This is a genomic window from Plantactinospora sp. WMMB782 (assembly GCF_049179135.1).
In the GTDB taxonomy this organism is placed as follows: Bacteria; Actinomycetota; Actinomycetes; order Mycobacteriales; family Micromonosporaceae; genus Plantactinospora.
In genome coordinates this window covers 1,022,899-1,138,241 of the sequence record NZ_JBMHMC010000007.1, presented here as the reverse complement: position 1 = coordinate 1,138,241, position 115,343 = coordinate 1,022,899, and the positions used below count along the sequence as shown (strand labels likewise).

At 72.7% G+C, this 115,343-nt stretch carries 89 protein-coding genes and 1 pseudogene (1 of these 90 running past the window's edge); 43 read left to right on the top strand and 47 right to left on the bottom strand.

Translation table 11 applies throughout. The features are described from left to right. A protein-coding gene (locus ACN28A_RS07050) for a class I SAM-dependent methyltransferase (protein ID WP_421393484.1) crosses the window boundary here: on the bottom strand, positions 1-390 show its 5' portion. Its footprint begins 279 nt before the window's first position; the window shows 390 of its 669 coding nt (coding positions 1-390); it begins with the start codon at positions 388-390; its stop codon lies off the left edge, out of view. Positions 391-469: 79 nt separating this feature from the next. Next, the gene (locus tag ACN28A_RS07045; protein ID WP_421393483.1) at positions 470-1,966 is read right to left on the bottom strand and encodes an aldehyde dehydrogenase family protein; all 1,497 of its coding nucleotides are present in this window, start codon (positions 1,964-1,966) and stop codon (positions 470-472) included. A gap of 211 nt (positions 1,967-2,177) precedes the next feature. Between ACN28A_RS07045 and ACN28A_RS07040 the strand changes: the two genes are divergently transcribed. From ACN28A_RS07040 to ACN28A_RS07030, 3 genes are all read left to right on the top strand, one after another. Further along, positions 2,178-2,714, top strand: a complete 537-nt coding sequence (locus tag ACN28A_RS07040) for an FHA domain-containing protein (RefSeq protein ID WP_421393481.1) — start codon at positions 2,178-2,180, stop codon at positions 2,712-2,714. A gap of 402 nt (positions 2,715-3,116) precedes the next feature. Next, positions 3,117-4,184, top strand: a complete 1,068-nt coding sequence (locus ACN28A_RS07035) for an alpha/beta fold hydrolase (RefSeq protein WP_421393479.1) — start codon at positions 3,117-3,119, stop codon at positions 4,182-4,184. Positions 4,185-4,394: 210 nt separating this feature from the next. Further along, the gene (locus ACN28A_RS07030) at positions 4,395-6,017 is read left to right on the top strand and encodes a 3-hydroxyacyl-CoA dehydrogenase family protein (RefSeq protein WP_421404205.1); all 1,623 of its coding nucleotides are present in this window, start codon (positions 4,395-4,397) and stop codon (positions 6,015-6,017) included. A gap of 30 nt (positions 6,018-6,047) precedes the next feature. Here the strand turns inward: ACN28A_RS07030 and ACN28A_RS07025 are convergent, their stop codons facing one another. From ACN28A_RS07025 to ACN28A_RS07005, 5 genes are all read right to left on the bottom strand, one after another. Further along, positions 6,048-7,148 carry an Ig-like domain-containing protein gene (locus ACN28A_RS07025; RefSeq protein ID WP_421393477.1) on the bottom strand — a complete coding sequence of 367 codons (1,101 nt, stop codon included), beginning with the start codon at positions 7,146-7,148 and terminating at the stop codon, positions 6,048-6,050. Between the two features lie 193 nt (positions 7,149-7,341). Continuing rightward, a complete protein-coding gene (locus tag ACN28A_RS07020) occupies positions 7,342-8,457 on the bottom strand; it encodes an FG-GAP-like repeat-containing protein (RefSeq protein WP_421393475.1) in 1,116 nt (371 codons plus the stop codon). 41 nt (positions 8,458-8,498) lie between these two features. Next, on the bottom strand, positions 8,499-9,626 hold the full coding sequence (locus ACN28A_RS07015) for an Ig-like domain-containing protein (protein ID WP_421393473.1): 1,128 nt from the start codon (positions 9,624-9,626) through the stop codon (positions 8,499-8,501). Between the two features lie 107 nt (positions 9,627-9,733). Then, complete coding sequence (locus tag ACN28A_RS07010; RefSeq protein WP_421393471.1) at positions 9,734-10,843, bottom strand: Ig-like domain-containing protein; 1,110 nt, start codon at positions 10,841-10,843, stop codon at positions 9,734-9,736. A gap of 165 nt (positions 10,844-11,008) precedes the next feature. Next, complete coding sequence (locus ACN28A_RS07005; RefSeq protein ID WP_421393469.1) at positions 11,009-12,106, bottom strand: Ig-like domain-containing protein; 1,098 nt, start codon at positions 12,104-12,106, stop codon at positions 11,009-11,011. Between the two features lie 167 nt (positions 12,107-12,273). Between ACN28A_RS07005 and ACN28A_RS07000 the strand changes: the two genes are divergently transcribed. Together ACN28A_RS07000 and ACN28A_RS06995 are read left to right on the top strand one after the other, a co-directional pair. Continuing rightward, the gene (locus ACN28A_RS07000; RefSeq protein ID WP_421393467.1) at positions 12,274-12,600 is read left to right on the top strand and encodes a hypothetical protein; all 327 of its coding nucleotides are present in this window, start codon (positions 12,274-12,276) and stop codon (positions 12,598-12,600) included. A gap of 117 nt (positions 12,601-12,717) precedes the next feature. Further along, on the top strand, positions 12,718-13,518 hold the full coding sequence (locus ACN28A_RS06995; protein ID WP_421393466.1) for an alpha/beta hydrolase: 801 nt from the start codon (positions 12,718-12,720) through the stop codon (positions 13,516-13,518). Between the two features lie 133 nt (positions 13,519-13,651). Here the strand turns inward: ACN28A_RS06995 and ACN28A_RS06990 are convergent, their stop codons facing one another. From ACN28A_RS06990 to ACN28A_RS06965, 6 genes are read right to left on the bottom strand one after another with little or no spacing between them, the layout of a single operon-like run. Continuing rightward, complete coding sequence (locus tag ACN28A_RS06990; RefSeq protein ID WP_421393464.1) at positions 13,652-14,674, bottom strand: glycosyltransferase family 2 protein; 1,023 nt, start codon at positions 14,672-14,674, stop codon at positions 13,652-13,654. Further along, positions 14,671-15,531, bottom strand: a complete 861-nt coding sequence (locus ACN28A_RS06985; RefSeq protein WP_421393462.1) for a glycosyltransferase — start codon at positions 15,529-15,531, stop codon at positions 14,671-14,673. The genes ACN28A_RS06990 and ACN28A_RS06985 overlap by 4 nt, the downstream gene beginning before the upstream one ends. Then, complete coding sequence (locus ACN28A_RS06980; protein WP_421393460.1) at positions 15,528-16,379, bottom strand: glycosyltransferase family 2 protein; 852 nt, start codon at positions 16,377-16,379, stop codon at positions 15,528-15,530. Before ACN28A_RS06980 ends, ACN28A_RS06985 begins: the two co-directional genes overlap by 4 nt. 55 nt (positions 16,380-16,434) lie before the next feature. Next, complete coding sequence (locus tag ACN28A_RS06975) at positions 16,435-17,859, bottom strand: O-antigen ligase family protein (RefSeq protein WP_421393459.1); 1,425 nt, start codon at positions 17,857-17,859, stop codon at positions 16,435-16,437. Positions 17,860-17,912: 53 nt separating this feature from the next. Further along, complete coding sequence (locus ACN28A_RS06970; RefSeq protein ID WP_421393458.1) at positions 17,913-18,923, bottom strand: hypothetical protein; 1,011 nt, start codon at positions 18,921-18,923, stop codon at positions 17,913-17,915. A gap of 43 nt (positions 18,924-18,966) precedes the next feature. Further along, on the bottom strand, positions 18,967-20,250 hold the full coding sequence (locus ACN28A_RS06965) for a glycosyltransferase family 4 protein (RefSeq protein ID WP_421393457.1): 1,284 nt from the start codon (positions 20,248-20,250) through the stop codon (positions 18,967-18,969). Between the two features lie 474 nt (positions 20,251-20,724). Between ACN28A_RS06965 and ACN28A_RS06960 the strand changes: the two genes are divergently transcribed. The 5 genes from ACN28A_RS06960 to ACN28A_RS06940 all read left to right on the top strand — a co-directional run bounded on the left by ACN28A_RS06960 (position 20,725) and on the right by ACN28A_RS06940 (position 29,391). Continuing rightward, positions 20,725-23,619 (top strand): PQQ-dependent sugar dehydrogenase, encoded by a 2,895-nt coding sequence (locus ACN28A_RS06960; protein WP_421393455.1) that lies wholly within the window; start codon positions 20,725-20,727, stop codon positions 23,617-23,619. 163 nt (positions 23,620-23,782) lie between these two features. After that, positions 23,783-26,665 carry a PQQ-dependent sugar dehydrogenase gene (locus ACN28A_RS06955; RefSeq protein ID WP_421393453.1) on the top strand — a complete coding sequence of 961 codons (2,883 nt, stop codon included), beginning with the start codon at positions 23,783-23,785 and terminating at the stop codon, positions 26,663-26,665. Positions 26,666-26,933: 268 nt separating this feature from the next. After that, entirely contained in the window at positions 26,934-27,524 is a 591-nt protein-coding gene (locus ACN28A_RS06950) for a TetR/AcrR family transcriptional regulator (protein WP_421393452.1), read from the top strand. Positions 27,525-27,536: 12 nt separating this feature from the next. Beyond that, positions 27,537-28,154 (top strand): DUF4865 family protein, encoded by a 618-nt coding sequence (locus ACN28A_RS06945; RefSeq protein WP_421393450.1) that lies wholly within the window; start codon positions 27,537-27,539, stop codon positions 28,152-28,154. 172 nt (positions 28,155-28,326) lie between these two features. Beyond that, entirely contained in the window at positions 28,327-29,391 is a 1,065-nt protein-coding gene (locus ACN28A_RS06940) for a YncE family protein (RefSeq protein WP_421393448.1), read from the top strand. A 90-nt stretch (positions 29,392-29,481) separates the two neighbouring features. Here ACN28A_RS06940 and ACN28A_RS06935 read toward each other — a convergent pair whose 3' ends face one another. From ACN28A_RS06935 to ACN28A_RS06920, 4 genes are read right to left on the bottom strand one after another with little or no spacing between them, the layout of a single operon-like run. Then, positions 29,482-31,038 carry a lipopolysaccharide biosynthesis protein gene (locus tag ACN28A_RS06935; protein WP_421393446.1) on the bottom strand — a complete coding sequence of 519 codons (1,557 nt, stop codon included), beginning with the start codon at positions 31,036-31,038 and terminating at the stop codon, positions 29,482-29,484. A gap of 1 nt (position 31,039) precedes the next feature. Beyond that, positions 31,040-31,972: a glycosyltransferase family 2 protein gene (locus tag ACN28A_RS06930; RefSeq protein WP_421393445.1), complete on the bottom strand. Its 933-nt coding sequence runs from the start codon at positions 31,970-31,972 to the stop codon at positions 31,040-31,042. Between the two features lie 12 nt (positions 31,973-31,984). Next, positions 31,985-33,202: a methyltransferase domain-containing protein gene (locus ACN28A_RS06925; RefSeq protein WP_421393444.1), complete on the bottom strand. Its 1,218-nt coding sequence runs from the start codon at positions 33,200-33,202 to the stop codon at positions 31,985-31,987. Beyond that, on the bottom strand, positions 33,199-34,290 hold the full coding sequence (locus tag ACN28A_RS06920; RefSeq protein WP_421393442.1) for an NAD-dependent epimerase/dehydratase family protein: 1,092 nt from the start codon (positions 34,288-34,290) through the stop codon (positions 33,199-33,201). The genes ACN28A_RS06925 and ACN28A_RS06920 overlap by 4 nt, the downstream gene beginning before the upstream one ends. Positions 34,291-34,470: 180 nt before the next feature. Here ACN28A_RS06920 and ACN28A_RS06915 point away from each other — a divergent pair, with 180 nt between their 5' ends. The 7 genes from ACN28A_RS06915 to ACN28A_RS06885 all read left to right on the top strand — a co-directional run bounded on the left by ACN28A_RS06915 (position 34,471) and on the right by ACN28A_RS06885 (position 41,109). Next, positions 34,471-35,700 carry a methyltransferase domain-containing protein gene (locus tag ACN28A_RS06915; protein WP_421393440.1) on the top strand — a complete coding sequence of 410 codons (1,230 nt, stop codon included), beginning with the start codon at positions 34,471-34,473 and terminating at the stop codon, positions 35,698-35,700. Beyond that, on the top strand, positions 35,700-36,572 hold the full coding sequence (locus ACN28A_RS06910) for a glucose-1-phosphate cytidylyltransferase (protein WP_421393439.1): 873 nt from the start codon (positions 35,700-35,702) through the stop codon (positions 36,570-36,572). The genes ACN28A_RS06915 and ACN28A_RS06910 overlap by 1 nt, the downstream gene beginning before the upstream one ends. After that, positions 36,572-37,207 carry a PIG-L deacetylase family protein gene (locus tag ACN28A_RS06905; RefSeq protein ID WP_421393437.1) on the top strand — a complete coding sequence of 212 codons (636 nt, stop codon included), beginning with the start codon at positions 36,572-36,574 and terminating at the stop codon, positions 37,205-37,207. The genes ACN28A_RS06910 and ACN28A_RS06905 overlap by 1 nt, the downstream gene beginning before the upstream one ends. Further along, positions 37,204-38,580 carry a polysaccharide pyruvyl transferase family protein gene (locus ACN28A_RS06900; protein WP_421393436.1) on the top strand — a complete coding sequence of 459 codons (1,377 nt, stop codon included), beginning with the start codon at positions 37,204-37,206 and terminating at the stop codon, positions 38,578-38,580. The genes ACN28A_RS06905 and ACN28A_RS06900 overlap by 4 nt, the downstream gene beginning before the upstream one ends. Positions 38,581-38,674: 94 nt before the next feature. Beyond that, positions 38,675-40,039, top strand: coding sequence for a Coenzyme F420 hydrogenase/dehydrogenase, beta subunit C-terminal domain (locus ACN28A_RS06895; protein WP_421393435.1), 1,365 nt, complete (start codon positions 38,675-38,677; stop codon positions 40,037-40,039). Between the two features lie 126 nt (positions 40,040-40,165). Further along, complete coding sequence (locus ACN28A_RS06890; protein WP_421393434.1) at positions 40,166-40,294, top strand: hypothetical protein; 129 nt, start codon at positions 40,166-40,168, stop codon at positions 40,292-40,294. A gap of 98 nt (positions 40,295-40,392) precedes the next feature. Further along, positions 40,393-41,109: a S1 family peptidase gene (locus ACN28A_RS06885; protein WP_421393432.1), complete on the top strand. Its 717-nt coding sequence runs from the start codon at positions 40,393-40,395 to the stop codon at positions 41,107-41,109. Positions 41,110-41,140: 31 nt separating this feature from the next. Here ACN28A_RS06885 and ACN28A_RS06880 read toward each other — a convergent pair whose 3' ends face one another. The 5 genes from ACN28A_RS06880 to ACN28A_RS06860 form a co-directional block, all read right to left on the bottom strand. Further along, entirely contained in the window at positions 41,141-42,487 is a 1,347-nt protein-coding gene (locus ACN28A_RS06880) for a hypothetical protein (RefSeq protein WP_421393430.1), read from the bottom strand. Positions 42,488-42,879: 392 nt separating this feature from the next. Next, positions 42,880-44,142, bottom strand: a complete 1,263-nt coding sequence (locus tag ACN28A_RS06875; protein WP_421393428.1) for an AI-2E family transporter — start codon at positions 44,140-44,142, stop codon at positions 42,880-42,882. Positions 44,143-44,274: 132 nt separating this feature from the next. Beyond that, on the bottom strand, positions 44,275-46,503 hold the full coding sequence (locus tag ACN28A_RS06870; protein WP_421393427.1) for a hypothetical protein: 2,229 nt from the start codon (positions 46,501-46,503) through the stop codon (positions 44,275-44,277). 193 nt (positions 46,504-46,696) lie between these two features. Further along, on the bottom strand, positions 46,697-47,968 hold the full coding sequence (locus ACN28A_RS06865) for a cell division protein DivIVA (RefSeq protein ID WP_421393425.1): 1,272 nt from the start codon (positions 47,966-47,968) through the stop codon (positions 46,697-46,699). A 233-nt stretch (positions 47,969-48,201) separates the two neighbouring features. Continuing rightward, positions 48,202-49,320: a TIGR03621 family F420-dependent LLM class oxidoreductase gene (locus ACN28A_RS06860; RefSeq protein WP_421393423.1), complete on the bottom strand. Its 1,119-nt coding sequence runs from the start codon at positions 49,318-49,320 to the stop codon at positions 48,202-48,204. Between the two features lie 247 nt (positions 49,321-49,567). Here ACN28A_RS06860 and ACN28A_RS06855 point away from each other — a divergent pair, with 247 nt between their 5' ends. Continuing rightward, positions 49,568-50,449 (top strand): hypothetical protein, encoded by an 882-nt coding sequence (locus ACN28A_RS06855; RefSeq protein ID WP_421393421.1) that lies wholly within the window; start codon positions 49,568-49,570, stop codon positions 50,447-50,449. A gap of 52 nt (positions 50,450-50,501) precedes the next feature. Here the strand turns inward: ACN28A_RS06855 and mce are convergent, their stop codons facing one another. Further along, the gene (mce, locus tag ACN28A_RS06850; RefSeq protein ID WP_421393419.1) at positions 50,502-50,981 is read right to left on the bottom strand and encodes a methylmalonyl-CoA epimerase; all 480 of its coding nucleotides are present in this window, start codon (positions 50,979-50,981) and stop codon (positions 50,502-50,504) included. 64 nt (positions 50,982-51,045) lie between these two features. Between mce and ACN28A_RS06845 the strand changes: the two genes are divergently transcribed. Continuing rightward, positions 51,046-52,245: an acetyl-CoA C-acetyltransferase gene (locus tag ACN28A_RS06845; protein WP_421393418.1), complete on the top strand. Its 1,200-nt coding sequence runs from the start codon at positions 51,046-51,048 to the stop codon at positions 52,243-52,245. Between the two features lie 233 nt (positions 52,246-52,478). Next, positions 52,479-53,423, top strand: coding sequence for a methylmalonyl Co-A mutase-associated GTPase MeaB (gene meaB, locus ACN28A_RS06840; protein ID WP_421404203.1), 945 nt, complete (start codon positions 52,479-52,481; stop codon positions 53,421-53,423). 43 nt (positions 53,424-53,466) lie between these two features. Here the strand turns inward: meaB and ACN28A_RS06835 are convergent, their stop codons facing one another. Continuing rightward, on the bottom strand, positions 53,467-53,919 hold the full coding sequence (locus tag ACN28A_RS06835; protein WP_421393416.1) for a DUF2000 family protein: 453 nt from the start codon (positions 53,917-53,919) through the stop codon (positions 53,467-53,469). 207 nt (positions 53,920-54,126) lie between these two features. Between ACN28A_RS06835 and ACN28A_RS06830 the strand changes: the two genes are divergently transcribed. The 4 genes and pseudogenes from ACN28A_RS06830 to ACN28A_RS06815 form a co-directional block, all read left to right on the top strand. After that, positions 54,127-54,573 (top strand): Asp23/Gls24 family envelope stress response protein, encoded by a 447-nt coding sequence (locus ACN28A_RS06830; protein WP_421393414.1) that lies wholly within the window; start codon positions 54,127-54,129, stop codon positions 54,571-54,573. Positions 54,574-54,693: 120 nt separating this feature from the next. Continuing rightward, on the top strand, positions 54,694-56,382 hold the full coding sequence (locus ACN28A_RS06825; RefSeq protein ID WP_421393412.1) for an acyl-CoA mutase large subunit family protein: 1,689 nt from the start codon (positions 54,694-54,696) through the stop codon (positions 56,380-56,382). Between the two features lie 113 nt (positions 56,383-56,495). Beyond that, positions 56,496-57,431 (top strand): tetratricopeptide repeat protein, encoded by a 936-nt coding sequence (locus tag ACN28A_RS06820; protein WP_421393410.1) that lies wholly within the window; start codon positions 56,496-56,498, stop codon positions 57,429-57,431. A gap of 65 nt (positions 57,432-57,496) precedes the next feature. After that, positions 57,497-58,612: pseudogene (locus ACN28A_RS06815) on the top strand (arginase family protein); the annotation flags it as partial. Positions 58,613-59,445: 833 nt separating this feature from the next. On the opposite strand, the gene ACN28A_RS06810 reads toward ACN28A_RS06815, so the two are convergent. Next, positions 59,446-60,348 carry a LysR family transcriptional regulator gene (locus ACN28A_RS06810; RefSeq protein ID WP_421393409.1) on the bottom strand — a complete coding sequence of 301 codons (903 nt, stop codon included), beginning with the start codon at positions 60,346-60,348 and terminating at the stop codon, positions 59,446-59,448. A gap of 120 nt (positions 60,349-60,468) precedes the next feature. Here ACN28A_RS06810 and ACN28A_RS06805 point away from each other — a divergent pair, with 120 nt between their 5' ends. From ACN28A_RS06805 to ACN28A_RS06795, 3 genes are all read left to right on the top strand, one after another. After that, positions 60,469-61,320 (top strand): oxidoreductase, encoded by an 852-nt coding sequence (locus ACN28A_RS06805; RefSeq protein WP_421393407.1) that lies wholly within the window; start codon positions 60,469-60,471, stop codon positions 61,318-61,320. A 71-nt stretch (positions 61,321-61,391) separates the two neighbouring features. Then, positions 61,392-61,949, top strand: coding sequence for a TetR/AcrR family transcriptional regulator (locus tag ACN28A_RS06800; RefSeq protein WP_421393406.1), 558 nt, complete (start codon positions 61,392-61,394; stop codon positions 61,947-61,949). Between the two features lie 113 nt (positions 61,950-62,062). Next, a complete protein-coding gene (locus ACN28A_RS06795) occupies positions 62,063-62,296 on the top strand; it encodes a TM2 domain-containing protein (RefSeq protein ID WP_278063900.1) in 234 nt (77 codons plus the stop codon). Positions 62,297-62,381: 85 nt separating this feature from the next. Here the strand turns inward: ACN28A_RS06795 and ACN28A_RS06790 are convergent, their stop codons facing one another. Continuing rightward, positions 62,382-64,400, bottom strand: coding sequence for a penicillin-binding transpeptidase domain-containing protein (locus ACN28A_RS06790; RefSeq protein ID WP_421393404.1), 2,019 nt, complete (start codon positions 64,398-64,400; stop codon positions 62,382-62,384). A 293-nt stretch (positions 64,401-64,693) separates the two neighbouring features. Here ACN28A_RS06790 and ACN28A_RS06785 point away from each other — a divergent pair, with 293 nt between their 5' ends. Continuing rightward, entirely contained in the window at positions 64,694-69,742 is a 5,049-nt protein-coding gene (locus tag ACN28A_RS06785) for an NAD-glutamate dehydrogenase (RefSeq protein WP_421393402.1), read from the top strand. Between the two features lie 68 nt (positions 69,743-69,810). Here ACN28A_RS06785 and ACN28A_RS06780 read toward each other — a convergent pair whose 3' ends face one another. The 4 genes from ACN28A_RS06780 to ACN28A_RS06765 form a co-directional block, all read right to left on the bottom strand. Then, entirely contained in the window at positions 69,811-70,560 is a 750-nt protein-coding gene (locus ACN28A_RS06780) for a class F sortase (protein WP_421404202.1), read from the bottom strand. Between the two features lies 1 nt (position 70,561). Beyond that, positions 70,562-71,302 (bottom strand): hypothetical protein, encoded by a 741-nt coding sequence (locus ACN28A_RS06775; RefSeq protein ID WP_421393400.1) that lies wholly within the window; start codon positions 71,300-71,302, stop codon positions 70,562-70,564. Between the two features lie 228 nt (positions 71,303-71,530). Next, positions 71,531-72,265: a class F sortase gene (locus ACN28A_RS06770; protein ID WP_421393398.1), complete on the bottom strand. Its 735-nt coding sequence runs from the start codon at positions 72,263-72,265 to the stop codon at positions 71,531-71,533. Beyond that, positions 72,249-73,178, bottom strand: a complete 930-nt coding sequence (locus ACN28A_RS06765; protein WP_421393396.1) for a hypothetical protein — start codon at positions 73,176-73,178, stop codon at positions 72,249-72,251. The genes ACN28A_RS06770 and ACN28A_RS06765 overlap by 17 nt, the downstream gene beginning before the upstream one ends. Positions 73,179-73,978: 800 nt before the next feature. Between ACN28A_RS06765 and ACN28A_RS06760 the strand changes: the two genes are divergently transcribed. Further along, a complete protein-coding gene (locus ACN28A_RS06760) occupies positions 73,979-75,742 on the top strand; it encodes a glycoside hydrolase family 6 protein (RefSeq protein WP_421393394.1) in 1,764 nt (587 codons plus the stop codon). Between the two features lie 137 nt (positions 75,743-75,879). Here the strand turns inward: ACN28A_RS06760 and ACN28A_RS06755 are convergent, their stop codons facing one another. From ACN28A_RS06755 to ACN28A_RS06735, 5 genes are all read right to left on the bottom strand, one after another. After that, complete coding sequence (locus ACN28A_RS06755; protein WP_421393392.1) at positions 75,880-76,248, bottom strand: hypothetical protein; 369 nt, start codon at positions 76,246-76,248, stop codon at positions 75,880-75,882. A 170-nt stretch (positions 76,249-76,418) separates the two neighbouring features. Next, positions 76,419-76,697, bottom strand: a complete 279-nt coding sequence (locus ACN28A_RS06750; protein WP_421393390.1) for a hypothetical protein — start codon at positions 76,695-76,697, stop codon at positions 76,419-76,421. Positions 76,698-76,759: 62 nt separating this feature from the next. Beyond that, positions 76,760-78,391, bottom strand: coding sequence for a sodium:solute symporter family protein (locus ACN28A_RS06745; RefSeq protein ID WP_421404200.1), 1,632 nt, complete (start codon positions 78,389-78,391; stop codon positions 76,760-76,762). A gap of 213 nt (positions 78,392-78,604) precedes the next feature. Next, positions 78,605-80,053, bottom strand: coding sequence for a hypothetical protein (locus ACN28A_RS06740; protein WP_421393388.1), 1,449 nt, complete (start codon positions 80,051-80,053; stop codon positions 78,605-78,607). Between the two features lie 14 nt (positions 80,054-80,067). After that, positions 80,068-80,670: a hypothetical protein gene (locus ACN28A_RS06735; RefSeq protein ID WP_421393386.1), complete on the bottom strand. Its 603-nt coding sequence runs from the start codon at positions 80,668-80,670 to the stop codon at positions 80,068-80,070. Positions 80,671-80,985: 315 nt separating this feature from the next. Here ACN28A_RS06735 and ACN28A_RS06730 point away from each other — a divergent pair, with 315 nt between their 5' ends. The 5 genes from ACN28A_RS06730 to ACN28A_RS06710 all read left to right on the top strand — a co-directional run bounded on the left by ACN28A_RS06730 (position 80,986) and on the right by ACN28A_RS06710 (position 87,196). Further along, complete coding sequence (locus tag ACN28A_RS06730) at positions 80,986-82,305, top strand: MFS transporter (RefSeq protein ID WP_421393384.1); 1,320 nt, start codon at positions 80,986-80,988, stop codon at positions 82,303-82,305. 449 nt (positions 82,306-82,754) lie between these two features. Continuing rightward, the gene (locus ACN28A_RS06725) at positions 82,755-85,808 is read left to right on the top strand and encodes a nitrate- and nitrite sensing domain-containing protein (RefSeq protein WP_421393382.1); all 3,054 of its coding nucleotides are present in this window, start codon (positions 82,755-82,757) and stop codon (positions 85,806-85,808) included. Next, positions 85,809-86,231 (top strand): roadblock/LC7 domain-containing protein, encoded by a 423-nt coding sequence (locus ACN28A_RS06720; RefSeq protein WP_421393381.1) that lies wholly within the window; start codon positions 85,809-85,811, stop codon positions 86,229-86,231. Next, positions 86,221-86,613: a DUF742 domain-containing protein gene (locus ACN28A_RS06715; RefSeq protein WP_278063886.1), complete on the top strand. Its 393-nt coding sequence runs from the start codon at positions 86,221-86,223 to the stop codon at positions 86,611-86,613. Before ACN28A_RS06720 ends, ACN28A_RS06715 begins: the two co-directional genes overlap by 11 nt. Next, entirely contained in the window at positions 86,594-87,196 is a 603-nt protein-coding gene (locus tag ACN28A_RS06710) for a GTP-binding protein (RefSeq protein WP_421393378.1), read from the top strand. Before ACN28A_RS06715 ends, ACN28A_RS06710 begins: the two co-directional genes overlap by 20 nt. 44 nt (positions 87,197-87,240) lie before the next feature. Here the strand turns inward: ACN28A_RS06710 and ACN28A_RS06705 are convergent, their stop codons facing one another. Genes ACN28A_RS06705 through ACN28A_RS06690 form a run of 4 tightly spaced genes read right to left on the bottom strand, consistent with a single transcriptional unit; the run spans position 87,241 to position 91,013 of the window. Continuing rightward, positions 87,241-87,945, bottom strand: coding sequence for a LutC/YkgG family protein (locus ACN28A_RS06705; RefSeq protein WP_421393377.1), 705 nt, complete (start codon positions 87,943-87,945; stop codon positions 87,241-87,243). Then, complete coding sequence (locus ACN28A_RS06700; RefSeq protein ID WP_421393375.1) at positions 87,938-89,467, bottom strand: lactate utilization protein B; 1,530 nt, start codon at positions 89,465-89,467, stop codon at positions 87,938-87,940. The genes ACN28A_RS06705 and ACN28A_RS06700 overlap by 8 nt, the downstream gene beginning before the upstream one ends. Next, entirely contained in the window at positions 89,464-90,207 is a 744-nt protein-coding gene (locus ACN28A_RS06695; RefSeq protein ID WP_421393374.1) for a (Fe-S)-binding protein, read from the bottom strand. The genes ACN28A_RS06700 and ACN28A_RS06695 overlap by 4 nt, the downstream gene beginning before the upstream one ends. Next, positions 90,198-91,013 carry a GntR family transcriptional regulator gene (locus ACN28A_RS06690; RefSeq protein ID WP_421393372.1) on the bottom strand — a complete coding sequence of 272 codons (816 nt, stop codon included), beginning with the start codon at positions 91,011-91,013 and terminating at the stop codon, positions 90,198-90,200. The genes ACN28A_RS06695 and ACN28A_RS06690 overlap by 10 nt, the downstream gene beginning before the upstream one ends. A 174-nt stretch (positions 91,014-91,187) precedes the next feature. Here ACN28A_RS06690 and ACN28A_RS06685 point away from each other — a divergent pair, with 174 nt between their 5' ends. The 3 genes from ACN28A_RS06685 (at position 91,188) to ACN28A_RS06675 (ending at position 96,008) form a co-directional block, all read left to right on the top strand. After that, the gene (locus tag ACN28A_RS06685; RefSeq protein WP_421393371.1) at positions 91,188-92,228 is read left to right on the top strand and encodes a lactonase family protein; all 1,041 of its coding nucleotides are present in this window, start codon (positions 91,188-91,190) and stop codon (positions 92,226-92,228) included. A gap of 210 nt (positions 92,229-92,438) precedes the next feature. Beyond that, positions 92,439-94,190, top strand: coding sequence for a VWA domain-containing protein (locus ACN28A_RS06680; protein WP_421393369.1), 1,752 nt, complete (start codon positions 92,439-92,441; stop codon positions 94,188-94,190). 333 nt (positions 94,191-94,523) lie between these two features. Next, positions 94,524-96,008: a sugar transferase gene (locus tag ACN28A_RS06675; RefSeq protein WP_421393368.1), complete on the top strand. Its 1,485-nt coding sequence runs from the start codon at positions 94,524-94,526 to the stop codon at positions 96,006-96,008. Positions 96,009-96,048: 40 nt separating this feature from the next. Here ACN28A_RS06675 and ACN28A_RS06670 read toward each other — a convergent pair whose 3' ends face one another. Further along, positions 96,049-97,173 (bottom strand): PP2C family protein-serine/threonine phosphatase, encoded by a 1,125-nt coding sequence (locus tag ACN28A_RS06670; protein ID WP_421393366.1) that lies wholly within the window; start codon positions 97,171-97,173, stop codon positions 96,049-96,051. Positions 97,174-97,289: 116 nt separating this feature from the next. Between ACN28A_RS06670 and ACN28A_RS06665 the strand changes: the two genes are divergently transcribed. Further along, positions 97,290-97,766 (top strand): MarR family winged helix-turn-helix transcriptional regulator, encoded by a 477-nt coding sequence (locus tag ACN28A_RS06665; RefSeq protein WP_421393364.1) that lies wholly within the window; start codon positions 97,290-97,292, stop codon positions 97,764-97,766. 602 nt (positions 97,767-98,368) lie between these two features. On the opposite strand, the gene ACN28A_RS06660 is transcribed toward ACN28A_RS06665, so the two are convergent. Continuing rightward, the gene (locus tag ACN28A_RS06660) at positions 98,369-99,649 is read right to left on the bottom strand and encodes an ROK family protein (RefSeq protein WP_421393363.1); all 1,281 of its coding nucleotides are present in this window, start codon (positions 99,647-99,649) and stop codon (positions 98,369-98,371) included. A gap of 132 nt (positions 99,650-99,781) precedes the next feature. On the opposite strand from ACN28A_RS06660, the gene xylA reads away from it, so the two are divergent. The 4 genes from xylA to ACN28A_RS06640 all read left to right on the top strand — a co-directional run bounded on the left by xylA (position 99,782) and on the right by ACN28A_RS06640 (position 104,881). Next, on the top strand, positions 99,782-100,969 hold the full coding sequence (gene xylA / locus ACN28A_RS06655) for a xylose isomerase (RefSeq protein ID WP_421393361.1): 1,188 nt from the start codon (positions 99,782-99,784) through the stop codon (positions 100,967-100,969). A gap of 302 nt (positions 100,970-101,271) precedes the next feature. Beyond that, complete coding sequence (gene xylB, locus ACN28A_RS06650) at positions 101,272-102,687, top strand: xylulokinase (protein ID WP_421393360.1); 1,416 nt, start codon at positions 101,272-101,274, stop codon at positions 102,685-102,687. A gap of 489 nt (positions 102,688-103,176) precedes the next feature. After that, positions 103,177-104,490, top strand: a complete 1,314-nt coding sequence (locus ACN28A_RS06645; RefSeq protein ID WP_421393359.1) for a hypothetical protein — start codon at positions 103,177-103,179, stop codon at positions 104,488-104,490. A 115-nt stretch (positions 104,491-104,605) separates the two neighbouring features. Continuing rightward, positions 104,606-104,881, top strand: coding sequence for a DUF6458 family protein (locus ACN28A_RS06640; RefSeq protein WP_421393358.1), 276 nt, complete (start codon positions 104,606-104,608; stop codon positions 104,879-104,881). Positions 104,882-105,005: 124 nt separating this feature from the next. Here ACN28A_RS06640 and ACN28A_RS06635 read toward each other — a convergent pair whose 3' ends face one another. Continuing rightward, complete coding sequence (locus ACN28A_RS06635; protein WP_421393356.1) at positions 105,006-106,934, bottom strand: ABC transporter ATP-binding protein; 1,929 nt, start codon at positions 106,932-106,934, stop codon at positions 105,006-105,008. A 201-nt stretch (positions 106,935-107,135) separates the two neighbouring features. Here ACN28A_RS06635 and ACN28A_RS06630 point away from each other — a divergent pair, with 201 nt between their 5' ends. Continuing rightward, positions 107,136-108,623, top strand: coding sequence for an MFS transporter (locus tag ACN28A_RS06630; protein WP_421393355.1), 1,488 nt, complete (start codon positions 107,136-107,138; stop codon positions 108,621-108,623). A 21-nt stretch (positions 108,624-108,644) separates the two neighbouring features. Here the strand turns inward: ACN28A_RS06630 and ACN28A_RS06625 are convergent, their stop codons facing one another. From ACN28A_RS06625 to ACN28A_RS06605, 5 genes are all read right to left on the bottom strand, one after another. After that, positions 108,645-110,354 carry a glycoside hydrolase family 13 protein gene (locus tag ACN28A_RS06625; protein WP_421393353.1) on the bottom strand — a complete coding sequence of 570 codons (1,710 nt, stop codon included), beginning with the start codon at positions 110,352-110,354 and terminating at the stop codon, positions 108,645-108,647. 255 nt (positions 110,355-110,609) lie between these two features. After that, entirely contained in the window at positions 110,610-111,635 is a 1,026-nt protein-coding gene (locus tag ACN28A_RS06620) for a LacI family DNA-binding transcriptional regulator (RefSeq protein ID WP_421393351.1), read from the bottom strand. A gap of 104 nt (positions 111,636-111,739) precedes the next feature. Then, positions 111,740-112,708 carry a carbohydrate ABC transporter permease gene (locus ACN28A_RS06615; protein ID WP_421393349.1) on the bottom strand — a complete coding sequence of 323 codons (969 nt, stop codon included), beginning with the start codon at positions 112,706-112,708 and terminating at the stop codon, positions 111,740-111,742. A gap of 1 nt (position 112,709) precedes the next feature. Continuing rightward, entirely contained in the window at positions 112,710-113,774 is a 1,065-nt protein-coding gene (locus ACN28A_RS06610) for a carbohydrate ABC transporter permease (protein WP_421404198.1), read from the bottom strand. Between the two features lie 78 nt (positions 113,775-113,852). Further along, on the bottom strand, positions 113,853-115,196 hold the full coding sequence (locus ACN28A_RS06605) for an ABC transporter substrate-binding protein (protein ID WP_421393347.1): 1,344 nt from the start codon (positions 115,194-115,196) through the stop codon (positions 113,853-113,855). Positions 115,197-115,343: the final 147 nt, after the last annotated feature.

Sequence of the window (115,343 nt, the reverse complement as noted above, 5' to 3'; positions counted from 1 at the left end):
CACCCAGTGCGCGTCGGAGAGCGCGTGCACCGTCTCGGCGAACCGCAGCCGGCGCTCGTGTCCGCCGACGTGTTCCAGCACCGAGTTGGAGAAGACCAGGTCGTAGCGGCGGTTGGCGATCTGCCGGGGCAGCGCGCAGGCGTCGCCCCGGTCCACCTCCGCCCACTCCGGTACGTCCGTCGGGGCCTCTTCGAGGTTCACCACGTGCACGTGTTTGGGGCGTACCGGTGCCTGCTGCCAGGTGTCGACCCGTCCGCCGAGGTCGATCACGGACATCTGGGCCAGGTCCGGGAACGTCTCGGCGAGCCAGCCGGCCCGGCGCGCACGCCGTCGGCCGCCCCACGAGTTCTCGCTGTCGACCAGCCGGAATCGCAACGCGTGCAGCCCCATTGGCCGAACGGTACCGATGCGGGAGGCGGCCAGGGATGTCTTAGTCGCCCTTTTGTCCCTACGATCGGTCAGGTTGCGATCACCGTCCGTACATAATCTTTGCTGCTTTGACGATCCTTTCCACCTGGGCCGGAGTCCGCTCGAAGGTCATCGACGGCAGCACGGACCGGGCCCGCCGTCTCGTCACCGCCTTGCTGCGGGCGAACTCGCGGAGTCCGTCCGCGCCGTGGATCCGGCCGAAGCCGGAGTCGCCGATTCCGCCGAACGGGAGTGTCGGCATCCCGACGAAGGTCAGCGTGGAGTTGATCGCCGTCATCCCGGAGCGGATCCGGCCGGCGATCTCGGCCGCCCGGCGCCGGCCGAAGACCGAGCCGCCGAGGCCGTAGCGGACCGCGTTCGTGCGGCGCAGCGCCTCGTCGGCGTCTTCCACCCGGGCGATGGTGAGGGTCGGCCCGAAGGTCTCCTCGCGGACCGCGTCGGCATCCTCGGGTACGTCGAGGAGGATCGTCGGGTGCACGTACGGCGGCCGTACCGCCTCCGGCCCGCCGAGCACCGCCCGCCCGCCGCGTGCCACGGCGTCCTCGATGTGCTGGCGGATCGTGTCGATCTGGCCGGGCATGGTGATCGGGCCGAGGTCGGTGCCGTCGGCCCCGACGGTGAGCCGCCGTGCCCTGGTCACCACCTTGTCGACGAAGGCGTCGTAGACGGGTGCGGTGACGTAGGCCCGTTCGATCCCGATGCAGGTCTGCCCGGCGTTCGTCAGCGCACCCCAGACACACGCCTCGGCGGCGGCGTCCAGGTCGGCGTCGTCGTCGACGATCATGGCGTCCTTGCCGCCCGCCTCGACGACAAGCGGGGTGAGCGTCTCGGCGCAGGCCGCCATCACCTTCTTCGCGGTACGCGTCGAGCCGGTGAACGCGATCTTGTCCACCCCGGACCGGCAGAGTGCGGCGCCCACCTCACCGAGCCCGTGCACGGCCTGCAACACCGGCTGTTCCGGCACGATCTCGGCGAAGGTGTCCACCAGCCACTGCCCGACCGCCGGGGTGTACTCGCTCGGCTTGAGCACCACCGCGTTCCCGGCGGCGAGCGCGTAGCCGAAGGCGCCCAGCGGGGTCAGTACCGGATAGTTCCACGGCGCGATCATCCCGACCACGCCGAGCGGCCGGTATTCGAGCCGGGCGGAGAACTCGGCCACGACGAGCCGGGACCGCATCCGGCGGGGCCCGAGCACCCGCTTGGCGTTCCGGGCCGCCCAGTCGAGGTGGTCGATCGCGCTCACCGCCTCGACCACCGCGTCGGCGATCGGCTTGCCGGTCTCCAGGTGCGACAGTTCGGCGAGTTCGGTGATCCGGTTGGCCAGCAGCGCCCGCCAGCGCAGCAGCCGGCTCCGCCGGCCGGCGAAGCCGAGGTCGGCCCACCACTGCGCGGCGGTCCGGGCCCGTGCGACGGCCCGGCCGACCGCCTCGGCGTCCGCGACCGGGAACCGCCCGGCCAGCTCCCCGGTCGCCGGATTGGTGGAGACCAGCTCGCCGTCGGAGATCTCGGGTACGCCGGGAGCGTTCACGGTCGTCATGGCGGAAGTCTAGACCCGAGGATTACTCGCGGGTAGCCATACGCATCGCCGCGCCCCGATCTCCTCTCCGCCGAACCGACGAGCCCGGATCCGCCCCCCGGCCAGCGCGACTCGGACCGCCAGGACGTGGAACCGGACCGGGTCGGATGGAAAGCTGACCCGGGGGGCCGACGTTGCCGCGTCGGTGGGGCAGAGCCGGATGGAGAAATCCATGTCCGACGAACTGGAGCTGTTGCCGATACTGACCGTCACCAGCGGACCACTGAGAGGGGCCAGCTTTCGGCTGCGTCCCGGGGTGCGCCGGATCGGTCGGTCCGACGGCGTAGACGTGCCGCTGGACGATCCGTTGGTCAGTCGCTGGCACGCCACAGTCGAACTCGCCGCCGGGCGGGTACTGCTCACCGACCGCGGGTCGACGAACGGCACCTGGCTGAACGACGAGCGGCTCGCCGGGCACACCGAGCTGCGCGACGGCGACCGGATCCGGTTCGGCAACCTGGAGCTGCGGTTCTTCGACCCCGGTGCCGCCGCCACCGACCAGTTGGGCACCCTCAGCCGAGGGCTGACGCCGCCGCCCCCGCCGCTTCCCCCGCCGACCGCCCCGACGCCGGAGGCGGCCGGCGCGCTCGCCGCGCCGACCCAGTTGATGGGTACGGCCGGCCGACGCTCCCGGCGGATGCTGTTGATGATCGGCGGCGGGGTAGCCCTCGTCGGCGGAATGACCTGGGCCTACCTGGCCTTCCAGTGACGGCCTCCCGGCTCCCGTGGAGCGGCGGCCCGTTCCGCCCGCCGGGCGGCACAACCTGCTGGGCAGACTGTCGAGCTGGGTGCACGAACGGGGCACCGAAGATCCTCCGGGGGGCTCGTCGCGTTCCGCCACCGAAGCGAAGCGGACGCGGTTGGCGGGCGCGGTTGGCGGACGCGGCTGGCGGACGCGGTTGGCGGGCGCGCAAGCGGGGCAGCTCGACAGTCTGCGCGGCGGGAATGGTCCGGCGCGTCCGGCCGGCGCGGTCGCCGGTCGAGCGTCCGGACCGCGCCGCGCCGGGTCGGGTCGGGGGAGTGGGAGTGGGAGCCACGTGAGGATCCGGTCCCGGGATGTGTCGGACGGCCACATGTCGTCGCGGGCGGACCGGCTGGCATCATCGCTGCGATGGAGATCCGGCGACACGAGATTTCGGCGAACGGCATCCGGCAGCGGGTACTGGTGGCCGGTCCCTCCGGCGGCCGTCCGGTGGTGCTGATCCACGGCAACTGCTCGTCCGCCGACTTCTGGCAACCGCTCGTCCGGCACCTGCCGACCGACCTCCGGCTGGTCGCCCCCGACCTGCGCGGCTACGGCGGCACCGAGGCGGCGCCGGTGGACGCGACACGGGGACTGGACGACTTCGCCGACGACGTCGCCGCGCTGATCGACGAGCCGGCCCTGTTCGGCGCGGCGGGCGCCCGGCCGGTGCTGGTCGGGCACTCGCTGGGCGGCGGGGTGGTGATGCGGCTGCTGGTCGAGCATCCCGACCGGGTGGCCGGACTGCTGCTGGCTGCGCCGGTGTCGCCGTACGGCTTCGGGGGGACCCGGGGGCTGGACGGCACCCCGACCACCGCCGACTTCGCCGGCACCGGAGGTGGCACGGGCAACCCGGACTTCGTGGCCCGGCTGGCCGCCGGAGACCGCAGCGCCGACGAGCGGACCAGCCCACGGTCGGTACTCCGCAGCGCGTACGTCGCCGACCCGGCCAGCCTCGGTGCCGACGAGGAACTGCTGCTCGACTCGGTGCTCTCCACCGCCACCGGTGACGACAACTATCCGGGCACCACGGCGCCGAGCGCCAACTGGCCGGGGATGGCGCCGGGAGACCGGGGCGTACTCAACGCGCTGTCGCCGAAGCATTTCCGGACCGCCGACGAGCTGGTGGCCGTGCCGGTCAAGCCGCCGATCACCTGGGTACGCGGCGACGCCGACGTGATCGTCTCGGACACCTCCCTCCTCGACCTGGCCCAGCTCGGCGCGCTCGGCGTACTGCCCGGCTGGCCGGGGGCACAGGCGTGCCCGCCGCAGCCGATGGTCGGGCAGACCCGGGCGGTGTTGGACCGGTACGCGGCGGCGGGCGGAAGCTACCGCGAGATCGTCTTCCCGGGCTGCGGCCACTCGCCCAACGTCGAACGCCCGGTCGAGTTCGCCGCCGCCCTGTCCGACCTGCTCGACCAGCTCGACCAGCGGTAGGCCGGCGCACCCGCAGGCCCGGCCGAGGCGTCCGGGCGGCCCGTGGCAGACTCGCCGCAGGTGACCCAGCGGCCGTTCAGCCGGCGGCCCGGACGCAGTGGGAGGCCAGGGGTGGCAGGCGAGACGACCGGTGCCGGCGGCACCATCGACACCGGGACGACCGGTGCCGGCGGCACCATCGGTACCGGGACGACCGGTGCCGGCGGCACCATCGACACCGTCGGCGTCGTCGGGTTGGGCACCATGGGCGCCGGGATCGCGGAGGTCTTCGCCCGCAGCGGCCTCCGGGTGGTGGCCGTGGAGATCACCGCCGAGGCGCTGGACCGGGGCCGGGCGACCCTGGCCCGCTCCACCGACCGGGCGGTCTCCCGGGGCCGGTTGAGCGCCGCCGACCGGGACGCGCTCGTCGAGCGGATCACCTTCGCCGTCGGGCTGCCCGCGCTGGCCGAGGTCGACCTGGTGATCGAGGCGGTACCGGAGCGGCTCGACCTCAAACGACGGCTCTTCGCCGAGCTGGACCGGATCTGCCGGCCGGGCGCGATCCTGGCCAGCAACACCTCCTCGCTGAGCGTCACCGAGATCGCCGTCGCGACCGGCCGGCCGGACCGGGTGCTCGGGATGCACTTCTTCAACCCGGCGCCGGTGATGAAGCTGGTCGAGGTGGTCCGGACCGTCACCACCTCGGCCGAGGCGGTCGGCGCGGTGCAGGCGCTCTGCGCCCGGCTGGGCAAGGTCGGCGTGACGATCGCCGACCGGGCCGGCTTCGTCGCCAACGCGCTGCTGTTCGGGTACCTCAACCAGGCAATCGCGATGGTCGAGTCGGGGTACGCCACCCGCGAGGAGATCGATACCGCGATGCGGCTCGGCGCCGGGCTGCCGATGGGGCCGCTGACCCTGCTGGACCTGATCGGCCTGGACACGGCGTACGAGATCCTGGAGACCATGTACCGGCGGGGTGGGCGGGATCGGCGGCACGCCCCGGTGCCGCTGCTGCGTCAGATGGTCACGGCTGGACTGCTCGGCCGCAAGTCCGGCCAGGGCTTCTACGCCTACGAGCGGCCCGGTTCGGCAACCGTCGTACCCGACGGGCAGACCCCGGCACCGGCGGCCGGCGGCCGGCCGGTGCGCCGGGTCGGGGTGGTGGGTGCGGGCGACCCGGCCGACCGGCTCGGCGACCTCTTCGGACAGGCCGGCTACGACGTGCTGGTGACCCCGCCGGAGCAGCTCGGCGGGCTGGCCGACGCCGACCTGGTGGTGGAGGCGGTGGCCGACGAGCTGGCGGTCAAGCGGGCCCTCTTCGCCGAGCTGGCCGAGGTCTGCAAGCCGGAGGTGCTGCTCGCCACCACCACCGGCACGCTGCCGGTGATCGACGTCGCGATGGCGGCCCGGCAACCGGCCGAGGTGGTCGGGCTGCACCTGCTCGACCCGACCCGGGCCGGCGCGCTCGTGGAGATCGTCCGGACCGTGCGCACCTCGGCCGAGGCGGTCGCCACCGCCCGGACGGTCTGCGCCGGGCTGGGCCGGACCGGGGTGGTCTGCGGAGACCGGGCCGGCTTCGTGGTGAACGCACTGCTCTTCCCGTACCTGAACGACGCGGTGCGGATGCTCGAGGCGTCGTACGCCTCGGCTGACGACATCGACCACGCGATGACACTCGGCTGCGGATATCCGGCGGGCCCGTTCGAGGTGCTGGACGCGGTCGGCCCGGCGGCGGCGCTGCGGATCCAGCGGGCGCTCTACCGCGAGTCCCGGGAGCCGGGGCTCGCCCCGGCGCCGCTGCTGGAGCAGTTGGTCACCGCCGGCCGCCGCTTCCGGGACCCGGCAGCGGGTTGACGGCTCAGCGGCCTGACGCGGGCTGGCGACTCAGCGGGTGAGCCGCAGGCTCACCGCCGCGTTGCTGGTCCGGCCGGCCTCGCTGAGCCGGTAGACGAACCGGTCGGACCTGGCCCGGTGGCCGGCGTGCGGCCGGTAGACGATCGTGCCCCCGGTGGTGACCTGCACGGTGCCGTGTGCCGGCCGGCTGACGATGCTGACCCGGGTCGTGCTGGTGGCGAAGTCGTTGGCGAGCACCCGGATGCCGGTCGCCCGGACCGCACTGATCTGTGCGTTGTCCCGGATCGCCGTCGGGGCCGGGCGGAAGGTGCCGGTGCCGGTGCCGACGAAGACGTTTCGGGCCCCGGTCACGTCGCTGGTGGTGAGCACGTCGGGGAAGCCGTCGTTGTTCACGTCCGCCACCGAGACCGTCCAGAAGTCGTCGCCGTGGACGTCACCCCGCAGATCCACCACGGTGCCGTCGTCCAGTACCACGACCACGCCGGTGAAGTACGCGCCGCACCCCTCGACGTACGCGATCGCCACGTCCATCGCGCCGTCGGCGTCGAAGTCGGCGAGCTGGTACTGCGGCCGGCCGGAGCAGTACCGCACCGGGCCGGGAACCAGCGTGCCGCCGGTGGTGGCCAGGTAGGTGGCGAACCCGTCGCCCTGGTCGGTCCACTCGTAGACGTCCTGGCGGCCGTCGCCGTTGAAGTCGGCGGTGCCGATGTAGCTGGGCTGCCAGATGGTGCGGAAGCCGTGGATCACCCGGAAGCCGTCCAACAGCAGCAGGGTGTCGTCGATCGACGGCGGCGGGCCGGCGAACCAGGTGACCACGAGTTCGTCGGCGGCGTCGCTGTCGAGGTCCAGTCCGACACCCATGTCCGGGCAGTACTCCGCCGACGACAGGTACGGGTAGGACTGTGCCGGGCCGTAGCCTCCGCCGGGACGGCCGAGTTCGACCCTCACCACGCAGCCCGAGGTGCCGGGCGCGGCGCCGAGCATGTTCCGGTCCGGCCGGCCGTCCCCGTTCACGTCGGCGACGATCGGCTCGTCCGGCCAGCCGGCGAGCGCGGGCGGTGCGGTCGGGCCGACGGTGGCGGTAGCCACCGCAACCGTGACCGCGAAGATGCTGATCCGTCGGCTCCACATGATGCCTCCTCGGCCAGAATGGATTCTTTAGGGCAAATCACTTCTGGTGGAGAATAGGCCGCATGCAGAGCAATAACGGATGTACTGACTGTAATGTGACACGCTGTTCGGCCAGGCAGCGGTTGGCGCAGACCGGTCCCGGGCCGGCTGGCCGCGGTCGAGCGGGAGATCGGCGCGTGGCCAGCCCGGGGAGTCAGTCGACGATCCGCAGGCTGACCGCGGCGTTGCTGGTCCGGCCGTCCTGCGTGAGCCGGTATACGAAGGTGTCAGTCCTGCCGTGGACCGGATTGGGCGTGTAGATGATGGTGCCGTTCGTGGTGACCTTCAGCGTGCCGTACCGGGGTGGCGTCCAGATGCTGACCTTGAGGCGCCCGGCGGCGAAGTAGTCGTTGGCGAGCACCACGATGCCGGTCGCCTTGACCCCGCTCACCGTCGGATAGTCGCGGACCGCGACCGGTGACCGGACGAAGGTGCCGTTGCCCACGCCGATGAAGGTGGTGACCTCGCCGGTCAGCTCGCTGTAGGTGGTCACGTCCGGCACGCCGTCCCGGTTGGCGTCCTCGGTCTCGACGGTCCAACTGTCGAAACCCTCGACATCGGCATGCAGGTGGATCAGCCGGCCGTCGTCGAGCACCACCACCACGCCGCTGAAGTAGGCGGCGCAGCCCTCGATGTACGCGATCACCACGTCCATCGCGCCGTCGCGGTCGAAGTCGGCGAGCCGGTGGGTAAGCGGGCCGGAGCAGTGCCGCACCGGGCCGGGGGTCAGGCCGCGGATGCCGGTGGCCAGGTAGGTGGCGAACCCCTCGCCCTGGTCGGTCCACTCGTACACGTCCTGCCGGCCGTCGCCGTTGAAGTCGGCGGCGCCGATGAAGCTGGGCTGATAGATGGTGTTGAAGCCGCCCGCGATCCCGAAGTTGTCCAGCACCAGGAGGGTGTGCGAGACGGTGCTCGGCGGACCGGCGGACCAGGCCACCGCGAGTTCGTCCGGCGGGTCGGTGTCGAGGTTGAGCCCCACTCCCATGTCCGGACAGTTGGGCTCGGTGGCTGGCACGGACAGGTAGGTGTACGGCTGTGCCGCCCCGTAGCCACCACCGGGTAACCCCAGGCTGACCACCGCCCGGCAGGCCGTCGATGCTCCCACGAGGCGGTCGAGCACCACCCTGTCCGGGCGGGTGTCCCCGTTGACGTCGGCGATGACCGCCTCTCCCGGGCCGCCGGCGGCGGCGCCGGAGACATCCGTGCTCACCGAGCCGGCTGTCGTGATTGCCGCCGTCATGGCGACGGCGGCGAACCGCCTACCCCTCATGCCCCGCCTCCTTGGACTCGCCGACCCCTGCCGGGGTCGGGCTATCCGGTCCAGCGCAGGTACACGACCCCGGTGCTGCGGTGGTCGCCATCCGTGAGCTGGTACGTGAACCGATCGGTCACGCCATGGCCGGCCCGGGGACGGTAGACGATGCGACGGTCGCTGATGACCTGGACGGTCCCGTACCGGGGCGGTGTGCCGATCGTGACCGTCGCCCGCGAACTGACGTAGTCGTTGGCGAGCACGTCGATCGTCACCGCCTTGGTGCCGGTGAGCGTGACCGAGTCGGTGGTCGCCCTGGGGGACTGGACGAAGATGCCGCTCGGGGTGCCGATGAAGAACTCGATCGCTCCGGTCAGCCGGGACACCGTGCGGATGTCCGGAATCCGGTCGCCGTTGGCGTTGACGACCTGGCTCGTCCAGGTCTCCACACCGAGCGGGTCGTACTGGAGTTCCTGTGCCGTACCGTCATCGAGCACCACCGCGACGCCGGTGCTTACGGTGAACGACAGGCAGCGTTCCGTGTAGCTGTTCACCAGGTCGGTGGCGCCGTCCAGGTCGAAGTCGGCCAGGTCGTAGTCGATCGGGATGGCGCACCACTCGGTCGGCCCCTGCACCAGGGTGCCGTCGCCCTGGTTGAGGTACGTCTCGATGCCCTGGCCCTGGTCGGTGACCGCGTAGACGTCCTCCCGCCCGTCGCCGTTGAAGTCCTCGGTGCCGAGGTAGTACGGCGCGAAGATCGCCGACAACAGGCCGGACGCCGGCCGGAACGAGTCGTCCAGGATCATCAGGTTGTACGGCACGGTCGGCGGCGGTCCCGGGTACCAGGCCAGGACCAGTTCCTCCCGCCGGTCGACGTCCAGGTCGGCGGCCACGCCGAGTTCCGGGCACCGGGTGCCGACACCGGTACCGCCTGGCCGCAGATAGACGGAGGCGACGGGCAGCCGGTAGTCGCCGGAGGCGGTGCCGTATTCCACGATCACCGAGCACAGGTCGGGTTGGACCAGGCCGAGGGTGATCCGGTCGGTGAAGGTGTCGCCGTTGACGTCGCCGAATATCTGCTCGCCCCGGCCGCCGGCCCAGGCCGCCGGTGGCGCCCAGACCACCGTTCCGCCCGTCACCACCACCAGCACCAGCACCACCACGAGCGCGGTACGCCTACGCCACATGGCGCCTCCCTGATACGTCGACGTGTCCGGCCCTGGCCGGCCCCGATGGGTTTCGGTCCGGGCCTGGTCGGTCCCGGACGGTCCCCAGTCGCCCGGAACGGCCTCGGTCAGTCCGGGAAGCTGAGATAGACGGTGGCGCTGGACTGCCGGTCCTCCTCCGCCACCCGGTAGGTGAGCCGGTCGGTGCGACCGTGCCGCGCAGCCGGTTGGTAGAGGATCCGTCGGTCGGAGAGGACCTGGGTGGTGCCGTACCGGGGCGGGGCGGTGACCGTGACCTTGGCCCCCCGGCTGACGTGGTCGTTGCCGAGCACGTCGATGGCGAGTGGTCTGACCCGGTCCAGGGTGACCCGGTCGGTGTTCGCGTCAGGCGCTCGGACCAGCAGGTACATGCCACCGTCTCCGGTGTTGACGAAGTGGCTCACCCGGCCGGTGTGCTGGTTCGTGGTCCGGACGTCGGGGTAGCGGTCGCCGTCGGCGTCGACCACCCGGGCGGTCCAGCGGGTCTGTCCGGCCGGATCGATCTCGAGTTGTTGGACCGAGCCGTTCTGCCGGATCCGGACGACGCCGCTGCTGCCGTCGCCGCACGCCTCGGCGTAGGCCAGCAGGACGCCGTCGACGCCGCTACGGGTCCAGTCGGCGAGCTGTGCTGTCGGGGTGTCGACAGAGCAGAACCGGATCGGACCCGGGACGACCGTGTCGCCGCGGATGACGGCGTTGACGATCCCACCCGGACCGATCGCGTACGGCGAGGGTGCGGCGCCGGGGCTGAACACGCCGACTCCGAAGTAGGCGGGTCGGGTCAGCTCCGACGTGTAGGTCATCGCGGGCTGGAAGGTCGGAGGATAGAGGAAGAGTCGGTTGAAGGTGAGGCCGGCCGGGGCACCCCTGCTCCATCCGATGCCGAGGTCGTCGAGCCCGTCTCCGTTGAGATCGGCGGCGACCCCGATGTCCGGGCAGTCCGGCATCGGCGTGGTGCCCGGCCTCAGGTAGACGAAGGCGATCGGGGGCAGCGTGCCGGACGCCGAACCGTACTGCACGATGGTGGAGCAGCGGTCCGGGCTGACCGATCCCAGTTGCGCCGCGTCCAGGATGCCGTCGGCGTTGAAGTCACCGTAGACAGTTTCGCCCGGGGCGGCGGCCCAAGTGACGGGTGCTGGCGCCGCCAGACCACCGACGACGGCCGCGACCAACGCAGCGCTGAGACGGATGCTCCACATTCCGATCTCCTATATCACGTTTTGGCTGCTCAGTCGGGCAAGCCCATATTTGGGACGCTAGACCGATTCTTGCCGTATCGACCGATGCTGACGGTGATCCGACACCGGATCGGCACGACATGACCCCAGGTCAGCGGGTATCCGGGACCGGCGGCTCCGGCGGGTTCAGGGAAAGCTGATGTAGACCACCGCGTTGCTCCTGCGGTCACCACGCTGGATCTGGTAGGTGAACCGGTCGGTACGGCCGTACCCGGGCCGGGGGCGGTAGAGGATCCGCCTGTCGGAGAGCACCTGTGTGCTGCCGTACCGGGGTGGCACGATGACCACGACCCTGGCCTCGGCCGCGACGTAGTCGTTGGCCAGTACGTCGATGGCCAGCGGCTTGACGTCGGTGAGCTGAACCCGGTCGGTGTTCGCGTCCGGGCCTGCTACGAAGTTGCCGTCGCCGATCCCGTGGTAGTAGTTGACCTGGCCGGTGCTCAGGTTCTGGGTCCGGATGTCCGGGAAGCGGTCGGGGCCGAGCTGGCTCACCCTGACCCGCCAGGCGGCCTGACCGGTGAGGTCGAGTTCCAACTGCCGCGTCTGGCCGTCGTCGAGCACCACCACCACGCCGTTACCGCCGTCCGCGCAGCCACCGGTGTAGGTCAGCACGGCGTCCGCCCTGCCGTCCAGGTCGAAGTCGCTGTGCTGGAAGGCCGGCGTTCCCGCCGAACACCACTGCCCGGGGCCGAGTGCGGCGGCGCCGTCCTCGATGACACTCGTGTAGTAGCCGCCCGGACCGACGGCGAACGGCGTGACGACGCCGGTGCCGGTGAAGTCCTGGGTGCCGAGGAACTGCGGGTTGGGCAGCGGCGAGGTGAAGGTGTCGATCGTGGTGAAGTCGTCGTCGATGGCGATCCGGTTGTAGGGGATGCCGGGTGGCACGGCGTCGCTCCAGGCGACCCAGAGCTCGACGAGGCGGTCGTCGTCGGCGTCGAACGCGGTGCCGATGTCCGGACAGTCGATGCCGACGTCAGGCCCTGGCGGATGGTAGGTGAAGGCGATCGGCGGCAGGTAGACCCCGGGAGCGGAGCCGTACTGGATGATCAACGAACAGAGATCGGGCTGGATGGCTCCGAGGATCGCCCGGTCGGGTGTGCCGTCGCCGTTGAAGTCGGCCAGGATCGGCTCGCCCGGGGCGCCGGCCCAGGCGGGCCGGGGTAGCGATTCGAGGGTGAGCAGTGTCGTCACCACCAGGGCCGCGAGGATGGGTTTGCTCCGCATCGCGTCCTCCTCACTTGGGCCGGAACCGGCCGAAGGATGTTCCGGCACCGTAACCCTTCTTCAGCAGACCACCGCGTGTGCTGACCGTGATTTGACAACTACGCACAGCAACTGTCCGACCTCGAGTGCGTCGGTCGACCGCATCCGACGCCGCGTACCCTGAAAAAGTGAGCCCGCGTCGCAACCGTCCGCGCGCCGACGACGCGCCGCCGCTGGACCGTGCCCGGCTGGAGCGCGGCATCGGCTCGGTGCAGAGCTGGCGGGACGGCGAGTGGCAGGTACGCGACATCCCGGGCAGCGCGGCGACCAAGACGTACCGCTGTCCCGGCTGCCTCCAGGAGATCCGCCCCGGGGTGGCCCACCTGGTCGCCTGGCCGGCCGACGGGCAGGGCGACCTGACCGACCGCCGGCACTGGCACACCGGCTGCTGGCGGGCCCGGGACCGGCGCGGCCCGGGGGTGGAACGCTCGCGCAGCGCCCCCCGGTACGGCTGAGCCCGCCGGCCGGCCCGGCCGGACCGCCCGGAGGCCCGCGCGAGATTCGAGGGATCTTCGTCACGCACTCGGCGGGTACGCCGTCCGGCCCGGCCGGGGCGGGTAAGACTGATCCCTGTGAGTACAGCCATCCGCGCCGCCAGCATCCTGCCCGCCCGGCGGGAGGAGATCGAGCTGCACACCGCCGACGGCCTGCGACTGGTCGGCGAGCTGGCCCTTCCCGCCGACCGGGACCCGGTCGCCACCCTGGTCTGCCTGCACCCGCTGCCCACGCACGGCGGGATGATGGACAGCCACGTCTTCCGCAAGGCCGCCTGGCGGCTGCCCGCGCTTGCCGACCTCGCGGTGCTGCGGTTCAACACCCGGGGCACCAGCAGCGTGCGCGGCACCAGCGAGGGGACCTTCGACGGCGGCGAGGCGGAACGGTACGACGTCGCCGCCGCGATCGAGTACGCCGAGTTCGCCGAACTGCCGAAGATCTGGCTGCTCGGCTGGTCCTTCGGCACCGACCTGACCCTGCGGCACGGCTGCGACCCGGGAATCGTCGGCGCGGTCCTGCTCTCCCCGCCACTGCGCAGCAGCGGCGACGCCGACCTGGCGGTCTGGGCGGAGTCCGGCAAGCCGCTGACCGCGCTGGTTCCGGAGTTCGACGACTACCTGCGGCCGGAGGAGGCTCGGCAACGGTTCGCCGCCGTGCCGCAGGCCGAGGTGATCGGCGTGCCGGGCGCCAAGCACCTCTGGGTCGGCGACGCCGAGACCGTACTCGACGAGGTGGTCCGCCGGGTCAACCCGGCGGTGCGGGTACCGCTGCCGACCGAGTGGGACGGGCCGATGGAGACCGGCGACGCGAGTGCGTACGCCGACCGCACCGTCGCGGCCTTCGCCGACCTGCCTGGGCCGGGCGAACAGCCGGACTGACTCGCGGTGCCGGGCGAACAGCCGGAGTGACTCGCGGTGCCGGGCGAACAGCCGGAGTGACTCGCGGTGCCCGGGGATCGACCGGCCCGGAACGCGGTGCCGGGGGAGGCGACCGGACCGGATCGGCGGTCGGTCAGCCCTCGGGGTCCGGGGCACCGCGCGGGGCCGGCGGCGCCGGCCCACCGACCTCCACCGGCGGCAGCTCCTGCACCGGAGACAGCTCCTCCACCGGCGGCAGCCCGTCGGCCGGTGGCCAGCCGGCCAGCCAGGTACGCCGCTGCCGCCACACCTGCGGCCAGTAGCGGGCCCGGCCGGTCAACCGGGACCCGGCCGCCCGCACGGCGATCCCGGTCCGCAGCAGGGCCCGGCCCAGCGCCGCCCGGAGCGGGGACCAGCGCAGCCGGAGGAAGGTGACCTGGCCGCGCAGCAGCATCACCCGCTTGCCCGCGCTTGTCGAGGCGGCCCCGCCGACGTGCAGGACCCGGGCCGACGGGACCAGCACCGGGGCGGCGCCGAGCACGGTCGCCCGCAGGCAGAGGTCGAGATCCTCGCAGTACATGAAGTAGTCCGGGGTGAAGCCGCCGAGCTGGCTGAAGAGGGTCCGCCGGACCAGCAGCAGGCAACCGGAGGCGGCCGGCACCCGCACCGGTGCGGAGCGGTCCAGCCAGGGCAGCGCCTCCCGGTTGAACAGCCGGGACCGGCCGAACAGCGTGGAGAGCCCGGTGGCGAAGCAGGTGAGCGTCCAGAGCGAGGGCGGGCCGAAGACCGAGTGCCCGTCGTCGCTGCCGTCCGGGGCGAGGGTACGGCCGGCGTAGATGCCGTGCCCGGGACGCTCCCGGGTGAACGCCAGCAGCTCGGCGACGACGTTGCCGACCGGTTCGGTGTCCGGGTTCAGCATCAGCAGCCAGTCGCCCCGGGCCCGCGCCGCGCCGACGTTCACCGCCCGGCCGAACCCGACGTTGCGGGCCAGCCGGACCACCCGCGCCTCCGGGAAGGCTGCGGCGACCGCCGCCGCCGACCCGTCGGTCGAGGCGTTGTCGACCACGATCACCTCGTACGGCTCGCCCGGGCAGGCGGTGCGCAGCGTGGCCAGCGCGGTCAGGATCAGCTCCCGGGTCTGGTAGGAGACCACCAGCACGCTGACCAGCGGGTTCACGGCGCCGCTCCGTCCGGCTCGGCGGGTACCCGGCTGGACTCGTCGCGTCCCCAGCGGTCCCGGACCGCCGGCCGCCGGGCGGCGGTCGCGGCCAGCAGGGTCAGCCCGGCGTAGCAGATCCCGGCCGGCAGCAGCCACGGCCGGGGCAGCACCACGTCGACCAGCCAGGAGGTTCGCCGGGCCCGGCGTACCCGCCCGTCGGCGGCGCGCAGGCTGGCGTTGCCGGCCCGGACCCGGCCGAGCCGGCGGAGCAGGTCGGCGGTGCGCCGGGGGGTGGCCACCACCGTCGCCACCTCGGTCACCTCCCGCTTCTCCGTCCCGGTGAACTGGCCGTCCAGGAAGAGGTCGTCGGCGACCACGTCGGGAAACCTGTCGAACCGGGCCCGACCGGCCGCCGAGAGCGCGATCGCACCCCGGCCGAAGAGCGCGTTCCGGTACGCCGGGTGCCGCCCGTTTATCGCGTAGTAGCCGCGTACCAGCAGCGGACGTCCGCTGGTGTCCAGCCGGCGGCGCGGCGCGGCGGCGAGTGTCCCCGGTGCGGCGACCGCCGCCGCCAGCGTCCGGGCCCCGGCGGTGGGCAGCGCGATGTCGGCGTCCAGGTAGATCCGGGGAAAGCCGGCGACCGCGTCGTCCCCGGCGTTCAGCGCGGCCGGCTTGCCCGGCTCGGGCAGCTCCCGCAGCAGCACCCCGGGCACCGACCGGGCCACCTCGGCGGTGCCGTCGGTGCAGCCGTTCGCCACCACGACCACCTCGAACTCGCCCGGCCGCGCGTCGGCGAGCAGGGTCCGCAGGGTCCGGCCGAGCACCGCCGCCTCGTCGTGCGCGGCGATCACCACGCTCACCGGTCCCCGGGTCACCACGGCGCCCGCCCGGTCAGCGCCAGCCGGAGCCGCCGGGTGGCGTTGCGGCGGCGCAGCCGCCAGCCCTGGTACTCCCGCAGGTCGAGCGGGGCGGCCTGGACCACCCGGGCGGAGTGCCGCATCTGCTCGGTCCACTGCGCCAGCGTCGTCACCCCGGTCCGCCGGGCCGACAGCGGCCGGCGGGCCACGAAGTCGGCGTCGGTGCGGTAGATGGTGTGCGGGCTGCGCGGGTCGTCCAGGTGCTCCTCGGGCAGGAACGGGTGGTACCAGCCGTTCAGCCAGCCGAGCCGGGCCGCCCGCAGGCACCAGGCGGTGAACGTCTCCGTGCCGGCCAACGGACCGACCTGGTCCAGCGTCTCGCGCTTCATCAGATAGCCGCTGCCCTGCACCCAGTGGTTCCGGAACAGTCGGTGCCCGTTCGGATAGTCCACCAGCTTCGCCGCCACCAGCGCCTCGTCGACGTCCTCGGCCGGGAACCGCCAGGTGCCGACCACCCCGAAACCCGGTACGTCCCGGTGCGCCCGGCGCAGGATGGTCAGCCAGTCCGGGTCGGGCAGGCAGTCGTCGTCCACCTTGCTCAGGTAGGAGCCGGTCGCCCCGGCCCAGAGCCAGTTGGTCGGCTCGGTGAGCCCGGCGTTGGCCGGACTGTGCCGGAACCGGTGCACCCGGGGATGGTGTCGCAGTTCCTCGACCGCATCCAGGGTCGGTCGGTCGGTGCCGTTGTGCCAGAGCCAGACCCGGGCGTCCGCCGGGCAGCTGTCCAGCAGGTGCGGCAGCGACAGCCGGACGTACTCCGGCCGGTCGTACGTGATCATGAGAATGTCGATGCCACCGTCGCCGGTCATCCGACCGCCCACCTTCCGCTCGGTCCCCCGGAGCCGGCCGCTCGCCGGGTGCCGGTCATGCCCGTGCCACCGCCGCCGCCGGCTCGTCACCGCTGCCGGCCCGGTGCCCCGACCCGACCCGGTCGGCGCGGCCCGACTCGATCCGGTTGGCGCGTTCCGCCCTGGTGAGCCGCCACAGCGCACCGGTCAGGCCGAGCAGCACGTGCACCGTGACGAAGAACGTGCTGAAGTACATCGAGTCGAAGGTGAAGCCGGAGAAGGCGGCCACCCCGATCGCCACCGCCAGCGTCGCGGCCAGGTCGCGGTCCCGTTCGGTACGGGCGAACCGGCGTACCCGGCCGGCGACGACCACCCCGGCGAGGAAGAGCACCGCCAGTCCGGCCACCCCGATGATGCCGCCCTGGACCAGGGTGGTCAGCCACTGGTTGTCAAGCAGTTGGTAGAGCTCCGGCAGGAAGGTGCCGACGCCGCGCCCCAGCCACGGGCGTTCCCGGATGAACGGGGCCACGTAGTCGTAGTCCTCCACCCGGGCCCGCACGCTCGGGTCGCTCTCGCCGGCCAGCAGCAGCGACTTGATCGCGGCGAGCAGGCCGGGCCGGGCGACCTGGATCAGCGCGGTGAGGAGGCAGCCGACCACGAGTACGTTGAAGGTGGTCCGCAGCGGCCAGAGCAGGACCAGCAGCAGGATCGCCGCGCCGAGGGCGAGTACCCCGGTCCGGGACAGCGAGATCGGGATGACCCCGGCCTGGAACATCGCCAGCGCGCCGTAGATCTGCCGGTCCCGCCGGGTCGCGGAGAACCGGGCGAAGTGGATCGCCACGACCAGGCCGATCACCATCAGCACGCTGAACTCGATGTAGTGCCCGGCGGTGCCGGCGACCCGGACCAGCCCGTCGCCGCCCCGGTCGCGGAACCCCACCACCTCCTTGTGGAAGGTCAGCAGCGGCGGCAGTTTCAGGTAGGTCGTCAGGTCGATCCGGGTGACGAACTGCACGAGCGCGACGAAGGCCATGAAGGTGGCGCCCCAGCAGAACCAGCGGAGCACCCGGTCGACGCGGTCCCGGGTCAGCACCCCGTCGGCGGCGGCGAGCAGGATCCCGGCCCCGGCCAGGGCCATCAGCAGGGTCCGTTCGGCGCCGTTCGCCTCCAGCACCGGCATGCCGCGACCCTGCCCGGCGACGTAGGAGAGGAAGAGGCTGACCAGGTAGATCGCCATCGCCCAGCGCATCGGCTGCTGACCCCGGGTCACCAGGGTGGGGTGCAGCCGGCTCAGCGCCCACCAGACCAGCAGGCCGAACCCGACCATCAGCCCCGGCTTGCCGAGGTCGCTCAGGGGCGGGAAGACCAGCCGGAAGGGGAGCAGGTAGACGAGCATGACCGACGCGATGACCGCTGCGGTGGCGTCCGGGAAGTGGCGTACGGCGGGGGTGATGCCGTCGTACACCGTGTCGGACCGCCGCGCGGATAGGTAGGTCGGCACGTCGCTCGTCTCGTCCGTGCGCCGTCAGCGGGCGCTGGGTGGCTGCCCGGGGATCATCGGCCCGGATCGTCCAGGACCTTGCGGGCGGTGCTGCCGAGCAGGACCGTCTCCTCGGCCGTCGGGGTGGCGGCCCGGTCGTCGACGGACGGGCCGGCGTACCGGTCGTCGGCCTGCGGATCGGGGTGGCGGTCGTGCGCCTGGTGCGCCGGGGTCCTGTCCTCCGGGCCGCGCGCGGCGCGCCGGGAGACCGCCTGGGTCGGCTCGCGACCGGCGGGCACCGCTGCGCCCCGGGGCGTCGGAGCCGGCGAGATCGGTGCCGTCCGGGCCACCGGCGACGGCGCGACCGCCGGCCCCGGTCGCGGCCTGCCGACCACCGCCTGTCCGGCGGTCACCGCCGAGCCGCCGTTCCAGGCCATCGGGGTGGGCGCGTCCCGGCGCACCCCGAGCCGGGCGTTCGCCCTGCGCCGGGCCACCGCGTCGTGGACCACGGCGGCGACGGCGGCCAGCAGGATGCCGATGGCGAGGATCACCACCTGGGCCCGCAGCACGTTGGAGCGGGACGGCAGGATGTTCAGCCCCGGATCGAGCACCTCGGTGGTGATCTGCTCGCCCGGGTTGGGCCGGTACGGCGCCTGCTGCCCGGCGACCTCGTCGTGGACGAGCTGGGTCACCGCCTCGACGGTCTTCCGGGCGCTCTCCTCGCTGGACGCGGTCACCGCGATGGTCAGGATCGAGCTGCGGGTCACCAGCCCGACCTCGTAGTCGGGGTCGCCGCCGGCCGCCGCGATCCTGGTCCGGGCGTCGTGCGCGGAGGTGGAGATCTGTACGGCCTGGGCCATCGCGTTCTCTCCGATGCGCAGCCACGGGTTGCCCGGCCGGGGTGCCGCATCCGGCTCCGGGGCCGCCGAGGTGGTCGGCGGCACCAGCAGGATCGCGACCTCGGTCTTGTATTCCGGCTGGATCGCCAGTCCGAACGCGAGGGCCGCGCCGAGCGTCACGACGACGATCGGAACCGAGACGTACCACCGCCGGAACATGAGCTTCAGCAGGTCGAGAAGGTCCATCGGGCGGCCCTTTCGAAAAGGTGCGGGAATGCGGTGCGAGCGGTCAGATCGGCAGGCGCGCGGCATCGGCCCCGTTACCGTGTGGAACTTCGTTGTAGTCGTTGAGCGACGGGCGGAGCAATCGGTCCCACAGTCGGATGTACGACTTCACCTGGTGGTCCCAGGCGAGTTCATCGACGAACCGCTGTCTTCCGGTCGCGCCCATCACGGCCCGGGCGCGTTCGTCGCTGAGAAGCTGGTCGATGGCCTTGGCGAATTCGTCCGGGCTGCCGTGTTCCACGTAGCTCGCCGCCGCCTCGGCGGTACGTCGGGTCTCCAGCAGGTCCACCGCGACCACCGGTACGCCCCGGGCGACGTACTCGACGGTCTTGGCCATCGTGTACATCTCGGCCATCCGGCTCGGCAGGTCCGGCTGGATGGCGATCGAGGCGGAGCAGAGCAGTGCGTCGACCTCCTCGGCCTCCAGCCAGCCGGTGAACCGCACGACGTCGTCGACCCCGCGCTCGGTGGCCAGCCGGCGCAGCTCCGGCATGCTCTCGCCGTCACCGGCGACCACCAGTTCCCAGTCGTCGGTGCCGCGCAGCCCGGCCAGCCGCTCGGCGGCCAGCACCGTCGCCTCCACGTTGTCCTGTGGGTTGATCACCCCGACGTACACCACCTTCTGCCGGGGGTCGGCGGGCGGTGTGGGGCGCCGGAGGTCCGTCCCGTCCGGGGTGCCGTGGCCGCGCCGGACCTCGGCCAGGGCCGGGCCGTTGCGGACCACCACCACCTTCTCCGGCGGGCAGCCGCCCCGGCCCATCGCGAGTTCCCGGAACGACTCGTTCGTGGCGACCACGGCGGTGGCGGTACGCCAGGAGAGCCGTTCGAAGAGCCGGAGCATCCACAGTACGGCCGGTCGGGGTTGGCCCGCCTTGCACTCGTAGAGTTCCGGGCTCAGGTCGTGGTGGTCGAAGACGAAGGGCCGGCCCAGCGCCCGCATCAGCAGCCCGACCAGCCAGAAGACGTCCGGCGGGTTGCACGCCTGGACGGCGTCCACCCGGGTGCGCAGCATCAGGCCGAGCAGCCGGGCGGCGACGGCGATCAGCGCCCAGGCGAACTCGGCGGCGAAGGAGAGGACTCCCTTGCCGGCGAGCGGCTGGGGGAACGAGTAGATCCTGGTGGCGTTGGTGCCGGGCAGCACCCGCAACAGTCGTGGTCCCCGTGGGCAGATCACCGACGCCCGGTAGCCGGCCGCCTCCAGGGCCTGGCACTCCCGGATCACCCGGCGGTCCCGCTCGGCTGGCAGATTTACCACCACGATGACCACGTGGGGGCGTCGATCGGCCATCTCTAACTCCCATCCGCGCAGCTCGGACGACGTTTTCGATGGAAGGTCGCGACGCATTGGACTGCGCCGCGACCCGAATGAGTGTTGCTTGCACACCGAACCTGTCCCGCTACCGCCGGTGTCTACCAAGACATTGCTCTACCGGCCCGGCCCGGGCAAGGACCGCGGATTAGTGGATGTGTCGAGTTACTTACAAGGTCACGACCGAACGTACGATTGTTCCCTCACTCGCTCATCCGCGTGTCGTACGCACACCCGCAGGTCAGTGCCCTGATCAACACGCATTCGATGGCATCGGGGTGAACCGTCCGGGGAAGCGGCGTTTCGTTGATCTTCGTCCGGATTCGCGATTGGACCCGGGTTGCTGGCGGGTCTTGCGCCGAAAACTACTCTGTGCCCACAAAGGTGAGTGACTGTCACGTCCCGGGGGAGAGCTGGACAGTCGCGCTCGCCCCGTGGGAGAGGAAGTGGGCCATGCGACTGCGGCGCGGCTTGCGACTTGGTCTGGTGTTGGCGCTGCTGGGTAGCGTGCTGGCGCCGCCGCACCCGACGGCGGCCTCGGCGGTGACCCTGCCGAACGGGTTCCAGGAGCAGGTGGTGTTCAGCGGGCTCAGCCAGCCGTCGAACATCGAGTTCGCCCCGGACGGCCGGGTCTTCGTCGCCGAGAAGGGCGGCCGGATCAAGGTCTACGCCGACCTGGCCGACCCGACCCCGACCGTCTTCGCCGACCTCTCCCGCAACGTGCACAACCAGTGGGACCGCGGCCTGCTCGGGCTGGCCCTGCCGGCCGACTTCCCGACGAACCCCTGGGTCTACGTGCTCTACACCTACGACGCGCCGCCCGGACAGACCGCTCCGGTGTGGAACGACACCTGCGGCGACGCCAACAACGGCCGCTGCCTGGTCACCGGCCGGCTCTCCCGGCTGCGGGCCGACGGCGACGTGATGACCGGCGGCGAGCAGGTGCTCATCTCCGACTGGTGCCAGCAGTACCCCAGCCACTCCGTCGGCGACCTGCGGTTCGGTGCCGACGGCATGCTCTACGCCACGGCCGGTGACGGGGCCAGCTTCAGCGCCACCGACTACGGCCAGCTGGGCAACCCGGCCAACCCCTGCGCCGACCCGCCCGGCGGCACCATGACGCCGCCGACCGCCGAGGGCGGGGCGCTGCGCGCCCAGGACGTCCGGACCGCCGCCGATCCGACCGGACTGGACGGCGCGGTGCTGCGGCTCGACCCGGCGACCGGGGCGGCGGCACCGGGCAACCCGGCGATCGGCGCCGCCGACCCGAACACCCGGCGGATCGTCGGACACGGCGCCCGCAACCCGTTCCGGTTCACCATCCGGCCCGGCACCAACGAGGTCTGGTTCGGCGACGTCGGCTGGAACAGCTGGGAGGAGGTCAACCGGATCGCCGACCCGAGGGCCGGGGTGACGAACTTCGGCTGGCCCTGCTATGAGGGGCCCGCCCGGATGGGCAGCTACGACAACGCCAACCTGAACCTCTGCGAGACGCTCTACACCGGTGCCGGCCAGACCGAGCCGTACCACGCCTACCACCACAGCGCGCCGGTGGTGCCGGGGGAGAACTGCGGGTCGGGCGGGGACGCGGTCTCCGGACTCGCCTTCTATCCGGGCAGCGGCGGTAACTATCCGGCGGCGTACGCCGGGGCGCTCTTCTTCGCCGACTACTCGCGCGGCTGCATCTGGGCGATGCGCCCGAGCACGCCGGGCGGGCTGCCCGACCCCGTCAACATCGAGGCGTTCGGCCAGGCCGCCGCCGGCCCGGTCGACCTGGCGATCGGCCCGGGAGCCGAGCTGTACTACGCCGACATGGGCGGCGGCACGGTGCGCCGGATCCGGTACTTCCCCGGCAACCAGCCGCCGACCGCGGTGATCCAGGCGACCCCGACCAGCGGCCCCGCCCCGCTGGACGTCAGCTTCGACGGCACGGCCTCCACCGACCCGGACCCGGCCGACGCCGGACGTCTCAGCTACAGGTGGGACTTCACCAGCGACGGCACGGTCGACGCCAGCACCCCGACCGCCACCTTCCGCTATCCGAGCAACGGCAGCTACACCGCGACGCTCACCGTCACCGACACCCTGGGCAGCTCGGCGAGCAGCACCGTCCGGATCCAGCCCGGAAACGCCGCCCCGACCGCCCTGCTGGACAGCCCGGCGCTCGGCACCACCTGGCGGGTCGGTGACACGCTGAGCTTCGCCGGCCGGGGCACCGACCCGCAGCAGGGCAACCTGCCGGCCTCCGCGCTGCGCTGGAAGCTGCGGATGGAACACTGCGAGTCGGTCGGCAACTGCCACACCCACCACCTCCGGGAGTGGACCGGGGTGGCGTCCGGCTCCTTCGTCGCACCGGACCACGAGTACCCGTCGTACCTGGAACTGGAGCTGACCGTCACCGACGGGCAGGGCCTGTCGAACACCGTGCTGCGCCGGCTCGACCCGCGCACCGTCGACCTCACCTTCGGCACCGACCCGGCCGGACTGCGGCTGAGCGTCGGCCCGACCACCGGGACGGCGCCGTTCACCCGCACCGTGATCGTCGGTTCGACGAACACGGTGAGCGCACCGGGGTCGCAGTCGGTCGGCGGGACGCCGTACTCCTTCGTCGGCTGGTCCGACGGCGGGGCGGCGACGCACGTCGTCACCGCGCCCGAGACGGCGACCACCTACACCGCCTCCTACGCCGGTGTCTCCGGCTGTGGCGCCGCGCCGGGCTACGTCTGCGGCACCGCGACCGACCGGCCCTGGATCTCCGCCGGTACGGTGCTGCCACTCACCGGCGACGACGCGGTGATCCCGGTGGAGCTGCCCTTCCCGGTGCCGCTCTTCGGGCAGGGCCACCGTACCGCCTGGGTCTCCGGGAACGGGTTCGTCTCCTTCGTCGACCCGGGCGGGCCACAGCCGGAGAACGCCGTGCTGCCGGCGGCCGGGGTGCCCAACGCGGCGCTCTACCCGTTCTGGGACGACCTCTGGGTGCGCTCCGACTCCAGCGTCCGGACGGCGGTGACGGGCACCGCGCCGAACCGCAGCTTCGTGGTCGAGTGGCGCAACAGCGGCATCCACGGCTCCAGTTCCGCCCGGATCAGTTTCGCGGCGGTGATCGGCGAGGACGGCGAGATCGTCTTCAACTACCGGGACCTGAACACCAGTGAGCGGGAGCGGGGCGGCTCGGCGACGGTCGGCATCGAGGACCAGACCGGTACGGTCGCGCTGTCGTACTCGGTCAACCGGCCAACACTCGCCGACGGCACCTCGATCGTCTTCCGGCCGGTCCCCCGGCCACCCTTCGTGGCCGAGCGGGGTGGGAACCGGCAGTCGCCGCTCGGTGGCCGACTACCGAGGTGATCCCTGTGCGAACGGTTGACCAGGGAGTCTGATCGGTCGTTAAGGAGCGTCCGGTCGGCTAGCCGCCCTGGTCAACCTCGCGACAGCCAGCCCCACTACGGACGGTGATCCTGGAGCCGGCAGCCGTCGGACAGTTCGGCGGCGCCGTCGAGGGGAGGCCACCATGTCCGCAGCCGTGCGACGGAACTGGGCTCGGGTGCTGGTTCCGGCCCTGGCACTCGGGCTGGGCCTACCGGTCGTGGTCGGGCTGCCCCCGTTCGAACCCCGACCCGCGGCGGCGGTCCCACCCGGCTTCACCCAACAGGTGGTCCTCACCGGGCTGACCCGCCCCACCAAGCTGGTCTTCGCGCCGGACGGGCGGGTCTTCGTCGCCGAGAAGAGCGGCATCGTGAAGGTCTTCGACAGCCTGGCCGACAACACCGCCACCGTCTTCGCCGACCTGCGCCCCAGGGTCTACGACTACGAGGACCTCGGACTGGTCGGCCTGGCCCTGCCGCCGAACTTCCCCACCGACCCGTACGTCTACCTCAGCTACACCTACGACGGGGTGGTCGGCGGTTCCGCGCCGACGTACCACGACAGTTGCCCGGTGGTCGGGAACTGCCGGGCCAGTGCCCGGGTCTCCCGGTTGCGGGCCGCCGGGAACGTGACGACCGGCAGCGAGCAGGTGCTGCTGCACGACTGGTGCCACCAGATCGAGAGCCACTCGATCGGGGACCTGGCGTTCGGCCCGGACGGTGCGCTCTACGTCGCCGGTGGCGAGGGGGCGTCGGCGACCTTCACCGACTACGGGCAGGCGGGCAGCCCGTCGAACCCGTGCGCCGACCCGCCCGCACCGGCCGGCGGCGCGATGACGCCGCCGAGCGCCGAGGGCGGCGGACTGCGCTCGCAGGACATCCGTACCCCGGGCGACCCGACCGGGCTCTCCGGCACGCTGATCCGGGTCTCGCCGACCACCGGGGCCGGGCTGCCGGACAACCCGCTGGCGGCGAGCAGCGACCCGAACAACCGGCGGATCCTGGCGTACGGGCTGCGCAACCCGTACCGCTGGACGTTCCGGCCGGGCACCGGCGAGGTCTGGATCGGCGACGTCGGCTGGCGTACCTGGGAGGAGGTCAACCGGGTGGTCGACCCGGCGGTCGGGCCGGTCCGCAACTACGGCTGGCCGTGTTACGAGGGGAACGCGCCGCAGGGCGGCTACAACGCGGCGAACCTGTCGCTCTGCGAGACCCTCTACGCGCAGCCGGCCGGCACCGTCACCCCGCCCTACTACACCTACCAGCACAGCCAGCGGGTGGCGCCCGGCGACGGCTGCCCGACCGGTGGCTCGTCCCCGGCCGGGGTGGCGTTCTATCCGGGCAGCGGCGGCAGCTATCCGGCGGGGTACGCCGGGGCGCTGTTCTTCGCCGACTACTCCCGGGGCTGCGTCTGGGCGATGCGGGCCGGCGCGGACGGACTGCCCGACCCGGGGCGGATCGTGCCGTTCGCCGCCGCCCCCGGGGTGGTGGACCTGCGGATCGGACCGGAGAACGACCTGTACTACGTCGACCTGCTCGGCGGCACCGTCCGCCGGTTCCACTACAGCTCCGGCAACCAGCCGCCGCGTGCGGTCGCCGGGGCGACCCCGACCAGCGGCCGGGCGCCGCTGACCGTCTCCTTCGACGCCGTCGGCTCGTCCGACCCGGACCCCGGCGACATCCTCGAGTACCAGTGGGACTTCACCGGCGACGGCACGGTGGACGCCACCGGGTTGAACGTCACCCACCGGTACGCGTCGGCGGGCACCTACACCGCCCGGCTGCGGGTGGTCGACTTCGCCGGGCTCGCCGCCAGCACGACGGTGCAGATCAGGGTCGGCACCTCCGCCCCGGTGCCGGTGATCGAGCAGCCGACGACGGCGCTGCGCTGGGCGACCGGGCAGACGGTCACGTTCCGGGGCCGGGCCACCGACCCGGAGCAGGGCGCCCTGCCGGCCTCGGCGCTGTCCTGGAACCTGGTGAACATGCACTGCAGCACGCCGGAGAACTGCCACAGCCATCCGGTGCGCGAGGTCACCGGGGTGGCCTCCGGGACGTTCCCGGCCCCAGACCACGAGTACCCGTCCTATCTGGAGCTGACCCTGACCGCGACGGACAGCGGCGGGCTGACCGGCAGCACCACCCTGCGGCTGGACCCGAGGACCGTGCAGCTCAGGTTGGCGACCCAGCCCGCCGGACTGCGGCTGAACCTGAACGGCCGCAACCTCACCACGCCGTACACGGTGCAGGCGATCGTCGGCTCGACGAACACGGTGAGCGCGCCCGGCCCGCAGCGGCTCGGTCCGGGGACGTACACCTTCCAGGGCTGGTCGGACGGGGGTGCCGCGACCCACGTGCTCACCGCCCCGGCGGCCGGCAGCGCGACCTACACCGCCAGCTACGACGGGGCGCCGGGCAGCTGCGCCGACGGCTACGGCTACACCTGCACCACCCAGCCCGGCCGGCCGTACCTGCCGTCCGGTCCGACCGAGCTGCCGCTGGCCGGCGACAACGACACCGCGTCGGTGGCGCTGCCGTTCCCGTTCCCGTACCACGGGCAGCGGTACTCCCGGGCGTGGGTGGACGTGAACGGCGTACTGTCCTTCGTGGACCCGCGCGGTTCCCGGCCGGTGAACCGGGCCCTGCCGTCCGCCGCCGCACCGAACGCCGCGCTCTATCCGTTCTGGGACGACCTGGTGACGCACCCGGAGTCGCGGGTCCGCACGGCGGTGCTTGGCGCCGCGCCGGACCGGCAGTTCGTGGTCGAGTGGCGGAACGTGGGCCTCTCCGGCGCACCGGGTGCACGGCTCAGCTTCCAGGTGGCGCTCGCCGAGTGGGGCCAGGTCGTCTTCAACTACGCCGGGCTCAACGCCGGCCGGGAGTTGGGCAACTCGGCGACGATCGGCATCGAGAACCCGACCGGTACGGACGCGGTCCAGTACTCGGTCAACCAGTTGGTACTGGCCAACGGCAAGGCGATCGTCTTCACCCCGCCGGCCGCGATCGTCGGCGCTCTGCCGACCGGTTAGGTCGTGCGCGTACCGCGCTGGCCCACCGGCCAGCACTCGGTGCCGCCGTCGGTCGCTTTCACCGAGGCTGTCGACCAGGCCATAGCTCGGGCGCAGACTGTCGAGCTGGGCGCCTGAACGGGGCGCGACAAATCGGGCACCGACCTGGGCGGCACGCATCGCGGGGGTGGGCGCACCAGCGGGGCAGCTCGACAGTCTCCGCTCCGGCAACTGTTTCCGCGCCGGGCGGTCAACGTGCTGTACCTACCAGTAGGTACAGTCATTGTCCATGGACACCGCGGAGCGACTTATCGAGAGCACCCGGGAACTGCTCTGGGAACGGGGTTACGTCGGCACCAGCCCCCGGGCCATCCAGCAGCGGGCCGGGGTCGGCCAGGGCAGCATGTACCACCACTTCGGCGGCAAGCCCGACCTGGCGCTGGCCGCGATCAGGCGGACCGCCGAGGAACTGCGGGCCAGGGCCGAGGCGCAGCTCGGCGCACCCGGCCCGGCGGTCGGCCGGATCACCGCCTACCTGCGCCGGGAACGGGACGTGCTCCGGGGCTGCCCGGTCGGCCGGCTCACCCAGGACCCGGACGTGATGGCAAATCCGACCCTGCGCCGGCCGGTCGAGGAGACGTTCGACTGGCTGCGTACCCGGATCGCCGAGGTGTTGGCGCAGGGCCGGGCGGCGGGTGAGCTGGCCGACCCGCTCGACCCGGTCGCCACCGCCGCCACAGTCGTCGCGGTGCTCCAGGGCGGCTATGTGCTCGCCCGCGCCGCCGACTCCGCCGAGCCGTTCGGGCAGGCGGTCGACGGCGTTCTCGGCCTGCTCGCCGCGCACGCCACCACCACCACCACCAGCAGCACGACCGGATAGCGGAGGCACGACGTGTACGCCAAGCAGTACGAGATCACCCTGCCCGCCGACTACGACATGCGGATCATCCGCCGCCGGGTCGCCGAACGCGGGCACCTGCTGGACGACCGGGCGGGCCTGGCGCTGAAGGCGTACCTGGTCCGGGAGCGTGGCGTCGGCGGCTCGCCGGTCAACCGGTACGCCCCGTTCTATCTCTGGCACGACGTCGGGCCGATGGCCGAGTTCCTGGTCGGCGGCGGCGGCTTCCAGGGGATCGTCCGCGACTTCGGGCGGCCGGCGGTGCGGCACTGGACCGGGTTGGCGGCGATGGCCGGCCCGGCCCGGCACGCTGTCGCCGCACCACGAGCCGCCGAACGCCGGCTGACCGCCCTGCCGGCCGAGCCGGATTCCGAAGGTGACGGGCTCGGGCTGGCCCGGCGGATCGAACGGGAGATCGCCGACCTGGCGACCCTGGCCGGGCGGGACGGCGTGCACACCGCAGCCCTCGCCGTCGACCCCCAGGACTGGCAACTGCTGCGCTTCGTGCTCTGGGCGGACGCCGCCCCCGAGGCGGCGAACACCGAACGGTACGAGGTGCTGCACCTCTCCGCGCCGGCCCTGGAGAGTTTGCCGGACGGCCGGTGCTGGTAGCCGGCCTGCGGCGCGGCGGGACGGACAAGGGGTGCCCCCCGAGTGTCGTACGAATCCGCTAGACATAGACCCGCACGAAAGCGCTGCGGGGAGCGCTCGACTTTCCGCGCGGGTTCGTGCGTGCCGGCCGCACTGTGCGGAACCACCGGCACGACGCCCACGGGAGGCATCGTTGCACCAGACGAAACGACCTGTCCGCACGGCCGCCAGGCTCGCCCTGGCGACCGGGCTGGCCGTCACCGGCACCCTGTTCGCCCCGGTCGGCCCGGCGGCGCACGCCGCCGCACCGGCAGCCACCGTGCTTCCGCTGGAGCGGGCGCACGACGTGGCGGCGGTCCGCGATCGCGTGTTCGTCAGCGGGGGGAGCACGTCGACCTCGGTGGTGGTCACCAGCGCCACCGGTGCCGTCACCGGGACCATCGGCGGCCTGCCCGGCCCCACCGACCTGCTGGTCAGCAATGACCAGAGCACGCTCTACGTGGCGCTGCCCAACGCCAACCAGATCGTCGCGTTCGACACCGGCTCGCTCGTCGAGTCGGCGCGCTACTCCACCGGCGCCGGGGCGTGCCCGTCCTCGCTGGCGCTCGCCGGCCGGCGGCTCTACTTCGGCTACGGCTGTGACCAGTGGGGCGGCAACATCGGCGTGGTCGACCTGAGCCGCCAGCCGGCGGTGGTCAGCACCGGCCTGGCCACCGAGGACTTCTACGACCACCCGATCCTCGCCACGACGGCGGGTGCCCCCTCGGTGCTCGCCGCCGGCCAACCCGGGCTCAGCCCGGCGGCGGTCTCCATCTACGCGGTCGGCACTGGCGGGGCGCTCACCTTCCAGCGGCGCACCGCGCACACCGCGGCCGGCAGCAACCTGCGGGACGTGGCGCTGAGCCGGGACGGCAGCACGGTCTACCTCGCCCAGGGCGCGCCGTACGGCATCCAGGCGTTCGACGTGGCCGACCTGAACCAGCAGTCCCGGTTCTTCCCGACCACCGCCTACCCGAACGCCGTCGAGGTGTCCCGGGACGGCACCCGGATCGCGGCCGGCTCGGACGCGACCTACGACCCGGACGTCTTCTTCCTGCGGCTGCCGGACGGCATCCCGGACGCCTCGGTCGAACTCGGCGAGAACCTGGTCGCCGGGGCGCTGGCCTGGGCACCCGGCGGCGGACGGCTGTACGCGGTGAGCCAGCACTGGTCGGCGGGGGCACCCACCCTGCACGTCCTGCCGGCACCGGCCGCCTGACACAGAGCGAGCAGTGCCGAGGACGGGGCGGCCGCAGCCCGGGCCGCCCCGTCCTCGGCAAGCCTTCCCGGGAACGGCTTCGAGACCCCGTCAGGAGGCGGTCCTGCCGGCCCCCGCCGGACGGCGTCGGGGGAGCCGGGCGAGCACCAGGCGGCGCAGCCGGGCGTCGGTGGCCCAGAGCAGCACCCCGGCGACCAGCCCGGCCACCCCGCCCAGCACCAGCAGTTCGACCACCGGCCCGGCGTCCAGCCCGGTCCGGGCCACCGCCAGCGGCACCAGCGCGGCGGCCACCGCGGCCAGGATCGCCGGCACCGTCGGGGCGAGGAAGGCCGCGACCGACGCCCGTGCGGCCCGGTGCACGGTGACCCAGACCGCCAGCGCGGTCACCACCACCTGCATGCCGACCCCGGCCAGCGCCACCGCCGTCGCCTCGGCCACGTCGCCGTACCCGGTGAAGAGGGTGCCGACGGCGGCCAGCGTGGCCACCCCGAGCACGCCCCGGGTCCAGAGGATCGCGGCGAGTTTGCCCGGCTGGCCGATCGCCTGGAGCGCCGGACCGAGCAGTACGCCGTACACGTTTACGGCGCCGAAGAGGCAGAGCAGCCGCAGCGGTACCTCGGTGCCGGCCCACTGCGGGCCCAGCAGCGTGACAAGCGGATGCGCCGCCGCCGCGAGTACGCCGAGCACCGGTAGCCCGGCCAGCGCGCCGAGGTGCTGGAGTTGGTTCAGGTGTGCGGCCAGCGCGGCCCGGTCCCGCTGCAACCGGGACAGCGACGGCAGCGCCACCTGTTGCAGCGACCGGACGGTCACGTCGACGAGCATGTCCGGCAGCCGGGCCGCCAGCCGGTAGATGCCGGTCGCCACCGGCCCGAAGAACAGACCGGTGAAGATGACGTCGGCCTTGGAGCTGAGCATCAGGCCGAGCCCGGCGTTCGCGGAGTGGGCGGAGAAGACCAGCAGGTCCCGGATGCCGGCCAGCCGGGGCCGCCGGCTCGGCCGCCATGGGCAGACCCACCAGAGCACCACCAGGCCGACCGCCGCGTTCACCAACTGCTGCGCCACGAGTGCCCAGATGCCCGCGCCGGCCAGCGCCAGCGCCACCCCGACGACACCGCTGAGCAGCGAGGCGAGCAGGGTACGGATGGCGACCGCCCGGAACCTCAGCTCCCGGCGCAACACCGCCTCGGGCACGATCGAGAGCCCCTGCAACAGCACCAGCGGGGAGAGCGCCACGCAGATCACGGTCAACTCCGGCGCCCGGTTGGCCATCGCCCACAATGGACTGGCGGCGGCGGTGAGCCCGCCGATCACCACCCCGGCGACCACCAGCACCACGAACGCCCCGTCCAGGTGTTCCGGGGTGAGCCGGTCCCGTTGCACGATCGCGGAGACCAGTCCCTGCTGGATCAGCGTCTGCGCCACCGTGATGAAGACGGTGGCCATCGCCACCAGCCCGAACTCGCTCGGTCCGAGCAGCCGGGCCAGCAGGAAGGTGACCAGGATCGACGAGCCGATCCGGCCGGCGGTGAGCACGTACGACCAGCCGATCGCCGAGCGCAGCCGCCCGCCGCCGCCCGCCGGGGGCGACTCCGGGTCTGCCGGTGCTGGTTGCTCCGGGGCCGTCCGGGCGGGCTGGACCGCGGCCACCCTAGGCGCTGCCCTTCGCCGTGCTGGCCCGTCGCCGCAGCACCCGGCCGGCCCACACCCGGAGCTGGCGGCGCAGCCGGCCGAGCCGGACCCGGACCCGGCGGGCCCACCAGGTGGCCAGGAACGCCACTGCGGAACTGAGCCGGGTGCCGAGCGGCTCGGAGCCGGTGGCGAGGGTGCGCAGCGTCTCGGCGAGCATCCGCAGCCGGGGGGCCCGGACCCGCTTGCCGCTCTGGGCGAACCAGGCCAGTGCCGAGTCCGGGGTGGCGTCCTCGGCCTGCCGGGTGGAGGCGCCGTGCATCCGGCGCAGGAAGAGCGGCTCGGAAACCTCGTGGATCTCGCCGAGCCGGGCCACCTCGGCGAGAAGCGTGTAGTCGGAGGAGAGGAACGGCCGGATCATCCCGGTCCGGCGCAGCGCCGACATCCGGAACACCCCGAAGTGCGCGTGGCAGAGGTTGATGTTCCGGGCCACCCCGGCCACCCGGCGCCACGGCCGGCGGTCGCGCAGGTCCAGCCGGTCGGCGTACGGGCCGATCACCTCGCCCGCCTCGTCGATCAGCACGGTACGCGGATAGGCGAGTACGGCGTGCGGCCCGGCCGCGTCCAGCGCCGCCACGCAGGTGCGCAGGTACGCCGGCAGGCAGACGTCGTCGTACGCCACCCACTTGAACAGCTCGCCCCGGGCCAGTTCGACCACCCGGGCGTAGTTGACGTGCCCGCCGAAGTTGCGCGGGTTGCGGTAGAGCCGGATCCGGGAGTCCTTCGCGGCGTACGCCTGGCAGATCTCCCAGGTCCGGTCGGTGGAGGCGTTGTCGCTGACGACGATCTCGAAGTCGGGATAGTCCTGGGCGAGCAGGGCGTCGAGGCAGCCTTCGAGGTAGCGCTCGGCGTTGTAGAGGGGTACCCCCAGACTCACCCGCGGCGCTGGCTCCATCGTCTCCTCCGCTCAGGCGACCAGCAGCTCGGCGTGCACGCCGAGCTGGCGCAGCGCGGCGTCGATCTCGTCCCGGTAGGCCGGGTTGGTGATGATCACGGTCCGGGTGCCGGAGCCGGCGAGGCTGGCCGGGTCCCGCACCTGGTGCCCGGTCACCGGCAGGAAGCGGCCCCACTTGCGCGGGTTGACGTCCACCACCGCGGCGAGCCGGCGGTCCGGGTCGGCCAGGTGCAGGAACTGCACCCCGCGCGAGCCGGCGCCCCAGAGCACCGGCCGGTCACCCGCGGCGAGCAGCCGGTCGATGGTGCCCCGCCAGCGTTTTCGCTCGGTGGCGTGCCGGTCGGCGAAGCCGGCGATCGCGGCGAGCTGCCGGTCCCGGTCAGCCGTCCCCGGCAGCTCCGAGCCGGGCAGTTCGGTGCCGGTGGCCGGGTCGGCGGCGTTCACCGCGATCTCGACGTACCGGAACATGCCGGCGAAGAGCCGGCCGGTGGCGAGTACCCGCCAGCCGGCCCGTTCGACGATCCGGCACAGCGAGAAGCCGTCGAAGTAGGAGACGTGCGGGTAGATCACCTCCCAGCCGGCGGTGGCCAGGTCGTAGCCGGCGTCCGGCACCTCCAGGTAGCCGTACGCCGGCCGGCCCTCGGCCAGCTCGCGGAGCCGGACCAGGAAGGCGTACGGGTCGTCCAGGTGCTCGAACCAGTGCCGGGAGGTGACCAGGTCGAACGCCGGGGTGCTGCCGTCCAGCGGCGCGTGGCCCCGGTGCAGGATCGCGCCGGACGGGTCCGGGCCGGGCGGGCCGGCGTACATCGCGTCGTAGCCGACGCCCCGACAGCCGGCGACGTGGCACAGTTCGCGCAGGAACTCGCCCTGCCCGCAGCCGACGTCCAGCACCGTGCCGCCACGCAGCGGGAACCGCCCGGCGAGGTGCTTGACCAGTTCCGCCGAGAAGACGCCGAACGCGGGCGAGTGGTGCAGGTTGGTGTCCATCGTGGTGTCGTAGACCAGAACGGCCGGATCGAAGGCGAGGTTGCGGACGTACCCGCACTCCGGGCAGTAGGCCAGCCACATCCGGCCGAGCGGGCTGGCCAGCGCCTCGGCCCGGCTGGCCCGGTGCACCCCGCAGTAGACCGGGATCTCGCCCAGGTCGGCGAAGGGCACCAGGTCGTGCCGCCCGCAGGCCGCGCACCTGTGCACCGGCCGCCGCCCTCCGGCGTCGCCGGCAGCGGTCACCGCCCACTCCGGCGCGGATCGGTGCCGAACTGCCCGCTCCCGCGCCGCTCGGCGTCGCGCCGCCCGGTCCAGCGCAGCTCGGTGTCGAGTCGGCCGGCCTCGACGAGCATCCTGATCCGGCGCAGTCGCTGGTGCCGCTCGCTGCGGAACGCCTCGATCGTCAGCCCGTGCCGCTGGTACGCCTCGACCAGCTCCTCGATCCCCTTGCGCACCGTCCAGCGGGGCCGGAAGCCGGGCACCTCGGCGGCGACCAGGTCACAGCTCACCCGGTAGTTGCGGAGGTCCGCCGAGGCGCCCCCCGCGAAGGTGACCCGGGAGCCCGGCACCACCTCGGCGACGAGTTCGGCGACGTCCCGGATCAGGTAGTTCTCCGAACTGACCCCGATGTTGTACGCCCGGCCGTGCACCACCGCCCGGTCCGCCTCCAGCAGTGCCAGGAAGGCCGCGCAGATGTCCTCGACGTGCACCAGCGGACGCCAGGCGGAGCCGTCGGAGAGCAGTCGTACCTCTCCGGTGAGCAGGGCGTGCGCGGTGAGGTCGTTCACCACCAGGTCGCCGCGGAGCCGGGGCGAGAAGCCGTACGCGGTGGCGTTGCGCAGGAAGACCGGGGAGAAGTCGTCGTCGGCGAGGGCGGCGAGGTCCTGCTCGGCCCGGATCTTCGACTCGCCGTACGGGGTGACCGGGGCGAAGCCGGCGGTCTCGGTAAGCGGCCGGTCGTCGGTGCCCGCCCCGTAGAGGCTGCACGAGGAGGAGAAGAGGAACCGGGTCACGCCGGCGGCCCTGGCGGCCTCGGCCAGCCGTACCGTCGCCCGGTGGTTGACCTCGTGGGTCAGCTCGGGATTCAGGTTGCCGATCGGGTCGTTGCAGAGCGCGGCGAGGTGGCAGACCGCGTCGAAGCCGGCGAGCTGCTCCGCACCGACGTCCCGCAGGTCGGTCCGGAGCGCCGGTACGGCCGCCGGGGCCGGGCCGAGCAGGCAGTCGGCGTAGTAGTCGGTGTCCAGGCCGGTCACGTCGTGTCCGGCGGTCCGCAACATCGGGGTCAGCACGCTGCCGAGGTAACCATGGTGGCCGGTCACGAGAACACGCACGACAGAGCTCCCGTCGTCGCCGGGTGGAGAAGGCGAGTTTATGGGTGGCCCGGAGACCGGCCGGGCTATTGTCGGACTTTTTACTCAACCGCTCCCGGCGCGCGGCGGCGCTGGTTAGCGTGGCGCGCAGGCGGGCGGGCGCCGCGCCGGTATTTGCGATCATATCGGAGTGGGTGGGGCATGACCGATGCCAAATGTCGGCTGTGTGCGGCGGTATTGACCGAAACGTTTGTCGACCTGGGCATGTCGCCGCTCTGCGAGAGCTATCTCGACGCCGATCGACTCGATTCGGCCGAGACGTTCTATCCGTTGCACGTCCGAATATGTTCCACCTGTCTGCTGGTACAACTTCCGGCGTACGTGTCCGGAGAGGAAATCTTCTCCGACTATGCCTATTTCTCGTCGTATTCCGACTCCTGGGTGGCGCACGCCAGGCGGTACGCCGACACGATGACCGAGGCGCTCGGACTCGGACCGGACTCGCTGGTGACCGAGGTGGCCAGCAACGACGGCTACCTGCTCCAGCACTTCGTCGCCGCCGGCGTACCCGTGCTCGGTATCGAACCGGCCGGCAACGTCGCCGAGGTGGCCCGGCGCCGGGGCATCCGCACCGAGGTGCGGTTCCTGGGCGCCGAGACCGGCGCCGAACTGGCCGAGCGTTACGGCCGGGCCGACCTGGTGGCGGCGAACAACGTCTACGCGCACGTGCCGGACCTGCTCGGCTTCACCGCCGGGCTGGCCGCGCTGGTCAAGCCGACCGGGCTGGTCACCTGCGAGGTCCCGCACCTGCTGCGGCTGATCGAGCGCCGGCAGTACGACACCATCTACCACGAGCACTACCAGTACCTGACACTGCGGACGGCGATGCGGGCGCTGGCCACCGCCGGGCTGATCGTGGTCGACGTGGACGAACTGTCGTCGCACGGCGGCTCGCTGCGGGTGCACGCCCGGCCGGCCGCGGCGGCCGGGGAACCGTCCGGCAACGTCAAGTCGGTGCTGGACGCCGAGACCGAGGCCGGGCTGCACACCGTCGCCGGGCACCTCGGCTTCGCCGACGCGGTCTTCGACATCAAGCGGGAACTGCTGGACTTCCTGCTCACCGCCCGCGCCCAGGGGCTGCGGGTGGTCGGCTACGGGGCGCCGGGCAAGGGCAACACGCTGCTCAACCACTGCGGGATCCGCACCGACCTGCTGGAGTACACGGTCGACCGCAGCCCGCACAAGCAGGGGAGGTTCCTGCCCGGCACGCACATCCCGATCCATCCGCCGGAGCGGATCGCCGAGGACCGACCCGACTACGTACTCGTGCTGCCCTGGAACCTGCGCACCGAGATCTCCGCACAGCTCGCCTACGTACGGCACTGGGGCGGGCGGCTGGTCGTCCCGATCCCCGCCCTGGAGGTGGTCTGATGAAGGTGGTCCTCTTCTGCGGCGGCCTCGGGATGCGGATGCGCGAGGACGCCGCCTCCGCCCCGAAGCCGATGGCGATGATCGGGGACCGCCCGCTGCTCTGGCACGTGATGCGCTACTACGCCCACTTCGGGCACACCGAGTTCATCCTCTGCCTCGGCTACGGCGCCGTCGCGGTCAAGGACTACTTCCTCCGGTACGACGAGACGCTCTCCAACGACTTCAGTCTGGCGATGCACGGCCGGGACGTACGCCTGCACTCCGCCGACATCACCGACTGGAACATCACCTTCATCGACACCGGTCTCGGGACGAGCATCGGCGAGCGGCTGATGCGGGTCCGCAGGTACGTCGAGGACGAGCCGATGTTCCTGGCCAACTACGCCGACACTCTCACCGACGCGCCGCTGCCGGAGATGGTCGACCGGTTCCGCCGCACCGACGCGGTGGCCAGCCTGCTCGCCGTGCCGGTGCAGTCGACGCACCACGTCATCGACATCGCCGGAGGCGACCAGGTGACCCGGGTACGCCCGATCCGCGAGCTGATGCAGTGGGAGAACGGCGGCTACTTCATCCTGCGCCCCGGTATCTTCGACGTGCTCCGCGACGGCGAGGACCTGGTGCCGCACGCCTTCGACCGGCTGTTGCCGGAGCGGCGGCTGATCGCCCAGCGCTACACCGGGTTCTGGCGGGCCGCCGACACCTTCAAGGACCGGGCCGAGCTGGAGCAGCTCTACCACTCGGCCCGCTGCCCGTGGATGCTCTGGGACGCCAACCGCAACCGGGGCCGCCGGCCGGCCACCCTGGAGCCGGTGCTCGCCGCCGCCGGCAGCGGCGCCGGATCGGCCCGGGAACTGGGGCTGACCGGTTGATGATGCCGCTACGCCTGAGCGCCGCCCGGTCGGTGGTGCTGCTCGGGGCACATCCGGACGACGTCGAGATCGGCGCCGGCGGGCTGCTGCTCGCCCTCGGCGACGTACCCGGGCTCCGGGTGCACTACGTGCTGCTCACCGGTACCCCCGCCCGGCAGGCCGAGGCCCGCGCGGCGGCCGCGGCCTTCCTGCCCGGCGCCCGGCTCAGTTTCGCGCTGCACGACCTGCCGGACGGCCGGGTACCGGCCCGCTGGGGCGCGGCGAAGGAGATCGTGAACGCCGCCGCCGCGACCCTGGACGCCGACCTGGTGCTGGCGCCCGACCCGGCCGACGCGCACCAGGACCATCACACTCTCGGTGCGCTGGTGCCCACGTCGTTCCGGGACGCCACGGTGTTGTACTACGAGATCCCCAAGTGGGACGGCGACCTGGGCCGGCGCAACGTCTACCTGCCGCTGACCGGGCAGCGGGTACGCCGCAAGGTCGAGCTGCTGCACGCGAGCTATCCGTCCCAGAAGGACCGGGACTGGTGGGACGACGAGGTGTTCCTCGGGCTGGCCCGGCTGCGCGGGATGGAGTGCCGGTCCCGGTACGCCGAGGCGTACCGGTGCGAGAAAGCGGTGATCGAGCAGTGACCGAGGCGAGCGAGCGGACGGCCGGCGAGCAGACGGCCAGCGCGGAGAAGCCGGGCGCGGAGAAGCCGGGCGCGGGGACCAGGCCGGTGTCGGCGTGCCTGTTCGGGGTACCCGGCGCGCACCTGAACCTCGGCGTCGGTGCGCTGCGCGCGGCGACCGTGGGCGGGCTGCTGGCCCGCGAGCCGGACGCGGCCGTCACCGTCTTCGACGACGGCTGGGGGCAGCGCGCCGGGCACGCCTTCGTGGCCGGCCGACCGGTGCCGATCGCGCTGGCCGGGGCCCGGCACTCCCGCCGCTACCACCGGCCCGAGTCCTATCTGAACATGCGGATCAGCGCGGCGCTGGGCGGGCTCGGCAACGCCGGGCTGGCCCGGATCGACGCCGCCGACGTGGTGCTGGACGTCAGCGGCGGGGACAGCTTCAGCGACATCTACGGCGAGCACCGGTTCCGCACCGTGACCTGGCCGAAGCGGTTGACGCTGCTCCGGCGGCGGCCGCTGGTGCTGCTGCCGCAGACGTACGGGCCGTTCCGGTCGCCCCGGCTGCGGGCCGAGGCGGCGGCGCTGGTCCGGGGTGCCCGCACCGCCTGGGCCCGGGACCCGGAGAGCTACGCCGCCCTGGCCGACCTGCTCGGCCCCGACCTCGACCCGGGGCGGCACCGGGAGGGCGTGGACGTGGCGTTCGCGCTCGAGCCGCGGGTGCCGGACGAGCCGGCGTACCAGCGGCTGGCCGGATGGTTCGCGGCGGACCCGGGCCCGGTGGCCGGGGTCAACGTCAGCGGCCTGATCGCCCGGCCGGCGGGGCGCAACCAGTTCGGCCTGGCCGGGGACACCTCCCGGGTGGCCAACCTGCTCTGCGAACGCCTGCTGGAACAGCCCGACACCCGAGTGATCATCGTGCCGCACGTGCTGACCCCGAACGGTGCCGACGACGACCGGGTGGCCAGCGAGCGGCTCTACGCCACTCTCGCGCCCCGGTACCGCGACCGGGTGGCACTGGCCCCGCCCGGCCTGGACCCGCACCAGAGCAAGTGGGTGATCGCGCGGACCAACTGGTTCTGCGGGATGCGGATGCACTCGACCATCGCGGCGCTCTCCGCCGGGGTGCCGGCGGCGGTGGTGGCCTACAGCGACAAGGCGCGGGGCGTCTTCGCCAGCGTCGGGCAGCGCCGGCACGTCGCCGACGCCCGCCGGCTGCCCGACGAGGCCCTGCTGGACGCGCTCTGGACCTCCTGGACCGGCCGGGACGCCGCCGCCGCCGAGCTGGCGGTACGCACCCCGGAGGCGGTCGGTCGGGCCGCCGCCCAGATGGACGAACTCGTGGCACTGGCCCGGGCCGAGCGGGACCGCCGGACGCCGGCCGGGGTGCGCTGATGGCGCCGGGTCGGGCGGGCCGGTCCAGTGCCGGCCGGGGTGTGCTGGTGATGCGGGTCGGGCGGGCCGGTCGAATGCCGGCCGGGGTGCGCTGATGGCGCGGCCCCACACCGTGCACGACGTCGCGGCCGGCAGGCTCTGCACCGGGTGCGGGGTCTGCGCCTACCTGGCGCCGGACGAGGTGCGGATGGTCGACGTACTCGACCACGGCCGGCGCCCGCTGCCGATCACCCCGGTCGGGTCCGGTGGGCGGGGCGCCGCCGCCGCGCTGGACTGCTGCCCGGGGGTGCGGCTGGGGCACGGCAGCAGCCGGCCGGCGCCGGGCGAGATCGCCGAGCTGCGCCCGGCCTGGGGACCGGTCCGGGCCCTCTGGGAGGGGTACGCCGCAGACCCGGCCATCCGGCACGCCGGCTCCAGCGGCGGAGTGGCGACCGCCCTGGCCGGACACTGCCTGACCGGCGAGGGGATGGCCGGCGTACTGCACATCGGCGCCCGGCCCGACGTGCCGTACCTGAACGAGACCCGGCTGTCCCGCACCCCGGCCGAGTTGCTCGCGAACGCCGGCTCCCGGTACGCCCCGGCGAGCCCCTGCGACCGGCTCGACCTCGTCGAGGCGGCCGGGGGGCCGTGCGTCTTCGTCGGCAAGCCCTGCGACGTGGCGGCGGTCCGGATGGCCCGGCAGGTCAGGCCGGAACTGGATCGCAGACTCGGGCTCACCATCGCGATCTTCTGCGCCGGTACGCCGACCAGCCGGGGCACCCTGGAGATGCTGGAGCGGCTCGGGGTGACCGACCCGACCCGGCTGGCCTCGGTGCACTACCGGGGTGCCGGCTGGCCCGGTTCGGCCCGGGCCAGGACGGTCGACGACCCACCGGAGCGGCGACGCGAGCTCAGCTACGCCGAGTCGTGGGGCGACATCCTGCAGAAGCACCGGCAGTGGCGCTGCTCGCTCTGCGCCGACCACACCGGCGAGTTCGCCGACGTGGCGGTCGGCGACCCGTGGTACCGGCCGACCGGTGACGACCCCGGGCAGTCCCTGGTGCTGGCCCGGACCGAGCGCGGCGTACGGCTGGTCGAGGCCGCCGTCGCGGCCGGCGTACTGGTGCTGACCCCGGTGGCCCCCGACATCCTGCCCGCCTCACAGCCGAACCTGCTCCGGGCCCGCGGCGCGGTGTGGGGGCGGATCACGACGCTGCGGGCCGCCGGCCTGATGGCGCCCCGGCTGCGGAACCTGCCGATGGCCGGCATCTGGTGGCGGCACCTCTCGATCGTCGAGAAGCTGCGCTCCGTCGTGGGCACCCTGCGCCGGATCCGGACGAAGCGACTGCGGGAGCCGGCGGTGCTGGACCCGTACCGCCCGCCGGCCCGGCCGCGCCCGGCGTCGTCCGTGCCCCCGATCTCGTCCGTCAACCCCACGTCGACAGCGGCGGTGGCGAGACCGGAACGGAGCGCGGGCTGACCGCCCCGGCAGAGCTATCGGCGAGAAACGATCTCCACATGGTACGGTGCCCGCACCGCCCAGTGCGGGCCGTGGGAAGGCACGCGCGCTTCGCCATGCGATCTACCATGAAGAAACGGGGTCTTCATGCGTGTTGCTCGCCGCCTGTCGGCGGTCATCTCGGCGATCGGCCTGCTCAAGTTGGTCCGGTCGGCCAACGCCAACCCGGTGCCGGAAAGCCTGGACTGGATCCACAACGTGATGGCCACCGGCTAGCCACGGTGTCGGACGAGTCAGCTCAGGGCACCGGCTGACCGTGGTTGAGGTACACGTCTCCATGTTCTGTGACCCACTCCGGAAGGACTAGGTTCTCCATGCGAATCACCGGCCGCTGGTTGGCGGTAGTGTCGGCGGCAGCCGTCGTGCTGACGCTGTCGGCGTCGCCGGCGGGGGCCATCGTCGGCGGAGAGGTATCAACCCGTCACGACGGGCTGGCGGTGGTCCGGCACAACGGCAGTGCGGTCTGCTCGGGCGCCATCATCGACAACCACTGGGTTCTCACTGCCCGGCACTGCGTCTATCGAGGCACCGAGCGCGTACCGAACAGCGAGATCTCGGTGCGGGTGAAGAGCTATTCCACGCACGCGAACGGCAGCATCGTCGCCGTGGCGACCTCCCGGGCACGAACCAACCACGACATCGCCCTGCTCAAGTTGGCCGGGTCGGCAAACTCCGAGCCGGTGAACATGGCGACGAAGTCTCCGGCGGTCGGGGCGCCCGTCGTCGCCTATGGTTACGGAGCGACCGCGGACGGCCGGGACATGAGCGCCCTTCTCCGGCGAGCAGAGATGATCGCCACGTCGATAAACGCGGCGGACAACGAGGGTGGCCGAGCCGTCGAAGCCCGCTGGTCCAACGGCACCATCTGCACCGGGGACTCGGGCGGCCCCCTGTTCAAGGTGGTCGACGGAAGTCGGTATCTGGTGGGTATCACATCCGGTACTGTCCATCCCTACTGCTCCGATCGGGCGGTCTTCTCCACCGTGCCGGAGAGCTTGGACTGGATAAACACCGTGATGGACACCGTGTAGTCGAGGACCGGCGCGGGAAGGACGGATCGGGTCAGATCACCGGCTGGCCGTTGTCGAAGTAGACGTTCGTGGGCCGGTCCCAGGTGACCCCGGCCCGGTTCCAGCCGGAGACGACGCCGTACCGGTAGTCACGGCCGTACTTGTTGTTCCTGAACAGGATGTTCGAGCCGACCAGCCGGGGACTGATCCCGATCGAGTAGTTGCCGCCGTTGCAGTAGTTGTCCTCGAAGGTCAGGTTGGTCAGCGACGGCGCGGTCTCCGAGCCGATGGTGAGGCACGAGTTGAACGGGTCCCGGGTCACCGGGTTGTACGACAGCAGCGTGTTGTGCCGGACGACGACGCTGTTCCCGCCGGTGCTCTGCAACACGTCGTTGTGCGAGCCGGCGACCCGGGCCAGACTGTGGATGTACGAGTCGAAGACCCGGGTGTTGCTGGCCAGCCGGGGGCCGTCGATCATGTTGTAGATGTTGGCCCGGCGCAGCGTGTAGTCGTTGCAGCAGATCGAGGCCGAGTTCTTCGCCATGCCGTTGATCTCGACGTCCTGGATCAGCAGGTTGCTCGTCCCCGGCAGCGTCCGGATCGAGTAGGTCGTGCTGCTGCAGGTGATCCGGGAGCGCAGGATCTGCACGTTCGCGGCGGCCACGGTGACGCAGCCGACGATGTTCAGCCCGCTCACCACCTGTCCGGCGGTACGCAGGCTCAGCGATCCGGAGTTGCGCAGCGCCGTACCGGCCGGCACGCCGGTGTTCGTCGGCCCCGGCCAGTACGTGATCGGGGTGGGCGGCGCGGCGGCCGGCGCGTACGGCGGGCGTTCCGCCATCGCCCGGGAGTCGGGATCGGGGGCCGGCGGTGGCACCGACCCGGTCGAGCCCGGCACCCCGCCCCGGTACGGCTTCCCGTCCTGCGCGGACTCGACGATCGTGGCCGGGTTGTCGTCGGTCTGCCGGAACGCCTGGCGGCAGCCGTCGACCCGGACCCGCAACGCCGAGTATCCGCCCGGTACCACACCGTCGGTGCCGGCCGAGGTGCAGCGGATCTCGGTGTCCTCGATCAGGGTGCCCTGCACACCGGGCCGGATCACGATGGCGGCGGCGCCACCGGTGCGTACCTTCACCCGCCGGATGGTCACGTTGTCGGCCGCCACCTCGATCGGGCGGTGCACCGTCTGTCCCCAGAGGACGGAAGCGGGCTGGTCGAGCACCATCGGTTCGGCCCGGACCGGCTGACCCGCGACGGTGAGTACGAGATAGCCGCTGGCGGCGAGGAGCACCGCCGTGACGCCGAAGACCCCGACCAGGACCGCGCGGCGTCGGGCGGGCGGCGCTGGGCGGAGGAGCTTCGCCGGCTCGATCGGAGGTCCGGCGTTGGTGTCGGTCACGGCTACCCCCCACGGGCGCGTCGCACACGGGCGGGGGCCATCGCTCGTGCTCGACGAGGCGCCCACCGCCGGTCCGGCCGCCGCGTCGGCTCCCCCCGAACCGGCGCGCCGAGGCGGTGGTGCACTCTCCCAGCTCAGGAGGGGTGCGGTTCCGATCGCCTCGACCTACTGGCCGTGAGTGAATACTACAAGCCGCACCGAAGCGGCTACTATTCTCGATTCAGACGGATTACGGACACAACCCCCGTCCCCGCCCGCCCCGCCCGTCGGGGGAAGGTCGCACTGTTTGCGGGAAAGAGTGGTCTCGGCGGCGGGCCACGGGCACTCTTTCCGGGATAGAGCACGATCTTGCCCGGCGCACTCCCGCTCGCTCCGCTCGGTGGGGCGGGGGCTCAGCGGTGTTGTTGGCGGGGGAGGACCACCTCGCGGAGCAGGAGTTGGATCGCGGCCACCGCCGGGATGGCGACCAGGGCGCCGATCACTCCGAACAGGGCCACCCCGAGCAGCGCGGCGACGATCGCCGCCACGTCGTTCACCTGCACCGACCGGCGCATCACCCGGGGATAGACGAGGTAGTTCTCCACCTGCTGGTAGACCACGAAGAAGACCACGCAGGCGATCCCGGTCGGCAGGTCGGCGGCGAATCCGACCAGGCTGACCACCACCGCCCCGATGGTGGCGCCGATCTGCGGGATGAGGTCGCAGATCGCCACCACCACGGCGAGCGCGAACGGGTACGCCAGCCCGACGACGACCGCGAAGACGAACGTGCTCACCCCGGCCAGCAGGGCGATCGCGAGCGCACCCACCATGTAGGCGCCGACCTTGGCGAGGATCTCGTCGCCGATCAGGCGTACCCGGTCCCGCCGGGTGGCCGGAACGAGGCCGTAGCCGAGGTCGCGGAGCCGGTCGAAGGTGGCCATGAAGTAGATGGTCAACACGATCACGGTGACGATGTTGAAGACCGCGCCGAAGATGAATCCGGCCGCCCCGAAGACACCGCCGAGCGCCCGGGTGATGTTCTCGGTGGTGGCCGCCGACTCGATCTTGCCCGCCAGGTCGTACTGCTCGATCAGGTCGTTCACGGTGGCGCTGCGCCGCAGTTGACTGACATAGTCGGGCACCTGCCCGATCAGCTCACCGGTCTGGCTGACGATCGGCGGGACCAGCGCGTAGACGGCGCCGGTGAGGACGGCGAGCAGGGTCAGGGTCACCGCCGCCACGGCCAGGCCCCGGGGCAGCCCCCAGTCGCGCAGCCGGACCACCGCCGGGTGCAGCCCGATCGCCAGGAACAGCGCGATGAAGACCAGCACCAGCACCGAGCCGGCGTTGCGGACCGCCAGGAATATCGTGTACGCCAGCAGCACGCCCAGCCCACCGGTGAGTCCGACCAGGAACGGACTGAGCCGCAGCGGCTGACCGGGCCGGCCGAACCGCCCACTCTCCGCCGATCCCGCCGATCCCGCCGATCCCGCCGATCCCGCTGGACCTGCGCCGCCCGGCTCGCCGTTCCCCGGTCCCGTGCCCGGCGGCTCGTCGTGCGCCGGCTCGACCTGTCGGGGCACGCCCGCCTTCGGCTGGGCCGTCGTCGGCTCGGTTGCCGGCGGGGTGGCATCGTGCTGCTCGTCGTGCGTCGATGGCTGCTCGCCGCCCACCCGGACCTCCCGCCGACGGATCGTCTCGGCAGAGGCTAACGGGCGGCGGCAACGTGCGCGACGGCACCGGCCGAGCCGCGTCGGGAACTACTCCGGGTCGTCGGCGACCACTCCGGTCCGAATCGACGGTGACTACTCCGAGTCGACCGAGACCTTCTTCGACTTGGTGCCCTGGTCCTCGACGGTCGGCTTGGCGTTGCGCTTGCCGGAGTCGCCGGTGCTGGTGATCCGGGTCGGCATCGGCTCCCGGCCACCGGTGCCGGGCACCGCCGCCACGGTCGGCTCGCCGTCGATGCCGGCGCCGTCGGCTCCGGCGGTCACCGGCTCGGTAGCCCGGGCCGCCCCGGCCTTGCCGTCGCCGGCCGACCCGGCGTGCAGGTCGGCGGCGACCTGCTCGGCAGCCGCCTCGACGATCTGCTGCATGTCCGCCTCGGCCTGCGCCAACTGCTGCTCGGCCTGCTGCGCCGACTGCTCCGTGCCGGTCAGCCGGTCCTGCTCGCCGGCGAGCTGGGCCTGGGCGGTGGCGAGTTGCCGCTGGATCCGGTCGGACTCCTGACGGGAGGCGACCGTCTCCTGCCGGATGTCGGCGAGTGCCTGCTGGGCCTCGGCGATCTCCTGCATCACCTCGGCCAACTGCTGCCGGCCGGCGGCCGCCTCCTGCTGGGTACCCGCCAGGTGCTGCTGGGTGGTGGCCAGGTGCTGCTGGGCGGTGGCCATGTACTCCTCGAACTGCCGGCGGGACGTGGCCGCCTGCTCGTCCGCCTGCCGCTGCAACTCGGCGAGCCGCTCCTGTGCCTCCCGCCGGACCTGCTCGGCGTGCTCGTCGGCCTCCCGGCGCACCTGCTCGGCGTACTCGTCGGCCTCCTGGCGGACCCGGTCGGCGCCGCCCTCGATCTCCGCCCGGCGGGTCTGGTAGGACTCCTCCAGCTCCGCGCGCCGCTGCTCGAACTGCTCCTCGAGTTCCGCCTGCCGCTGCGCGAACTGCTGCTCCAGCTCGGAGGTGCGCTGGTTGAACTCGCGGTCGGCGCCGGCCCGGTAGGCGGTGAGTTCCTCCTCGAGCGCGGCCCGGCCGGCGGCGAGTTCCTGCTCGGCAGCGCTGCGCTGGGCGGCGATCTCCGACTCGGCGGTGGTGCGGCGCCGGTTCAGCTCCTGCTCGACGCCGGAGCGCCAGGCACCCAGCTCCTGCTGCGTCTCCGCCCGCACCTTCTGGGCGTACTCCTCGACGTCGGCCCGGGACTTGCGGACGTACTCGGCGGTCTCCTCGTTGATCCGGGTCGCCTCCTGCTTGGCCTTGTCGTGCGCCGCCTGCCCGGCCTCGCGGAGCTGGGTCGCCTCGTGCTTGGCCTTCGCGTGCAGCCCTTGGCCGGCCTCGCGCAGCCGGGTGGCCTCCTGCTTGGCCAGCTCGATCACCCGATCGGCCTCCTGGCTGGCCGCGTCGGTGAGCCGCTGCGCCTCCTGCTGGGCCTTGACGTGTGCCGCCTGCCCGGCCTCGCGCAGCCGGGTCGCCTCCTGCTGGGCGGCGTCGCGCAGCCGGTTGGCCTCGTGCTGGGCCGCGTGCCGCAGCCGGGCCGACTCCTGGCGGGCCCGCTCGACCACCTGCTGGCTCTCCCGCTCGGTCCGTTCGGTCAGCTCCCGGGCCTGCTGGTTGGTCAGCTCGGTGAGCCGGGTCGCCTCCTCCTCGGCGGTGTCCCGCAGCTGCTTCGCCTCCTGCACGGCCTTGGCGTGCGCCGCCTGGCTCGCCTCGCGGAGCCGGTTCGCCTCCTCGGCGGCCCGGTTGCGCAGCTCGGAGCCTTCCTGCTTGGCCTTCTCGAAGGCGGCCTGCCCGGCCTCGCGGAGCCTGGTGGCCTCCTCGGCCGCGGCGGCGACGGCGGCGTCCGCCTCCGCCCGGCGGGCCGTGTTGACCTTGTCCTCCTCGGCGCGGCGGGCGGCGAGGGCGAGTTCGAAGTCGCGCAGCGCGTCGGCGGCCTGCTGACGGGCGTCCTCGAGGACCTGCTCCGCCTCGGCCCGCCGGGCCTCGATCTCCTGGATGGTGTCCCGGTGGATGATCTCGGCCTGTTCCTCGGCGAGGGTCAGGATCTGTTCGACCACCGGACCGAGGTGCCGGAACGACGCCCGGTCGACCACGCCGATCTGCCGGCGTACCGAGGCGAGGTCGCGTTGCAGCACCTCGACCTGCCCGGCCAGATTGTGGATCTGGGTGTACGCGTGCTCGCGCTGGGCCGCCAGGGTGGCGATCTCGTTCTCGGCGCGAGCGACGTACCGCTCCACCTGGCCTCTGTCGTAGCCCCGGAAGGCCGGCTCGAAGCTCGGCTCCGTAGCCACGTCCCCGTTCAGGGCGAACAGTTCCTCGCCGTGCGACATGCACCCATCCTCACACGCGGTGGACGGTTCTGCGGCGATACCCGACGGGGCTTATGGGACGAAGCTCACCGCTGGTGACAATGGCCAACCTACCGGATGCGGATGCCGGGCAGCACGCGGGGCCGTACCGGAAGATCCGGTACGGCCCCGGCCGTACCGCTGCCCCGCAGTTCGACCCGCGACCGTGGTCGGGTCAGTTCGTCGCGTCCGCGGGAACCCGCTCCTCCGCCTCGGCCTTTTCCTCGGCGGCGGCGGCCTTCGGCGCCTCGGGCTTGGCTGCCGCCCCGCCCACGCCCGGCACGATCCCGGCCAGCCCGGAGAGCATCTGACCGAGCTGGGAGGTGACGGCGTCCTTCTGCCGGGTGAGGTCCTCGACCTCGCGGCGGGCCGCCTGGGTGGTCAGGTCCGCCTCGGTACGCGCCTCGCTGAGCAGGCGGTGCGCCTCGGCGCGGGCCTCGTTCAGGGTCTTGTCGGCGAGCGCCTTCGCCTTGTCGATCGTCTCGTTGGCGTGCCGCTCCGACTCCACCCGGCGGGCCTCGGCGCGCTGCTCGATCTCCTTGGCGCGATCCTGCGCGGCCCGGGCCCGCTGCTCGGCCTCGGCGACCAGCTTCTGGGTCTGGGCCACCTGGGCGGCGTGCCGCTCCGACTCCTCGCGCTCGGCCTTCTCCCGGCGCTCGGCGAGCTGGAGCTCCAGCGCCTGGAGGTCCTTGTCGCGCTTGTCCCGGGCGTCGGTGAGCAGCTTGGTCGCCTCGGCGCGCTTCTCCTCGGCCTCCCGGGCCGCCTTGGCGCGCTGCTGGGTGATCTCCCGCTCGGCGGTGGCCCGCAGCGTGGCGACCTCCCGCTCGACGGTGGACTTCAGCTCGGCGACCTCGTGCGCGGTGACCGTACGCAGCTGCTTGGTCTCCCGCTCCGCGTCGGCGCGCAGGGTGTCCGCCTCCCGGCGGGCCTGCACCCGGACCTCGGCGGCCTCCCGCTCGGCGGCGGTGCGGACGCTGCCCGCCTCCCGCTCGGCGGAGGCCTTCATCGCGGCGGCCTCGGCGCGCGCCTTGTCGGTGATTTCCCGCGCCTCCAGCCGGGCGGCCGAGAGGATTCCCTCCGACTCGCGCTTGGCCTCACCGCGGTGGTCGTTGGCCTGCTCCTCGGCGAGGCGCAGGATCTGCTCCACCCGGGTGCCCAGGCCGGAGAGGGTCGGGCGGTTGTTCTCCTCGAGTTGCTTGTTGGTGTCGGTGAGCTTCTGCTCGACCGACGCGAGCCGCTGCTCGGCCTGGCGGAGCCGGCGCTGGGCGTCGTTCATCCGCTGCTCGGCCTCGGCGCGGGCCTGCTCGGACTGGTTCAGAGCGGCGTTCAACCGGCCCAGGTGGCTGTTGACCTGCTCACGGTCGTAGCCGCGCAGGGCGACCGTGAAGTCTGGCTGTGAGTTCGCGTTGTCGAAGAACGCGAGAGGGGAGGACTGCTGCTGGGGCATTGGGACATACTTGCAGACTTACCGGGGTGCTTCGCAAGAGCCGTGTCGTACTATCGCGCCCAGTTCACAAGGTCAACTCGACCCGCCGGGCGGCGGTGCCGTTCGCCGCTTCTACTGTGCTCTGACGGCCCTCCCGGCGGTGCCGTCGACTCCGCTCCGGGAAACCGTTGCCACCTCCGGCATCCGGCGCCCACCTCCGGCATCCGGCGCCGCCTCCGGCATCCGGCGCGCGGTCACCGGCCGGCCAGCCGGGCCACGATCGGGGCGGCGGCGTCCAGGTTGCCGCCGAGGTGCAGATAACTGACGCCGTACTCGTCGCGCAGCGCGAGGAGCTTGTCGACGCACTCGGCCACGCTGCCGTGCAGTACCGACGGCGAGCCGGCCAGCGCGGCCGGGTCGACCCGCTCGGCGTGACTGGACGAGGCACGGTGTTCGACACCCCGGTGCCGCACCCGTACGTCGAACATCCGGGCCTGGAACTCCAGCTCGGCCGGATCCCGTCCGGCGGCGGCCGCGGCGTCCCGGGCCCAGGCCACCTTCCCGGCGAAGCGTGCCGGACTCAGCTCGGCCAGCGCGGCCCGCGGGTCGACGTCCGGGGCGAGCCGGGGGTTGATCCCGACGATGTCGGCGCGCCGGCCGGCGAGTTCGAGGATCCGCCGGCTGCCGCCGCCGACCAGCAGCGGCGGATGCGGGCGCTGTACCGGCTCCGGCAGCCCGGCCAGTCCGTCGACCCGGTAGTGCCGGCCGGCGAAGTCGACCGGGCCGCCGCCGAAGAGCCGGAGCATGATCTCGACCGACTCGGCCAGCCGCGCGACGCGTACCCCCGGGGGGTCGAACTGGAGGCCGGCCGCGTCGTGGTCGTCGCGCAGCCAGCCGGCGCCGAGGCCGATCTCCAGCCGGCCGGCGGAGAAGACGTCGAGGTTGGCCAGCGCCCTGTGCAGGAGTACCGGATGCCGGAAGTCGTTGCAGAAGACCAGGCCGAGCAGCCGGAGCCGGGTGGTGGCCTCGGCGGCCACCGTCATCGCCACCAGCGGGTCCATCGACCAGCCGCCGGTGAGGTGGTCGGAGACCGAGACCGAGTCGAAGCCGAGGTCCTCGATCCGGCGGATCTCGTCGCGCCACCGCGCCACCGGCCGGTCCAGACCGGGCATCGCGGCGGTGAACCGGAACGGGCGTACCCGGAGGGCGCCGTCGGCGCCCCGCCCGGCCGGCGCTCCGACGCCCGGGTTCGGCGACGCCGGGAAGGTGGGTGCCGCGCTGTCCGGGGCCGGCGCCGGGATGGCGGACGGTCCGGTTCGCGGGGACGGCGGCGCCGGGGTGGCGGCGGGTGCGCCGGGCTGCGCGGGCGGCATCGGCCGACTCTATGTGCCGGCCCGCGCCCCGGTCGTCGTTCCCGGCCGGGTACCCGAGGCGAAGTCGGATTGTCGACACGGCCGCCGGCCCGACCGGACGGCGCATTCCGGCACCGCCGGCCGGCGCCTACCGTGACCGCTGCGCGGACCCGGCGTGACCCGGAGACCGAACCCGAACGCCGGAGACCTAACACCGAAGACCTAACACCGAAGACAGATCTATCGGGAGCTACCGCAGGAGGCCGCAGTGACGGTGCTGCACTTCGACTCGCCGATGTCCGACGACGAGCGCCGGGCCCGGCTCTTCGCCGGGGACCTGTTCGTCTACTCGCCGACGCCGCACTCCATGGCGCTTGTCGCGTTCGCCCGGCAGATGACCGAGACCGCGTTCGCGCCGTACTTCCCGCCGGAGGCCCAGCACCATCTGGCCGCTCCGGACTACGTGGGGGTGCTGGCCGAGCTGAAGCCGAGCTTCATCAACCATCCGCGCAGCGCCGAACTCGTCCGCGGGGTGCTCTCCGACCTCGGCGCCGACCCGGCGCGGACCTACTTCGACGTGCCCCGGCTGCGCTCGATGACGAGCGAGTACCTCAACGCGGGGCTCACCCTCCAGTTCGAGTCGCACCGGGACACCTGGTTCTCCGCGCCGATGTGCCAGCTCAACTTCTGGATCCCGGTGTACGAGGTGACCGAGGCGAACGTGATGGCCTTCCACCCCGGCTACTTCGGCACCGGGGTGCGGAACACTTCGCGGCACTACAACTACGCGCAGTGGGTGGCGCACGGGCGGAGCGCCGCCGCCGCGCAGGTGCACGCCGAGACCCGCGAGCAGCCCCGGCTGGAGCAGGAGCTCTCCGGTGAACCCGATCTGCGGGTGCTCACCCCGCCCGGCGGGGTGCTGCTCTTCTCCGGTGCCCAGTTGCACGCCACCGTGCCGAACACCTCCGGCCGGACCCGGTTCTCCGTCGACTTCCGGGCGGTCAACCTGTCCGACGTGCGGACCCGGGCCGGTGCCCGGAACGTCGACTCGGAGTGCACCGGCACCACCCTCGGCGACTTCCGCCGGGCCACCGACCTGGCCCCACTCCCGGCCGACCTGGTGGAGTCGTACGACACCGTGCCGGCCTGACCCGGGTGTCAGGAGGGTCCCGCTACAGGAGGCGATAACGGGGGACCCTTCCTTACACCCCGTCGGCGGCGGGTTCGACCAGTTCCACGAGTACGCCGCCGGTGTCCCGGGGATGCACGAAGTTGACCCGGGAGCCGGCGGTACCGCGTTTCGGCGTCTCGTAGAGCACCCGTACGCCCCGGTCGCGCAGCGCCGTGCCGGCGGCGTCGACGTCGGCCACCCGGTACGCCACCTGCTGCACCCCGGGCCCGCTGCGGTCCAGGAACTTCGCGATCGTGGAGTCCGGGGTCAGCGGGGCGAGCAACTGCACGAAGCCGCCGTCGGACGTCGGGCCGACCTGGAGCATCGCCTCCCGGACCCCCTGCTCGGAGTTGGTCTCGGTGTGCACGCAGCGCATCCCGAAGACCCGCTGGTAGAACTCGATTCCGTTGTCGAGGTCGGCGACCGCCACCCCGACGTGATCGATGCCCAGCAGGCCGATGCCTGTGAGATAGTCGGCAGCGGGGCCGCCCGGGTTGTCGTCGTCGTCCACCAGGCTAGTCTGACCTAACCGACGTTAAGGCGCTCCGCCAGGTCCCCCGGAGGCGACAGTTCCCATGGCATCCGTGATCGTCAATGGCGCCCGTACCCCGATGGGTCGGCTGCTCGGCAACCTCAAGGACTTCCCGGCGACGAAGCTCGGCGGGATCGCCATCCGCGGCGCCCTGGAGCGCTCCGGCGTCCCCGCCGACCAGGTGCAGTACGTGATCATGGGGCAGGTGCTCCAGGCCGGCGCCGGGCAGATCCCGGCCCGGCAGGCGGCGGTGGAGGCGGGCATCCCGATGTCCGTACCGGCGCTGACGATCAACAAGGTCTGCCTCTCCGGCCTGGACGCGATCGCCCTGGCCGACCAGCTCATCCGGGCCGGCGAGTTCGACATCGTGGTGGCCGGCGGGATGGAGTCGATGACGAACGCCCCGCACCTGCTGCTCGGCCAGCGGGCCGGCTACAAGTACGGCGACGTGACCGTGAAGGACCACATGGCACTGGACGGCCTCACCGACGCGTGGGACTGCTGCGCGATGGGCGAGTCCACCGAGCGGCACAACGCCCGGCACGGGATCGGCCGGGCCGAGCAGGACGCCTTCGCCGCCGCCAGCCACCAGCGGGCCGCCGCCGCGCAGAAGAACGGCGCCTTCGCCGAGGAGATCGTCCCGGTGACGGTGCCGCAGCGCAAGGGTGATCCGCTGGTGATCGACGAGGACGAGGGCGTACGCCCGGACACCACCGCCGAGTCGCTGGCCCGGCTCCGCCCGGCTTTCACCCCGGACGGGACGATCACCGCCGGCAGTTCCTCGCCGATCTCCGACGGCGCCTGCGCGGTACTGGTGATGAGCAGGGCGAAGGCCGAGGAGCTGGGGCTGACCTGGTTGGCCGAGATCGGCCCGCACGGCAACGTGGCGGGCCCGGACAACTCGCTGCACTCGCAGCCGGCGAACGCCATCGGGCACGCGCTGCGCAAGGCCGGGCTGACCGTCGGCGACCTCGACCTGATCGAGATCAACGAGGCGTTCGCGCAGGTGGGCATCAAGTCGACCCGGGATCTCGGTGTCTCCGACGAGATCGTCAACGTCAACGGCGGTGCGATAGCGCTCGGCCACCCGATCGGGATGTCCGGCGCCCGCCTGGTGCTCACCCTGGCGATGGAACTGCGCCGCCGGGGCGGCGGTACCGGCGCGGCGGCGCTCTGCGGCGGCGGCGGGCAGGGCGACGCGCTGATCCTGCGCGTGCCGGGACAGGCCGGCGGGCGGGAGTGACCTCCGGCTCGGCCGCCGACCGGCCCGCAGCAGGGTCGGCCGGCCCGGATCGCACGTCCGGCCCGGATCGCACGTCCGGCCCGGATCGCACGTCCGGCCCGGATCGCACGTCCGGCCCGGATCGTGCGGCCGGCCCGGATCGTGCGGCCGGCCCGGGGCAGGCGCCGCCGGAGCGAGCGGCGGCCCGGTCCGCCCGGGCGGGCGGGTCGGTGCGGCGCAGCCGGGACGTGCCGATGCTCGTCGAGCTGGCCCGGGACGGCGATCCCCGGGCGGTCGCCCGGCTGGTCACCCTGGTCGAGTCCGGTGACGAGCTGCTGCCGCAGGTCGCGGCGGCGCTCGCCCCGCACACCGGGCGGGCCCAGGTGATCGGGCTGACCGGTTCGCCGGGGGTGGGCAAGTCGACCACCACCAACGAACTCGTCCGGGCGCTGCGGGCCCGGGACCACCGGGTCGGGGTGCTCGCGGTGGACCCGTCCAGCCCGTTCACCGGCGGGGCGATCCTCGGCGACCGGGTCCGGATGCAGGACCACGCCACCGACCCCGGCGTCTACATCCGGTCGATGTCCAGCCGGGGACACCTGGGCGGGCTGGCGGCGGCCACCCCGCAGGCGGTCCGGGTGCTGGAGGGGGCCGGCTGCGACGTCGTACTCGTGGAGACCGTCGGGGTCGGCCAGGCCGAGGTGGAGGTCGCCTCGCTTGCCGACAGCACAGTGGTGCTGCTGGCCCCGGGGATGGGTGACGCGATCCAGGCGGTCAAGGCCGGCATCCTGGAGGTCGCCGACGTCTTCGTGGTCAACAAGGCCGACCGGGACGGCGCCGACGCCACCGTGCGGGACATCAACGGCATGATCGCGCTGGGCGAGCGCGGTCCCGGGCAGTGGCGGCCCCGGGTGGTGCGTGCGGTGGCGGCCCGGGGCGAGGGGATCGACGACCTGGTCACGGCGGTGGAGAAGCACCGCGGCTGGCTGGTCGAGCACGGCGAGCTGCGCCGCCGCCGCGAGGCACGCGCCGCCGCCGAGGTCGAGGCGATCGCGCTCGGCACCCTCCGGAGCCGGATCGGCTCGCTGCGCGCGGGTACGTCCCTCGCGGCGCTCGCCGCCCGGGTGGCCGACGGCGGGCTCGACCCGTACGCCGCAGCCGACGAGCTGCTCGACCAGCTCGGCCGTTCCGCCGGCTGAGTCACCGGCTCCCGTTGCACCGGCTGGGTCACCCGTTCCCGGTTCACGGGTGCAGGGCGGCGCCCCTGAACACCTTGTCGACGGCGTTGCGCGGCCCGTGCACGGCCAGCCCCACCAGGTCGAGCCGGTCCCGGCCGACCGCCGCGACGGCGGCCCGGTTGTCCCGGTCGTTGCCGGTGCCGAAGAGCTGCTCGGTGAAGATGGCGACCCGCATCTCCCGCTCGACGGCCCGGCGGTGTGCCCCGACCAGTACCTCCCGGGTGCCGGTGAAGACCAGCACCGGCTGGCGGAACATCGGCAGGTAGCGGGTGCCGTCGGCGTCGAGGTAGTCGGCGCCGAGCAGTTCCGGCTCCGCTCCGGCGACGCCGCTGGTCAGGAACGCCGTCACGTTGAGCCGTTGCCAGCCGGCCAGGTCGTCCCGGAGCAGGATTGCGATCTTGGTGTCGAAGCGGACCCGGCCCGGCTCCGGTCCGGCGGTCGGCACGGCTGCGGTCATGGCGGATCCTCCTTGCTCGATGGTCGCCAGCGATCCTGGCCCGTCCCCGGCGGCACGGTCTTGTACGTTCCTTGCGCCACGGGCCCGTGCCGGTCCTCGCCCGCCGGTGGATGTGTCATTTCCACCGCTGGTTGCCGGCGGCCGATAGGCTCCGTCAACGCCGACGGCGCCGTGCGGGCCGTCGAGACCAGGGGAGAGAGACGAAGGATGACCGAGGTTCAGAACGATTCCGGCCAGGCTCCGGAGACGGCTGCGGCGGCGCCCGTTGCGGCGGCCCCCGCTGCGGCCCCGAGGGGCGGCACCGAAGTGTCCGAAGAGGTCGTCGAGAAGATCGCCGGTACCGCGGCCCGCTCGGTGCCCGGTGTCGCCGATCTCGGTGGCGACGTCGCCCGGTTCTTCAACACCGTGCTGGACAGGGTCGGCCTGGACGAGGTGGGTGACGCGGGGCGGGGCGTCTCGGCCGAGGTGAAGGGGACCAGCGCCACGATCAGGATCGTGCTGGTGATCGCCGCCGGGCACGTCGTGCAGGAGGTGACCGAGGCGGTCCGGGCCAGCGTCGTCGAGGCGGTGGAGAAGTACGGCCTGACGGTCACCGAGGTGAACGTCAAGGTCGACGACATCGAGCTGAACGCACCGCCGGCCGCCGGGGCCTGACCCGGGTTGGGAAGGGCCCCCGGCAAGACCGCGAGGTGATCCGCGGGGCCCTACCTTAGCGATCGTTCAGGGTTCCCCTCTACACTCGGGCGCAGTCGAGGAGTGAGGAGGCCCGCTGCGATGAACGCCGAGGAGATCGCCGCCGGTAGGGCACGCTGGCAGGCCAGGTACGACGCGGCGCGCAAGCGGGAGGCGGACTTCACCACCCTCTCCGGGATGTCCGTCGAGCCCGTCTACGGCCCACCCGAGGGGACCGCCGACCCGCGTTTCGGCCGGATCGGCTGGCCGGGCGAGTACCCGTACACCCGGGGGTTGTACCCGACCGGCTACCGGGGGCGGACCTGGACGATCCGGCAGTTCGCGGGTTTCGGCAACGCCCGGCAGACGAACGAGCGCTACCGGATGATCCTCGGCGCGGGCGGCGGCGGCCTCTCCGTCGCCTTCGACATGCCCACCCTGATGGGCCGGGACTCTGACGACCCGCAGGCGCTCGGCGAGGTCGGGCACTGCGGCGTGGCCGTCGACTCGGCCGCCGACATGGAGGTGCTCTTCGACGGCATCGACCTGGCCGCAGTCACCACCTCGATGACCATCTCCGGCCCGGCGGTGCCGGTCTTCTGCATGTACCTGGTGGCCGCCGAGCGGCAGGGCGCGGACATCGCCACCCTGGACGGCACCCTGCAGACGGACATCTTCAAGGAGTACATCGCGCAGAAGGAGTGGCTCTTCGACCCCGAGCCGCACCTGCGGCTGATCGGCGACCTGATGGAGTACTGCGACCGGGAGATCCCGCGCTACAAGCCGCTGTCGGTCTCCGGTTACCACATCCGGGAGGCCGGCTCGACCGCCGCGCAGGAGCTGGCGTACACCCTGGCGGACGGGTTCGGCTACGTCGAGCTGGGACTGTCCCGGGGCCTCGACGTCAACCGCTTCGCCCCGGGGCTGAGCTTCTTCTTCGACTCGCACGTCGACTTCTTCGAGGAGATCGCCAAGTTCCGGGCGGCCCGCCGGATCTGGGCCCGCTGGCTGCGCGAGGTGTACGGCGCCACCGACCCCCGGGCACTCTGGCTGCGCTTCCACACCCAGACCGCCGGGGTCTCGCTGACCGCGCAGCAGCCGGTGAACAACGTGGTGCGTACCGCCGTGGAGGCGCTGGCGGCGGTGCTCGGCGGCACCAACTCGCTGCACACCAACGCGCTGGACGAGACCCTGGCGCTGCCCACCGACTCCTCGGCGGAGATCGCCCTGCGTACCCAGCAGGTGCTGATGGAGGAGACCGGTGTCGTGAACGTGGCCGACCCGCTCGGCGGCTCCTGGTACGTGGAGGCGCTGACCGACAAGATCGAGGCGGAGGCGGAGGCGATCTTCGCCCGGATCCGGCAGCTCGGTGGCGACGGCCCGCACCAGATCGGCCCGATGACCTCCGGCATCCTGCGCGGCATCGAGGACGGCTGGTTCACCGGCCAGATCGCCGAGTCGGCCTTCGCCTACCAGCAGGCGCTGGAGAAGGGCGACAAGAAGATCGTCGGGGTGAACTGCCACACCGGCACGGTCGCCAAGGAGCTGGAGATCCTGCGGGTCTCGCACGAGGTGGAGCTGGAGCAGCGGCGGGCGCTGGCCGAGCGCAAGGCCGGCCGGGACGCCGCCGAGGTGACCGCGGCGCTGGCCCGGATGGTGCAGGTCGCCCGTACCGACGGGAACCTGATCCCGCCGATGCTGGCCGCCGTACGCGCCGAGGCCACCCTCGGGGAGATCTGCGACGCGCTGCGCGCCGAGTGGGGCGTCTACCGCGAGCCGGCCCGGTTCTGAAAGCCGCGACCGGTGCCGGATCGGTGGGCGCGGTCGGGGTACCCGGGCCGGCGAGGTGTCGGGCAGTGGCGGTTCGCTGGGGTTCGTGGCCTCGCGTGCGAGACTAGGGAACCATGAGCGACCCACGGATCACCTCGTCGATCTTCACCCGCGGCGCGGTCGACCTCGGCGCGCTGCGCGCCGCACAGACACCCGCGAAGCCGGCGGCCCCAGCCACCCCGCCGGGCGGCCCCGGCATCCCCGGAACACCCCCGGGCACCCCTGTGGGGGGCGGCGGTGGAGTAGCGGTGATCGACGTCACCGAAGCGACGTTCCAGTCCGAGGTGCTGGAACGCTCCCTCACCACCCCGGTGGTGATCGACTTCTGGGCCGAGTGGTGCGAGCCCTGCAAACAGCTCTCTCCGGTGCTGGAACGGCTGGCCGTCGAGGGCGGCGGTGCCTGGATCCTCGCCAAGGTCGACGTCGACGCCAACCAGCGGCTCGCGCAGATGTTCCGGGTGCAGAGCATCCCGATGGTCTACGCGGTGGTGGGCGGCCAGCCGGTCGACGCCTTCGCCGGAGTGGTGCCCGAGGCCCAGCTGCGGCAGTGGATCGGCGCCGTGCTCAAGGCCGGCGGCGTGTCGGTGGAGGCGCCGGAGGATCCCCGGCTCAGCGAGGCGGACGAGGCGCTGATCAGCGGCGACCTGGACACCGCGGAGCGGGCGTACAAGAAGATCCTTTCGGACGCACCGGCGGACGCGGCGGCCGAGGCCGGGCTGGCGCACGTCGCGCTGGCCCGCCGGGTGAGCGGTGCGGACCCGGCGGCGGCACTGGCCGCGGCGGAGTCGGCGCCGGACGACGTACCGGCACAGTTGCTCGCCGCCGACATCGAAGTGCTCAGCGGTCAGGCCGAGCAGGCGTACGCCCGGCTGGTCGAGCTGGTCCGTCGGACGGCCGGGGATGACCGGGAGGCCGCCCGGCAACACCTGGTGTCCCTGTTCACCATCGCCGGTCCGGACGATCCTGCGGTGGCCGGCGCCCGGAGGGCCCTCTCGCGTGCGCTCTTCTAGACAATAGGCAGTACGACCAGCGCGCGTGCCGGCCTGGCAGCCGCGATACCGGACGGGAGCACAGTATGCGCCGGATCGCCGTCCTGGACGCCCCGTCCAACCTGGGCCTGCGCCCGCCGACTCCCACGTCGGTGCCGGGCTGTGCCAAGGCACCGGGCGCGCTGCGCGACCACGACCTGGTCGACCGGCTCGCCGCCCGGGACGCCGGCTGTCTCACCCCGCCCCGGTACGACCCGGGCGACTGGCGTCCCGGGGACGGGGTGTGTCACGCCGGCTCGATCGCGCGCTACTCGATGGAGCTGGCCGACCGGATCGGCAACATCATCGACCAGGGCGAGTTCCCGCTGGTGCTCGGCGGGGACTGCTCGGTCCTGCTCGGCTCGGCGCTCGCCATGCACCGGCTCGGCGAGGCGGTCGGCGGCCGGATCGGGCTGGTCTTCGTGGACGGCCACTCCGACTTCCGGCATCCGGGCAACGCCTCTTACGTCGGTGCGGCGGCCGGCGAGGACCTGGCCCTGGTCACCGGCCGGGGCCAGGCCGACCTGGCGGCGATCGAGGGGCGCCGGCCGTACTTCCGGGACATCGACGTGGTGGTGCTCGGCATTCGCGCACACGACGAGTACCGGCTCGACCTCCAGGCGGCCGGCATCGTCACCCGACCGGTGCCGGCACTACGGGTCGAGGGGGCGGCCCGGACCGCCCAGTGGGCACACGACCAGCTGACCGACTGCGCCGGCTACTGGGTGCACGTCGACGTGGACGTACTCGATCCGGCGGTGATGCCGGCGGTGGACGCCCCGGACCCGGGCGGGATCGCCTTCGCCGAGCTGGAGCTGCTGCTGGCCGGGCTGGTCGACACCCCGCACTGCCTGGGAGTGGAGATCACCGTCTTCGACCCCGACTACGACCCGGAGGGCGCCTACGCGGCCGAGATCGTCGACACCCTGGTCGCCGGCCTGGCCCCGGTCGCCGCACCGGAGGCGGTCCCGCCCCGGCTGGCTCCGGGCCGGCCGCCGGGCCCGGAGCAGCGGCCAGCCGTTCCCGGCCCCCGCACGGTCCCACCCGACGTGCCGGTGGCACCGCCCAGGCAGTCGACGGTGCCACCGACCGGCGTACCGGTTGGGCCGGTTGGGCCGGTTGGGCCGGTGGTGGCTGGATCGGTCGGTTCGGCGGTGGTCGGGTCGGCCGGGTCGGTGGTGGGCGGGCCGGCTGTCAACGGCGTCCGGTTCGGGATACCCGACCTGTCCGCCCGCTGGTCGGAGCCGGTCGGTCCGCCCGCATCGGCTGGTCCGGGTCGGCTTCGCCGCACCCCGTCACTTCCGGCCGAGGAATCTGAGCCGGTCGGCCCGCCTGCGGCGGCCGGCCCGGGTCGGCTTCGCCGCGACCCGCCGCCGCCGGCTGAGGAACCGGCCGCCGATGCCGTGCGGCCCACCCGTCCCGCCGACGCGGAGCCCGCCGAGGGGTCGACAGTGGCGCCGGCCCGGAACGCCGAGCCGGGGTCGGCGGACATCGCCTGAACCTCGTCGCATCCGCTCGACCTGTCCTGCCGATCGACCGACGTCTGGCCGCCGGTCGACTGTCCCGTCGGCTGTCCCGTCGGCCCGTCCACCGGCTCGGCCCGTCCACCGGCTCGGCCTGCTCTCCGGCTCGGCCTGCTCTCCGGCTCGGCCTGCTCTCCGGCTCGGCCTGCTCTCCGGCTCGGCCCGTTCGGGGCGAAGCCTCGATCGCGAGACTGTCGAGCTGGGTGCATAGATGGGACACCTGGCGCGCCGAGGCGTGGTCGGCATCGGTGTGACCTGACTCGTGGGCGCACGAACGGGGCAGCTCGACAGTCTCGGCGCGAGACCCATGCGGCCCGCTGCCCCACCTACCGGCGCGAGCGCCCTGTGCTGCCCGCCGCGTCACCACGGCGCGCGAGACGCATGGGCGTCCGTGACGCATGGGCGTCCGTGACGCATGGACCTCCGCCGCGAGACCGCAGCATCAGCCAATGCCGTCAGTCCGGCCGTTCCGGCTAACCGGCGTGGGTCAGGTCGATGGTCGTGGCCAGTTCGGTGACCACGTCGAGCAGGTTCCGCAGTACCGGCTTCGGCGCGGCCGGCTCCCAGGCCACCACGGTCTCCGCCCGCTCGTCGACCAGCGGCACGAACACCACCCCGGTCCGGCGCAGGCTCCGCGCCGAACTGGCCAGCCGGGACACGCCTAGCCCGGCGGCGACCAGCCCCAGCAGGTGTGGCACGCCGGTGGCCCGGGCCCGCACGTCCGGCGTGAACCCGGCACGGTGGAAGTCCCGGTCGTACTTGCGGTGCCAGGGTGGCCAGGATTCGGGGGCGGTGAGCACCCATGGTTCGCCCGCGAGGTCGCGCAGCCGCAGCTCGGACCGGTCCGCGAGCCGGTGTCCGCTGGGCAGCACGGCGCAGACGGGTTCGGTGACGAGGGTACGGGTGGCCAGGTCGTCCACCAGCGGTGGGCGGGTGAAGGCGGCGTCGTACCGGCGCTCGCGCAGGCCGGTCACCAGCTGGGCGATGCCGACATCCTCGGTGTGCAGTTCGACAGCGGGGAAGCGTTCCCGGAAGGCGCGGACCACCGGCGGCAGCATGTAGTTGGCGGTCGAGACCAGGAAGGCGAGGCTGAGCCGGCCGATCTCGCCGCGGACCGCCCGCCCGACGGTGCCGACCGCCTCGTCGGCGCGGGCCAGCACGGCGCGCGCCTCCGGCAGGAACACCTGGCCGATCTCGGTGAGCCGGGTGCCCCGGGTGTCCCGGTCGAACAGCCGCACGCCGAGCGACCGTTCCAGCACGGCGACCTGCTGCGACAGCGACTGCTGGGCGACCCGCAGCACGACCGCCGCCCGGGTGAAGCTGCGGTGCTCGGCCACCGCGACGAAGTACCGCAGGTGCCGCAGCTCGGGGGTCACAGGCTATGACTGTAGCGGCTGCTGGAAATGTGTGTTGGCGATCCGGTCGGCCCGCTGGCCAGAGTGGACCGCAGGCGGTGGTCGGCACCGTCGGGGTGGACGAGGCGGGGAGGCTCGACGGTGGCGCGACGGGAACGGGTGTGGTTGGTGACCGGATGCTCGGCGGGTTTCGGCCGGGAACTCGTCCGGGCGGCGCTGGCCGCCGGTGACCGGGTGATGGCGACGGCCCGGGACACCGGGCAACTGGCCGACCTCTCCGGGGCAGGGCGGGAGCGGGTCCGGACGGCCCGGCTCGATGTCACCGACGAGGCGTCGGTACACCGGGCGGTGGCGGAGACGCTCGCCGCGTTCGGCCGGATCGACGTGCTGGTGAACAATGCCGGCTACGGCTCGGTCGGCGCCGTCGAGGAGCTGACGATGCCGGAGTTGCGTGCCCTGCTGGAGGTGATGTTCTTCGGCGCGGTGTCGGTGACCAGGGCGGTGCTGCCGCACCTGCGGCGGCAGGGCGGCGGGACGATCGTGCAGATGAGTTCGATGGGCGGCCAGGTCACGATGCCCGGGTTCGGCGGGTACTGCGCCGCGAAGTTCGCCCTGGAGGGCCTCTCCGAGGCGCTGGCCGCCGAGGTGGCGCCGTTCGGCGTACGGGTGTTGATCGTCGAGCCGGGCGCGTTCCGTACCGAGTTCGGTGGGCGCCGGATGCACCGGTCCAGGACGATCGAGGCGTACCGGGTGTCGACCGGGGAAACCAGGGCGGCCGTGGACGCGATGGACGGCACCCAGCCCGGTGACCCGGCGAAGGCCGCTCGGGTGATCGTCGAGGTACTCGACGCGGCCGAACCGCCGCTGCGGCTGGCGCTCGGGCAGGACGCCGTGCGGAGCATCCGGGCCGCCCAGCAGCGGCGCCGGGCCGACCTCGACGGCTGGGAAGAGCTGAGTCGCCGCACAGATGGTGGATTTGACATGGCAGGCTAGCATTACTAGCTTTTTGGCTATTGTGACTAGCAAATGCCGGGGCCGACGAGGAGCGTTGCACGGGCGTCGCGATGCCTAGGGCCGGACTCTCGCCGGCCGCTGTCGTCGACGCGGCGCTGGGGGTGATCGACGAGCACGGCGTCGACGCACTGACCCTGGCGGCCGTCGCCGCGCGCACCGGGGTCGCCCCGCCCTCGCTCTACAAGCACGTCGCCGGCCTCGCCGAGCTGCGCACGCTGGTCGGGATCCGGGTGCTGACCGAGATGACCGACCGGTTCGTGGCGGCCGTGCTGGGCCGCGGCGGCGACGAGGCGGTGGCGGCACTGCTGCGCGCCTACCGCGACTACGTCCGCGAGCACCCGGCCCGGTACGCCGCGGTGCCGCCCGATCCGATGCACGAGCCGGCCATGCTCGACGTCGCCAACCGGATGTTGCAGGTCTTCCTCGCCGCGCTCCGGACGTACGGGCTCACCGACTCGGCCGCGATCCACGCCACCCGGTGCGGCCGGTCCATCGCACACGGCTTCGCCTCGCTGGAGGCCAGCGGCGGCTTCGGGCTGCCGGAGGACCTGGACGAGACGTACGAGCAGCTGATCGCGATGTTCGTCACCAGTCTGCCGCGCCGCTGACTTCGACCTGATCACGGTGCGGTTACCGGGACAGCGGAGCCGGCGGGATTCCGGTAATGTGCGCGACCGCTGTGCACGCAACTTTCCCTGGAATGTCCTGAAAGGAATAGACCATGTCCACAACCGCCGCCGGTCCGGCCGTCGGGCAGAAGTCCTGGATCGCCGCGCTGCTGCTCTGCCTCTTCCTCGGCACCATCGGCGTGCACCGGTTCTACGTCGGCAAGGTCGGCACGGGCATCCTGATGCTCCTCACCTTCGGCGGGTTCGGCATCTGGACGCTGATCGACCTGATCATGATCGCGGTCGGCAAGTTCACCGACAAGCAGGGCCTGGCTCTCGCCCGCTGAGCTGACCCGCATCGACAGCCGGGGCGGTCCGGGGAAGACCCCGTCGACCGCCCCGGCTGTCGTGTCCGGGCCGGGCCGCCCCTGCTCAGCGGAGGCCGCGGAGAAACTTCTCGACGATCGGCACGGCGGTGGCCGTACTCGATCCGCCCTTCTCGACGAAGACCGCGAACGCGACGTCACCCTGCCAGCCCACGAACCAGGCGTGCGTGTGCGCCGGGTTGTCGTCGTACTCGGCGGTGCCGGTCTTGCCGTACACCGGTCCGCCGGGCACGTCGGCCAGCGCGCTGCCGGTCCCCTTGGTGACCACCTCGCGCATCATCGTGCGCAGCGGCTCGACCGAACCGGCCTTCAGTTGCGGGCCGGGTGGGGCGGGCTCGCCGGGCCCCGGCTCCAGTACCAGTTTCGGCTGCTGCCACTGGCCCCGGGCGACCCCTGCGGTGGCCGCCGCCATCGCCAGCGGGCTGACCACGGTGGTGCCCTGACCGAACGAGGCGGCCGCCCGCTCGGCCGCCGACCCGCCCGCCGAGACCTTGCCGGTGAAGGCGTCGGTCCCGAGCTTCCACTCCGCCTCCAGGCCGAGGCTCCGGCCGGCGTTGGCCAGCCCGTCCGGCCCGAGTTTCGGCGCCAGCGCGGCGAACGCCGTGTTGCAGGACTTCGCGAAGTCGGTGCGGAACGGCACGCTGCCGAGGGCGAAGTTGTCGGAGTTCTTGAACGAGCGCCCGTCGACGGTGAACGTCTTCGGGCAGGCCACCGGCCCGTCCAGGCTGACCGCGCCGAGGTCGAGCAGCCCGAGCGTGCTCACCATCTTGAAGGTCGAGCCGGGCGGGACCTGTGCGGTGAAGGCGAGGTTCTCGGCGGTGCCGGCGTTCGCGGCGGCCAGTACGGCGCCGTCTCCTACGCGTACCGCGACCAGGGCGGCGCGCTGCCGGGAGCCGCGTACCGCGTCGTCGGCGGCGTTCTGGGTCGGCACGTCGAGGGTGGTCTTCACGGGTACGCCGGCCTGCGGCTCGCGCCGGAACACCTCCTTGCTGTCCGGCGCGACCGTGCCGTCCGGCAGCTTGCTGACGATGACCACGCTCAGCCCGACGCCACCGCGCAACTGCTTGTCGTAGCGGCCCTGTAGCCCGCCGTGACCGACCGAGTCACCCTCCTGCACCAGCCCGGGGTTGGCGGCGATGTCGTCGGCCTGCGCCGGGTCGACCGAGCCGAGCAGGGCGCGGGCGAAGTCCCGGGTCGGTGCGAGCTCCCGCTGCTCGTCGCGGAACTTCGTCCCCGACAGGTGGTGGATGCGCGGTTTGATCTGGAGGTACGCCTCCCGGCGCAGCGTCACCACCTCGACGAAGGCGTTCGGTTTCGCCTCCTTCAGCCGGCCCGGCAGGTCGGCCAGGTCCACCGGCGGGGTGATCGGCGGGCGGATCGCCCGGAACGCCGTGTCGAGCTGCCGGACCAGGCCGGGTACGTCGGTCACCTGATCGGGCTGCACCCCGACGACCACCACCGGGCGGGGTGCCACCAGGGGCGCTCCGGCCCCGTCGGTCACGGCCGCCCGGCTGGCGGTCAGCCGGCGCACCGCCAGTTCGTCCCCGCTGGTGAGGCGGGGCTCGACGACCTTCGGCTCCCAGATCACCTGCCACTCGTCGTCGTCGCCGCGGTTGAGATGGATCTCCGAGGGGTACGACCAGTGCGTGTCACCGGGCAGCGTCCAGTCCACCCGTACCGTCGCGGTCGCGGTGTCCTCGTTGACCTTGGCCTCGCCCTCCCGGCGGAGCTTCGGCGGCGTCTTGCCCAGTTCGCCGGAGAGCTGTTTGATCTCCTCGGTCACCTCGTCGGCGGGCACCCGCTCGCCGGCCGGGTTGCGGAAGCCGACCCTGTGCATGTCGCCGCCGAGCCAGCCGGCCAGGAACGCGTCGACCGCCTGGTCGGGGCCGTCCGAGCCCGAGCAGCCGGCCAGGGCGCCGGCCGTGAGCAGCACGCCGGCCAGTGCGACGGTCGTGCCTCGACGGGCGGTATGCCGGAGTCGGGCGGTATGCCGGGGTCGGGCGGTGTGCCGGAGTCGGGCGGTGTGCCGGAGAAGCGGGCGTGGGAGTGGCGTGGGAAAGCGCATGCCGCGGTTACCTTCCAGGTCGGCGCACCACCGGAAGGCGCGCCGGCGGCAGCCCGACCGTAGTACGCCGGGCCCAACGCGGGCTGCCCCGGCGCTTCCGGCGGGGCGGATCGGGTGATGGCCGAGCGTGCGTGGGTACTCCCAGGCGGGCGTGTCGGGTGTCCGCGACGGCCGGAGGGACAGATCGAGATCCGGCATCCGCACCGCCGGTCCACCGGCAGAGGGGTTGATCGGTAGGGCCTAGTCTGGGCGGAGAGTGACCCACGGCGTGGTGGGTCGAGGGGAGTGGCACGATGGACCGGCGTCCGGCGATCAAACCGGAACCCGTTCTCCGGCCGGCGGATGCCAGCCGAGACGACAGCTACGACGCGGCGATCGACGACGACGGGGCGGGCTCTCGGCTCGCCTCCGGCGCGACAGGTGTGCCGGGGGCCAGCATCGACACTCTCTACGACCTCGGACTGCCACCGGAGGCCCTCGCCGACGACGTCGAGGACGCCGACCTGGACGAGCCGGTGCCGAACGCCGAGCGGCTGGTCGCCCAGGCGGTCGCACTGGCCGGGGACGACCACGACGCGGCGACGCTCGTCGACAGGTTCTGGCGGTTCGCGCCGGACGAGGAGTTGATCGGCTTCACCGCGGCGGAGATGCTCGCCGCCGCCAGGGAACACCGGGAACTCGCCCAGCAGCGGGTGCCGGGCGAGCTCAAGCTGCGGATCCACGAGCCGGACGAGGACCAGCAGCACACCGTGATCGAGATCGTCACGGACGACATGCCCTTCCTGGTGGACTCCGTCACCGCCCTGCTGACCGGGCACCACCTCGACGTGCACATGCTGGTGCACCCGCTGGTGGTGGTCCGCCGCGAGCCGCTCGGCAGGTTGACCGAGGTCGCCGCCGACGTCGAACCGGACGACGCGATCGACGGCGACATCGTCGAGAGCTGGATGCGGATCGAGATCGACCCGGTACGCGGTGCCGCCGACCGGGACCGATTGCGCGCCGAGTTGCAGCGGGTGCTGACCGACGTGCGGGAGGCGGTGGAGGACTGGCCCAAGATGCGCCAGCGCGCCCTCTCGCTCGCCGACGAACTGGCCGCCGCGCGCACCGCGGAGAACCGCCCACCGGTGCCGGAGAAGGACATCACCGACTCGGTGGAGCTGCTCCGCTGGCTGGCGCACGAGCACTTCACCTTCCTCGGCTACCGGGAGTACCGGCTCATCCAGGGTGAGAAGGGTCCGGCGCTGGAGGCGATCCTCGGCACCGGGCTCGGCATCCTGCGCCAGGACTCCACCACGCCCCGGGCGCTCTCCTCGATGACCCCCGAGGCGCACCAGAAGGTGACCGAGAAGCGACTGCTGATCATCACCAAGGCGAACAGCCGGGCCACCGTGCACCGGTCGGCCTACCTGGACTACATCGGCTTCAAGATCTTCAACGAGGCCGGTGAGGTGGTGGGGGAGCGGCGCTTCCTCGGGCTGCTCGCCACCGCGGCGTACCGGACAAGCGTCCGCGAGCTGCCGGTGGTCCGGCGCAAGGTCGCCGAGGTGCTGGACCGGTCCGGGCTCAGCCCGCGCAGCCACTCCGGCAAGGACCTGCTGCAGATCCTGGAGACCTACCCCCGGGACGAACTCTTCCAGATCAAGACCGACGACCTCTACCACGCGGTGATCGGCGTACTCCGGATGGCCGGCCGCCGCCAACTGCGGGTCTTCCTGCGCCGCGACGGGTACGGCCGGTTCATCTCCTGCCTGATCTACCTGCCCCGGGACCGGTTCACCACGCAGAACCGGCTGCGGATGCAGGAGATCCTGCTCCGTGAGCTGAACGGGATCGGCGTCGACTACACCACCCGGGTCACCGAGTCGATGCTGGCCCGGGTGCACTTCATCGTCCGGACCGACCCGGCCAGCCCGCCCGGCGAGGTGGACGCCGACCTGCTCGCCGAGGAACTCGCCGACGCGACCCGGCTGTGGGACGACGACTACCGGCTGGTGCTGGAGCGCAAGCTCGGCGACGAGCAGGCCAAACACCTCTTCACCCGGTACGCCGACGCGTTCCCGGAGGGCTACAAGGACGGGCACACCCCGTACGAGGCGATGAAGGACCTGGCCAAGCTGGAACTGCTGGAGGAGCCGGGCCAGCTCGAGATGCACATGTTCCGCAAGCAGCAGCCGGTCCGGCCGGGCGGGGCGACCCCGGCCACCGCGGTCGAGGACGTCCGGTTCAAGGTGTACCGGTACGGCGAGCCGATGGTGCTCTCCGCCGTCCTGCCGGTACTGCACTCCCTCGGCGTACGGGTGGTCGACGAGCACCCGTACGAGGTGGACCGGATCGACGGGCGGATCTACCTCTACGACTTCGGTCTCGAACTCCCCGAGGGCGCCCGCGAGCTGGCCGAGGTACGCCCGCACGTCGAGAACGCCTTCTCGGCCACCTGGCGCGGCGAGGCCGAGGTGGACGGCTTCAACGAGCTGGTGCTGCGCGGCGGGCTCACCTGGCGGCAGGTGGTGGTGCTCCGGGCGTACGCGAAGTACCTGCGGCAGGCCGGCACGGTCTTCTCGCAGGACTACATGGAGTCCACCTTCATCGCGTACCCGCAGCTTGCCGCCTCGCTCGTGGAACTCTTCGAGGTGCGGTTCTCGCCGACTCTCGGGCTCAGCGCCGAGGAGCGCAACCTGCGGAGCAAGGAGCTGGTCACCTCGATCGGGCAGCAGCTCGACGACGTGAGCAGCCTGGACCAGGACCGGATCCTGCGGTCCTATCTGACGCTGATCCAGGCGACCCTGCGGACCAGCTTCTACCAGCGGCGCACCGACGGGCGGCCGAAGCCGTACGTGGCGTTCAAGCTCGACCCGCAGGCGGTGCCGGACCTGCCGGCGCCCCGGCCGAAGTACGAGATCTTCGTCTACTCGCCGCGCTTCGAGGGCGTACACCTGCGGTTCGGGCCGGTGGCCCGGGGCGGCATCCGCTGGTCGGACCGGCGGGAGGACTTCCGGACCGAGGTGCTCGGCCTGGTCAAGGCGCAGATGGTGAAGAACGCCGTGATCGTGCCGGTGGGCGCCAAGGGCGGCTTCGTGCTCAAGCAGAAGCCGGGGGACCGGGACGAGGCGGTCGCCTGTTACCAGGGTTTCATCTCGGCCCTGCTGGACGTGACCGACAACCTGGTCGGCGGGCAGATCGTGCCGCCGGCCGACGTGGTCCGGCACGACGCCGACGACCCCTACCTGGTGGTGGCGGCGGACAAGGGCACCGCCAGCTTCTCCGACACCGCCAACGAGATCTCGGTGCGCAACGGCTTCTGGCTGGCCGACGCGTTCGCCTCCGGCGGCTCGGCCGGCTACGACCACAAGAAGATGGGGATCACCGCCCGGGGTGCCTGGGAGTCGGTGAAGCGGCACTTCCGGGACATGGGCATCGACACCCAGAGCCAGGACTTCACGGTGGTCGGGGTCGGCGACATGTCCGGCGACGTCTTCGGCAACGGGATGCTGCTCTCCGAGCACATCAGGCTGGTGGCCGCCTTCGACCACCGGCACATCTTCCTGGACCCGGACCCCGACCCGGCCACCTCGTACGCCGAGCGCCGCCGGCTCTTCGACCACCCGCGTTCGTCCTGGGCGGACTACGACGCCGACCTGATCAGCGAAGGCGGCGGGATCTACCCGCGTACCGCGAAGTCGATCCCGGTCAGCCCGCAGGTGCGGGCGGTGCTCGACCTCGGCGACGTCGAGTCGATGTCGCCGCCGGAGCTGATGAAGGCGATCCTCTGCGCCCCGGTCGACCTGTTCTGGAACGGCGGGATCGGCACCTACGTCAAGGCGTCGTCGGAGTCGAACTCCGACGTGGGGGACAAGTCCAACGACGCGATCCGGGTGGACGGCAGGGACCTGCGGGTCAAGGTGGTCGGCGAGGGCGGCAACCTCGGCTTCACCCAGGTCGGCCGGATCGAGTACGCCGGCGCGGGCGGCCGGATCTTCACCGACTTCATCGACAACGCCGCCGGGGTGGACACCTCGGACCACGAGGTGAACATCAAGATCCTGCTCGGTGCGGCGGTTGCCGACGGCGAGCTGAGCGTGCCGGACCGGGACGCGCTGCTGGCCGGGATGACCGACGAGGTCGCCCAGCTCGTGCTCCGGGACAACTACGACCAGGCGCGGGCGATCGGCAACGCGATGGCCCAGGCGGCCTCGCTGCTGCCGGTGCACCGCCGGATGATCTCGGACTTCGAGCGGGCCGGTCACCTCGACCGGCAGTTGGAGGCGCTGCCGCCGGACGAGGAGTTGGCGGCGCGCACCGACACCGGGCTGACCGCGCCGGAGTTCGCGGTGCTGCTGGCGTACGTCAAGATCGTGCTGGAGCGGGAGATCCTGGCCGACAAGCTGCCGGACGAGGAGTGGACCTTCGAGGTGCTCGCCGGCTACTTCCCGACCCCGCTGCGCGAGCGGTACGCCGACCGGATGCCGGAGCACCGGCTGCACCGGGACATCGTCACCACCGTGCTGGTGAACGAGGCGGTGAACCGCGGCGGCATCTCGTTCATCTACCGGGTGGTGGAGGAGACCGGTGCGACCCCGGCGGACGTGATCCGGGCGTACGTGGTGGTCCGCGAGGTCTTCGGGCTGCGCGAGGTCTGGGCCGACATCGAGGCGCTGGACAACCGGGTGCCGACCGAGGTGCAGACGGCGGTCTACCTGGACACCCGGCGCCTGCTCGACCGGGCCGTACGGTGGCTGGTGACCAACCGCCGCTCGCCGATCGACGTACCGGCCGAGATCGCCCGGCTGCGGGACGGCATCTCCCGGCTGCTGCCGGAACTCGGCAACCTCTTCTACGGCAGCGAACGGGAGGCGCTGGAGGCACACGTCGACATGTGCGTACGGCGCGGCCTGCCGCAGGACCTGGCCGAGCGGTCGACCCGGCTGATGTACAGCTTCGGCCTGCTCGACGTGGTGGAGACGGCGCGGGCGACCGGGCGGGACGTCGCCGAGGTGGCGGCGGTCTACTTCGTGCTCTCCGACCGGTTCCGGGTCGACGCGCTGCTGTCGAAGATCTCGCTGCTGCCCCGGGAGGACCGTTGGCAGACGCTGGCCCGGATGGCGCTGCGCTACGACCTCTACGCGGCGCTGGCCGCGCTCACCGCCGAGGTGCTCGGCGGGACGCCGGCCGACCTGTCGCCGGACGGGCGGGTGCAGGAGTGGGAACGGTCGAACTCGATCTCGATCGGGCGTACCCGCAGGGCGATGGGGGAGTTCGACGAGTCGCAGGCGGATCTCGCCGCGCTCTCCGTACTGCTGCGGCAGATCCGTACCCTGGTCCGGACCTCGGCGGCCGGCTGAGCGCGGGCCGGCACAGCGCGGCCTGACCCCGGCCCCGCCGGCTCGCCGTACGCGACCCGGATCCCCGTTCACGGGATCCGGGTCGCGGAGACGATCACGTTGTTCCGGTAGCTGCCCTCCTTGCGGTCGAAGCTGCCGCCGCAGGTCACCACCTGGAGCCGGGCGGCGTCGGCGGTCCCGTAGACCAGTTCGGCGGGGAACGAGGTCTTCGGGTACGACTTCACGGCGTCCACCGCGAACCGGACCAGCTCGCCGTCGGCGCGGACGACCTCGATCCGGTCGCCGCGTTTCAGCGAGCCGAGCCGGAAGAAGACCGCCGGGCCGATCGCGGCCGAGTCGACGTGCCCGACCACCACCGCGTTGCCGAACTCGCCGGGGCTGACGCCCAGCCTGTACCAGCCGGCGCGGTCGGCCTGCTTGAGCGGCGGCACCTGGACGGTCCCGTCGGCCTCCACGCCGAGCGGCATGATCTCGGCGTCCACCTTGATCTTCGGGATGCCGATCCGGACCGGCTCGGAGCGCGGCAGTTCGGCCAGTGGGGGCGGCCCGCCGGTCGGCATGCCGGGCCCGGTCGGGGTGCCGGGCTGCCCGGTCGAGGTACCCGGGGCCGGTGACGGCAGTGGTGGCCGGGGAGTCGAGCCGGGCTGCGGCGACGCTTCGGCGGCCTCGGCCTCGGCAGGCTGTGGCGGCTGCGCCGGTGCCGGGTTCAGGCCGGCGGTGAGCAGGGCGGTGCCGCTGATCGCGAGCAGGACGACCAGGGTGACGCCGGCGGCACGCCACGGTTTCCCGTGCCGGCCGCCGGCGCGCCTGGCCGGCACGTCAGGCTGGTGAGCCATCGGTACGACGTCGGCGGATCATCAGGAAGCCACCGAGCGCTGCCGCTCCCAGCAGGCTGGCGCCGGCAGCGGTCTTTCCGGAGTCGGTTCCGGCGGCGCCACCGTCACCGCCGTCCACCCAGCCCCGGGGCAGTACGACGATCTTGCCCTTGCTGTCGCAGGCGCCCCAGGCCGGGTAGTGCCCGGGCCGCGTCCAGTACGGCACCTTGGCCCAGGCCGAGTAGGCGGCTCCGCCGTACGCGGCCTGGCCACCCTCCCCGCCGGGCTGCACCTGCCCGTCCGGCTGAGTGCCGTTCGGCAGCGGCGGCTGGCCGTTCTCCGGCGGCAGCGGCGGCTGGGTGTTCTCCGGCGGCAGTGGTGGCTGAGTGTTCTCCGGCGGCAGCGGTGGCTGGCCGTCCGGCTGTCCGCCACCGTCCGGCTGCCCGCCACCGTCGACGGGCGGGGTCTCGGGTACCCGGAGGCCGTCCTTCGGCACCGGCTTGAGCCAGATCTTGCCGGTGATCTTCGACGAGACCCAGGCCCTGGCGACCGGCTGCTCGCACTTCAGGATGATCTTGAACTTGTGTCCCGGCTTCACTCCCTTCGGGACGGTGTGGATGTGGCCCCGGTTGCCCCGGTCGTGTGGAGCGCCGTCCGCCAGAGCGGTTCCGGGCGCGCAGATCAGCAGGGATGCGGCACCGAGACCCGCGCCGGCCATCACCTTCCCCAGCAGTTTCCTTCTCATGACTCGAAGTCACTCCTTCCCCGTTGGTTCGCCCGACGGCCAGTCGAGCCAGCACCGACGTTAGCCAGTTTGTGAGGAGATGTCGTTATTATGGGTGTTCCTGGATGAACACCGACATCTGAGTGATAAAGGAGTTCACGTCGAGGATGTCCGGATCAGCCGCCGGACGGACATACGACGGGGGACAGCGGCGCGCCGCTGTCCCCGTACGATGGTCCGGCTGCCCGGTTATCCGGCCAGCCGGGCGAAGGCGATGACGTTCTCGGGATAGGAACCCGTGCGCTCGTCGAAGTCCCCGCCGCAGGTCACCAGCCGCAGCCCCGACTCCTCGCTCGGGCCGTAGACCAGCTCGGTGGGAAAGGCCGCCTTCGGGTACGACTTAACACCGTCCACCACGAAGCTGGCCAGGCTGCCGTCCTCGCGGATCACCTGGATGCCGTCCCCGGGCAGCAGGGCGCCGAGCCGGAAGAAGACCGCCGGCCCGATCTCCCGGGAGTCGACGTGCCCGACGATCACCGAGTTGCCGGCCTCGCCGGGCGTCGGACCCAGCCGGTACCAGCCGGCCAGCCCCGCCCTGGCCAGCGGCGGCGCCTGCACCATCCCGTCCGGGGTGAGTCCCAGCGGCATGACGGCCGCGTCCACGCCGATCCTCGGGATCATGATCTTGATCGGCTCGGACCTGTCCAGTACCCCCGCCGGGCCGGTGTCGGTGCCGCTGTCCGGCGCCGCCGTACGGCCCGTGTCGCCGAGGGCCGGTCCGGTCACCGCCCGATTCTGCTGGTCCGGGGCCGCGTCGGCACCGGGCTGCGTCGGCGGGGTCGGTTCCGGCGCGTTGAGGGCTGCTCCGATCAGACCGGCGCCGACCAGCGCCAGCAGGGCGACGAGGCCGGTGCCGGCGGCCCGCCACGGTCTCCCGTGGCCGCCACCGGCACCGCTCGCCGTCGCCTCAGTCGGCCGACTCATCGGTACGGCGCTGCCGCATCAGCACCAGTCCGCCGAGCCCGGCCAAGCCGAGCACCCCCAGCCCCGCGACCGCGAGGTTGTCGCCGTTTCCGGAGGTCGCACCGCCGTCGCCGCCGTCGACCCAGCCCTTCGGCAGGATGGTCAGCTCACCCTTGCCACAGGAGCCCGTGAGCTCGTACGATCCCGGCTTCGCGTCCCACGGGATGGTGACGCTGTTCCAGTACTCGTAGCCGCCCTTTCCGCCCGTCCAGCCGTCCTCGGCCTTCCCGCCGCCGCTCTCCCGGCCCTCCCTGCCCGGCTCGGTCTTCTCCCAGCCGTCCCTGTCCGGCTCGGTCTTCCGGTCGGCTTCCCCGCCGTCGCTGCGCGGTTCGGCCTTTTCCCAGCCGTGTCTGCCGTCCTCGGCCTCCCCGTACTCCGCCCAGCCGTGCCCGCCGTCGTCCCGGGCCATCCCACCGGCGCCCTCCGCCTTGCCTTCCTCTGGCTTCTGCGCCTTGCCTTCTTCCGGCTTCTGCGCCTTGCCCTCGTCGGGCTTCTGCGCCTTGCCCTCGTCGGGCTTCTGCGTCTTGTTCTCCTCGGGCTTCTCTGCCTTGCCCTGGTCGGACTTCTCCGGCCTGCTCTCCTCGGGTTTTCTGCCGGTCTGGTGATCGTCCCTGGGAATCAGGTCCACCTTTCCGGTGACCCTCGACCACAACCACGCGTGCTTCTGCGCCTCGGCGCAGACCTCGACGAGTTCGACCGTGCCACCGGGCCGCACTGCGGCTGGTTCCGCGAAGGCGCGGCCCGAGCTGTCCTTCTGGTACCCCTCCGGGTGGTGGCCGCCGTCGGCGAGGGCGGCCGAGGGGGAGAAAACGAGTAGCGAAGCGCCGCCGAGAGCGGCTCCCGCGATCATCCTGCCGAGGAACTTCTTGGACATGACTTTCGTCATCCTTCCCTCTTGCCTCAGCCCGCCGGCAGACGAGCCATGACCGAGATTAACGAATTTGTGAGCTTTCATCGGATTTTCTCGCCTTTTCCCCGAACGGGTACTCAAGGCGCCCGGAGGCACCGCCTGGGAGCTGTGGCGACGGCCGGGCGGCTCCGGTCCCTGCCGCACCGACCGGACCGGGGAGTGCGGGATTCCGCACCGGAGGGCGAGAACCTCCTCCGAGGCGACGGCTGGCCGCGAACGCTCGGCTACCGGCGCCGAGCGCCTGATCGGCGCGTCCGGGAGATCCGGGGTCGCTCGTCCGGTTCCGCTCGAGCCGGCCGACGGTGTGCGGAAGGGCCTCCGCTACAACAGAAAGCGATATGCGGAGGCCCTTCCTTGCACCTCGGGCGGCTGGGGGTAGGCTGCGGGCTGACGGGTCCACTGTGACCACCCGGCCCTGCCGCCGCAGGTCGCGATGACGAGCCTCGATGGCCCACGCGAGCCGGGAATCGTCATCCATCATTTCCCGGGTGTTGTGGTGGAAGCGCTCCCATGCAAGAATTCATCCACTGTGCTGGGGGAGCCACACCGCGCAGCAGACGCCGAGGGCAGCCGGTTCGCCGGACGGCGTCACCACGGCCGCTCAGCAGGCGGCCGGCACCACCACCAAGATGCACCCGTCGTCCGGGGCGGGTTTACCGCAGTCCCCCATGGCGTCCACGGACGTACCCACCTGACGTGACGTCCATGTGACCGCCGCGCCGGTTCCGCCTGTCGTGACCGGCTGGCCCAAGGAGATCAGTGGCATGAATTTACGGAGTAGATTGTCCGTCCGGCAGAAAGCCGTCGCGGTGGCAGGTGCGAGCGCTCTGGTCGCCGCCGGTCTGGTCACCCTTCCGGCATCGGTGGCGCAGGCCGCCCCCGGCTGCAGCGTCACCTACAGCGCCAACCAGTGGCAGGGTGGTTTCAGCGCCAACATCACCATCCGGAACGTCGGTGACGCGATCAACGGCTGGACCCTCCGCTTCACCTTCCCGGACTCGAACCAGCGGGTCACCCAGGGCTGGTCGGCCAACTGGACCCAGTCCGGCAGCCAGGTGACCGCCACCAACGTGGCGTGGAACGGCAACCTGGCCACCGGCGCCTCCACCGGCATCGGGTTCAACGGCTCGTGGAGTGGCAGCAACCCGGCGCCGACGTCCTTCAGCGTCAACGGGACCACCTGCAACGGCACCGCGCCGACCACCGGCCCGACGACCGGGCCGACGACCGGCCCGACCACCGGCCCGACCACTGGTCCGACGACCGGCCCGACGGGGAACCCCTCCGCCCGGGTGGACAACCCGTACGCGGGCGCCCGGGGTTACGTGAACCCGGAGTGGAAGGCCAAGGCGGAGAGCGTCTCCGGCGGCAACCGGATCTCCAGCAACCCGACCGGTGTCTGGCTGGACCGGATCGCGGCGATCGAGGGCACCCCGGACAGCAGCTCGAACGGTGCCATGGGTCTGCGTGACCACCTGGACGAGGCGCTGGCGCAGAACGCCGGCTACATCCAGCTCGTCATCTACAACCTGCCCGGCCGGGACTGTGCGGCGCTGGCCTCGAACGGTGAGCTTCCGGCCGACGCACTGGGCAGGTACAAGACCGAGTACATCGACCCGATCGCGGCGATCATGGGTGACACCAAGTACCGCAACCTGCGGATCATCGCGATCATCGAGATCGACTCGCTGCCGAACCTGGTCACCAACGTGTCGCCGCGGGAGACCGCGACCGCGCAGTGCGACACGATGAAGGCCAACGGCAACTACGTCAAGGGTGTCGGCTACGCCCTGGCCAAGCTCGGTGCGGTGCCGAACGTCTACAACTACATCGACGCCGGCCACCACGGCTGGATCGGGTGGGACGACAACTTCCGGCCCTCCGCGCAGCTCTTCGCCGAGGCCGCCCGCGCCGAGGGCAGCACCACCGCCAACGTGCACGGCTTCATCGCCAACACCGCCAACTACTCGGCCACCGTCGAGCCCTACCTCAACGTGACCGAGCAGAACCGGCTCTCGAAGTGGATCGACTACAACCGGTACGTGGACGAGCAGCGCTTCGCCCAGGCCCTGCGCACCGAGCTCGTCTCGCAGGGTTTCTCCAGCAGCATCGGCATGCTGATCGACACCTCGCGTAACGGTTGGGGCGGTCCGGACCGGCCCACCGCCGCGGTCACCTCGGGCACCGTGGACGAGCAGGTCGACGGCTCCCGTATCGACCGCCGGATCCACCTCGGCAACTGGTGCAACCAGAGCGGTGCCGGCCTCGGTGAGCGGCCCCGGGCCGCCCCGGCCACCGGGATCGACGCGTACGTCTGGATCAAGCCCCCGGGCGAGTCGGACGGCTCCAGCACCGAGATCGACAACGACGAGGGCAAGGGCTTCGACCGGATGTGCGACCCGACGTACACCGGTAACCCGCGGAACAACAACAACATGAGCGGCGCGCTCGACGGTGCCCCGATCTCGGGTGCCTGGTTCCCGGCGCAGCTCACCCAGCTGATGCAGAACGCCTACCCGGCGCTCTGACCAGCGGACGACAGCTGGGGCAGCGACAACAGCACGAAAGCACGGCAGCGACACCAGGCGGTCCCCGGCCGGCGCGGCAACGCGTCGGGCGGGGACCGCCGCCGTCGGTGACGACCCGGGGCCGGGCCGGGTCCGGCTCAGGGCACCGTCTTCTCCACCGCTGCCGCCGTACCCTCCCGGTCCATTTCCGCGCCGGCCCGGCGGACGTTCTCCGGTGTCGGGTCGCGGCCCTGTGCCATCGCCAGGTCCTCCGGATCCCACGCCTGTTCGGCGCCGGTACGCGTGTCCCCCGCGCTGCCCGCGCCCTGCCCGTGCGGGTCGCCGAGCAGGTCCTCGGTGCGCGGGAAGTCACCGGGAACGTCGTCCGGGTCCACGAAGTCCGGGTTGTCGGGACCCGACCCACCGTCCGCCGCGAGCTGCGCAACGGCGGTGTCGTCCTCGATCGCGGCGGCCACCTCGGGACTCTCCTCCAGCGGCCGGTTCGGCGTCGGGTCACGCTCGGTCATGCTGCTGCCCTCCTGTGCCGGATGTCCCGTGCAAACGGTCTTCCGGCACGACTACCCCGGACGACCCGGGCCATGCCTGCTCCACCCGTCCCGCCGGCCACGCCTGCTCCACCTGTCCCGCCGACCAGGCCCGCCGGAAGCGGGACCGAAACCGGGCTAGCGGTCCGGGGTCACTCCCGGTCGATCGGGCGCCGCCACTGCCAGACCAGGAAGCCGAGGCCGAGCACGAGCATCGCCAGGCCGGCCCAGAGATTGATCCGGATGCCCTGGGCCTTCTGCACCGCCGAGGCGCCGTCGAAGACGCCTACCAGGCCGACCAGCAGGCCGTACACGACGAAGAGTCCACCGATCACCCGGCGGATGTCGAACAGCCGGGCGGCGGCCGACCGGCGCTGCTGCTCGGCGGGGTCCACCGGCGTCCCGGCCGGCGGACGGTTCTGGTCTTCCATCCCCTCGTCCCTTCCTCCTGACCGCCCCGCCCGTCGCGGCCGGTCCACGATGGCCTGCGGACTCACAGCACCGGCAGGTAGAGCAGCACGGACAGCGCCACCGCGATCCCGCCGAGCAGCAGCGGCGAGCGGTACCAGCGGCCGTCGCCGGCCAGCAGGGCCGCCCGGCCGTCAGTGCCGGCGAGCCCGTAGACCAGGCCGCGCAGCTCGTCGTCGGGCTTGCGGGCGGTGAGCGGAGTGAGGATCACCGTGACGATCGCCACCAGTACGAACGCGACGCCGGCGCCCCAGAAACTCTCCTCCAGGTCGGAGTCGAACGGCAGCACCCCGGCCCGGTAGAGCAGGTAGGTGGCGAACGCGCCGAGGGTGCCGGTCAGCAGCGACCAGAAGCCGGCCCAGGCGGTCATCCGCTTCCAGAACATCCCGATGATGAAGGTGGCGAAGAGCGGCGCGTTGAACACCGAGAAGAGCACCTGGATGTAGTTCATGATGTTGTTGAAGCCGGCCGCGATGAACGCGGTGCCGATCCCGACCAGTACCCCGGCGATGGTGGCGATCCGGCCGACCCGCAGGTAGTACCCGTCCGGCCGGTCCTGCCGGACGTACGTCTGCCAGATGTCGTAGGTGAAGACGGTGTTGAAACCGCTGACGTTGGCCGCCATGCCGGCCATGAACGAGGCCAGCAGGCCGGTCACCGCCACCCCGAGTACGCCGGTCGGCAGCAGGTCGCGCATCAGCAGCGGGATCGCGTTGTTGTAGGTCAGGTCGCCGGTCTCGGCGCCGAGCCCGTTCACCGTGACCACCGCGACCAGGCCGGGAATCACCGTGACCAGCGGGATCACCATCTTCGGGTACGCCGCGATGATCGGGGTACGCCGGGCCGCGCTCATGTCCTTCGCCGAGATCGCCCGCTGCACCTCGGCGAAGTTGGTGGTCCAGTATCCGAACGACAGCACGAAACCGAGCCCGAAGACGACGCCGATCCAGCTCGCACCCAGCGGGTTCTCGGTGCTGCCGGTGTCCGCCCAGGTGTGCAGCCCGGCCTCGCCCAGGTCCGAGCCGCGGACCGCGTCCCAGAGCCCGTCGATCCCGCCGACCTTGGCCAGCCCGATCACCGTGATCGGGACCAGACCGGCCAGGATCACGAAGAACTGGAGCACCTCGTTGTAGATCGCCGAGGTGAGCCCGCCGATCGTGATGTACGCCAGCACGATGAGCGCACCGACCACGATGGAGGTCCAGAGCGGCCAGCCGAGCAGCGCCTGCATGATCAGGGCCAGCGCGTAGAGGTTGACCCCGGCGATCAGCACCTGGGCGACGGCGAAGCTGAGCGCGTTGAGCAGGTGCGCCGGCCGGTTGAAACGCAGCCGCAGATACTCCGGCACGCTGCGTACCTTGGAACCGTAGTAGAAGGGCATCATCACGATGCCGAGGAAGACCATCGCCGGTACGGCGCCGATCCAGTAGTAGTGCAGCGTCATCAGGCCGTACTGGGCGCCGTTGGCGGCCATCCCGATGATCTCCAACGCACCGAGGTTGGCCGAGACGAAGGCGAGCCCGGTGACCCAGGCCGGCAGCGACCGGCCGGAGAGGAAGAAGTCCACGCTGGTCCGGATCGCCCGCCGGGCCGCGATGCCGACACCGAGCACGGTGCCGAAGTAGAGCGCCAGGATCAGATAGTCCAGCGCGTTCATGTCCAGCCGCAGGCCGCCGTCCACACCGTCACCTTCGTCCGTACGCTCGGTCCGCCGCCCGGCCCGTCCCGTCGGGCGAGGGGCCTACTACCCGACGCGAGGACCGTTCACGCCTGCCGCTGGTGCCGACGGCTCTCCGGGACGCCGACGGCTCCCCGGCACCCACCGGTCGGCGGGCATCGGGGAGCCGTCGGGAGATCGGCGCGCGGCGGGCTACCGGCCGAGCAGGCGGTCCAGGAAGTCGCGGTGCCGGCGTACCACCATCCGCAGCTGCTCGGTGTCGGTGGCGTCGTCCCGCTGCCAGCCGCCGAGGTCGTCCTGCTGCCGGGTCAGCGCCTCGGTGACCGCCGCCACGGACTCCCGGACCAGCCGGTGGGCCTCCTCGGTGGCACCCGGCGGGTCGTCGACGAACCGGAGCTGCACGTCCCGCCACCGGTCCCGGAAGCCCCGCACGGCCTCGTCGTCGAGGATCGCGACGATCGGCTCGGCCGGCGCGGCACCGGGCGGCAGACCGCCGTCGGTCGTACCCCGGGATTCCGTCGCCCCTGCGTCGTCGCCCCCCGCCGGCTCGTCGAGGTCGCCACCCACCACGTCGGGGTGGCCCGCGCTGAGCACGTCCGGGTTCACCGGATGGGCCACTCCGACCGCCGTCGAGTCCACCGGCCGGCCCAGCGGATCCACCGCCGGGTCGGATCCGTCGGCGTCGGCCGCCGGGGTGCCGGGCCGGGTGGCGCCGGCGGCGTCGGCCGCACCGAGGCTCCGGTCCGGTACGCCCGAACCGGCGGTGATTCCGGTCCGTTCGTCGCCGACCCCGTCGATCCGGTCGTCGGCCGGCCCGTCGCCGGAGCGGACGGTGTCCTCGTTGCGCGGGTCGCGGTGGCTGCCGGCCAGCGCGGCGGCCGCGACCGCACCGCCGACGGTCGGCGCGCCGAAGCTGGTGGGCAGCGGTGCCGGCGCGTGGAACTCGGAGCTGCCGGAGCGGTCCCGGGCCTCGCTGTCGGAATCGTCGGTCCGCGTGCCGCCGTCCGGGTCGTCGGTGCGGACCGGCTCGTCCGGGTCGTCGGTGCGGATGCTGCCGTCCGGGTCTGCGGCGGCGTCCTCGCCGGCGTTCCGGACGTCGGCGGTGTCCTCGCCGGCCTCCCGGACGTCGGCGGTGTCCTTGCCGGCAGCCCCGACGTCGGCGACGTGGTCGACCCGGACGGTGTCCGCGTCGGCGGTGGCCGGCACCCTGTCGGTCGGCTCGTCGGTGCCGTCGGTCGCGTCCGTCTGGCTGGCGTCCGCCAGGTCACCCCGATCACCGGCGCTCGGAACGGCGTCGGCGCCGTCGGCCCGAAGCGCCGGAGAGCGCTCCGGCAGGGCGTCGTCGTCCAGGGCCGCGTCCTCGGCCCGGTCCTCCGCCGAGCGGTTCTCGCCGCGCCGGTCGTCCCGGGCACGGGCCCCGGCGGCCGGGTCGGACGGGAACGCCGGACCGGTCCCGTCGGTGGCGAGGTCGCTGTCGTAGGAGCCCCGCTCGTCGAGCGCGTCGGGGCCCTGGTCACCGGTACCCTCCGGATACCGGTTCCGCTGCCGGCCGTCCGGCTCGGCGGGACCGGTCACGGGTACCGGCTCCGAACGGATCACGTCGGTGCCGCCGTCGTCGGTCTGCTGTTCCTGGTGACGCATCGCGGTGTGCCTCCTCACCGGCTCGGTACGTCCTGCGGGGTGTCCGGACGGGTCCCGTCCGGGTGCTGGTCCGAGTGCTGGCGTACGGGGTCCTCGCCGAGCAGGTCGGCGAAGAGTGCGCGGTAGTGCACGACGGCCTGGCGGAGTTGCTCGGTGCTGGCCTCGCCGCGCTCGTTGCGCAGTTGGATCTCGTGCGCGTCCCGGTAGTGGGTCAGGGTGCGGGCGTGCTCCACGGAGAGGTGGGCGAGCTGCTCGTCGTACTCGCCGACCGGATAGCCACGCTCGGCGATCAGCCGGGTGACCAGTTCGTCCGCCGCGCCCACCGCCTCGGCGGGGGAGTCGACGAACCGGGCCTGGATCTCCTCCCAGTCGGCCGCGTACCGCTGGCGGGATTCGGCGGAGAGCGGAGTGAGCGTCAGTTCGGCGTGGCGGCGTTCGCGTTCCCGGAGTTCCTGCTCGGCGGCGGACCGACTCTGCTGCTCGGCGACCACCCGGTCGTACTCCGGACCGAACCGGGTGCGCAGGGCGCGGCGACGGCTGGCCACCCAGATGGCCGGTACGGCCGCAGCCACGACGAGGACCACAAGGACGATGAGGACGACTTCTATGGGCGACATGGCTCCTCCTTCGTCTTCTGCTATTCCCGCTCGTCCCTGATCGCCAATCCAGATCCGGCATACTTTCGTGCCCCGCGACGGGGAACCGGGTTGGAGCGGTAGGAACCGCTCGTAGCGGGCCTGAGCGGGATAAACGGCCGAACGGGGCCGGTCGGGAACGGAGCTGCCGGAGGCGTGTCGACCGCCTTAGACTGGCCGGCATGACGCACCGACATTAATTCCGCGCCGGAGGCCGACCCGGCCCGTGCTGCCGGGGCCCGCCCGGACGTTTCGTGACCCGAGATCCGAGTCCGAATCGTTCCGTGGGAAGGCCTCATGCCCGTCACCTCACCGTCCGCGCCGACAGTCCGCGCGCGGCGACTGGTCACCACCTTCTACCTCTACGCGTTCCTGGACGAGTTCGTCCTGCTCTACCCGGTGTACGCGCTGCTCTTCACCGACACCGGTCTCTCCGTACCGCAGATCTCGTCGCTCTTCGTTCTCTGGTCGCTGACCGGGGTCGTCCTGGAGGTCCCGTCCGGGGTCCTCGCCGACGCCGTCTCCCGGCGACTGCTGCTCGTCGCCGCCCCGCTGCTCGGCGCCGTCGGCTTCGGGCTCTGGGTCGCGGCGCCCTCGTACTGGGTCTTCGCGCTCGGCTTCGTGCTCTGGGGCGCCCGGGGTGCACTCCAGTCCGGAGCCGCCGAGGCCCTGGTCTACGACGAACTCGACCGGCTCCGCCTGGCCGACCTCTACGGCCGGGTGGTCGGCCGGGCCAGCACGGCCGGCCTGCTCGGTGCGCTGCTGGCCATCGCGGTCGCCGCCCCGGTCTACGCGGCCGGCGGCTATCCCGCGGTCGGCATCGCCAGCGTGCTCGCCGGCCTGCTCTGCGCCGCCGTCGGGCTGGCGCTGCCGGAACACCGCACCCGGGCATCCGGCGTTTCCGCCGTCCCCACCGAACCCGGCGTCGCCGAGGGCGCGGCAGCCGGACCGTTCGCGATCCTGCGGGTGGCGCTGGCCGAGGCACGGGGCAACCGGGCGGTCCGCCGGGCCCTGCTGATCCTGCCGGTGATGGTCGGTGTCTGGGGCGGGCTGGAGGAGTACGTGCCGCTGCTGGCCGGTGAGGTGGTGCCGGTTGCCCGGGTGCCACTGCTGGTGCTGCTGGTCTGGGTCGGGGTGATGCTGGGCGGCCTGCTCACCCCGCTCGGGCAGCGGCTGACGGCGCGGCGGTTCGCCGGCACGGTCGCGGCGGCCTCGATCGCGTTGGCCCTCGGGGCGCTGGCCGGCCGACCGGCGGGCTTCGTGCTGGTGGCGGTGGCGTTCTGCCTCCTCCAGATGACCAGCCTGGTGGCCGGGGTACGCCTCCAGGAGAGCATCGGCGGGCCCGCCCGGGCGACCGTGACCTCGCTGGCCGGGCTCGGCGCCGCACTCGTCACCGTCGGGGTGTACGGCGGGTACGCACTCGCCTCGACGGTCACCGGGCACGGCGTGGTCTTCGGACTGCTGGCGGTGCCGTACCTGGTGCTGGCGGTCGGGCTGGGCCGGGCCGGAGCGCCCCGGCGGAGGCAGGTGGGTGCCGGCCGGGGCGCGGAGGAGCCGGCTGCGGTACCCGCCGACGCCGGCCGGGCGGTGCCCGCCGACGGCGGCCGGGCCGGGTGAGATCCGGCGCTACCGTGCGGGAGTGACATATCCGGCAGGAATCCTCCCGGCGATCCGGTCGGCCCGGCCCACCGGATCGCCACAATGGACGGCACGGTCGTCTCCGCCGACGGGCCGGTCGGTTCCCCGGGACCGGCCGGTCACCGGGCGACGACCCGTACAGCCGCGTTCGCGGTGCTCATCCGGGCGGTCCGATCGCCCGACGTGGATGGATCGGGTGGTGCGCGGAGTGCGCCACATCGACGCTGGTCGAAGCCCACTTTGGCAAGACCGTTGTCGATCCGTCTGCCGGGCCGGAGCAACGGCAGACCCCACGTCCGGTAGTGCCGGGGCCGTTGATTACGTATCCTGCCGAAGGCACGCGCGCCCGTGACCCTCGGACTCTGGCCGGAGCCGCGGGCCGCCGGTGCGGGTGTCGACCCTGACGTAACCCCTTCCGGCGAGGTCTGATGGAAACCCAGAACTGGCCGATCCGCTCGAAGATCGTCGCGCTGGTCGCCGTACCGATCCTCGCGTTGTCGGCGCTCTGGATCTTCGCGACCACGCTCACCGTGGGACCCGCGTCGAGCCTGCTCGCCGCCCAGACCCTGCTGGACGGGGTGGGGCGACCGGGCGAGACGCTCGTGCTGGAGTTGCAGCAGGAGCGCCGGCTCTCGGTACGCCAACTGGTCGACTCGGGCGCCAGCGCCGCCCTCGCCGAACAGCGGACGCGGACCGACCGGGCGATCGCCGAGTTCCGGCGCCGGACCTCGGACGCCGACCTGCGGGACACCACCGGTGCCCTGCTCGACGCCCGGATCGACCAGCTGCTCACCGCAGTCGACGCGCTGGGCTCCGGGCGGGTCTTCATCGACCGGCGCACCGTCGACGCCAGCGGGGCGCTCGGCCTCTACAGCGGGATCATCGACGCCGCGTTCCGGACCTTCTCCGCGCTGAACACGCTGCCGGACGACACCCTCGCCCGGGAGGCCCGGAGCCTTACCGAACTCGGCCGGGCCCGCGAGGTCCTGGCCCAGGCCGACGCGCTGCTCGCCGGTGCGTTCAGCGCGGGGCGGTTCGCCCCGGGCGAGCACTCCCAGTTCGTCCAGATCGTCGGCACCCAGCGGTTCCTCTACGCCGCGGCGACCGCGGAACTGCCGGACGCCGAGCGGGTCGCCTACCAGCAGCTCACCGAGAGCGACGCGTACGTCCGGCTGCGCCGGATGGAGGACGACCTGATCGGCCGGGGCGGTGGCGACACACTTCCGGTCGACGCCCGCCAGTGGCAGGGCAGCTACGACTCCGTCCAGCGGCAACTGCGTGACTTCGAGCTGGCCGGCGCCGACTCGCTCGCCGACCGCAGCCGTCCGGTGGCCGCCGGCATCCTGCTCCGGCTGGGGCTTGCCGGCCTGCTCGGCTTCGTCGCCGTACTGCTCTCGGCGGTGATCGCGCTGCGGATCGGCCGGTCCCTGGTCCGGCGGCTGACCGGCCTGCGCGCCGCCGCACTGAGCATGGCCGACGAACGGCTGCCGGACGTGGTCGGGCGGCTGCGCAGGGGCGAGGAGGTGGACGTCGAGACCGAGGCGCCACCGCTGGACTACGGGCAGGACGAGATCGGCCAGGTGGCGCAGGCGTTCAGCGAGGTGCAGCGTACCGCCATCGCGTCGGCGGTCGACGAGGCCGCGCTGCGCCGCGGGCTGCGGGACGTCTTCCTCAACATCGCCCGGCGCAGCCAGACGCTGCTGCACCGCCAGCTCGCGCTGCTCGACAGGATGGAGCGGCGGGCGGCCCAGCCGGACGAGCTGGAGGACCTCTTCCGGCTCGACCACATGGCCACCCGGATGCGGCGGCACGCCGAGGACCTGGTCGTGCTCGCCGGGGCGGCCCCCGGGCGGGGCTGGCGCAACCCGGTCCCGATGGTGGACGTGATCCGGGGTGCGATCTCCGAGGTCGAGGACTACGCCCGGGTCGACCTGGCGAACGTGGCACCGGCGGCCACCGCCGGCCGGGCGGTCGGCGACGTCATCCACCTGCTCGCCGAGCTGGTCGAGAACGCGACCTCCTTCTCACCGCCGCACACCCGGGTGCAGGTCACCGGGCAGGTGGTCTCCAACGGGTACGCGATCGAGATCGAGGACCGCGGGCTCGGCATGTCGGCCGAGGCGATCGAGCAGGCCAACCGGCGGCTGGCCGATCCGCCGGACTTCGACCCGGCGAACAGTGCCCGGCTCGGACTCTTCGTGGTCGCCCTGCTCGGCGCCCGGCACGGCGTACGGGTCCAGTTGCGCTCCTCGCCGTACGGCGGGGTGACGGCGGTCGCGCTCATCCCCGGCGACCTGGTGGTACCCGACACCTCCAGCCCCGGCCCCACTCCCGCCGCTCCGGCCGCCACCGGCACTCCTGCCACCGTCAGCGGTGACCGGGGCGACGGAGCGGGCGCCGAGCCGGCCGGTACGCCCAGCGGTCCCGGTCCCGGTCCCGGTCCCGGTTCCGGTCCCGGTTCCGGTCCCGGTTCCGGTCCCGGTCCCGGTTCCGGTCCCGGTCCCGGTGCCGGTGGCGGTGCCGGCCAGCCCGCCGCCCGCACGGGCGGCTCGGAGACGACGGAACTGCCCGTGCGGTCCGGCCGGGCCGCCCGGACGTCCCCGGAGGGCGCCGGTTCGTCCGCCGGGTCCGATTCGACCTCCGGGTCCGGCTCGACCTCCGGGCTCGGACCCCGGCGCAAGGCGGGCGCGGCCCTGGCCGCGCTGGTCGCCGCCGGCCGGCCGGAGAAACCGGAACCCGGCCCGGCAACCGACGGCGGAGCAGACCCTGCTGGCCGGCGCGGCACCCGCCAGGGGGCCATGTCCGGTCCCACCGACTCCGCCGGTCCGGGCACTGCCGGTCCCACCGACTCCGCCGGTCCGGGCGCTGCCGGTCCGGGAGACCGCACCGGTTCCGACGACTCCGCCGTCCCCGGCGGTCCCGTCCGGGACGACGGACCGGAGACCAGCCCCCAGCCGGGCGTGCGGCGGCCGAAGACCGGCGGCCTGCACCGGCGGGGGAACGATCCGGCCGCCGCGCCCACCATCCCGGCAAACGTCGCCACCGACCCGGCCGGGCCGGCCGCGCCGACGCCGGCCGGCGGACCGCCGCCACGTCCGGCGATGGACGACGACACGGTCGTACTGCCGGCGGTCCCGCCCAGCGGCGGCCCGGCACGCCCGGCCGCCGGCCCGATCGGCGTGGACGGCCTGCCCCGCCGGATCAGGCAGAAGAGTCTCGCCCCGCAACTGCGGGCCGGGCCGGTGACCCGGCCCGGCGGACCGGCCGGAGCGAGTGCCGCTGCCGGCGGGAACGCCGACGGCGAGTCGGACGAGGCACCGCCGCGTACCCCGGAGCAGATCCGGGCGGTGATGGCCGCGTTGCAGTCCGGCACGGCACGGGGACGACGGGACGCCGGGGCACTTCCACCCCCCGGCGACACCGCCGAGGCAACCACCCGGGTCGCCGACCCGGGTGTTCCGAGTTCTGAAGGGGACGGGTGAGTGGTGCACACGACGAAGCCGGGTGCGGATCTCGGTTGGCTGCTCGACGATCTCGTGGAGCGGGTACCGTCCGCGCAGCAGGCCGTACTGCTCTCCGCGGACGGGTTGCTGATGGCCGCGTCGCGGGAGCTGGGGCGGGAGGCCGCCGAGCACATGGCGGCGATGGCGGCCGGCTTCCAGAGCCTGGCGAAGGGGGCCAGCCGGCACTTCCAGGCGGGACCGGTCCGGCAGACCGTGATCGAGATGGAGTCCGCCTTCCTTTTCGTCACCGCCGCCGGGCAGGGTGCCTGTCTCGCCGTGCTGGCCAGTGCGGCGTCGGACATCGGTGTCATCGCGTACGAGATGGCGATGCTGGTGACCCGGGTGGGACAGAACCTGTCCGCGTCGAGCCGAACACCGCGGGCGCCGGCAGATGCGCAGTGAGGCACCCGGCCCGCACCACGACTGGCTGGACGACGACGCCGGGCCGGTGGTCCGGCCGTACACGGTGACCGGTGGCCGGGTCCAGCCGTCGGCGGGTCGCTTCGACCTGATGGCGTTCGTGGTCGCCGGCCCACCGGACGAGACCGGCGGCGACGGCGCCCAGCCGCAGCCGGAGCAGCGGGCGATCATCGCACGGGCGCAGCAGCCGATCACCGTCGCCGACCTCGCCGCCGACCTCAACCTGCCGGTGGGGGTGGTCCGGGTACTCCTCGGTGACCTGCTCGGCAGCGGCCGGATCTCGATGTACGACCCACCCACCTCGCGCCAGTTCCCCGACGACGACATCCTCAAGGCGGTAGTCGATGGCCTCCGAGCTCTCTGACCGGCCGACGGTGAAGCGGCGAATCCCGCTCGCCCTGAAGATCCTGATCGCCGGTGGCTTCGGCGTCGGCAAGACGACCCTGGTCGGTGCGGTGAGCGAGATCCGTCCGTTGCAGACCGAGGAGATACTCACCGACGCCGGGGCCGGCACCGACGACCTCTACGGGGTGGAGGGCAAGCAGACCACCACCGTCGCGATGGACTTCGGCCGGATCACCATCAACCCCGATCTCCAGGTCTACCTCTTCGGCACCCCCGGCCAGGACCGGTTCTGGTTCCTCTGGGACGAGCTGGCGTTCGGGGCGCTCGGCGCCGTTGTACTGGCCGACACCCGTCGACTGGCCGACTGCTTCCCGTCGGTGGACTACTTCGAACGCCGGGGAATCCCGTTCGTGGTCGGGGTGAACTGCTTCGACGGTGCCAAACGGTTCAGCACCGAGGCGGTACGCGGCGCACTCGACCTGGATCCGGACGTGCCGGTCGTACTCTGCGACGCGCGCAGCCGGCAGTCCGGCAAGGTGGTGCTGGTAGCCCTGGTGGAGCACGTCGCCGCCCGCCGCGCCGACCGGGTCTCGGCGAACTGAGCGCCGCCCGGCCGGGCTCGCCGACGGCGTCCCGGCTGGCCCGGTCAGCCGGTGACCACCAGCACGTCCAGCCGGCGTGGCCCGTGCACCCCCTCCACCCGGTCGAGTTCGATGTCGCTTGTCGCCGACGGCCCGGAGACCAGGGTGATCGGTCGGGTCGGGTCGGCGAGCCGGGCGAGCGCCTCCGGCACCCCGCCGACGACCTGGGACGCCCTCACCACGCAGAGGTGGTGGTCGGGGACCAGGCTGAGCAGCCGGCGCCCCTGGTCCGGGCCGCCGTCCAGCAGCAGCGTGCCGGTCTGCGCGACCGCCACCGCGCAGCCGGTGACCACGGCGACGCCCGGCGCGTCGAGTTCGGCCACCGTCAGCGGGCCCGGGTCGCCGTCCCGGCGCACCCGTCCGAGGTACGCCGAAAGCCACCGCTCCGGTGCCGGTCCGGGTAGCACCACGGTCGGCACCTCGCCGAGCAGTTCCGCCAGCGCCTCGGGCAGCTCCCGTGGCCCGCAGCGGCGTACCGTGGCCCGGTAGTCGAGCAGGCGGTCGACCAGCAGATCGATCAGGTTCCCGTCCGGGGGGACCTCCGTCGGGGCGTCGACGGTCTCCGGCGCTGTCGTGTCCGGGCCGTCCGGGGTCGGCGGGTGGGGCGCGGGGACCGGGGCGGTGTGGTAGTCCCGGGGGACCCGTACCGGTCCGTCGGGCCGGGCGGCCCGGATCCGGGCCAGAATCTCCTGCCGAGCCGAACTAGTCACGGTCGCCCCCGGTCCTTCCGCCGCCCGTCCTTCCGTCGCCCGTCCTTCCGTCGCCCGTGTTGCCGTTGTCGGTGCCGGCGTCCCGACCGGCCCACCAGTCCCGGAACGTCTGTGGGGCCGGCAGCGGGGCGTCCCGGCTGTCCGTCCAGGCCGACAGCGGCCACGGCAGCCGGCGTACCCGACCGCGGGTGCCGGCGACCAGCCGCAGCGGGGCGGCACCCCGGCGGGCGGCCCGGAGCGCGGCGGCGTACCGGCGCCGGTCGCGCATGGCCCAGGCCAGTGCCCGCATCGCGGTACGCTCCGCCGACGGTCGGCCCCGGCGCGCGTCCACGCCCCGCTGTCGCAGGTGCACCAGCACCTCCGGGATGTCGATCCGGACCGGGCAGGCGTCGAAACAGGCGCCGCAGAGCGTCGAGGCGTACGGCAGGCTGCGGTTCGCCCCCGCCTCCGGGCCGGTCAGCTGCGGGGACAGGATGGCGCCGATCGGCCCCGGATAGACCGATCCGTACGCGTGCCCGCCGACCCGCTCGTAGACCGGGCAGACGTTCAGGCAGGCGGAGCAGCGGATGCAGCGCAGCGCCTGCCGGCCCACCGGATCGGCGAGCGTCGCGGTACGCCCGTTGTCGACGAGTACGACGTGTACGGCGCCCGGCCCGTCTCCCGGGGTGACCCCGGTCCACATCGAGGTGTACGGGTTCATCCGTTCACCGGTGGAGGAGCGGGGCAGCAGTTGCAGGAAGACCTCCAGGTCGCGGAAGGTCGGCAGTAGCTTCTCCACCCCCACCACCGAGATCAGCGTCTCGGGCAGGGTCAGGCACATCCGGCCGTTTCCCTCGGACTCCACCACCACCAGGGTGCCGGTCTCGGCGACCGCGAAGTTGGCGCCGGAGATCGCCACCCGGGCGCTGAGGAACTTCGCCCGCAGGTGCCGGCGGGCCGCCTCGGCGAGTGCGGGCGGGTCGTCGGTGAGCGCGTCGAGGTCGACCCCGGGCATCCGGCTGGCGAAGATGTCCCGGATCTGCCGCCGGTTGTAGTGGATCGCGGGGACCAGGATGTGCGACGGGGTGTCGTCGGCGAGCTGCACGATCAACTCGGCCAGGTCGGTCTCCACCGCCGCGATGCCGGCCTCGGCGAGCGCCTCGTTCAGCCCGATCTCCTGGGTGGCCATCGACTTGACCTTGACCACCTCGGTGCTGCCCGTCCGCCGGACCAGCTCGGTGACCACCGCGCACGCCTCGGTCGCGTCCCGGGCCCAGTGCACGGTGGCTCCGGCAGCGGTGGCGGCGGCCTCGAACTGTTCCAGCAGCTCCGGCAGGCGGGCCAGGACGTCGTCCTTGATCGCCGCCCCGGAGTGGCGCAGTGCCGCCCAGTCCGGCACCTCGCCGACCATCCGCAGCCGCTTGTCCCGGATGGTGTGGGTGGCCCGGCGCAGGTTGGCCCGGAGCTGCCCGTCGGCCAGTTCGCGCCGGGCCGCCGTCGGAAACGGCAACGGCGCGACGATGTTCCCGCTACCCGTGCTCACGGCCGCTCCTCGGTGGTCGCGAGGATTTCGGCGTAGTGGATGGCGCGGGGCGCGTCCGGGGTCGGATTAGCGTGCCGGGACAGGCCGCCGTCGATGTGCGCCAGGCAGGAGTTGTCCGCCGCCGCCAGGTAGGCGGCCCCGGTGTCGCGGACCGCCGCGCACTTGTCGGTGAGCATCGCGGCGGAGACGTCGGCGTTCTTCACCGCGAAGGTGCCGCCGAAGCCGCAGCACTCCTCGGCGCCGGGCAGCGCCACCAGCTCCAGCCCGCGTACCGCGCGCAGCAGCCGCTGCGGCCGGTCGCCCAGCCGCAGCATCCGCAGGCCGTGGCAGGTCGGGTGGTAGGTGACCCGGTGCGGGAAGGAGGCACCGACGTCGGTCACCCCGAGCACGTCGACAAGCAGCTCGGAGAGTTCGTGGACCCGGGGCGCGAGTTCGGCGACCGCCGCCGCGAGGTCCGGGTCGGCCGCGGCGAGCCGGGGGTACGACTCCCGCACCATCGCCACGCAGGAGCCGGACGGAGCCACCACGGCCTGGTACCCGGCGAAGGTGTCGACAAAGCCGCGGACCAGGGGCAGCGCCTCGGCCCGGTAGCCGCTGTTGGCGTGCATCTGCCCGCAGCAGGACTGGGCGAGCGGGAACTCGACGGTGTGCCCGAGCCGCTCCAGTACGCGTACCACGGCCCGGCCGGTGGCCGGGTAGACCAGGTCGTTGACGCAGGTGACGAAGAGGGCTATCCGCATCGGGGTCCTTCGAAGAACGGCAGGTGCCGGTCGGCGGCGGCGAGCAGGTGGTCGCGGACGGCGGCACCGGCGGCGTCCGGCTCACCGGTGCCGATCGCGTCGACGATCCGCAGGTGCTCCCGGCCGCTGGTGCGGTAGTGCGCGGTGGGGAAGTGCAGCCGGAACAGGTGCAGGTGGGCGCGGAGCCGGACCACTGCCGCGTGCAGCATCCGGTTGCCGGAGCGTTCGGCGAGCAGGTGGTGGAAGCGGGCGTCCTGGGCGGTGAACGCGGCGATCGCCGCGAAGCCCTCGGCCCCGGGCACCTGGTCCGGCAACTCCGCCTCGCGGCGCAACTCTGCCAGCTCCGCCTCGCGGGGCGACCTGGCCAGCTCCACCTCGCGGGGCAACTCGGCCGACTCGTCGGGCGCCCCGGCCAGCTCGCCGGCACCGCCACCAGCATTTCCGGGGCCGGGGCCGGGGCCGGGGCCGGCGGCGGCGGTCGGCACGGCGAACCGTTCGGCCACCCGGCGGGCCGCGGCGGTCTCCAGGATCAGCCGCATCTCCACCAGCTCGTCGAACTCGGCCCGGCTGAGCAGTGGCGCGGCGGTGTAGCCGGCCAGCGGGCGTTTCCGGACCAGCCCGTCGGACTCCAGCCGGGCCAGCGCCTCGCGGACCGGCGTCGGCGACACCTCCAGCCGCCGGGCCAGCGCGTCGATGTTGATCCGCTCGCCGGGGGCCACCGCGTGCTCCATCACCAGGGCCCGCACCGACTCGTAGACGCCGTCGGCGAGGGTGGTCCGGCGAGCCGGTCGGAGCAGGCCGTTCACGATCGAAGATCCTATAGGAACGGTGGGCGGGGCCGGAAGATCGCCGGGCTGGCCGGCTCCGGTCGGGTCGGTCGACGGGGCGGCTGGAGCGATCGGCGGGCCGACCGGGGCCGGCTCTGGTTGGATCGGGCCGGAGCGGCGCGACCGGGTGGTCGGCCGGGAAACGGAGCGGGCATGTCGGGCGGCGCCGGGATCGTCTACGTCGGCTGCTACACCGGGCAGAGCGGAGGACGCGGTACGGGCATCGTGGCCGCCCGTCGGGACCCCGGCAGCGGATGGCTGGACGTACTCGGCGTGGTGGCGGAGACGCCGTCGCCGTCGTTCCTGGCCCGGCATCCCCGGCTGCCCGTGCTCTACGCCGTCAACGAGCTGCCCGACGGCACCGTCAGCGCCTGGACGGTCCACCCCGACGGCGCACTGACCCCGCTCGGGGTCCGGTCCACCGGTGGCGCCGACCCGTGCCACCTGGCCGTCGACCCGGGCGGGGAGTTCCTCTACGCGGCCAACTACGGCAGCGGCAGTGTCGCCGTACTCCCGTTGGACCCGACCGGGGCGCCGGGTGACCGGGCCGACCTGGCCGCGCACGACGGGCGCGGGCCCGTGCCGGACCGTCAGGACGGGCCGCACGCGCACATGGTCTCGCCCGACCCGGACGGCGGCGGGCTGTTCGCGGTCGACCTCGGCACCGACTCGCTGTACCGCTACCAGCGCGAGCCGGACGGGCGGCTGCGGGCCACCGACCGGTTCCCGACCCGTCCCGGCACCGGTCCCCGGCACCTGGCCCGGCACCCGGACGGCCGCCGCTGCTACCTCGCCGGTGAGCTGGACGCCTCGGTCACCGCCTACGACGTCGACGGGGCCGGCCGGCTGGTCGAGCGGGGCCGGGTCGGTGCGAGCCGGCGCTCCGGCCACGTCCAGCCCTCGGAGATCGCGGTCGGGCCCGACGGCCGGTTCCTCTACCTGGCCAACCGGGGCGTCGGCACTGTCGCGGTCTTCGCGCTCGACGCAGCGGCGCCGCGCTGGCTGGCGGAGGTATCCGGCGTCGGGGACTGGCCCCGGCATCTGGCGCTGCTCGGCGGGCACCTCTACGTCGCCGACGAACGGGCCGACACCGTCGCGGTCTTTCCGGTGGACCCGGACACCGGCCTCCCGGCGGCCCCGCCGGCCCGGGTCCCGGTGCCGAGTCCGACGTGCGTGCTCGGCGACCAACCTTAATTCTTCGATAAATATCCATAAGATCTTTTTTGCCGGGTGGTGCACTGATGCCGCCCCGTTGGGCGGTTCTATCGACGTTGCGGGGCCGCCCGGCTACCCAAGGTGAACGAAGTTCCGAAAGTCTTTGCTGCCTCGGTAACATTCGGCCGTTCGCCCCTGGCACGACTTCGCAGAAGCCCTCAAGATGGTCAGGTGCCTGGCCGCCATCGCATGCGTAGAAGTATCCGAGGGGCGGGTGCCGTCGCGAGCGCGATGGCGCTCGTCCTTGTCGCGGTTGGAGGGTGGTATGGCTATCAGCAGTGGGCAGGCTCGGACTGCTCCGGCGAGCTGAAGCTCACCGTCGCCGCGGCGCCGGAGATCGCTCCGGCCATCCAGAAGACCGCCGACGCCATGAGTGCCGACCAGACCGAGGTCGACGGTCTCTGCGTCGCCGTCGAGGTCACCGCCAGCGAGTCCGTGGACGTCGCCGCGGCCGTCGCCGGGCAGCACGGCGTGTCGCTGTCCGGGGTCGGACAGCCCAGCGGCAGCGCCGTACTCCCCAACGTCTGGCTGCCCGACTCCTCCACCTGGCTGCTGCGGCTGCGGCAGCAGGCTCCCGCGTTCGCGCCGCAGAACAACGCCTCGGTCGCCCGCAGCCCCGTGGTGGTGGCCATGCCGGAGCCGCTCGCCACCACCGTCGGCTGGCCGGAGAAGAAGCTCGGCTGGAAGGACCTGCTCGGCAGGATCACCACCGGCACCCAGCTCAAGACCGGTCTCGTCGAGCCGAGCCGGGACGCGGCCGGGCTGGCCGGCCTGGTCTCGCTGGCCACCGCCGCCCAGACCTCGGGAGCACAGGCCCAGCAGAAGACCACTGCCGCGCTGCGCGCCCTGGCCACCGGCGTCTCGGCGGTCCGCGAGGAGTTGATCGCCAGGTTCCCCCGGGCGACCGACCCGACGTCCCTCGCCCGCGGCCTCGGCGCCGCGGCGCTCTCCGAAGTCGACGTCATCGAGTTCAACGCCAAGAAGCCGCCGGTGCCGCTCGCCGCCCTCTACCTGGAGCCGGCACCGCTCTCGCTCGACTACCCGTACGCGGTGATGCCGGGCATCGAGCCGGCCAGGGCGGCGGCCGCCGAGAAGCTCTTCGCCGCGCTCGACTCCGGTGCCTTCCGGGGCCGGCTGGCCGGGCAGGGGCTGCGGGCCCCGGACGGCACCTGGGCCGACGGCTTCGCGCCGCCCCGGGGTGCGCCGAGCCCGGCCGGCACCCAGCCGCCGCCGACCACCGCGGCGCCGAACCCGGGCGGCACGGCCGGCGGCGGTGACGGCGCGACGATCGAGCGGGTGCTCTCCAGCTGGGCCGTGGCCACCCAGTCCGGCCGGATGCTGGCGATCATCGACATCTCCGGCTCGATGTCCCGGAAGGTGCCCACCGCCAACAACGCCACCCGGATGCAGGTGACCCTGGAGGCGGCCCGGCGTGGCCTGGCGCTCTTCGACGACTCCTGGGCGCTCGGTCTCTGGGTCTTCTCCACCGAGCTGAGCGGCTCCCGGGACTACCGTTCGCTGGTGCCGATCGGCCCGATGTCGGCGCAGCGGGAGGAGCTGGAGGCCAAGCTCGCCACAATCACCCCGAAGAAGCTCGGCGACACCGGCCTCTTCGACACGATCCTCGCCGGCTACAAGGCCGTGCAGGACGACTGGCAGCCCGGCCGGGTCAACTCGGTGGTGATGCTCACCGACGGCAAGAACGAGGACGCCAACGGGATCAGCCAGGCGGCCCTGCTCGCCGAGCTGAAGCGGATCAGCGACCCCGACCGTCCGGTGCAGGTGATCATCATCGGCATCAGTGCCGAGGTCAGCAAGGCCGAGCTGGACTCCATCCCCAAGGTGACCGGCGGAGCCGCCTTCGTCACCGAGGACCCGGCGAAGATCGGCGACATCTTCCTGCAGGCGATCGCCGCCCGCCGGGAGGCTCCGCCCCGCTGACCCCGGCTGCTCCGCGCCCCGGCCCGCCGGACCGCGAGCCCGCGACACCGACGCCCGTCGTACCAGCCACCCGTGCCGGTACGGCGGGCGTCGCGCTGCCCGGCCACCGGGTTACACCCGCCCGGCGCGGCGGCCCGGCCGCCGCGCCGCCACGCCGCGCCACGCCACGACGCGGAACTGAGCAGCCTGATCACCGGCGACGCAAACAAATGACAGTAATCTGTCGGAAGCTCTCGGTAACAGGCTCGTCAGGTGAAGATGTCGAGGTGGCTCCGGGCCGCTCCGGCAGGGAGCGGGCGGCTGACGGGGCGCCCCCTGGAGCGAGGAGGGCCGGTGACGTCGGCGACACTGCTGAGCCCCGCCACGATGCCTCCGGAACCGACCTCGGGTGCGTCGGCGTCCTCGTCCCGGACGCGCCAGCGCGACTACATCCGGACCCTGCTGGTGCTGGACACCGTCATCCTGGTGCTGGCGGTCATCGGCGGCTACTTCGCCCGGTTCGGCGGTGACGAGCCGCGCGGCTCCGACATCCCGTACGTGATCGTCGGCCCGGCCCTGGTGCTCGCCTGGCTGGTCTCGCTGAAGGCACTGCGCTGTTACGACCACCGGGTGCTCGGCTACGGCGCCGACGAGTACCGCCGGGTCAGCTCGGCCAGTCTGCGGCTCGCCGGAGGGGTGGCGATCACCGGCTACCTCGCCGATGTCGGTGTCTCCCGGGGCTTCCTCGGCATCTCGTTCGCGGTCGGCACCGTCGGACTGGTGGCCGCCCGGTTCGCCGCCCGGAAACGACTGCACCGGTCCCGGTCCCGGGGCGCCGGCTGGTCCCGACGGGTACTCGCGGTCGGCGACACCGCGCACGTACTCGAACTGGTGCACACGCTGCGCCGCGAGCCGTACGCCGGTTACCAGGTGGTCGGTGCCTGCATCCCGGACGCGCTGCTCGCCCCGGTGCCGCAGCGCCTCGGCGACGTGCCGGTGCTCGGCTCGTTCCGGGCGATCCTCGACGCCGCCGCGGCGATGAACGCCGACACGGTGGCGGTGACCGCCTGCAACGAGCTGACCGCCACCAGGCTGCGCCGACTCGGCTGGCAACTGGAGGGCACCGGGATCGACCTGGTGCTGGCCCCGGCGCTCACCGACGTCGCCGGGCCCCGGATACACACCCAGCCGGTCGCCGGACTGCCGCTGATCCACGTCGAGGCGCCCGAGTTCCGGGGCGCCCGGAAGATCGTCAAGTCCTTCGTGGACCGGGCGCTGGCCGCCGCCGCGCTGACCGTAGCGCTGCCGCTGCTCGCCGTGCTCGCCCTCGCCGTCAAGCTGGACAGCACGGGGCCGGTGATCTTCCGGCAGGTCCGGGTCGGCCAGGGCGGCCGGGAGTTCGGGGTCTACAAGTTCCGCACCATGGTGGCGAACGCGGACGCGCTGCTGGCCGAGCTGGCCAGCCGGAACGAGACCGACGGCCTGCTGTTCAAGATGCGGGCGGATCCCCGGGTCACCCGGGTCGGCCGGTTCCTGCGCAAGTGGTCCCTGGACGAGTTGCCGCAGCTCGCCAACGTGCTGTTCGGGCACATGAGCCTGGTCGGGCCGCGCCCGCCGCTGCCGTCCGAGGTGGCCCGCTACGACGGCGACGTCGCCCGCCGGCTGCTGGTGAAGCCGGGCATGACGGGCCTCTGGCAGGTCAGCGGCAGATCCGACCTGAGCTGGGAGGACGGCATCCGGCTCGATCTCTACTACGTGGAGAACTGGTCACTCGCGGCCGACCTGACGATCCTGTGGAAGACCTTCGGGGCGGTGGTCCGGACCCGGGGTGCGTACTGACCCCCGGGTCCGGCACCCCCCGCCCCCGGGGAGGCACGGGTCAGGACCCGTGCCAGTCCAGGCAGACCACCACGGCGTCGTCCACCAGGTCGCTGCCGACGAACGCCCGCACGTCGCCGAGCAGCGACCGGACCGCCTCCAGCGGCGCCATCGACCTGGTCCGCCGGACGGCCCGGTGCAGGGCGGTCTCGCCGTACCGGGCGGTCCGGGAGGTGGCGTCGAGGACGCCGTCACTGACCACGAAGAGCCGGTCGCCGCGGCTGAGCTGGAAGTGCTGTGACTGGTAGATGGTGCCGTCGAACATGCCGAGCGGGAACTGGTCGTCCAGCGGCTGCTCGACCACCTCGCCCTCGCGCAGCACCAGCAGCCGGGGCGAACCGGCGTCCACCGCCTCCACCGTCCCGGTGTGCAGGTCCAGCTCGAGCAGCAGCGCGGAGAGGTGCTGGATGCCCTGGTGGTAGGCGTAGATCGCCTGGTCGGCCAGGGCCGCCTGGTCGGCGAGTTCGAGGCCGGCCCGGCGGGCGTTGCGCAGCGCGTTGGTGCCGAGGCAGGTGAGCATGGAGGCGCTCACCCCGTCGCCCATGCCGTTGACGGTGCAGAGCCAGAGGCGCCGGCTGTCGTCGGCCCAGTCGAAGCTGTCGCCGCGCACCGCGTACGCCGGTTCGAGCTGGCCGGCGAGGCTGAACGAGGGACGGATCCGGCTCCGGCCGGGCAGCAGCTCCCACTGCATCTCGGCGGCCAGGGTCAGTCGGCGGGTCCGGGCGCCGACCGCGTACTTGTCGGTGCCGGCCCGTACCGCCACCAGCTCGTGCGCCAGCGCGGTGGCCGCCTGCGCCAGCTCCTCGCGCCGGTCGGGTTCCTCCGGCGCCGGACTGAGCCGGAGTACGCCGATCCGCTCGCCGCGTACCGTGACCGGCAGGTAGAGCACCTCGTCCTGGAGTACCTCGCTCTGGTGGTCGAAGCACTGCCAGGCCGGGCTGCCGGCTCCGACCACCGGATCACCGCCGTGCAGCGGCACCAGGGCGGCCAGCCGGTAGTCGACCTGGAGCAGTTCCGTCTCCGTCGTGCCGTAGCAGTTGGCCAGCTCCGTGCCGAGCCGTTCCAGGACGAGATCTGCGGGAGCCTCGGCCAGGGTGCGGCGGATGTCGACCAATCGGTCCGTCATCTGCGACCTACCGGGCGAAGGGCCGGGTCGGCGTACCGTTCCGGACGATTTGGCGGGGCTGTCCGGGCGTGCGCCGATGCGGCCGGCCCCGTGACGGCGGTAGTGTCAGGATCACCATGGCAGACCCCGGCGGTCCCGGCGGACCGGATCCGACCCTCGCCACGGCGGTGGACACCGCCGCGGCGGCGCTGCTGTCGGTCTGGGACGTCGCCCGGGAGCGGACCAGCGGGCGGCTGTCCAGCTCTCAGTTGCGGGCCCTGATGGTGGTCGAGCAGTTCGACGGGATCAACCTCCGGGGGTTGGCCGGGATCCTCGGCATGCTGCTCTCCTCGGCCAGCCGGCTCTGCGACCGGCTGGTCGCGGCCGGGCTGCTCGAACGTGAGCCGGGCCGGTCGGATCGCCGGGAGATCTCCCTGCATCTCACCACGATCAGCCAGAAGCTGCTCGTCGAGATCCGCGACGACCGGCGGGAACGGCTGGCCGAGACGCTCGGCCGGATGAGCCCCGCGGGCCGGCAGGCGCTGCTGCGTGGGCTCGTCGAGTTCGACCGGGCGTTCCGGGCCGAGGTGCAGCCGACCGAACGGTCGGCCTGAGCGAGCCGGTCCCGTCGGCTGGGCGGAGCGAGCCGGCTCCGTCGGCCGGCCTGAGCGAGCCGGCTCCGTCGGCCGGGCTGGCGACGTCGCCGCCGGTCGCCGTCCGGCATCCTCCCACCGGACGGCGGGGAGGCCCGGAGACCTCCGGCCGGGTCGTCGAGCAGTGCGCATCGGCGCTGGCACTCCTGTCGTCACGGAACGAACCTCCTTCCACCTTCCCCTGCGGTCGGCCCTGACCGCAGCGGAAAGTAGCGGCGCGTTCCCGTGCCTTCCCCGGGCCGGAGAAGGCTCAATTGTTGATCATGGGAATAGTTGTCTGGGGGCAACAATAGCGAGCGGCTTCCCATACCGTCGCCGCGGTCGCCTCTTCCGCCGTGGCCGATCCCATGGTGCCGGTCGCTGGCCACCCCGGCGGCGCGGAGACCGGCAGCGAGCGGCCGGTCGGGCAGGTGCCACCGGTGCTGGCGGGCCTCGGGTGGACTCGGTCGGCGGCTGGCGCGGGCTCGGCTGGCGGCCGGGAGTGGGCTGGGACAGGCTGGCGGCTGGCGCAGGGCTCGGCCGGCGGCCGTCGCGGCTCGGCTGGCGGCCGGGATGGGGTTCGGCTAGCGGCTGGCGCGGCCGAGCCAGCGGGCCGGGTGCTCCAGCACGGTACGGACGACCGAGCCGGCGGCACCGAGCGCGGCCGCGTCCCCGCCGAGCAGGGCGGCCCGGACGGTCACCGGCGACCAGGCGGCGGTCAGCACCCGTCGGCGGATCTCGGCCTCCACCGGCGGGGCCAGCCAGCGGGCGAGTGGTGCGTAGACGCCGCCGAGCACCACCGTGTCCACGTCCAGCAGGTTGATCACCCCGGCGACGGCGACCCCGAGCGCGGTCGCCGCCTCGACAAGCGCTCGCTGGGTGGCCGGGTCCTCCCTGGCGGCGGCCTCCACCAGCCGGGCGACCGTGGCGCCGGGGGTCGGGACCGCCGACCGCCCGAGCGGCGTTTCGAGCCCCACGGAGGTCGGTACGGTCAGCCGGGCGGCGGCCAGGATCGCCTCCTGGCCGGCGTACTGCTCCAGGCAGCCCCGGCCACCGCACCGGCACGGCCGGCCCTCCGGATGTACGGGCACGTGACCGAGCTCGCCGCTCCAGCCCCGGGCGCCCCGGAACAGGGTGCCGTGCAGCACGATCCCGGCACCGATTCCGACCTCGCCGGAGATGTAGATGAAGTTGCCGCCCTCGGGCGGGCCGGCGTGCAGTTCGCCGAGGGCGGCGAGGTTCGCCTCGTTGTCCACCCCCAGGCCGCCCCCGCCGAGCGCCGGATGCCCACCGAGCAGCGCCGGCACGTCGACGTCCCGCCAGCCGAGGTTCGGGGCGAGCCGGACCAGCCCGGCGGCGGTGACCAGGCCGGGCACCGCGAGCGCCGTACCGGCCAGGGTCAGGTCCTGCCGCTCCGCCTCGGCTGCCGCCTCGGTGATCAACTCGCCGGCCAGGGCCAGGGCCTCGGCGGGGGGCACCGGCCGCAGGTCGACCAGGCGCACCGCGCGGTGCCGTACCGCCCCGGCGAGGTCGACCAGGACGGCGGCCAGGTAGTCGACGTTGATCTCCAGGCCGAGGCCGGCCGGTCCGTGCCCGGCGAGCGTGAGGCCGACCGCGGGCCGACCGGCGCCGGACCGGGGTGCCGGGGCGACCTCGGTGAGCAGCCGTCCGTTGATCAGGTCGTCGACAAGCGCGGAGACGGTGGCCCGGGTCAGGCCGGTGGCCCCGGCCAGGTCGGCCCGGGACGGCGGGCGGGCCGCGGTGGCGATCTGCCGGAGCACCAGGGCCAGGTTGTGTTCGCGCAGGCTCGCCTGCCGGACGGCGGTCACCGCCGCGCCGACCGGTACCGCCGCGGGTTGCGCCACGGTATTGACAATGCCATACCGCAGCCAAATAATTCAACCGATAAACAAATCGGCGGGGTTGCCGGGTTGTCAACCCCGGGTTTCACGCCCGCCGTCCACCTCAACGTCGAGTCGGTTCCCTGGAGGTCAGCCATGGCAGCCCAACCAACCCCTGCCGACAAGTTCTCGTTCGGTCTCTGGACCGTGGGCTGGACCGCCCGGGATCCGTTCGGGGAGGCCAGCCGGGAGGCCCTGGACCCGGTCGAGGCGGTCAACCGGCTCGCCGAGCTGGGGGCGTACGGCATCACCTTCCACGACGACGACCTGATCCCGTTCGGCTCCGACGACGCCGCCCGGGAGCAGCACATCGCGCGCTTCCGCAAGGCACTCGCCGAGACCGGCCTGGTCGTGCCGATGGTCACCACCAACCTCTTCAGTCACCCGATCTTCAAGGACGGCGGCTTCACCAGCAACGACCGCGACGTCCGCCGCTTCGCGCTGCGCAAGGTGCTGCGCAACATCGACCTCGCCGCCGAGCTGGGCGCGCACACCTTCGTGATGTGGGGCGGCCGGGAAGGCTCGGAATACGACCACGCCAAGGACATCCGGGCGGCGCTGGACCGCTACCGCGAGGCGGTCAACCTGCTCGGCCAGTACGTCGTCGACCGGGGTTACGGGCTGAAGTTCGCGATCGAGCCGAAGCCGAACGAGCCGCGCGGCGACATCCTGCTGCCGACGGTCGGGCACGCGCTCGCCTTCATCAACGAGCTGGAGCACCCGGAGCTGGTCGGGCTGAACCCCGAGGTCGGGCACGAGCAGATGGCCGGGCTCAACTTCATGCACGGGATCGCCCAGGCGCTCTGGGCCGGCAAGCTGTTCCACATCGACCTGAACGGGCAGCGCGGGATCAAGTACGACCAGGATCTCGTCTTCGGCCACGGCGACCTGCTGAACGCGTTCGCGCTGGTGGACCTGCTGGAGAACGGCGGGCCGCAGGGCGGGCCGGCGTACGAGGGCCCCCGGCACTTCGACTACAAGCCGTCGCGCACCGAGGACTACACCGGGGTGTGGGCGTCGGCGGCGGCGAACATGCGGACGTACCTGCTGCTGAAGGAGCGGGCGGCGGCGTTCCGGGCCGACCCGGAGGTGCAGGAGGCGCTGGCGGCCAGCAAGGTGACGGAGCTGTCGACGCCGACGCTGAACCCCGGCGAGTCGTACACGGAGCTGCTGGCGGACCGGAGTGCGTTCGAGGAGCTGGACGTGGACGCGGTGGCGGCGCGTGGGTTCGGGTTCGTGCGGTTGAACCAGCTCGCGGTGGAGCATCTGCTCGGGGCGCGCTGACACTCGCCCTTCGTTGGGGGCGCTGGCGTCCGCTCCCGGTGGGGAGGTTCGCTTTCGGTGGAGCGTTCGCTCCTGGTGGGGCGCGCGGCGTCCGCCGTTGGGCGGGGTGCGTCGGCGCTCGCCCTACGTGGGGGGTGGGGGGCCGGATCGCCCGCTCTGGGCGGTCAGGCTTGATCCCGACGCGGGCGATCCGGCCCCCGACCCCTGACCTGGTAGGGCCGCGCGGGCAGGTGCGCGGTCATACCGTTTGCTGAGCCCGAAGACGTGAGCCCGAAGACGTGAGTCCAGAAGGAGGGCGTGGGATGGCGCTCGTTGCCGGGGTCGACTCGTCGACCCAGTCGTGCAAGGTGGTGATCCGGGACGCCGAGACCGGCGCCCTGGTCCGCAGTGGCCGGGCGACGCACCCGGACGGGACCGAGGTCGACCCCCGGGCCTGGTGGGAGGCGTTGCAGCAGGCGATCGCCGGGGCCGGCGGCCTCGACGACGTGACGGCGGCGGCCGTCGCCGGGCAGCAGCACGGGATGGTCTGCCTCGACGAGGCCGGCGAGGTCGTCCGGCCGGCGCTGCTCTGGAACGACACCCGGTCGGCCGGGGCGGCCCGCGACCTGGTCGACGAGCTGGGCGGCGGCGAGGTCGGCGGGCGGGCCTGGGCGGAGGCGGTCGGCAGTGTGCCGGTGGCGAGCTTCACCGTCACGAAGCTGCGCTGGCTGGCCCGGCACGAGCCGGAGAACGCGGCCCGGGTGGCCGCGGTCTGCCTGCCGCACGACTGGCTGACCTGGCGGCTCGGCGGCGCGACCGGACTGGACGCGCTGCGCACCGACCGGGGGGACGCGAGCGGGACCGGATACTGGTCGCCGTCGACCGGCGAGTACCGGCCGGACCTGCTGGAGCGGGCGTTCGGGCGGGTACCGGTGCTGCCGGCGGTGCTGGGGCCGGCAGAGGTGGCCGGGCGGCTGCCGGGCGGTGCCCCGCTGGGACCGGGGACCGGGGACAACGCGGCCGCCGCGTTCGGCGTCGGCGCCGTCGCGGGCGACGTGGTCGTCTCGATCGGTACGTCGGGGACGGTCTTCAGCGTCGCGGACACCCCGGCGGCGGATCCGTCGGGTACGGTGGCCGGCTTCGCGGACGCGACCGGGCGGTACCTGCCGCTGGTCTGCACCCTGAACGCGGCCCGGGTGCTGGACGCGGCGGCGGCGATGCTCGGCGTCGGCCTGGACGAACTGGCCAAACTGGCGCTGGGTGCCCCGGCCGGGGCGGACGGGCTGGTGATGGTCCCCTACCTGGAGGGCGAGCGGACGCCGAACCGGCCGCTGGCGACCGGAGCGGTGCACGGGCTCACCCTGCGGACGTCGACACCGGGGCACCTGGCCCGGGCGGCCGTGGAGGGAATGCTCTGTGCGCTGGCGGACGGGCTGGACGCACTGCTCGCGCAGGGGGCGACCGCGAACCGGATCATCCTGGTCGGCGGCGGTGCCCGCTCCGAGGCGGTACGCCGGATCGCGCCGGAGGTCTTCGGCTGCCCGGTGCTGGTTCCGGAGCCGGGGGAGTACGTCGCCGACGGTGCCGCCCGGCAGGCCGCCTGGGTCGCCCAGGGCGGGGCCGAACCGCCCGTGTGGTCGGCCGGTGAGTCGCGGGAGTACGCCGGCAGTGCCGTGCCGGCCATCCGCGAGCAGTACGCCCGCGCCCGCGACCTGATCCTGGACCGGCCGGCGGGCTGATCCCGGACCGGCCGGCGCCCGCTTCTTCCCGTTCGTCGACCCACGGTCCCGCTGGCATCCACGGTTGCCTATAGGACTGTGGGTCGATGTTTGACACACTGCCTGTGGCCGGAGTTCCGGCTCGACCACGGGTGAGTGTGGAGGAGACTGCCGATGGACGCGCCGGCGACCGGCGAGGTGCGGGCGGAGTCGGGAGAGCGGGCGGTGCCTGGTGACGCCGGGCGGCCCGGTGAGCGGGCCGCGTCTGCGGACGCCGGGCGGCCCGGTGAGCCTGTTGGGCCCCGTGAGCCTGTTGGGCCCCGTGAGCCTGTTGGGCCCGGTGAGCCTGTTGGGCCCGGTGAGCCTGTTGGGCCCGGTGGGCCTGGTGGGCGCGGGGAGTCGGGGGAGCCGGAGGACGCAGAGGAGTCCGGCGAGTCCGGGAAGCCCGGGGAGTCGGGGAAGCCCGGGGAGTCCGGGCCGGCGGCGGGGTCCGGTGGCAGGCTCGCGGCGGTGGTGGACTGGGTCCTCGTCTGGGCCGGGATGGCGCTGCTGGCGGTCTATCCCCGGCCGCCGATGATGGGCGACGGGCTGGCCCGGTACCAGGCGTTGCTCCAGTTGCTGGAGCAACGGCAGATGCCGGAGATGGCGTACTCGCTGATCGGCCCGGTCTTCGCGAGTCCGCTGTGGATGGTCGGCCGGTGGTACGGCGACCCGCAGCGGGTGCTGGCCCAGTACAACCTGCTGCTCTTCGGGTTCGCGCTGATGGCGCTCCACCTGCTGCTGCGCGACCGGATGGACCCCCGGCTGCTCCGGCGGTTCCTGCTGGTCCTGATCGCCGGCAGCATGATCGCGGTACACCTCCAGGACTTCTACGGCGAGGTGTTCACGGCGGTCACCGTCGGGGTCGGGCTGCTCGCCGCGACGCTGCCGGGGACGGCCCGGTCCACCCGGCTCGCCGGCTGGGCCGCGGTGGTGCTCGGGGTGGCCAACACGCCCGCCTCGGGGTTGGCACTCGGGCTGGTCGTCGTGCTGCTCTGCCTGCGGCGCCGGCGACTGCGCTACCTGCTGGTGCCACTGGCCGCCGCCGCGCTGATCGCCGGTGAGGCGTGGCTGCGCTTCGGTGATCCGCTGCACGGGGAGTACGCGAGCCACGGCGGCGGCCGGACCGTGATGCCGTACTCGGGCGAGCCGGGTTTCTCCTATCCGCTACTGCTCGGGCTGGTGGCGATCCTCTTCTCGTTCGGCAAGGGACTGCTCTGGTTCACCCCGGGGCTGTTCCTGCCGGCCCGGCGGGCGCTGGCGGCGCAGGCCGGCCGTGGCGTGGTCGGGTCCTGGCTGTGCTGGCTGGTCTTCGTGGCCGGCCTGGTGCTGGTCTACGCCCCCTGGTGGGGCTGGTACGGCGGCCTCTACTGGGGACCGAGGTTCTTCCTGTTCGCCATCTGGCCGGCCAGCCTGGCGCTCGCCGTACGGCTGGGGGCTGTCGAGGCGGGACCGTGGGCGAACCTGGCCACCCTGGTCGCCGTACCGCTGTCGGTCTGGGGTGCCGCCAACAGCCTGGTGTACGGGCAGCTCTGGCCGTGGACCTGCTACGACAACAACTACTACCTGGAGTCGCTCTGCCACTTCACGCCCGAGTTCAGTCCGCTGTGGTATCCGCTGGTGGACTCGCCGCCGTTGACCGGGATGCAGCGGGTGGCGCTCGGCGGGTACGCGGTGGTGCTGCTCTGGCTGGTCGCGCCGCTGGTCGGCCGGCTGGCCCGGCAGGCGGGCACGGCACTGTGGGGCGGTCGGCGGGTGTGGGCGCCCCGGCGGTGGCGCTGGTAGTCCGGGCCGACCGGCTCGCCTCCGGTGCCCGATCGTTCTTCCTGACGATTCGCCGGAGCGGCGACTGGGTAGCAACTCCGATGACAGCCAAGAATCCCCCACGAGGAGGCATGTCATGGGAATCGGCACCAGCATCTTCCTGATCGCGCTCGGTGCGATCCTCACCTTCGCGCTAGACATCAGCGTCGGCGGCCTGAACCTGGACGTGGTCGGCTGGATCCTGATGGCGGCGGGCGTACTCGGCCTGATCATGACCACGGTGATCTGGGGCAACCGGCGTCGCGCGGTGACCACCACCGCCGAGCCGACCGAGTACCGCGAGGTCAGGACGACCGAGCCGACCGAGTACCGCCGGGTCGAGGAGCGGCGCGACGCGCTGCCGCCCCGGTAGTAGCGACACGGGCGTCGGGGCCGGCTGGGGTGTGGCTCGGTGGCTGGGGGCACCGGGCGCACGCCGCACCCCAGCCGGCTGCTGGGAATAGCGCCGGCGGCGACGCACGTGTCACATCCCTGAGCTATCCGCCGGACCGTTCGGCGTAGCCGCTGGCCTGGAGGTCGAAGAGTTCGCGGTACAGGCCGCCGGCCGCCATCAGTTGGTCGTGGTCGCCCTGCTCCACCAGCCGACCGTCCCGCATCACGTAGATCCGGTCGGCGTGCCGCACGTTCGCCAGCCGGTGCGTGATCAACACGACGGTCCGGCCCGGGTGCCGGCGGAACTGCTGGAAGAGCGCGTGCTCGGCCCGGGCGTCCAGCGCGGCCGACGGCTCGTCGCAGATCAGCAGCCGGCCGTCCCGGTAGAGCCCCCGGGCCGCCACCAACCGCTGCCACTGGCCGCCGGAGAGGTCGTGGCCGTCCCGGAAACCGCGGTCGAGCAGCGTGTCGTAGCCGTGCGGCAGCCCGCTGACCATCTCGTGCGCGGAGGCCGCCCGCGCCGCCTCCACCACGGACGGCCCGGCCTCCTCGGCCCGGTCGTGCCGGCCGATCGTGATGTTCTGCCGGGCCGTGAACGGGAACTTCCACCAGTCCTGGCTCAGTACCGCCACCTGGGCGGCGACGCTGCCCGGGTCGAGGGCACCGGTCGGCACGCCGTCCCAGCGGATCGTCCCGCCGGTCGGCCGGTAGAGCCCGGCGAGCAGCTTGGCCAGGGTGGTCTTGCCGGAGCCGTTCTCGCCGACCAGGGCGATCACCTCACCCCGGCGTACGGTCAGGCTGACCCGGTCCACCGCCGGCTTCTCGGTGTCCGGGTAGTGCAGGCTCACCTCGTCGACCTCGATCTCCTCGAATCCGGTCACCTCCGCCCCGCCGCCGCCGCGGGTACGCCCGTCGGCCCGCTCCAGGAAGGTCAGGAAGTCCCGGTAGTAGAGGGCGTCCTCGTACAGCGCGTTCGTGGCGTGGATGGTGTTGCCCAGGCTGGTCCGGGCGGCCTGGAGCGCCAGCAGTGCCGTCGCGGCGGCGGCCAGCGGCACCACACCGGCCAGCAGCAGCCAGCCGAGGACGGCGTAGACCGCGAAGGTGGCCAGCCCGGCAACCGAACCGCCGCCGACCCGGGTCGCCGTCTGCGACCGGACCAGCCGGAGCTGGGCCCGGGTCTCCATCCTCATCACCCGGCGGTACTCGCCGAGCAGGAACCCCCGCATCTGGTACGTCCGCACCTCGACCGCGGTGTGCCGGTTCGCCATCAGGGTGGCGAGCATCCACATCCGGCGCCGCCGGGTGATCCGGGCCAGCAGCGCGACGTACTCCCGGCGGGCGATCCGGACCGCGGTGACCGCCGACGGCACCGCCGCGACCAGCAGGCAGGGCAGCAGCAGTGGCTGGATCACCGTGACGGCGGCGGCGGTGGCGACCACCCCGACCAGCCCGGTGATCAGGTTGACCGTGTCGTCGACGATCGACGCCGCCTCGGCCATGCCCCGGTCCCGGGCCCGGTCCATCTCCTCGGCGAAACCGGCGTCGTCGAAGGCGGCCAGGTCGACCGAGGTGGTCGCCTCGAAGAGCCGCAGCTCGACCCGGTAGTTGATCTGCGGGGCGAGCCGGGCCTGGGCCCAGCCGGCCGCGATGGTCAGGCCGCCCTTGGCCATCACCGCCAGGGCCGCCACCACCAGGCTGGGCGCCGCCGAGCGGACCCGGTCCGGGGTCGGCCCGGAGGCGAAGAGTTCCCGCAGTACGGTGCTGGTGGCGAGCAACCCGAACGTGATCATGGTGCCGGCGACGACGTTCAGGCCGATCGCGGCCAGCGTGTCCGTCCGGCTCACCCGCCAGGCCAGCACCACCGCCTCGCGGACCAGCGCCGGCAGTTGCCTGGCGACCGCCCAGAAGCTCGTCTCGGCGAACGCGGCACCGTGGTGCATCCACCCCGCGTCGGCCAGCTCCGGCAGTGCCGCCGCGTCGTCCCGTTCCTCCTCGCGGGCGGATTCGGCGACCCGCTGCCGTACGTTCGTCATCGTCGGCTCCACCGCACCTCCACCGAATCCGGTGTCGAGACATCCGCCGCGAACCTTCCTGCCATTACGCAGGGTCGCGCGAACACTACGATGCCGTACCGGCGGCCGTACCGGAACGCCGTACCAACCAGCGGATTTCGGGGTACGCCACCCGGCGACACCGTCACCTCGGCGTTACCTGATCCTGGTTAGGTGCCGGAGATGACGATCGGTGGCCGGCGAGTCGCCCGGGGCGGGGGCCGGGTCCACCGGTTCTACAGCGTCGCGGTCTTCGTCGTACTCGCCTCGCTGGACAACGTGGCGATCGGGCTGGTGCCGCCGCTGTACGGTTCCATCGCACCCGCGCTGGACGTCGGCGTCGGCGCGATCGGCGCGGTGACCGCGACGAGTTTCCTGGTCAGCGCGGTTGCCGCGGTCGGCTGGGCGTACGTCGGGGACCGGTCGAACCGCAAGCCGCTGCTGATGGTCGGCACGCTGCTCTGGGCCGCCGGCACCGCCGGCAGCGCGCTCGCCCCGAACTATCCGGCGTTCTTCGGCGCGCAACTGCTGGCCGCGATCGGGCTCGGCGCGGTCGGATCGGTCGGCTTCTCCGTGGTCACCGACCTGGTCAGCCCGCGCCGCCGGGGGGTGGTGCTGAGCTTCTGGGGCCTCTCCCAGGGCGTCGGCACGCTGGCCGGCACCCTGGTCGGCGGGGTGCTCGGCGCGCAGGACTGGCGCCGCCCGTTCCTGCTGCTCAGCGTCGTCGGCCTGGTGGCGACCCTGGCCTACCTGCTCACCTACGACATCCGGCGCGGCCAGAGCGAACCGGAGCTGACCGGCGCGCTGGCGGTCGGCCGGGACTACGACTACCGGATCAGCCCCGCCGACCTGCCCGGTATCCTGCACCGCCGGACCAACCTCTGGCTGGTGATGCAGGGCCTCACCGCCCAGATGGCGTTCGGCTCGCTGGTCTGGCTGCCGGCCCTGTTCCGGGAACGGGCCGAGGCCCAGGGGTACTCGTCGGCCACCGCCACCGTCGTGGGCAGCGTCTTCGCCGTACTCTTCCAGCTCGGCGGGGTGCTCTCCATCGTCGGCGGGCTGGTCGGCGACGCCGCGCAACGGCGTACCCCCCGGGGCCGTGCCCTGGTCGCGGCGGTCGGCGTGCTGGCCGCGGTGCCGTTCTACGCGGTGCTCTTCTTCGTGCCGATCCGGATCGACGTGCCGGACGGTGCCGGTGCCGGCGCGGTGGCCGCGGCCGTGCTCGGCAGCGTCCTCACCGAGCCGACCGTCGGGCTCAGCCTGCTCACCGCCCTGCTCGCGCTCGGCCTCACCTCGGCCAACTCGCCGAACTGGTTCGCGCTGATCGCCGACGTCAACCCGCCGGAACACCGGGGTACGGTCTACAGCCTCGGCAACCTGGTCAACGGGGTCGGCCGGGCGACCGGGAACGGCCTGATCGGGGTGGCCGCCTCGGCGTTGCGTGCGGCGTTCCCGCCACCGCTGAACTTCGCCGTCGGGCTCGCGGCCTTCCAACTGTTCTTCCTGCCCACCGGGATCATGTACTGGCTCGCCTCGCGCAGCGCGCCGGACGACATCCGCCGGGTGCACGAGCTGCTGCGCGCACGGGCGGCGGAGGTGGCCCCGGACGACGCCGGACCGGCCGGGATTCCCGCCCGACCGGCCCGGCCCGCCGACCACGATCCGGAGTGAGTCGACCGCCCTGTTGCCGACTCAGTCCGGTTCGGTCTGCTCGGCTACCCGGAGCCAGACGGTGACGTCGGTCGGCACCCGGCCGTCGGCGTCCAGCGGGCCGCTGGCGTGCACCAGCTCGGCACCGGCCGGCAGCTCGACCGGGTCGGCGCCGAAGTTGGTGAGCACCCGCAGGGCCCCGTTGCGGAAGTAGAGCACGTCGTCCGGACTGGTCAGCCAGTGCACGGTGCCGGCGCCGAGCCGCAGTTCGCGACGCAGCCGCAGGCTGGTCCGGTACAGCTCGTACGTCGAGCCGCCCACCCCGCGCTGCCGGTCCAGGGCGTACTCGGCCCAGATCGCCGGCTGCGGCAGCCAGCTCGCGTCGGTCGGGCCGAAGCCGTACGACGGGGCGTCCGCCTCCCACGGGATCGGCACCCGGCAGCCGTCCCGGCCCCGCTCGGTGTGCCCACTCCGCTGCCAGGTCGGGTCCTGCCGGGCCTCGTCCGGCAGCGTGGTGTGCTCCGGAAGCCCCAGCTCCTCACCCTGGTAGAGGTAGGCGGAGCCGGGCAGGGCCAGCATCAGCAGGGTGGCCGCCCGGGCCCGGCGCAGCCCGACGACGCCGTCCGGCTGCGGATCGCCGACGCCGATGCCGAGCGGTCGGCGGGTGCCGACCGGCAACCCGAGCCGGCTGGCGTGCCGCAGCACGTCGTGGTTGGAGAGCACCCAGGTGGTCGGTGCGCCGACCGCCTCGTTGGCGGCCAGCGAACGGGTGATCACCGCGTACTGGATCGGGGCGGTCCAGGCCGCCTCCAGGTACTCGAAGTTGAACGCCTGGTGCATCTCGTCCGGCCGGACGTACCCGGCCAGCCGCTCGGCCGACTGCACCCACGCCTCCGCGACCAGGACCCGCTCGCCCGGATATCCGTCAAGCACCCGCCGCCAGTCCCGGTAGATCTCGTGTACCCCGTCCTGGTCCCACATCGGCGGTCGCGGGCCCTCGGTGCCCTCCCCGGTGACCGGTTCCACCGGCGGGTGCCAGTCGGCCAGGTCGGCCTGCTTGACCAGTCCGTTCGCCACGTCGACCCGGAACCCGTCCACGCCCCGGTCCAGCCAGTACCGCAGGATGTCCCGGAACTCCTCGCGCACCTCGGGCAGGTCCCAGTTGAGGTCCGGCTGTCCGGTGTCGAAGAGGTGCAGGTACCACTGGCCGGGGCTGCCGTCCGGTTCGGTGACCCGGGTCCAGGCCGGGCCGCCGAAGACGCTGCCCCAGTCGTTCGGCGGTTCGCCGCCGCCGGGGCCCCGGCCGTCCCGGAAGACGTAGCGCTGCCGCTCCGGGCTGCCGGGGCCGGCGGCCAGCGCGGCGGTGAACCACGGGTGGGCCGCGGAGGTGTGGTTCGGCACCAGGTCGACGATGAACCGCAGGCCCCGGGCGTGGGTCTCGGCGATCAGCCGGTCGAGGTCCGCCAGCGTGCCGAAGAGCGGGTCCACCCCCCGGTAGTCGGCCACGTCGTAGCCGGCGTCCGCCTGCGGCGAGGGATAGAACGGCGACAGCCACACCGCGTCCACGCCCAACTCGACCAGGTGGTCCAGCCGGGCGATGATTCCGGGCAGGTCGCCGAAGCCGTCGCCGTCGGAGTCGGCGAAGGAGCGGGGATAGATCTGGTAGATGACCGCGTGCCGCCACCACGGCCCGACCTCGGCCGGCCCGTCGCCCGGGGCCGGCCCGGCCGCCGTCGGAGTGGTCGAGGGCATCGTCTCGCTGCTGTTCAGGGTGCTCTCCCATCGCCTCGCGCCTCGCGGGCGGCCCGGGGTACGGCTCCGCCCGCCGAGATCCAGTCTTCCGCAGGACCAGGCTCCAGTCTTCCCGAGGGCCGGGCCACGGCCCTCCCGGCCGGCGTGGGCACGGCCGGCCGACGGCGGAGGACGGCCGGCCGACGGCGTGGGCACGCCTGCCCGACGGCGTTGGCGCGACCGCCGGCCCTCGGGGCTTTCCGCCGGCCGGAGGGCTCAGGCTGTTCGGGGCGGGGCGGTCGAATTGCGTACGACGAGCCGGGTGGGCAGGACCACCGGCGTGGGTTCCGGCTCGGCCCGGCTGCGCTCGACCAGCGGGCCGAGCAGCGTACCGGCGGCCAGCCGGCCCTGCTCCGCGGCGGGCTGGGCCACGGTGGTCAGCCCGAACGCGCCGGACAGCTCGTGGTCGTCGAGGCCGATCACGCTCACCTGCTCCGGCACCCGCAGCCCGGCCAGCCGCAGCGCACTGCACACTCCCATCGCCAGCTCGTCGCAGGTGGCGAAGACCGCGGTCGGCGGGTCGCCGCGGGCGACCAGCCGCTCGGCGGCCCTCCGGCCTCCCTCGGCGTCCGCCGGGACCTCGACGCCGAGCCGGGGGTCCGGGGCGATCCCGGCGGCCTCCAGTGCGTCCCGGTAGCCGTGCAGCCGCTCCTGGTGGGCCGGGTGCGCGAACTCGTCGGCCGGGTCGCCGCGGACGCAGGCGATCCGCCGGTGCCCGAGCCGGAGCAGGTGCTCGGTGGCGGTCCGGCCGGCCGCCCGGTCGTCGATCCGGATGCTCGGCCAGCCCGGCACCACCGTGCCGGCGCCGACCGTGACGCCCGGCAGCGCCAGGCCGGCGATCGTGGCCAGGTCGTCGGCCCGCATCGGTGTACCGACAAGCATCGCCGCGTCGACCCGTTTCGGCAGGGTGGACCGGTGCAGCAGCCGGCTCCGGGCGTGCTCGCGGCCGCCGAGGTTGTGCAGCAGCAGGTCGTACCCGGCGGCGTGCAGGACCTCCTCGGCGGCGTCCAGCACGGCACCGACGAACCAGGGGGTGAGCCGGGGGACCAGCGCGGCGATGGTGCCGGTCCGGCCGCCGGCCAGCCGGGAGGCGCTGGGCGAGACGGTGTAGTCGAGTTGCTCGGCGGCGAGCAGTACCCGCATCCGGGTCGTCTCGGAGACCGTCGGCAACCCGCGCAGTGCCCGGGAGACGGTGGCGGTGGAGACCCCCGCCAGCCGGGCCACGTCGTCGATTGTGGTCACAGTGCTGCCATCCTGATCCGGCCGTACGCCGGCCACGGCTGCCCGGCCGGGGCCCGGCTGCCGGGCGGCTCGCCCGCCCGGCAGCGTCGGCCCGGGACGGCCGGTCAGCCCTTGACGCCTCCGGCGAGCAGTCCGCGTACGAAGAAGCGCTGGAGGGAGAGGAACACGATCAGCGGTACGACGATCGAGATGAACGCGCCGGAGGTGAGCCGCTGCCACTCGTTGGCCCGGGTACCGGCCAGCTCGGCGAGGCGTACGGTCAGCGGTGCCGTCTCCCGGCCGCCACCGGCGAAGATCAGTGCGACCAGCAGGTCGTTCCAGACCCAGAGGAACTGGAAGATGGCGAACGCGGCCAGCGCCGGCACGATCAGCGGCAGCACGATGGAGCGGAAGATCTTCGGGTGGGTGGCGCCGTCCACCCGGGCCGCCTCCATCAGGTCCTTCGGTAGCTGCGAGATGAAGTTGTGCAGCAGGAAGACGGCGATCGGCAGTGCGAAGCAGGTGTGCGCGAACCAGACCTGGAGGAATTTCTCCTCGTCGTCGAGGTTCCACGCCGGCATCAGCTCGACGCCGCCCAGGCTCACACCCTCGGAGAAGAAGCTGAGCAGCGGCACCAGGGCCATCTGCAGCGGCACGATCTGCAACGCGAAGACGCCGATGTAGATCCAGTCCCGCCCCCGGAAGTTCATCCAGGCCAGCGCGTACGCCGCCAGCGCCGCGAAGGCCAGCGGGAAGAGTACCGACGGGATGGTGATCACCAGCGAGTTGACGAAGTAACCGGCGAGCTGTCCGGAGATCGCCGAGCGGCCGAACAGCACCTCCTGGTAGTTGTCCAGGGTGAACTGCGGGTTGCTGAAGGCGGTCCACCAGCCGGTGGTCTTGATCTCGTCCTCGGGGCGGAACGAGGAGACGAAGAGGCCGAAGGTCGGCACCGTCCAGAGCACCGCGATCAGGATCGAGACGCCGGTGGCGACCGGGTTGTTGAGCCGGCGGCGCACCCGGGCGGCCCGGGTCGCCGGTGGGGTGGCCACCGCTTGCGTTCCGGCCGGAGCGGACGGGGTCGTGGTGGTCATCTCAGGCCTCCCGCTGCTTGCGCAGGTTGCGGATCTGGTAGATCACGATCGGGATCACCAGGACGAAGAGGAAGACGGCGAGCGCGGACCCCTGGCCGGTCTGGCCGAACCGGAACGCCTGGTTGTACATCTCGTTGGCGATGACACCGGTGTCGAAGTTGCCGTTTGTGGTGGTCCGGACGATGTCGAAGACCTTGAGGGTGGCGATCGAGACGGTGACCACCACGACGATCAGGGCCGGCCGGATGCTCGGCAGGGTGATCCGCCAGAACATCTGCCAGGGGTTCACCCCGTCCAGCCGGGCCGCCTCGACGACGTCGCCGGGGATCGCCTTGATCGCGGCCGAGAGCACCACCATCGCGAAACCGGCCTGGATCCAGATCATGATCACGATCAGCAGCAGGGTGTTCAGCGGCGGTTCGCTGAGCCACTGCCGGGGCTCCCCGCCGAACACCATCCAGACCTGGTTGAGCAGGCCGATCTGGTCGTACTCGCCGGAGCGGTAGGCGTAGACGAACTTCCAGATGATGCTGGCGCCGACGAACGAGATCGCCATCGGCATGAAGATGAGGGCCTTGGCGACCGACTCGAACCGGGCCCGGTCGACCAGGACGGCGTAGAGCAGCCCGGTGCCGGTGGCCACCAGCGGCACCAGGACCACCCAGATCAGGGTGTTGGTGAGGATGCTGGCGATCTCGTCCTGGGCGAACATCCACCGGTAGTTGGCCAGCCCGACCCAACGCTCGCTGCCACCGTCCATGAAGGACAGGATTGTGGTCCGGACGGCCGGCACGACCAGGCCGATCGCCAGCAGCAGCAGGGTGGGCAGCAGGAAGAAGAGCGCGAGCCCGCCCTCCGGCCGGTTCGCCACCGAGCGGCGGCGCGGCCGGGGGCCGCCGGCCGCCGGGCCGCCGGTCGAGGCAGCGACAAGCGCCGCCTCCCGGCGCCGGGCGAACCAGTTGGGTACGACGTCGAGCAGCACGAGCAGTCCGCCGACCACGACCGCGAAGGCGATCAGGCCGTAGAGCAGCATGAGTAGCTTCGGTGCCTCGTCGGCGAAATCCATCAGCGCCTCCAACGCCGGAAGGGACGACAAACAAGCCGACGGTCCGGCCCGCGTGCTGCGGGCCGGACCGTCAGGGGGTCACTTCGGCCAGGAGCCTTCGACGAAGTCGAGGGTGCTCTTGGTGTCCTTGCCGTTGACCCAGTCGATCATGGCCTTCCACAGGGTCCCGGAGCCGACGGCGGCGGGCATCAGGTCGGAGCCGTCGAACCGGAAGACAGTGCTCTTGTCGAGCAGCACCTCCATCGAGAGCTTGTCGACCGCCTGCTCGACCTTGCTGACGTCGAGCTTGTTGTTCGGCGTGATCCAGTTGCCGAGCCCGGCCCGGGAGTTGGCGTACTCACCGGTCATCAGGTATTGCCGGACGGCCTGCACGGCCGGGCCGTCGGTGAAGGCCACGGTGAACTCGCCGCCGCCGAGCACCGGCTTGCCCTTGGCCGGGTCGACCGCCGGGAAGTAGAAGGCGTAGATGTCGCCGTCCGGGCCGACCTTGGTGCCCTCGGGCAGGTAGTTGGCGTAGAAGTTCGCCTGCCGGTGCATCGAGCACTGGCCCTGCAGGATCGGCAGTCCACCCTCCTGGAACGGGGTGGTGATCAGGCTCTTGACCTCGCCGTATCCGCCGTTCACGTACTTCGGGTTCTTCAGCACCTGGCCGGCCTGGTCGACGGCCTGAACCACCAGGGGGTCGTTGAACGGGATGCCGTGGCTGGTCCACTGGTCGTAGACCTCCGGCGGCTGCGTACGCAGCATCAGGTCCTCGATCCAGTCGGTCGCCGGCCAGCCGGTGGCCTCGCCCGACTCCAGCCCGACGCACCACGGCTTCTTGCCCTCCGCCGCGATCTTGTCGCTCAGCTCCATCAGCTGCTGCCAGGTGGTCGGCACCTGGTAGCCCTTGTCGGCGAACGCCTTGGGTGAATACCAGACGAAGGACTTCACGTTGGCGCCCAGCGGGGTGCCGTAGAGCTGTCCGCCGGCGGTGGCGTACTTGAGCCAGTCGGCCGGGTAGTTCGCCTCGGCCAGGCTCTTCTGCTCGGCCGTCATCGGCTTGAGCTTGTTGGCCCCGGCGAACCGGGCGAGCAGTCCGGGCTGGGGGATGAAGGCGAGGTCCGGCGGGTTGCCGCCGTCCACCTGCACCTGGAGCTGGGCCTCGAACTCGCCGCTGCCGTCGTAGTCGATCTCGATGCCGGTGCAGTCCTCGAACTGCTTCCACGACTCCCGGAGCAGGTCGGCCTCCTTGTCCCGGATCGACGCGTAGATGGAGACGTTCTCCCCGTCGTGACCCTGGTAGGCCGAGTACGGGGCGCACTCCGCGGAGTCCGGGTCGAGCCCGCTCTCACTGTCGCCGGAACAGGCGGTGGCGCCGAGTGCCAGGGTCAACACACCGGCGATCGCGAAGGCCTGGCGTGGTCTGGACTGGACCGCCATGCCGTCCTCCTTTCGTGCCGGCGTGTCCGGTTGCCTGTTGGCTTCCGCGCCGGCCTGTGGGCGTCCCCACATGTAAGCGCTTGCAGCCAAAGGTCGTCCAGACCCGGAGAGCCACGAGGCCGTAACGATTCGGAAACCCGGCGACCC

Coding starts and splice junctions, on each gene's coding strand:
- ACN28A_RS06905 (WP_421393437.1), top strand. CDS start 36,572: ATGATGCCGCTACGCCTGAGCGCCGCCCGGTCGGTGGTGCTGCTCGGG.
- ACN28A_RS06890 (WP_421393434.1), top strand. CDS start 40,166: ATGCGTGTTGCTCGCCGCCTGTCGGCGGTCATCTCGGCGATCGGCCTG.
- ACN28A_RS06775 (WP_421393400.1), bottom strand. CDS start 71,302: ATGAGAAGGAAACTGCTGGGGAAGGTGATGGCCGGCGCGGGTCTCGGT.
- ACN28A_RS06870 (WP_421393427.1), bottom strand. CDS start 46,503: ATGTCGCACGGCGAGGAACTGTTCGCCCTGAACGGGGACGTGGCTACG.
- ACN28A_RS06970 (WP_421393458.1), bottom strand. CDS start 18,923: ATGGACCTTCTCGACCTGCTGAAGCTCATGTTCCGGCGGTGGTACGTC.
- ACN28A_RS06680 (WP_421393369.1), top strand. CDS start 92,439: ATGCGTAGAAGTATCCGAGGGGCGGGTGCCGTCGCGAGCGCGATGGCG.
- ACN28A_RS06750 (WP_421393390.1), bottom strand. CDS start 76,697: ATGGAAGACCAGAACCGTCCGCCGGCCGGGACGCCGGTGGACCCCGCC.
- ACN28A_RS06895 (WP_421393435.1), top strand. CDS start 38,675: ATGGCGCGGCCCCACACCGTGCACGACGTCGCGGCCGGCAGGCTCTGC.
- ACN28A_RS06765 (WP_421393396.1), bottom strand. CDS start 73,178: ATGTCCAAGAAGTTCCTCGGCAGGATGATCGCGGGAGCCGCTCTCGGC.
- ACN28A_RS06760 (WP_421393394.1), top strand. CDS start 73,979: ATGAATTTACGGAGTAGATTGTCCGTCCGGCAGAAAGCCGTCGCGGTG.
- ACN28A_RS07015 (WP_421393473.1), bottom strand. CDS start 9,626: ATGTGGCGTAGGCGTACCGCGCTCGTGGTGGTGCTGGTGCTGGTGGTG.
- xylB (WP_421393360.1), top strand. CDS start 101,272: ATGGCGCTCGTTGCCGGGGTCGACTCGTCGACCCAGTCGTGCAAGGTG.
- ACN28A_RS06955 (WP_421393453.1), top strand. CDS start 23,783: ATGTCCGCAGCCGTGCGACGGAACTGGGCTCGGGTGCTGGTTCCGGCC.
- ACN28A_RS06755 (WP_421393392.1), bottom strand. CDS start 76,248: ATGACCGAGCGTGACCCGACGCCGAACCGGCCGCTGGAGGAGAGTCCC.
- ACN28A_RS07005 (WP_421393469.1), bottom strand. CDS start 12,106: ATGCGGAGCAAACCCATCCTCGCGGCCCTGGTGGTGACGACACTGCTC.
- ACN28A_RS06845 (WP_421393418.1), top strand. CDS start 51,046: ATGGCATCCGTGATCGTCAATGGCGCCCGTACCCCGATGGGTCGGCTG.
- ACN28A_RS06790 (WP_421393404.1), bottom strand. CDS start 64,400: ATGCGCTTTCCCACGCCACTCCCACGCCCGCTTCTCCGGCACACCGCC.
- ACN28A_RS06635 (WP_421393356.1), bottom strand. CDS start 106,934: ATGACGAACGTACGGCAGCGGGTCGCCGAATCCGCCCGCGAGGAGGAA.
- ACN28A_RS06910 (WP_421393439.1), top strand. CDS start 35,700: ATGAAGGTGGTCCTCTTCTGCGGCGGCCTCGGGATGCGGATGCGCGAG.
- ACN28A_RS06640 (WP_421393358.1), top strand. CDS start 104,606: ATGGGAATCGGCACCAGCATCTTCCTGATCGCGCTCGGTGCGATCCTC.
- ACN28A_RS06670 (WP_421393366.1), bottom strand. CDS start 97,173: ATGACGGACCGATTGGTCGACATCCGCCGCACCCTGGCCGAGGCTCCC.
- ACN28A_RS06830 (WP_421393414.1), top strand. CDS start 54,127: ATGACCGAGGTTCAGAACGATTCCGGCCAGGCTCCGGAGACGGCTGCG.
- ACN28A_RS06685 (WP_421393371.1), top strand. CDS start 91,188: ATGTCGGGCGGCGCCGGGATCGTCTACGTCGGCTGCTACACCGGGCAG.
- ACN28A_RS06820 (WP_421393410.1), top strand. CDS start 56,496: ATGAGCGACCCACGGATCACCTCGTCGATCTTCACCCGCGGCGCGGTC.
- ACN28A_RS06915 (WP_421393440.1), top strand. CDS start 34,471: ATGACCGATGCCAAATGTCGGCTGTGTGCGGCGGTATTGACCGAAACG.
- ACN28A_RS06950 (WP_421393452.1), top strand. CDS start 26,934: ATGGACACCGCGGAGCGACTTATCGAGAGCACCCGGGAACTGCTCTGG.
- ACN28A_RS07010 (WP_421393471.1), bottom strand. CDS start 10,843: ATGTGGAGCATCCGTCTCAGCGCTGCGTTGGTCGCGGCCGTCGTCGGT.
- ACN28A_RS06610 (WP_421404198.1), bottom strand. CDS start 113,774: ATGGATTTCGCCGACGAGGCACCGAAGCTACTCATGCTGCTCTACGGC.
- ACN28A_RS06735 (WP_421393386.1), bottom strand. CDS start 80,670: ATGTCGCCCATAGAAGTCGTCCTCATCGTCCTTGTGGTCCTCGTCGTG.
- ACN28A_RS06930 (WP_421393445.1), bottom strand. CDS start 31,972: ATGGAGCCAGCGCCGCGGGTGAGTCTGGGGGTACCCCTCTACAACGCC.
- ACN28A_RS06785 (WP_421393402.1), top strand. CDS start 64,694: ATGGACCGGCGTCCGGCGATCAAACCGGAACCCGTTCTCCGGCCGGCG.
- ACN28A_RS06795 (WP_278063900.1), top strand. CDS start 62,063: ATGTCCACAACCGCCGCCGGTCCGGCCGTCGGGCAGAAGTCCTGGATC.
- ACN28A_RS06730 (WP_421393384.1), top strand. CDS start 80,986: ATGCCCGTCACCTCACCGTCCGCGCCGACAGTCCGCGCGCGGCGACTG.
- ACN28A_RS07025 (WP_421393477.1), bottom strand. CDS start 7,148: ATGTGGAGCCGACGGATCAGCATCTTCGCGGTCACGGTTGCGGTGGCT.
- ACN28A_RS06860 (WP_421393423.1), bottom strand. CDS start 49,320: ATGCCGCCCGCGCAGCCCGGCGCACCCGCCGCCACCCCGGCGCCGCCG.
- ACN28A_RS06625 (WP_421393353.1), bottom strand. CDS start 110,354: ATGCCCTCGACCACTCCGACGGCGGCCGGGCCGGCCCCGGGCGACGGG.
- ACN28A_RS06725 (WP_421393382.1), top strand. CDS start 82,755: ATGGAAACCCAGAACTGGCCGATCCGCTCGAAGATCGTCGCGCTGGTC.
- ACN28A_RS07020 (WP_421393475.1), bottom strand. CDS start 8,457: ATGAGGGGTAGGCGGTTCGCCGCCGTCGCCATGACGGCGGCAATCACG.
- ACN28A_RS06695 (WP_421393374.1), bottom strand. CDS start 90,207: ATGCGGATAGCCCTCTTCGTCACCTGCGTCAACGACCTGGTCTACCCG.
- ACN28A_RS07035 (WP_421393479.1), top strand. CDS start 3,117: ATGGAGATCCGGCGACACGAGATTTCGGCGAACGGCATCCGGCAGCGG.
- ACN28A_RS06715 (WP_278063886.1), top strand. CDS start 86,221: ATGCGCAGTGAGGCACCCGGCCCGCACCACGACTGGCTGGACGACGAC.
- ACN28A_RS06825 (WP_421393412.1), top strand. CDS start 54,694: ATGAACGCCGAGGAGATCGCCGCCGGTAGGGCACGCTGGCAGGCCAGG.
- ACN28A_RS06835 (WP_421393416.1), bottom strand. CDS start 53,919: ATGACCGCAGCCGTGCCGACCGCCGGACCGGAGCCGGGCCGGGTCCGC.
- ACN28A_RS06980 (WP_421393460.1), bottom strand. CDS start 16,379: ATGACCGGCGACGGTGGCATCGACATTCTCATGATCACGTACGACCGG.
- ACN28A_RS06770 (WP_421393398.1), bottom strand. CDS start 72,265: ATGAGTCGGCCGACTGAGGCGACGGCGAGCGGTGCCGGTGGCGGCCAC.
- ACN28A_RS06745 (WP_421404200.1), bottom strand. CDS start 78,391: ATGAACGCGCTGGACTATCTGATCCTGGCGCTCTACTTCGGCACCGTG.
- xylA (WP_421393361.1), top strand. CDS start 99,782: ATGGCAGCCCAACCAACCCCTGCCGACAAGTTCTCGTTCGGTCTCTGG.
- ACN28A_RS06615 (WP_421393349.1), bottom strand. CDS start 112,708: ATGACCACCACGACCCCGTCCGCTCCGGCCGGAACGCAAGCGGTGGCC.
- ACN28A_RS07040 (WP_421393481.1), top strand. CDS start 2,178: ATGTCCGACGAACTGGAGCTGTTGCCGATACTGACCGTCACCAGCGGA.
- ACN28A_RS06960 (WP_421393455.1), top strand. CDS start 20,725: ATGCGACTGCGGCGCGGCTTGCGACTTGGTCTGGTGTTGGCGCTGCTG.
- ACN28A_RS07045 (WP_421393483.1), bottom strand. CDS start 1,966: ATGACGACCGTGAACGCTCCCGGCGTACCCGAGATCTCCGACGGCGAG.
- ACN28A_RS06885 (WP_421393432.1), top strand. CDS start 40,393: ATGCGAATCACCGGCCGCTGGTTGGCGGTAGTGTCGGCGGCAGCCGTC.
- ACN28A_RS06865 (WP_421393425.1), bottom strand. CDS start 47,968: ATGCCCCAGCAGCAGTCCTCCCCTCTCGCGTTCTTCGACAACGCGAAC.
- ACN28A_RS06630 (WP_421393355.1), top strand. CDS start 107,136: ATGACGATCGGTGGCCGGCGAGTCGCCCGGGGCGGGGGCCGGGTCCAC.
- ACN28A_RS06800 (WP_421393406.1), top strand. CDS start 61,392: ATGCCTAGGGCCGGACTCTCGCCGGCCGCTGTCGTCGACGCGGCGCTG.
- meaB (WP_421404203.1), top strand. CDS start 52,479: ATGCTCGTCGAGCTGGCCCGGGACGGCGATCCCCGGGCGGTCGCCCGG.
- ACN28A_RS06710 (WP_421393378.1), top strand. CDS start 86,594: ATGGCCTCCGAGCTCTCTGACCGGCCGACGGTGAAGCGGCGAATCCCG.
- ACN28A_RS06665 (WP_421393364.1), top strand. CDS start 97,290: ATGGCAGACCCCGGCGGTCCCGGCGGACCGGATCCGACCCTCGCCACG.
- ACN28A_RS06740 (WP_421393388.1), bottom strand. CDS start 80,053: ATGCGTCACCAGGAACAGCAGACCGACGACGGCGGCACCGACGTGATC.
- ACN28A_RS06965 (WP_421393457.1), bottom strand. CDS start 20,250: ATGGCCGATCGACGCCCCCACGTGGTCATCGTGGTGGTAAATCTGCCA.
- ACN28A_RS06605 (WP_421393347.1), bottom strand. CDS start 115,196: ATGGCGGTCCAGTCCAGACCACGCCAGGCCTTCGCGATCGCCGGTGTG.